General features: G+C 69.1%; 116 protein-coding genes and 2 pseudogenes (1 of these 118 cut by a window edge). 70 read left to right on the top strand and 48 right to left on the bottom strand.

The features are described 5' to 3' along the window. Positions 1-132: the beginning of a hypothetical protein gene (locus SKC42_RS11465; protein ID WP_330964423.1), read on the bottom strand. It extends 1674 nt beyond the left edge of the window; 132 of the gene's 1806 nt are visible here — the first part of the coding sequence; its start codon is at positions 130-132; the stop codon falls past the left edge of the window. Here SKC42_RS11465 and SKC42_RS11460 point away from each other — a divergent pair. Continuing rightward, a complete protein-coding gene (locus tag SKC42_RS11460; RefSeq protein ID WP_330964422.1) occupies positions 98-1042 on the top strand; it encodes an NAD-dependent epimerase/dehydratase family protein in 945 nt (314 codons plus the stop codon). The two genes, SKC42_RS11465 and SKC42_RS11460, sit on opposite strands and share 35 nt — an antisense overlap. Here the strand turns inward: SKC42_RS11460 and SKC42_RS11455 are convergent. From SKC42_RS11455 to SKC42_RS11445, 3 genes are read right to left on the bottom strand one after another with little or no spacing between them, the layout of a single operon-like run. Further along, positions 1039-1380: a DUF2304 domain-containing protein gene (locus SKC42_RS11455; protein ID WP_330964421.1), complete on the bottom strand. Its 342-nt coding sequence runs from the start codon at positions 1378-1380 to the stop codon at positions 1039-1041. The two genes, SKC42_RS11460 and SKC42_RS11455, sit on opposite strands and share 4 nt — an antisense overlap. Next, positions 1377-2078 carry a glycosyltransferase family 2 protein gene (locus SKC42_RS11450; protein WP_442932102.1) on the bottom strand — a complete coding sequence of 234 codons (702 nt, stop codon included), beginning with the start codon at positions 2076-2078 and terminating at the stop codon, positions 1377-1379. Before SKC42_RS11450 ends, SKC42_RS11455 begins: the two co-directional genes overlap by 4 nt. A gap of 14 nt (positions 2079-2092) precedes the next feature. After that, positions 2093-3346 carry a hypothetical protein gene (locus SKC42_RS11445; RefSeq protein WP_330964420.1) on the bottom strand — a complete coding sequence of 418 codons (1254 nt, stop codon included), beginning with the start codon at positions 3344-3346 and terminating at the stop codon, positions 2093-2095. Positions 3347-3450: 104 nt separating this feature from the next. Between SKC42_RS11445 and SKC42_RS11440 the strand changes: the two genes are divergently transcribed. Beyond that, complete coding sequence (locus SKC42_RS11440) at positions 3451-4533, top strand: DUF475 domain-containing protein (protein ID WP_330964419.1); 1083 nt, start codon at positions 3451-3453, stop codon at positions 4531-4533. Here SKC42_RS11440 and SKC42_RS11435 read toward each other — a convergent pair. Beyond that, positions 4530-5018 carry an inorganic diphosphatase gene (locus SKC42_RS11435; RefSeq protein WP_330964418.1) on the bottom strand — a complete coding sequence of 163 codons (489 nt, stop codon included), beginning with the start codon at positions 5016-5018 and terminating at the stop codon, positions 4530-4532. The genes SKC42_RS11440 and SKC42_RS11435 overlap by 4 nt on opposite strands. Before the next feature lie 114 nt (positions 5019-5132). On the opposite strand from SKC42_RS11435, the gene dacB reads away from it, so the two are divergent. Genes dacB through hpt form a run of 4 tightly spaced genes read left to right on the top strand, consistent with a single transcriptional unit; the run spans position 5133 to position 9166 of the window. Continuing rightward, positions 5133-6518 (top strand): D-alanyl-D-alanine carboxypeptidase/D-alanyl-D-alanine endopeptidase, encoded by a 1386-nt coding sequence (gene dacB, locus SKC42_RS11430; RefSeq protein WP_330964546.1) that lies wholly within the window; start codon positions 5133-5135, stop codon positions 6516-6518. Then, a complete protein-coding gene (locus tag SKC42_RS11425; RefSeq protein WP_330964417.1) occupies positions 6515-7564 on the top strand; it encodes a zinc-dependent metalloprotease in 1050 nt (349 codons plus the stop codon). Before dacB ends, SKC42_RS11425 begins: the two co-directional genes overlap by 4 nt. Further along, on the top strand, positions 7543-8505 hold the full coding sequence (tilS, locus tag SKC42_RS11420) for a tRNA lysidine(34) synthetase TilS (protein WP_330964416.1): 963 nt from the start codon (positions 7543-7545) through the stop codon (positions 8503-8505). Before SKC42_RS11425 ends, tilS begins: the two co-directional genes overlap by 22 nt. A gap of 49 nt (positions 8506-8554) precedes the next feature. After that, positions 8555-9166 (top strand): hypoxanthine phosphoribosyltransferase, encoded by a 612-nt coding sequence (gene hpt, locus SKC42_RS11415; protein WP_330964545.1) that lies wholly within the window; start codon positions 8555-8557, stop codon positions 9164-9166. A 7-nt stretch (positions 9167-9173) separates the two neighbouring features. Here the strand turns inward: hpt and SKC42_RS11410 are convergent, their stop codons facing one another. After that, a complete protein-coding gene (locus SKC42_RS11410) occupies positions 9174-9914 on the bottom strand; it encodes an SIMPL domain-containing protein (RefSeq protein WP_330964415.1) in 741 nt (246 codons plus the stop codon). Positions 9915-10209: 295 nt separating this feature from the next. Here SKC42_RS11410 and SKC42_RS11405 point away from each other — a divergent pair, with 295 nt between their 5' ends. Both SKC42_RS11405 and SKC42_RS11400 read left to right on the top strand, forming a co-directional pair. Further along, entirely contained in the window at positions 10210-10509 is a 300-nt protein-coding gene (locus SKC42_RS11405; protein WP_330964414.1) for a PE family protein, read from the top strand. Between the two features lie 10 nt (positions 10510-10519). Beyond that, entirely contained in the window at positions 10520-11728 is a 1209-nt protein-coding gene (locus SKC42_RS11400) for a PPE family protein (RefSeq protein ID WP_330964413.1), read from the top strand. Positions 11729-11739: 11 nt separating this feature from the next. Here SKC42_RS11400 and SKC42_RS11395 read toward each other — a convergent pair whose 3' ends face one another. Continuing rightward, complete coding sequence (locus tag SKC42_RS11395; protein WP_330964412.1) at positions 11740-13338, bottom strand: HNH endonuclease signature motif containing protein; 1599 nt, start codon at positions 13336-13338, stop codon at positions 11740-11742. Positions 13339-13478: 140 nt separating this feature from the next. Between SKC42_RS11395 and SKC42_RS11390 the strand changes: the two genes are divergently transcribed. After that, positions 13479-13904, top strand: a complete 426-nt coding sequence (locus SKC42_RS11390) for a helix-turn-helix domain-containing protein (RefSeq protein ID WP_330964411.1) — start codon at positions 13479-13481, stop codon at positions 13902-13904. Between the two features lie 6 nt (positions 13905-13910). Next, the gene (locus tag SKC42_RS11385) at positions 13911-14756 is read left to right on the top strand and encodes an alpha/beta fold hydrolase (protein WP_330964410.1); all 846 of its coding nucleotides are present in this window, start codon (positions 13911-13913) and stop codon (positions 14754-14756) included. 86 nt (positions 14757-14842) lie between these two features. On the opposite strand, the gene SKC42_RS11380 is transcribed toward SKC42_RS11385, so the two are convergent. From SKC42_RS11380 to SKC42_RS11365, 4 genes are all read right to left on the bottom strand, one after another. Continuing rightward, on the bottom strand, positions 14843-14989 hold the full coding sequence (locus tag SKC42_RS11380) for a hypothetical protein (protein WP_330964409.1): 147 nt from the start codon (positions 14987-14989) through the stop codon (positions 14843-14845). Positions 14990-15127: 138 nt separating this feature from the next. Continuing rightward, the gene (locus SKC42_RS11375; RefSeq protein WP_330964408.1) at positions 15128-16135 is read right to left on the bottom strand and encodes a zinc-binding dehydrogenase; all 1008 of its coding nucleotides are present in this window, start codon (positions 16133-16135) and stop codon (positions 15128-15130) included. Beyond that, the gene (locus tag SKC42_RS11370; RefSeq protein WP_330964407.1) at positions 16135-17319 is read right to left on the bottom strand and encodes an LLM class flavin-dependent oxidoreductase; all 1185 of its coding nucleotides are present in this window, start codon (positions 17317-17319) and stop codon (positions 16135-16137) included. Before SKC42_RS11370 ends, SKC42_RS11375 begins: the two co-directional genes overlap by 1 nt. Further along, positions 17316-18284, bottom strand: a complete 969-nt coding sequence (locus SKC42_RS11365; RefSeq protein ID WP_330964544.1) for an alpha/beta fold hydrolase — start codon at positions 18282-18284, stop codon at positions 17316-17318. The genes SKC42_RS11370 and SKC42_RS11365 overlap by 4 nt, the downstream gene beginning before the upstream one ends. Positions 18285-18398: 114 nt before the next feature. Here SKC42_RS11365 and SKC42_RS11360 point away from each other — a divergent pair, with 114 nt between their 5' ends. The 19 genes from SKC42_RS11360 (at position 18399) to SKC42_RS11270 (ending at position 36801) form a co-directional block, all read left to right on the top strand. Then, positions 18399-18815, top strand: a complete 417-nt coding sequence (locus SKC42_RS11360) for a VOC family protein (RefSeq protein ID WP_330964406.1) — start codon at positions 18399-18401, stop codon at positions 18813-18815. Between the two features lie 137 nt (positions 18816-18952). Then, positions 18953-21325, top strand: coding sequence for an ATP-dependent zinc metalloprotease FtsH (gene ftsH, locus SKC42_RS11355; RefSeq protein ID WP_330964405.1), 2373 nt, complete (start codon positions 18953-18955; stop codon positions 21323-21325). Between the two features lie 15 nt (positions 21326-21340). After that, positions 21341-21946 (top strand): GTP cyclohydrolase I FolE, encoded by a 606-nt coding sequence (gene folE / locus SKC42_RS11350; RefSeq protein WP_330964404.1) that lies wholly within the window; start codon positions 21341-21343, stop codon positions 21944-21946. Beyond that, the gene (gene folP, locus SKC42_RS11345; RefSeq protein ID WP_330964403.1) at positions 21943-22776 is read left to right on the top strand and encodes a dihydropteroate synthase; all 834 of its coding nucleotides are present in this window, start codon (positions 21943-21945) and stop codon (positions 22774-22776) included. The genes folE and folP overlap by 4 nt, the downstream gene beginning before the upstream one ends. Then, positions 22769-23170 (top strand): dihydroneopterin aldolase, encoded by a 402-nt coding sequence (gene folB / locus SKC42_RS11340; protein ID WP_330964402.1) that lies wholly within the window; start codon positions 22769-22771, stop codon positions 23168-23170. The genes folP and folB overlap by 8 nt, the downstream gene beginning before the upstream one ends. Next, positions 23167-23715 carry a 2-amino-4-hydroxy-6-hydroxymethyldihydropteridine diphosphokinase gene (gene folK, locus SKC42_RS11335; protein ID WP_330964401.1) on the top strand — a complete coding sequence of 183 codons (549 nt, stop codon included), beginning with the start codon at positions 23167-23169 and terminating at the stop codon, positions 23713-23715. The genes folB and folK overlap by 4 nt, the downstream gene beginning before the upstream one ends. Further along, on the top strand, positions 23715-24191 hold the full coding sequence (locus tag SKC42_RS11330) for a DUF3180 domain-containing protein (RefSeq protein ID WP_330964400.1): 477 nt from the start codon (positions 23715-23717) through the stop codon (positions 24189-24191). The genes folK and SKC42_RS11330 overlap by 1 nt, the downstream gene beginning before the upstream one ends. Positions 24192-24270: 79 nt before the next feature. Further along, a complete protein-coding gene (locus tag SKC42_RS11325; RefSeq protein WP_330964399.1) occupies positions 24271-25665 on the top strand; it encodes a DUF6779 domain-containing protein in 1395 nt (464 codons plus the stop codon). Positions 25666-25761: 96 nt separating this feature from the next. Next, positions 25762-26673 carry a Rossmann-like and DUF2520 domain-containing protein gene (locus SKC42_RS11320; protein ID WP_330964398.1) on the top strand — a complete coding sequence of 304 codons (912 nt, stop codon included), beginning with the start codon at positions 25762-25764 and terminating at the stop codon, positions 26671-26673. After that, complete coding sequence (gene panC / locus SKC42_RS11315) at positions 26670-27611, top strand: pantoate--beta-alanine ligase (RefSeq protein ID WP_330964397.1); 942 nt, start codon at positions 26670-26672, stop codon at positions 27609-27611. Before SKC42_RS11320 ends, panC begins: the two co-directional genes overlap by 4 nt. Next, positions 27611-28036, top strand: a complete 426-nt coding sequence (gene panD, locus SKC42_RS11310) for an aspartate 1-decarboxylase (protein ID WP_330964396.1) — start codon at positions 27611-27613, stop codon at positions 28034-28036. Before panC ends, panD begins: the two co-directional genes overlap by 1 nt. A 2-nt stretch (positions 28037-28038) precedes the next feature. Then, positions 28039-28863 (top strand): type III pantothenate kinase, encoded by an 825-nt coding sequence (locus SKC42_RS11305; protein ID WP_330964395.1) that lies wholly within the window; start codon positions 28039-28041, stop codon positions 28861-28863. A gap of 44 nt (positions 28864-28907) precedes the next feature. Then, the gene (gene lysS / locus SKC42_RS11300) at positions 28908-30404 is read left to right on the top strand and encodes a lysine--tRNA ligase (RefSeq protein ID WP_330964394.1); all 1497 of its coding nucleotides are present in this window, start codon (positions 28908-28910) and stop codon (positions 30402-30404) included. Between the two features lie 124 nt (positions 30405-30528). Further along, the gene (lsr2, locus tag SKC42_RS11295; RefSeq protein WP_330964393.1) at positions 30529-30867 is read left to right on the top strand and encodes a histone-like nucleoid-structuring protein Lsr2; all 339 of its coding nucleotides are present in this window, start codon (positions 30529-30531) and stop codon (positions 30865-30867) included. A 317-nt stretch (positions 30868-31184) separates the two neighbouring features. Next, positions 31185-33716: an ATP-dependent protease ATP-binding subunit ClpC gene (gene clpC1, locus SKC42_RS11290; protein ID WP_330964392.1), complete on the top strand. Its 2532-nt coding sequence runs from the start codon at positions 31185-31187 to the stop codon at positions 33714-33716. A 192-nt stretch (positions 33717-33908) separates the two neighbouring features. Beyond that, complete coding sequence (locus SKC42_RS11285) at positions 33909-34121, top strand: CbtB domain-containing protein (protein WP_330964391.1); 213 nt, start codon at positions 33909-33911, stop codon at positions 34119-34121. A gap of 7 nt (positions 34122-34128) precedes the next feature. Further along, positions 34129-34905: a CbtA family protein gene (locus SKC42_RS11280; RefSeq protein ID WP_330964390.1), complete on the top strand. Its 777-nt coding sequence runs from the start codon at positions 34129-34131 to the stop codon at positions 34903-34905. Further along, positions 34902-35465 (top strand): histidine phosphatase family protein, encoded by a 564-nt coding sequence (locus SKC42_RS11275; RefSeq protein WP_330964389.1) that lies wholly within the window; start codon positions 34902-34904, stop codon positions 35463-35465. The genes SKC42_RS11280 and SKC42_RS11275 overlap by 4 nt, the downstream gene beginning before the upstream one ends. A gap of 97 nt (positions 35466-35562) precedes the next feature. Then, complete coding sequence (locus tag SKC42_RS11270; protein ID WP_330964388.1) at positions 35563-36801, top strand: HNH endonuclease signature motif containing protein; 1239 nt, start codon at positions 35563-35565, stop codon at positions 36799-36801. A 22-nt stretch (positions 36802-36823) separates the two neighbouring features. Here SKC42_RS11270 and SKC42_RS11265 read toward each other — a convergent pair whose 3' ends face one another. From SKC42_RS11265 to mhuD, 3 genes are all read right to left on the bottom strand, one after another. Continuing rightward, complete coding sequence (locus SKC42_RS11265; protein WP_330964387.1) at positions 36824-37021, bottom strand: hypothetical protein; 198 nt, start codon at positions 37019-37021, stop codon at positions 36824-36826. A gap of 467 nt (positions 37022-37488) precedes the next feature. Beyond that, positions 37489-38853, bottom strand: coding sequence for a serine hydrolase (locus SKC42_RS11260; protein ID WP_330964386.1), 1365 nt, complete (start codon positions 38851-38853; stop codon positions 37489-37491). Next, the gene (gene mhuD, locus SKC42_RS11255) at positions 38828-39148 is read right to left on the bottom strand and encodes a mycobilin-forming heme oxygenase MhuD (RefSeq protein WP_330964385.1); all 321 of its coding nucleotides are present in this window, start codon (positions 39146-39148) and stop codon (positions 38828-38830) included. The genes SKC42_RS11260 and mhuD overlap by 26 nt, the downstream gene beginning before the upstream one ends. A 63-nt stretch (positions 39149-39211) precedes the next feature. Between mhuD and SKC42_RS11250 the strand changes: the two genes are divergently transcribed. From SKC42_RS11250 to SKC42_RS11215, 8 genes are all read left to right on the top strand, one after another. Beyond that, positions 39212-39982 (top strand): alpha/beta fold hydrolase, encoded by a 771-nt coding sequence (locus SKC42_RS11250; RefSeq protein ID WP_330964384.1) that lies wholly within the window; start codon positions 39212-39214, stop codon positions 39980-39982. A 188-nt stretch (positions 39983-40170) separates the two neighbouring features. Next, a complete protein-coding gene (locus SKC42_RS11245; protein WP_442932094.1) occupies positions 40171-40506 on the top strand; it encodes a lsr2/espR transcriptional regulator in 336 nt (111 codons plus the stop codon). A gap of 5 nt (positions 40507-40511) precedes the next feature. Beyond that, positions 40512-40991 carry an NADH-quinone oxidoreductase subunit B family protein gene (locus tag SKC42_RS11240; protein WP_330964382.1) on the top strand — a complete coding sequence of 160 codons (480 nt, stop codon included), beginning with the start codon at positions 40512-40514 and terminating at the stop codon, positions 40989-40991. 35 nt (positions 40992-41026) lie between these two features. Then, a complete protein-coding gene (locus tag SKC42_RS11235; RefSeq protein WP_330964543.1) occupies positions 41027-42964 on the top strand; it encodes a proton-conducting transporter transmembrane domain-containing protein in 1938 nt (645 codons plus the stop codon). 5 nt (positions 42965-42969) lie between these two features. Next, positions 42970-43920 (top strand): respiratory chain complex I subunit 1 family protein, encoded by a 951-nt coding sequence (locus SKC42_RS11230; protein WP_330964542.1) that lies wholly within the window; start codon positions 42970-42972, stop codon positions 43918-43920. Further along, positions 43917-44579 carry a hypothetical protein gene (locus SKC42_RS11225; RefSeq protein ID WP_330964381.1) on the top strand — a complete coding sequence of 221 codons (663 nt, stop codon included), beginning with the start codon at positions 43917-43919 and terminating at the stop codon, positions 44577-44579. Before SKC42_RS11230 ends, SKC42_RS11225 begins: the two co-directional genes overlap by 4 nt. Next, positions 44579-46045: a proton-conducting transporter transmembrane domain-containing protein gene (locus tag SKC42_RS11220; RefSeq protein ID WP_330964380.1), complete on the top strand. Its 1467-nt coding sequence runs from the start codon at positions 44579-44581 to the stop codon at positions 46043-46045. Before SKC42_RS11225 ends, SKC42_RS11220 begins: the two co-directional genes overlap by 1 nt. After that, the gene (locus tag SKC42_RS11215; protein WP_330964379.1) at positions 46042-47520 is read left to right on the top strand and encodes a hydrogenase large subunit; all 1479 of its coding nucleotides are present in this window, start codon (positions 46042-46044) and stop codon (positions 47518-47520) included. Before SKC42_RS11220 ends, SKC42_RS11215 begins: the two co-directional genes overlap by 4 nt. 11 nt (positions 47521-47531) lie before the next feature. On the opposite strand, the gene SKC42_RS11210 is transcribed toward SKC42_RS11215, so the two are convergent. After that, positions 47532-48443, bottom strand: coding sequence for an A/G-specific adenine glycosylase (locus tag SKC42_RS11210; protein ID WP_330964378.1), 912 nt, complete (start codon positions 48441-48443; stop codon positions 47532-47534). Here SKC42_RS11210 and SKC42_RS11205 point away from each other — a divergent pair. Together SKC42_RS11205 and SKC42_RS11200 are read left to right on the top strand one after the other, a co-directional pair. Then, positions 48442-49059 carry a carbonic anhydrase gene (locus tag SKC42_RS11205; protein WP_330964377.1) on the top strand — a complete coding sequence of 206 codons (618 nt, stop codon included), beginning with the start codon at positions 48442-48444 and terminating at the stop codon, positions 49057-49059. The genes SKC42_RS11210 and SKC42_RS11205 overlap by 2 nt on opposite strands. 108 nt (positions 49060-49167) lie before the next feature. Continuing rightward, a complete protein-coding gene (locus tag SKC42_RS11200) occupies positions 49168-49974 on the top strand; it encodes a hypothetical protein (RefSeq protein ID WP_330964376.1) in 807 nt (268 codons plus the stop codon). A gap of 6 nt (positions 49975-49980) precedes the next feature. On the opposite strand, the gene disA is transcribed toward SKC42_RS11200, so the two are convergent. The 3 genes from disA to SKC42_RS11185 are packed head-to-tail and all read right to left on the bottom strand — an operon-like array spanning position 49981 to position 53048. Continuing rightward, a complete protein-coding gene (disA, locus tag SKC42_RS11195) occupies positions 49981-51054 on the bottom strand; it encodes a DNA integrity scanning diadenylate cyclase DisA (protein ID WP_330964375.1) in 1074 nt (357 codons plus the stop codon). Next, a complete protein-coding gene (gene radA, locus SKC42_RS11190; RefSeq protein ID WP_330964374.1) occupies positions 51051-52478 on the bottom strand; it encodes a DNA repair protein RadA in 1428 nt (475 codons plus the stop codon). The genes disA and radA overlap by 4 nt, the downstream gene beginning before the upstream one ends. A 48-nt stretch (positions 52479-52526) precedes the next feature. Further along, the gene (locus SKC42_RS11185) at positions 52527-53048 is read right to left on the bottom strand and encodes a hypothetical protein (RefSeq protein ID WP_330964373.1); all 522 of its coding nucleotides are present in this window, start codon (positions 53046-53048) and stop codon (positions 52527-52529) included. A 328-nt stretch (positions 53049-53376) separates the two neighbouring features. Here SKC42_RS11185 and carD point away from each other — a divergent pair, with 328 nt between their 5' ends. From carD to SKC42_RS11150, 7 genes are read left to right on the top strand one after another with little or no spacing between them, the layout of a single operon-like run. Further along, entirely contained in the window at positions 53377-53865 is a 489-nt protein-coding gene (gene carD, locus SKC42_RS11180; RefSeq protein ID WP_007166539.1) for an RNA polymerase-binding transcription factor CarD, read from the top strand. Positions 53866-53881: 16 nt separating this feature from the next. Further along, positions 53882-54568, top strand: coding sequence for a 2-C-methyl-D-erythritol 4-phosphate cytidylyltransferase (gene ispD, locus SKC42_RS11175; protein WP_330964372.1), 687 nt, complete (start codon positions 53882-53884; stop codon positions 54566-54568). After that, positions 54565-55041: a 2-C-methyl-D-erythritol 2,4-cyclodiphosphate synthase gene (gene ispF, locus SKC42_RS11170; RefSeq protein WP_330964371.1), complete on the top strand. Its 477-nt coding sequence runs from the start codon at positions 54565-54567 to the stop codon at positions 55039-55041. Before ispD ends, ispF begins: the two co-directional genes overlap by 4 nt. Before the next feature lie 49 nt (positions 55042-55090). Then, positions 55091-56497: a cysteine--tRNA ligase gene (gene cysS, locus SKC42_RS11165; RefSeq protein WP_330964370.1), complete on the top strand. Its 1407-nt coding sequence runs from the start codon at positions 55091-55093 to the stop codon at positions 56495-56497. After that, positions 56498-57427 (top strand): 23S rRNA (guanosine(2251)-2'-O)-methyltransferase RlmB, encoded by a 930-nt coding sequence (gene rlmB, locus SKC42_RS11160; RefSeq protein ID WP_330964369.1) that lies wholly within the window; start codon positions 56498-56500, stop codon positions 57425-57427. A 4-nt stretch (positions 57428-57431) separates the two neighbouring features. Next, positions 57432-58451, top strand: a complete 1020-nt coding sequence (locus tag SKC42_RS11155; RefSeq protein WP_442932093.1) for a glycerophosphodiester phosphodiesterase — start codon at positions 57432-57434, stop codon at positions 58449-58451. Continuing rightward, positions 58448-60178 carry an AMP-binding protein gene (locus tag SKC42_RS11150; protein WP_330964368.1) on the top strand — a complete coding sequence of 577 codons (1731 nt, stop codon included), beginning with the start codon at positions 58448-58450 and terminating at the stop codon, positions 60176-60178. The genes SKC42_RS11155 and SKC42_RS11150 overlap by 4 nt, the downstream gene beginning before the upstream one ends. 347 nt (positions 60179-60525) lie before the next feature. On the opposite strand, the pseudogene SKC42_RS27715 reads toward SKC42_RS11150, so the two are convergent. The 7 genes and pseudogenes from SKC42_RS27715 to SKC42_RS11120 all read right to left on the bottom strand — a co-directional run. After that, positions 60526-60865 (bottom strand): annotated as a pseudogene (locus tag SKC42_RS27715) (IS1634 family transposase); the annotation flags it as partial. A gap of 26 nt (positions 60866-60891) precedes the next feature. After that, complete coding sequence (locus SKC42_RS11145; protein WP_330964367.1) at positions 60892-62133, bottom strand: SLC13 family permease; 1242 nt, start codon at positions 62131-62133, stop codon at positions 60892-60894. Between the two features lie 12 nt (positions 62134-62145). Continuing rightward, on the bottom strand, positions 62146-63066 hold the full coding sequence (locus SKC42_RS11140; RefSeq protein ID WP_330964366.1) for an MBL fold metallo-hydrolase: 921 nt from the start codon (positions 63064-63066) through the stop codon (positions 62146-62148). Beyond that, positions 63066-63824, bottom strand: coding sequence for a LamB/YcsF family protein (locus SKC42_RS11135; RefSeq protein WP_330964365.1), 759 nt, complete (start codon positions 63822-63824; stop codon positions 63066-63068). The genes SKC42_RS11140 and SKC42_RS11135 overlap by 1 nt, the downstream gene beginning before the upstream one ends. A 23-nt stretch (positions 63825-63847) precedes the next feature. Continuing rightward, a complete protein-coding gene (locus SKC42_RS11130; protein WP_330964364.1) occupies positions 63848-64708 on the bottom strand; it encodes a metal ABC transporter permease in 861 nt (286 codons plus the stop codon). Continuing rightward, positions 64705-65529 carry a metal ABC transporter ATP-binding protein gene (locus SKC42_RS11125; protein WP_330964363.1) on the bottom strand — a complete coding sequence of 275 codons (825 nt, stop codon included), beginning with the start codon at positions 65527-65529 and terminating at the stop codon, positions 64705-64707. The genes SKC42_RS11130 and SKC42_RS11125 overlap by 4 nt, the downstream gene beginning before the upstream one ends. Further along, entirely contained in the window at positions 65526-66449 is a 924-nt protein-coding gene (locus SKC42_RS11120; protein ID WP_330964540.1) for a metal ABC transporter solute-binding protein, Zn/Mn family, read from the bottom strand. The genes SKC42_RS11125 and SKC42_RS11120 overlap by 4 nt, the downstream gene beginning before the upstream one ends. Before the next feature lie 138 nt (positions 66450-66587). Between SKC42_RS11120 and SKC42_RS11115 the strand changes: the two genes are divergently transcribed. Then, positions 66588-67667: a LacI family DNA-binding transcriptional regulator gene (locus SKC42_RS11115; RefSeq protein WP_330964362.1), complete on the top strand. Its 1080-nt coding sequence runs from the start codon at positions 66588-66590 to the stop codon at positions 67665-67667. Here the strand turns inward: SKC42_RS11115 and kstR are convergent. Beyond that, positions 67664-68272, bottom strand: a complete 609-nt coding sequence (gene kstR / locus SKC42_RS11110; protein ID WP_330964361.1) for a cholesterol catabolism transcriptional regulator KstR — start codon at positions 68270-68272, stop codon at positions 67664-67666. The two genes, SKC42_RS11115 and kstR, sit on opposite strands and share 4 nt — an antisense overlap. 251 nt (positions 68273-68523) lie before the next feature. On the opposite strand from kstR, the gene SKC42_RS11105 reads away from it, so the two are divergent. Beyond that, entirely contained in the window at positions 68524-70656 is a 2133-nt protein-coding gene (locus tag SKC42_RS11105; protein WP_330964360.1) for an acyl-CoA dehydrogenase, read from the top strand. A 326-nt stretch (positions 70657-70982) separates the two neighbouring features. Further along, a complete protein-coding gene (locus SKC42_RS11100) occupies positions 70983-71810 on the top strand; it encodes a slipin family protein (protein WP_330964359.1) in 828 nt (275 codons plus the stop codon). Here the strand turns inward: SKC42_RS11100 and SKC42_RS11095 are convergent. The 3 genes from SKC42_RS11095 to SKC42_RS11085 are packed head-to-tail and all read right to left on the bottom strand — an operon-like array spanning position 71793 to position 73630. Beyond that, positions 71793-71930: a hypothetical protein gene (locus SKC42_RS11095; protein WP_330964358.1), complete on the bottom strand. Its 138-nt coding sequence runs from the start codon at positions 71928-71930 to the stop codon at positions 71793-71795. The two genes, SKC42_RS11100 and SKC42_RS11095, sit on opposite strands and share 18 nt — an antisense overlap. Before the next feature lie 31 nt (positions 71931-71961). Beyond that, on the bottom strand, positions 71962-72495 hold the full coding sequence (locus SKC42_RS11090; RefSeq protein WP_330964357.1) for a hypothetical protein: 534 nt from the start codon (positions 72493-72495) through the stop codon (positions 71962-71964). 52 nt (positions 72496-72547) lie between these two features. After that, complete coding sequence (locus SKC42_RS11085; RefSeq protein ID WP_330964356.1) at positions 72548-73630, bottom strand: ferredoxin--NADP reductase; 1083 nt, start codon at positions 73628-73630, stop codon at positions 72548-72550. Positions 73631-73784: 154 nt separating this feature from the next. Between SKC42_RS11085 and hsaA the strand changes: the two genes are divergently transcribed. From hsaA to hsaB, 4 genes are read left to right on the top strand one after another with little or no spacing between them, the layout of a single operon-like run. Next, positions 73785-74969, top strand: coding sequence for a 3-hydroxy-9,10-secoandrosta-1,3,5(10)-triene-9,17-dione monooxygenase oxygenase subunit (gene hsaA / locus SKC42_RS11080; RefSeq protein WP_330964355.1), 1185 nt, complete (start codon positions 73785-73787; stop codon positions 74967-74969). Beyond that, a complete protein-coding gene (hsaD, locus tag SKC42_RS11075) occupies positions 74966-75847 on the top strand; it encodes a 4,5:9,10-diseco-3-hydroxy-5,9,17-trioxoandrosta-1(10),2-diene-4-oate hydrolase (protein WP_330964354.1) in 882 nt (293 codons plus the stop codon). The genes hsaA and hsaD overlap by 4 nt, the downstream gene beginning before the upstream one ends. Then, complete coding sequence (gene hsaC / locus SKC42_RS11070) at positions 75847-76761, top strand: iron-dependent extradiol dioxygenase HsaC (RefSeq protein ID WP_330964353.1); 915 nt, start codon at positions 75847-75849, stop codon at positions 76759-76761. Before hsaD ends, hsaC begins: the two co-directional genes overlap by 1 nt. Before the next feature lie 14 nt (positions 76762-76775). Continuing rightward, complete coding sequence (gene hsaB / locus SKC42_RS11065; RefSeq protein ID WP_330964352.1) at positions 76776-77339, top strand: 3-hydroxy-9,10-secoandrosta-1,3,5(10)-triene-9,17-dione monooxygenase reductase subunit; 564 nt, start codon at positions 76776-76778, stop codon at positions 77337-77339. A 143-nt stretch (positions 77340-77482) separates the two neighbouring features. Here hsaB and SKC42_RS11060 read toward each other — a convergent pair whose 3' ends face one another. Both SKC42_RS11060 and SKC42_RS11055 read right to left on the bottom strand, forming a co-directional pair. Beyond that, complete coding sequence (locus tag SKC42_RS11060; RefSeq protein WP_330964351.1) at positions 77483-77908, bottom strand: hypothetical protein; 426 nt, start codon at positions 77906-77908, stop codon at positions 77483-77485. Positions 77909-78235: 327 nt separating this feature from the next. After that, a complete protein-coding gene (locus tag SKC42_RS11055) occupies positions 78236-78847 on the bottom strand; it encodes a mycothiol-dependent nitroreductase Rv2466c family protein (RefSeq protein ID WP_330964350.1) in 612 nt (203 codons plus the stop codon). 96 nt (positions 78848-78943) lie between these two features. Here SKC42_RS11055 and SKC42_RS11050 point away from each other — a divergent pair, with 96 nt between their 5' ends. Next, the gene (locus SKC42_RS11050) at positions 78944-79774 is read left to right on the top strand and encodes an arylamine N-acetyltransferase family protein (RefSeq protein WP_330964349.1); all 831 of its coding nucleotides are present in this window, start codon (positions 78944-78946) and stop codon (positions 79772-79774) included. 141 nt (positions 79775-79915) lie between these two features. Continuing rightward, positions 79916-81739 (top strand): fatty acyl-AMP ligase, encoded by a 1824-nt coding sequence (locus SKC42_RS11045; protein ID WP_330964539.1) that lies wholly within the window; start codon positions 79916-79918, stop codon positions 81737-81739. Here the strand turns inward: SKC42_RS11045 and SKC42_RS11040 are convergent. Genes SKC42_RS11040 through fadD3 form a run of 5 tightly spaced genes read right to left on the bottom strand, consistent with a single transcriptional unit; the run spans position 81729 to position 87466 of the window. Continuing rightward, complete coding sequence (locus SKC42_RS11040; RefSeq protein WP_330964348.1) at positions 81729-82898, bottom strand: pyridoxal phosphate-dependent aminotransferase; 1170 nt, start codon at positions 82896-82898, stop codon at positions 81729-81731. The genes SKC42_RS11045 and SKC42_RS11040 overlap by 11 nt on opposite strands. Beyond that, positions 82895-83854, bottom strand: coding sequence for an acyl-CoA dehydrogenase IpdE2 (gene ipdE2 / locus SKC42_RS11035; RefSeq protein ID WP_330964347.1), 960 nt, complete (start codon positions 83852-83854; stop codon positions 82895-82897). Before ipdE2 ends, SKC42_RS11040 begins: the two co-directional genes overlap by 4 nt. Then, the gene (locus SKC42_RS11030) at positions 83851-84801 is read right to left on the bottom strand and encodes an acyl-CoA dehydrogenase family protein (protein ID WP_330964346.1); all 951 of its coding nucleotides are present in this window, start codon (positions 84799-84801) and stop codon (positions 83851-83853) included. The genes ipdE2 and SKC42_RS11030 overlap by 4 nt, the downstream gene beginning before the upstream one ends. Next, positions 84798-85931 (bottom strand): acyl-CoA dehydrogenase family protein, encoded by a 1134-nt coding sequence (locus SKC42_RS11025; RefSeq protein ID WP_330964345.1) that lies wholly within the window; start codon positions 85929-85931, stop codon positions 84798-84800. Before SKC42_RS11025 ends, SKC42_RS11030 begins: the two co-directional genes overlap by 4 nt. Then, positions 85931-87466, bottom strand: a complete 1536-nt coding sequence (gene fadD3, locus SKC42_RS11020) for a 3-((3aS,4S,7aS)-7a-methyl-1,5-dioxo-octahydro-1H-inden-4-yl)propanoate--CoA ligase FadD3 (RefSeq protein ID WP_330964344.1) — start codon at positions 87464-87466, stop codon at positions 85931-85933. Before fadD3 ends, SKC42_RS11025 begins: the two co-directional genes overlap by 1 nt. A gap of 74 nt (positions 87467-87540) precedes the next feature. Between fadD3 and ipdE1 the strand changes: the two genes are divergently transcribed. Together ipdE1 and ipdF are read left to right on the top strand one after the other, a co-directional pair. Beyond that, positions 87541-88686, top strand: coding sequence for an acyl-CoA dehydrogenase IpdE1 (ipdE1, locus tag SKC42_RS11015; RefSeq protein ID WP_330964343.1), 1146 nt, complete (start codon positions 87541-87543; stop codon positions 88684-88686). A 28-nt stretch (positions 88687-88714) separates the two neighbouring features. Next, on the top strand, positions 88715-89503 hold the full coding sequence (gene ipdF / locus SKC42_RS11010; RefSeq protein ID WP_330964342.1) for a (5R,7aS)-5-hydroxy-7a-methyl-1-oxo-2,3,5,6,7,7a-hexahydro-1H-indene-carboxyl-CoA reductase: 789 nt from the start codon (positions 88715-88717) through the stop codon (positions 89501-89503). A gap of 22 nt (positions 89504-89525) precedes the next feature. On the opposite strand, the gene SKC42_RS11005 is transcribed toward ipdF, so the two are convergent. After that, complete coding sequence (locus SKC42_RS11005) at positions 89526-89738, bottom strand: hypothetical protein (protein ID WP_330964341.1); 213 nt, start codon at positions 89736-89738, stop codon at positions 89526-89528. 138 nt (positions 89739-89876) lie between these two features. On the opposite strand from SKC42_RS11005, the gene kstR2 reads away from it, so the two are divergent. Together kstR2 and fadA6 are read left to right on the top strand one after the other, a co-directional pair. Continuing rightward, positions 89877-90479 (top strand): TetR family transcriptional regulator KstR2, encoded by a 603-nt coding sequence (kstR2, locus tag SKC42_RS11000; protein WP_330964340.1) that lies wholly within the window; start codon positions 89877-89879, stop codon positions 90477-90479. 11 nt (positions 90480-90490) lie between these two features. Next, positions 90491-91651, top strand: a complete 1161-nt coding sequence (gene fadA6, locus SKC42_RS10995) for a steroid 3-ketoacyl-CoA thiolase FadA6 (protein WP_330964538.1) — start codon at positions 90491-90493, stop codon at positions 91649-91651. A 122-nt stretch (positions 91652-91773) separates the two neighbouring features. Here the strand turns inward: fadA6 and SKC42_RS10990 are convergent, their stop codons facing one another. From SKC42_RS10990 to echA20, 5 genes are all read right to left on the bottom strand, one after another. Further along, positions 91774-92139 (bottom strand): hypothetical protein, encoded by a 366-nt coding sequence (locus SKC42_RS10990; protein ID WP_330964339.1) that lies wholly within the window; start codon positions 92137-92139, stop codon positions 91774-91776. Positions 92140-92218: 79 nt separating this feature from the next. Beyond that, a complete protein-coding gene (gene ipdC, locus SKC42_RS10985; protein ID WP_330964338.1) occupies positions 92219-93298 on the bottom strand; it encodes a (3aS,4S,5R,7aS)-5-hydroxy-7a-methyl-1-oxo-octahydro-1H-indene-4-carboxyl-CoA dehydrogenase in 1080 nt (359 codons plus the stop codon). Next, the gene (ipdB, locus tag SKC42_RS10980; RefSeq protein ID WP_330964337.1) at positions 93298-94041 is read right to left on the bottom strand and encodes a cholesterol ring-cleaving hydrolase subunit IpdB; all 744 of its coding nucleotides are present in this window, start codon (positions 94039-94041) and stop codon (positions 93298-93300) included. The genes ipdC and ipdB overlap by 1 nt, the downstream gene beginning before the upstream one ends. Then, positions 94038-94922, bottom strand: a complete 885-nt coding sequence (ipdA, locus tag SKC42_RS10975; protein ID WP_330964336.1) for a cholesterol ring-cleaving hydrolase subunit IpdA — start codon at positions 94920-94922, stop codon at positions 94038-94040. The genes ipdB and ipdA overlap by 4 nt, the downstream gene beginning before the upstream one ends. Next, positions 94919-95677 carry a (7aS)-7a-methyl-1,5-dioxo-2,3,5,6,7,7a-hexahydro-1H-indene-carboxyl-CoA hydrolase gene (echA20, locus tag SKC42_RS10970; RefSeq protein WP_330964335.1) on the bottom strand — a complete coding sequence of 253 codons (759 nt, stop codon included), beginning with the start codon at positions 95675-95677 and terminating at the stop codon, positions 94919-94921. The genes ipdA and echA20 overlap by 4 nt, the downstream gene beginning before the upstream one ends. Before the next feature lie 98 nt (positions 95678-95775). Between echA20 and SKC42_RS10965 the strand changes: the two genes are divergently transcribed. Together SKC42_RS10965 and SKC42_RS10960 are read left to right on the top strand one after the other, a co-directional pair. After that, positions 95776-96534, top strand: coding sequence for an SDR family oxidoreductase (locus tag SKC42_RS10965; RefSeq protein WP_330964537.1), 759 nt, complete (start codon positions 95776-95778; stop codon positions 96532-96534). 14 nt (positions 96535-96548) lie between these two features. Further along, positions 96549-97454 carry an SDR family oxidoreductase gene (locus tag SKC42_RS10960; RefSeq protein WP_330964334.1) on the top strand — a complete coding sequence of 302 codons (906 nt, stop codon included), beginning with the start codon at positions 96549-96551 and terminating at the stop codon, positions 97452-97454. A gap of 40 nt (positions 97455-97494) precedes the next feature. On the opposite strand, the gene SKC42_RS10955 is transcribed toward SKC42_RS10960, so the two are convergent. The 4 genes from SKC42_RS10955 to SKC42_RS10940 form a co-directional block, all read right to left on the bottom strand. Further along, entirely contained in the window at positions 97495-98685 is a 1191-nt protein-coding gene (locus tag SKC42_RS10955; protein ID WP_330964333.1) for a cytochrome P450, read from the bottom strand. A 108-nt stretch (positions 98686-98793) separates the two neighbouring features. Next, positions 98794-99240, bottom strand: a complete 447-nt coding sequence (locus SKC42_RS10950; RefSeq protein ID WP_330964332.1) for a nitroreductase family deazaflavin-dependent oxidoreductase — start codon at positions 99238-99240, stop codon at positions 98794-98796. Between the two features lie 8 nt (positions 99241-99248). After that, positions 99249-99635 carry a hypothetical protein gene (locus tag SKC42_RS10945; RefSeq protein ID WP_330964331.1) on the bottom strand — a complete coding sequence of 129 codons (387 nt, stop codon included), beginning with the start codon at positions 99633-99635 and terminating at the stop codon, positions 99249-99251. A gap of 22 nt (positions 99636-99657) precedes the next feature. After that, the gene (locus SKC42_RS10940; protein ID WP_330964330.1) at positions 99658-100833 is read right to left on the bottom strand and encodes a steroid 3-ketoacyl-CoA thiolase; all 1176 of its coding nucleotides are present in this window, start codon (positions 100831-100833) and stop codon (positions 99658-99660) included. A 121-nt stretch (positions 100834-100954) separates the two neighbouring features. Between SKC42_RS10940 and SKC42_RS10935 the strand changes: the two genes are divergently transcribed. The 7 genes from SKC42_RS10935 (at position 100955) to SKC42_RS10905 (ending at position 107894) form a co-directional block, all read left to right on the top strand. After that, complete coding sequence (locus SKC42_RS10935; RefSeq protein ID WP_330964329.1) at positions 100955-102196, top strand: cytochrome P450; 1242 nt, start codon at positions 100955-100957, stop codon at positions 102194-102196. Positions 102197-102203: 7 nt separating this feature from the next. Then, complete coding sequence (locus SKC42_RS10930) at positions 102204-103229, top strand: acyl-CoA dehydrogenase family protein (RefSeq protein ID WP_330964328.1); 1026 nt, start codon at positions 102204-102206, stop codon at positions 103227-103229. Continuing rightward, a complete protein-coding gene (fadE29, locus tag SKC42_RS10925) occupies positions 103220-104383 on the top strand; it encodes an acyl-CoA dehydrogenase FadE29 (RefSeq protein ID WP_330964327.1) in 1164 nt (387 codons plus the stop codon). Before SKC42_RS10930 ends, fadE29 begins: the two co-directional genes overlap by 10 nt. Beyond that, positions 104380-105342, top strand: coding sequence for a bifunctional MaoC family dehydratase N-terminal/OB-fold nucleic acid binding domain-containing protein (locus SKC42_RS10920; protein ID WP_330964326.1), 963 nt, complete (start codon positions 104380-104382; stop codon positions 105340-105342). The genes fadE29 and SKC42_RS10920 overlap by 4 nt, the downstream gene beginning before the upstream one ends. Continuing rightward, positions 105339-105740, top strand: a complete 402-nt coding sequence (locus tag SKC42_RS10915; RefSeq protein ID WP_330964325.1) for a MaoC family dehydratase — start codon at positions 105339-105341, stop codon at positions 105738-105740. The genes SKC42_RS10920 and SKC42_RS10915 overlap by 4 nt, the downstream gene beginning before the upstream one ends. Continuing rightward, entirely contained in the window at positions 105740-106909 is a 1170-nt protein-coding gene (locus SKC42_RS10910; protein WP_330964324.1) for a lipid-transfer protein, read from the top strand. Before SKC42_RS10915 ends, SKC42_RS10910 begins: the two co-directional genes overlap by 1 nt. A 109-nt stretch (positions 106910-107018) precedes the next feature. Further along, a complete protein-coding gene (locus tag SKC42_RS10905) occupies positions 107019-107894 on the top strand; it encodes an endonuclease domain-containing protein (RefSeq protein WP_330964323.1) in 876 nt (291 codons plus the stop codon). A gap of 28 nt (positions 107895-107922) precedes the next feature. Here the strand turns inward: SKC42_RS10905 and SKC42_RS10900 are convergent, their stop codons facing one another. Both SKC42_RS10900 and kstD read right to left on the bottom strand, forming a co-directional pair. Further along, a complete protein-coding gene (locus tag SKC42_RS10900) occupies positions 107923-108783 on the bottom strand; it encodes a MaoC/PaaZ C-terminal domain-containing protein (protein WP_330964322.1) in 861 nt (286 codons plus the stop codon). A gap of 1 nt (position 108784) precedes the next feature. Continuing rightward, the gene (gene kstD / locus SKC42_RS10895; RefSeq protein ID WP_330964321.1) at positions 108785-110467 is read right to left on the bottom strand and encodes a 3-oxosteroid 1-dehydrogenase; all 1683 of its coding nucleotides are present in this window, start codon (positions 110465-110467) and stop codon (positions 108785-108787) included. A 72-nt stretch (positions 110468-110539) separates the two neighbouring features. On the opposite strand from kstD, the gene SKC42_RS10890 reads away from it, so the two are divergent. Both SKC42_RS10890 and SKC42_RS10885 read left to right on the top strand, forming a co-directional pair. After that, positions 110540-111325: a 2-keto-4-pentenoate hydratase gene (locus SKC42_RS10890; RefSeq protein WP_330964320.1), complete on the top strand. Its 786-nt coding sequence runs from the start codon at positions 110540-110542 to the stop codon at positions 111323-111325. Between the two features lie 10 nt (positions 111326-111335). Next, positions 111336-111448 (top strand): annotated as a pseudogene (locus tag SKC42_RS10885) (acetaldehyde dehydrogenase (acetylating)); the annotation flags it as partial.

The following is a 111448-nucleotide window of genomic DNA, read 5'->3' as shown; positions in this document are numbered from 1 at the left end:
GTCCCAGTAGAAGTAGCCCCCGAACGCCAGCGCCGCGCGCACGCCGAGCGCAACGGCGATGAGCGCGGCGGCCGCCAGCGGTATGTATGGTGGGCCGGTGCGCGCACTGGTCACCGGGGCAGCCGGATTCATCGGGTCGACGCTAGTCGACCGTCTGCTGGCCGACGGTCACACGGTGGTGGGGCTGGACAACTTCGCCAGCGGTCGCGCGACCAACCTCGAACACCTGGCGGGGAACCCGTCGTGGGCCTTCGTCGAGGCCGACATCGTCACCGCCGACCTCGACGCCATCCTCGGCGAGCACCGGCCGGAGGTGGTGTTCCACCTGGCCGCGCAGATCGACGTGCGGCACTCGGTCGCCGACCCGCAGTTCGACGCCTCGGTCAACGTCATCGGCACGGTGCGCCTGGCCGAGGCGGCGCGGCTGGCCGGGGTGCGCAAGGTCGTGCACACGTCGTCGGGCGGCTCCATCTACGGCTTCCCGCCGCAATACCCGACCCCCGAGACGGTGCCCACGGACCCGGCCTCGCCGTACGCCGCGGGCAAGGTGGCCGGCGAGATCTACCTCAACACCTTCCGCCACCTGTACGGGCTGGATTGCTCGCACATCGCCCCCGCCAACGTCTACGGCCCCCGCCAGGACCCGCACGGCGAGGCCGGCGTGGTGGCCATTTTCGCGCAGGCCCTGCTGTCGGGGAAGCCGACCAAGGTGTTCGGCGACGGCACCAACACCCGCGACTACGTGTTCGTCGACGACGTGGTGGACGCCTTCGTGAAGGCCTCCGGCGACGCCGGCGGCGGGCAGCGGTTCAACATCGGCACCGGCATTGAAACGTCGGACCGGCAGCTGCATTCGGCGGTGGCCGCGGCCGTCGGCGGCCCCGACGACCCGGAGTTCCACCCGCCGCGCCTGGGCGACCTCAAACGGTCGTGCCTCGACATCCGGTTGGCGGAACGCGTCTTGGGCTGGAGCCCGCAGGTTCGGCTCGACGACGGGGTGCGCCGCACGGTGGAGTACTTCCGCCACCTGCGGTCCGACTAACGCGGCTCCGGCGGCTGCGCGCCCTCGAGGGCGACGGCCCGGGCCAGCCTCGCGTAGCGCAACTCCAGGTCCTTGAACCGCATGTAAGTGCTCAGCGTGGTGAAGCAGAACGCCATGATCAGCGCGTAGAGCATCAGGTCGGTGCCGCGGCGCACCCCGAACCAGTGCGCGACCACGGTAGTGTCGTCGGGCCGCAACACGGCATAGACGCCGGCCAGGACGAACAGGACGTAGCCGACCTTGACCCACGCGCGCGACCGGGCATTGCGGCGCGAGCGCAACAGGTAGACGAGCAGGGCCACGATCGATCCGATCAGCAGGACCTGGATCCAATTCATCGCGAAGTCCTTCCTCGCAGGAACCCGTCGAAGATGATGTTGACGCCGTTGAGCAGCGGCTGCCCCTTCGACTTCGAGTATTCGGTGTAGAGCACCTCGACTGGAAATTCGGTTACGCGCCAATGATTTTCGTCGACGAGCATGATGAACTCGTTGGCGTGGCTCATGCCACTCATCGTGATGTTCAACCCGTCGGCCACCTTCTTGTTGAACACCCGCAGCCCATTGTTGGTGTCGGTCAACCCAAGCCGGCGGCCGCGACGGCTCAGCCTCGCCGCCGTTTGCAGCACGACCCGTTTCACGAACGGCGGGCGGCTGCCCTCCTGGCCGGCGAACCGGGTTCCGATGACGACGTCGACGTCGCCGGCCCCGAGCCGGTCGATCATCGCGGCCACGTCCTTGACGCGGTGTTGGCCGTCGGCGTCGAACGTGGCGAACACCTGGGCGCCGGGTTGGCTGCGGGCGTACTCGACCCCGGTCTGGATGGCCGCGCCCTGGCCCAGGTTGATCGGGTGCCGCACCAGATGGGCGCCGGCGCGGCGGGCGATCTCGCCTGTGCCGTCGGTGCTGCCGTCGTCGACGCACACGACGTGGTCGAAGACCGAGCGAACATCGGTGATCACCTCACCGATGACGGCGGCTTCGTTGAAGGCGGGAACGACGATCCAGACGCCCGGGTAGTGGCTTTCGATGTACACAAGGTTAGCCAGGATCAGCCGGTTGGACGTCCGGCGCGCGCCAGCGCCCACAGATGGACGCCGATTCCCACCAGCGGTCCGCACAGCAGGGCGAGCACCGTGCGGCTCTGCAGCGGCAGCGGCAGCAGCAGGAGCAGCCCGGCGGCGACCGTCGCGACGACCCAGCCCAGCGAGTAAGCGCGGTGCAACGCGGCGGCGACGGCGGCGGCACCGGTGAGCGTCAGCACGGCGATCGCCACCGCGGCACCGGTCAGCCACGCCAGCAGGGCGCCGCTGGCCAGGTACTCCGGCCCGAACGCCACGCGCAGCAACCACGGGCCGACCACCCCCGCGGCGAGCACGCCGATCGCGCCGATGCCGCCGATGATGGCCGCCGGCGCGACCAGGGCGCGGACCCGGTCGCTGCGCTCGTCGACGAAGTGGGCGATGAGATTGCCCTGCATGGCGGTCAGCGGCACCAGCAGCGGCGCGCGCGTCAACGTGACGGCCAGAATGATCACCCCGCCCTGCGCGCCCAACTGGTTGCTGGTCAGCTTGAGCAGCACCGGGAAGCCCATCACCAGGATCGCGCTGGCGCCGGCGGCGGTGATGGAATGCGCGGCGCCGCGCAGGAACGTCACGGTGCCGCCCGCGGTGAGCAGCCGGGCGGTGGCGCGCGCCGCGGGCGACGTCATCAGCATGATCAGCCAGGCCACCGCGCCCGCCACGGTCGCCCACAGGAAACCAGTCAGCCCCCAGCCGAGGACCACCGCGGCCGACGCGATCGCGACGCGCAGGACGGCGTCGGTCACCATCAGCGCGCCGTACGGGGTCCACTGGTCGGTGCCGGCCAGCATGCCGAGCAGGGTGGCGTGCAGGCAGAAACCGGCCAGGCCCACGCTGAGCAGGCCCACCGACAGCCAGCGCGCCTCGACGAAGACCCGACCGCTCCACAGCGGCGAGCTGCCGGCGATCACGACGGCGGCGGCCACGCCGACCAGCGCGGCGACGCGCAGGGGATGCGTGCGGCCGCCGGGGGGGATCTCGCTGACGTAGCGCGTCGAACGGACCTCCCGGGTGGTCTCCTGCAGCAACCCGAACGCCGCGCCGGTGACCAAGCCGAAGGCGCCCCAGAACACCCCGAAGATCGAGAAGCCGCCCGGGGCGAGATCGCGGGCGGCGAGGTAGATCACGGCGTAACCGCAGCAGGCGGTCACCGCGGTCGCGGTGCCGACCCGGGCCATGCTGCCGCGCGCCACCGGTCCGCGCGAGGCTCCGACTTCGGTCACCGGGTCCGCGCTGTCGTCACATTTGAAAATAGTAGGTGGAGCGGCGCCGATGTCCCGCCCCGACGACGCCGTTCGCTATCGTGGGCGGCTGTCGGGAAGGATCCATGGCCGCGCTTCGCACCTTCGGGATTTCGCTCGTTGTCACCGCCGCGGCCCTTGCCGTCGGCTACGCCCATGGCGGCGCCAAGGACCTCTTCCTGCTTCTGGTGCTCGCGGTCCTCGAGGTGTCGCTGTCGTTCGACAACGCCATCATCAATGCGGCGATCCTGCAGCGGATGAGCCCCTTCTGGCGGCAGATGTTCCTGACGATCGGTGTGCTGGTGGCGGTCTTCGGCATGCGGCTGCTGTTCCCGTTGGTCATCGTCTGGGCGACCGCCGGCATCCCGCCCCTGCGCGCGATGGACATGGCGCTGCACCCGCCGCCGCACGGCGCGCCGGAATACCCGGACGGCTCGCCCAGCTACGAGAAGATCGTCGTCGCCGCGCACCCGCAGATCGCGGCGTTCGGCGGGATATTCCTGCTGATGCTGTTCCTGGACTTCGTCTTTCACGACCGGGACATCAAGTGGCTCAAGTGGATCGAGGTCCCGTTCGCGCGGATCGGCCGGGTCGGTCAGGTGTCGGTGATGGTGACCGCGGTCGTGCTGATCGTCGTGGGCACGCAGCTGACGCGCTCCGAGGACGAGCGCGCGACGGTACTGACGGCCGGGCTGCTCGGCCTGGTCACGTACCTGGTCGTCAACGGGTTGAGCCGGGCGTTCCGGCCGCCGGACGTCCAGTCGGCGGGAAAGGCGGCCGGGAAGGCGGTGGGCAAGGCCGGGCTGATGCTGTTCCTCTACCTCGAGGTGCTCGACGCGGCCTTCTCGTTCGACGGCGTCACCGGCGCCTTCGCGATCACGTCGGACCCGATCGTCATCGCGCTCGGTCTGGGGCTGATCGGCTCGATGTTCGTCCGGTCGATCACCATCTTCCTGGTGAACCAGGACGCCCTGGACCGCTACGTGTATCTGGAGCACGGCGCGCACTGGGCGATCGGCGTGCTGTCGGTGATCATGCTGTTCTCGATCGAGCCGCGGTTCGAGATCCCCGAGGTGCTGACGGCGTCGGTCGGGGTCGTCTTTATCGGCGCCGCCCTGGGGTGGAGCGTGCTGCGCAATCGGCGCGCCGCGGCGCTCAAGGCCGGCTAGTGCCCTGAGGTCTTGAAGCGCTCCACCGAGCGCTCCACCTCGGCCTCGGCGTCGGCGCGGCCCACCCAGTCAGCGGCTTTGACGAACTTGCCGGGCTCCAGGTCCTTGTAGTGCATGAAAAAGTGCTTGATGGCATCCAGCTCGAACGCGGGTACGTCGCCGATGTCCTGGATGTGCTCCCACCGGTGGTCCCCGGCCGGCACGCAGAGCACCTTGTCGTCGCCGCCGGCCTCGTCGGTCATCCGGAACATCCCCACCGGCCGCGCCTCGACGATCACCCCGGGGAACACCGACTGCGGCAGCAGCACCAGCGCGTCGAGCGGGTCGCCGTCCTCGCCGAGGGTGTCGTCGATGAAGCCGTAATCGGTCGGGTACGCCATCGAGGTGTAGAGGTAGCGGTCCAGCCGAACCCGGCCGGTCTCATGGTCGACCTCGTACTTGTTGCGCTGACCTTTCGGAATTTCGATGGTCACGTCGAACTGCACCGTCTTGGCTCCTTCGTCTGCGGTGGGCCTGGGTCAAGCTGGCGTCGGGGGTCCACCCTAGTCGAGCGTGCCGCGGCCCTTTCGGCAGAATGGGTCGAAACAGTCAGGAGAGTGATGGGTCCTACTCGCTGGCGGAAATCCACCCAGGTGTTCATCGGATTGGCCGTGCTGGTGTTCGTCGCCGCGGTGGTTGCGGCGGCGGCGTTCTTCACGACCGGTGGGCACGGGTCGGGCGGCGCGCGGGCCCCGATTCCGCCGCCGCACGCGCCCACGCTCAAGCCCGGCGTGACCTCGGTCAGCGACACCGCGGAGTCGCCCAGCCCCGGCGGGGTGGGGGCCACCCTCGCGGCCCTGGCCGCCGACCCCAACCTGGGCCGGCTCGGTGCCCGGGTCACCGACGCCCTGACCGGCAAGGAACTTTGGCAGGTGGCGAGCGACCTCCCGCTGGTGCCGGCGTCGACCAACAAGGTGCTCACCGCCGCCGCGGCCTTGCTCACCCTCGACCACCAGGCTCGCGTCAGCACCCGCGTGGTGGCGGGCAGCCAGAACGCCCAGGGACCCGTGGTGCTGGTGGGCGCCGGCGACCCGCTGCTGTCCGCGGCGCCACCGGGGGTCGACACCTGGTACAAGGGTTCGGCGCGGATCAGTGACCTCGTCGAGCAGGTGCGCCGCAGCGGCGTGACGCCCACCGCGGTGCAGGTCGACATCTCGGCGTTCAGCGGTCCCACGATGGCGCAGGGCTGGGACCCCGCCGACGTCGATAACGGCGACATCGCGCCGATCGAGTCGGTGATGATCGACGCCGGGCGCATCCAGCCGACCACGGTCAACTCCCGCCGGTCCAGGACGCCGGCGCTCGACGCCGGCCGCGAGTTGGCCAAAGCCCTCGGGCTGGACCCCGCCGCCGTGACCATCGCCAAGGCGCCGTCCGGCGCCCGGCAGCTGGCCGTCGTGCAGTCCGCGCCGCTGGTGCAGCGGCTCGGGCAGATGATGGACCATTCCGACAACGTCATGGCCGAGTGCATCGCCCGGGAGGTGGCCGCGGCCATCAACCGCCCGCAGAGCTTCGCCGGCGCGGCGGACGCGGTGACCAACCGGTTGAGCACCGCCCACGTCGAGACCGCGGGCGCCGCCCTGCTGGATTCCAGCGGGCTCTCGGTCGACGACCGGCTGACGGCCAAGACGCTCGACGGGGTGGTGCAGGCGGCGGCCGGGCCGGACCAGCCGGCGCTGCGGGCGCTGCTGGACCTGCTCCCGATCGCGGGCGGCAGCGGCACGCTGGCCGACCGCTTCCTCGACGCCTCGACCAGTCAGGGCCCGGCGGGCTGGCTGCGCGCCAAGACCGGGTCGCTGACCGCGATCAACGCGCTGGCGGGGGTGTTGACCGACCGCAGCGGTCGGGTGCTCACGTTCGCGTTCCTGTCCAACGCCGCCGGCCCGAGCGGCCGCAACGCGATGGACGCGCTGGCCGCCCGGCTCTGGTCGTGTGGCTGCGCATGACCCCGTCGGACCTGACCCTGGGCACCGCTGTCGACTGGCGCTTCGCCGCCACGGTCGGCCAGCGGCTGGCCCGCCCGGGGCCGGTGTCCAGCGAGTACACCCGCCGGCAGGCGATCGACGAGCTGGTGGGCGCGGCGGCCAAGGCCGAACCCCCGGTGCGTGATGTCACCGGCCTGGTCACCGACGGCGCGGTACCCGAGGCCCGCGTGATCGACCGGCCGCAGTGGATCGGCGCGGCCGCCGAGTCGATGCGCGTGATGATGAACGGCAGCGAGAAGCCCCGCGGGTTCCTCACCGGCCGTGTCACCGGCGCGCAGACCGGGGCGGTGCTGGCGTTTGTGTCTTCGGGCATCCTCGGCCAGTACGACCCATTCGCTGAGGCGAAACAGGGCCGGCTCCTGCTGGTGTACCCGAACGTGATCGCCGTCGAGCGGCAGCTACGGGTGCAGCCGTCCGACTTCCGGCTGTGGGTGTGCCTGCACGAGGTGACTCATCGGGTCCAGTTCAGCGCCAACCGGTGGTTGTCCGGCTACATGTCTGCGGCGCTGGAGATGCTGACCCGCGACACCGGCGAGGACATCGGCAAGGTGGCCGGCCGGCTCGCCGACTACGCGCGCAGCCGCGGCATGGGGGCCCCCGGGGCGGACACGAACTCGTCGGGGATTCTCGGCCTGGTGCGGGCGGTGCAATCCGAACCGCAGCGCGACGCCCTGGATCAGTTGCTGGTGCTGGGGACGCTGCTGGAGGGCCACGCCGACCACGTGATGGACGCCGTCGGGCCCATGGTGGTGCCGTCGGTGGCCACGATCCGCCGCCGGTTCGACGAGCGCCGCAACCGCAAGCAGCCCCCGCTGCAGCGTCTGCTGCGGGCCCTGCTCGGGCTCGACGCCAAGCTCAGCCAGTACACCCGCGGCAAGGCGTTCGTCGACCACGTCGTCGGCCGGGTCGGGATGGAGCGGTTCAACACCGTCTGGTCCGGTCCCGACACGCTGCCGCTGCCAGCCGAGATCGAAGAGCCCCAGCGGTGGATCGACAGGGTTCTGTAAGCCGGCTGCGCCAGGCCCTCGAGGCCTTCGGCAAGGACCATCTCGGCACCGTGGACCGGTGGTGCGTGGCGCTGTCCGGCGGACCGGACTCGCTGGCGCTGACCGCCGTGGCGGCGGGGCTGGCGCCCACCACGGCGTTGATCGTGGATCACGGGCTGCAGCACGACTCCGCGAGCGTCGCTGAAGCCGCCCGGTCCCAGGCAATCTCCCTGGGATGCGTTGACGCGCAAGTGGTTCGGGTGCGCGTCGGCAACGAGGGTGGTCCCGAGGCGGCGGCCCGGGCCGCGCGCTACGCCGCGCTGGGCGCGTACCGCGACGGCCCGGTGCTGCTGGGGCACACCCTGGACGACCAGGCCGAGACGGTGGTGCTGGGCCTGGGCCGCGGCTCGGGAGTGCGCTCGATCGCCGGCATGCGCCCGTACGACCCGCCGTGGTGCCGGCCGCTGTTGGGTGTCCGGCGCGCCGTCACGCATGCCGCCTGCCAGGAGCTGGGCCTGACCGCCTGGCAGGACCCGCACAACGCCGACCGCCGGTTCACCCGGACCCGGCTGCGCCTCGAGGTGCTGCCGCTGCTTGAGGAAGTGCTGGGCGGCGGGGTGGCCGAGGCCCTGGCCCGCACCGCGACCGCGTTGCGGGAGGACAACGAGCTCATCGACACACTGGCGGCGCAGGCGCTGCCGGAGTGCAGGGCGGACTCGGGCCTGCGGGCCGAGGCGTTGTTCACGCTGCCCGCCCCGGTGCGCCGGCGGGTGATCCGCGGCTGGCTGCTGGCGGGGGGCGCGACCGGTCTGACCGACAAGCAGATTCGCGGCGTCGACGCGCTCGTCACCGCGTGGCGCGGGCAGGGCGGGGTCGCGGTGGGGTCGGGTTTGCGCGGCGAGCGGTTGGTCGCGGGGCGGCGCGAGGGGGTGCTCGCGCTCTGGCGCGAGCCGGTCCGCTGACCCGATTTCGGGGCTGCCGTTGGTTTGTCGGCCGGTGGCGTGGCACTCTGTGGGCGTGGCCCAGATCCCGTCGGCGACCAGTTCCGCCCACCCCGTGGAGCTGTACCCCGGGGACATCAAGTCCGTGCTCCTGACTGAGGAGCGGATTCAGGCCCGCATCGCCGAGCTCGGCGAGGAGATCGGCAACCACTATCGGGTCGCCACCGCCGAGACCGGCCAGGATCTGCTGCTGATCACGGTCCTCAAGGGCGCTGTGATCTTCGTCACCGACCTGGCCCGCGCGATTCCGGTGCCGACACAGTTCGAATTCATGGCCGTCAGCTCCTACGGAACCTCGACGTCGTCGTCCGGTGTCGTGCGCATCCTCAAGGACCTGGACCGCGACATCGAGGGCCGCGACGTCCTGATCGTCGAGGACGTCGTCGACTCCGGCCTCACGCTGTCCTGGCTGCTGCGGAACCTAACCAGCCGGCACCCGCGGTCGCTGCGGGTGTGCACGTTGCTGCGCAAGCCCGACGCGCGGGGCGCCAACGTCGACATCGCCTACGTCGGTTTCGACATTCCCAACGACTTCGTCGTCGGCTACGGCCTGGACTACGACGAGCGCTACCGCGACCTGTCCTACATCGGCACCCTGGATCCGCGGGTGTATCAGCAGTAGGGCCGCTTCAGCTCAGCTCCCACACCGCCGTCACCGAGAAGCTCACCGTCTGCTGGCCGGGCTCCAGCGGCACCATGCTGGCCTTCGGCGCGGGCGGCCCCACCGGCGGCGCCGCGCCGGTCGCCTCGGAAATGGAAAGCACCTTGCCTAGCCGCAGGCCGGACAGCTGCGCGTACTGCTCGGCGCGGTTCTTGGCGTCGTTGAACGCGCGCGCCCGAGCGTCTTTGACCAGCTGCGAATCGTCGGCGGTCGAATAGCTGACCGAGCTGATGCGGGTCGCGTCGCCGCCGGTGTTGACGATGAGCGCCAAGGTCCGTGACGCGGCGTCCGGCGGGTGGATCTTGACCTCGATGGCGTTGGTGGCGCGGTAACCCGTGATGGCGGCGGCGCCGTTCGGCTCGGGACTGGTGTATTGCGGTTGGAGCGTGACGTCGGTGGTCTTGATGTCCTTGCGGTCGATGCCCGACCCCAGCAGCGCGTTGATGACCGCTTGCTGACGGTCGTTGGTCTGGTTCATCGCGGTCGTGACGTCCGGGCTGGTGAATTCGATGCTGGCGTTGGCCGTCAGGGTGTCCGGGACGCCCTGCACCTGCCCCACTCCCACCACGGTCACCTGTCGCGGGCTGGCCCCCGGCGGGGTGGCCGGGCTGTGGGAATCGCACGCCGACGCCGACGCGACCGCCAGACCGACGGCGGCCGAGGCCAGCGCCGCGCGGACGAGCCTTGGGGTGCGCGGTGCGATCGGCATGGATGGACAGTAGCGCTTCGACTTCGTGCGCGGTGCGTGCCCGTATTCGTGGCAAAGGATAGCGGAGCCATATACGACCGCGCAAAAGTTCATGCGAAACTCTAAACATATTGGTTTCCAACGAATTGAATCGAATTCTCAAAAGCCGCAGCAGAATCGACCAGCTAAATGAACAACCCATGAATTGGTGTTACGGGGGGCTGTAATACCCGGACCTTGCTCCCTAACGTCTCGGCCTGACGAGCGCGGGTCGCTGAAACCCGTTGAACCAGAACATTGTTTCCAGGGAGGGCAGATGTCCATGGTGAAAGCGCGTCCCGACCAGCTGGCCGCGGCCGCGGATGAGCTGGGGGCGATCAACGTTGCGGTGCGGGCGCGAAGCGCGGCGGCCGCCGCTCCGACGACCGGGGTGGTTCCGGCGGCCGCTGACCTGGTGTCCGCGCTGACCGCCGCGCAATTCGCCACGCACGCAAGGCATTACCAGGAGATCAGTGCGCAGGCGGCGGCGCTTGGCGAACAGTTTGCGTCGGTGCTGGGAATCAGCGCCGGTTCCTATGCCGCCACCGAGGCGGCGAACACCGCCGCGGTCGGTTAAGGGGGCGGCGATGCTCGACTTTGCGCAATTGCCGCCGGAGGTCAACTCGGCGCTGATGTACTCGGGTCCGGGCTCGGGGCCGATGCTGTCGGTCGCGGCGGCCTGGGAGGGCCTGGCCGCCGACCTGTGCGACAGCGCGTCCGCGTACGCGTCGCTGATCGCCGGCCTGACTGACGCCGCATGGTGGGGACCGGCCGCTGCGTCGATGGCGGCGGCCGCCGCCCCGCAGGTGGCGTGGCTGAACGTCACCGCCGGGCGGGCCGAAGAAGCCGCGGCCCAGGCGGTGGCGGCGGCCAGCGCGTACGAAGCGGCGTTCGGCGCGACGGTGCCGCCGGTGGAGATCGCCGCCAACCGAGCGTTGTTGGCGGCGTTGCTGGCGACGAACTTCCTGGGCCAGAACACCGCGGCGATCGCGGCGACCGAGGCTCAGTACGCCGAGATGTGGGCGCAGGACGCGGCCGCGATGTACGGCTATGCGGGGGCGTCCGCGGCGGCGGCGACGTTGACCCCGTTCGGTCGGGCGGCAACGGCCACGAATCCGGCCGGGGTAGCGGCGCAATCCGCGGCGGTCGCCCAGGCGCAAAACCTCTATGCGGTGCCCAACGCGCTGTCGGCGCTGGCCGGGCTGACCAATTCTCCGCCCTGGCTGGCCAACCCGGCGGCGGCGCTGGGTCTCACCGGTCACGCCTGGAACGGCAATGGGGACGGGATCATCGTCGCGGGGGCCCTGGGCGACCTGGTGGAGGGCCTGACCGGGTCGGCGACCGTCGACGCGAGCACGGGCTTCGACGCGTTCATCAGGCTGATTTCTCCGACGCGGCTCTTCACCACCGCATTCAAGGACATCCAGGGCCTGACCCAGTCAATCGTGCCGCGGGCCGCGAAGGCAGCGGAGGGGGCCGCCAAGGCCGTCGAGGCCTTGCCGCAGGCCGTCCCCACCGCGCTGGGCGGCGCGGTCGGCTCGGTGGGCAAGGCGATGCCGGTCGGGGGGCTGTCGGTGCCGTACGCCTGGGCGTCCGCGGTCCCGTCGCCGGCGCCGGCCTGGGCGGGCGCTGCCACGCTCAACGGCCTCGAGGCGGCCACGGCCGCCGAACCCGTCACCAACACGCTCGGAGGGTTGCCCTTGATGAGCGGAGGCGGCCGCGGGCTCGCCCATTTCGTCGCCCCCCGTTACGGATTCAAGCCGACTGTGGTGGCGCAGCCGCCGGCCGGGGGATGACCGGATCGGGTTCAGAACGGCGGATCGTCGGGGAGGGGGTCGGGTGGCGGCTCGTCGGGGGTCCAGTCGTCGGGGAGTTCTTCGGGCTCCCTGGGGTCGTTGACCCAGCGACAGAATGGGCTGGTGCTTGGGGTCCCCTTGAAGGCAAACAGCGTGTCGCGCAGGTGATTCCGGAACTTCCGGGCCTCGATCTCATTCGCGCGCGCTCGCTCGAGGCGCCGGCGTGCTTCGTTGATGGGCCGTTGTTCATGATTCTGCCGGCGCGCCTGGGTGATTCGGCGAGCCCGTGATCGCGATCTGTTCGGCCTTCTCGGCGGCGGGCCCGCGCAGGCCGGGCCGCGCGGCAGCGGGAACAGGTCCGCGCCGCCGGGTGACGTGCGGTAGGTGCGACCGCTCGGTGAGGTCCAAACGATGGTGCCGTCGGCGAGTTGCCGGTCACGCCATCCGCCAAAAGTCTTGAGGCGGTGATGAAATCGGCAGAGGCACTTGAGGTTGACGTACACCGTCAACCCACCCGACGCCGGGTCCTGGTGGTTGAACGGGATCGTATGGTCGAGATCGCAGAACTCGGCCGAGCGGCTGCACCCGGGGAAGCGGCACGTCAGGTCCCGGCAGCGCACGGCGCGCTCCAGCGCCGCCGGGGGCTGGTAACACAACGCCTGGGCCGGGCTGGTGACTGGATCGAGCACGTGCAGCGCCGCGGTCGCCACGAGCTCACGGACCTGCTCGGCGTCGATGACACCATGCCCCTGCAGATAGCCCGGGGCCGATCCACCGCCGTACACGGTGTGGTCACTGGCGACCACGTTGATCACCACCCGCGCGGCGCCGGACGGACGTTCGGCATCGCTTTGCCTGGGGCACTGAGGATTCCCACAGCCGCATACCAGCTCACGGCCTTCGGTCAGGGCGGCCAGCGCGTCGGCACGGCGCTGATCCATCGTCCGTGGATCACCCTGGCAGACTCCGGTGGCAAGCTGCGAGAGCCGGCGGTCGAAAACCGAGGCCGCGGTGGCGGTGACCGTGCCGAAAACGGCGGACATTCCGTTCTCGCGCGCTTCCACGGCGAGGTAGCGGTCGGAGTCGGCGGCAGCGCGGCGCTCGCGGGCGGCGTCGGGATCGACCGCACGCACCGTGGCGTCGATCGCGTTGACGATGCGCTGCTTCGACCACCCGTGCCAGGAACCGATCCGCTCGGCCATCGAGCGGTCCACTTCGGCGATCAACCCGTCGTCGGTGATCAGGTCGGTGCGACTCAGTATCAATCGCACCGTGCGCCAATCCGTACGCCCCTGCGCCAGCAACGCCGCCACCTTTGGCAGCCGGGTGTCGAGCGCCTCGGCATACGACACCACATAGTTGGCCGCGACCGGGGACAGATTCATCGCCGCGGCCACCTCGGCCGACGTCTGCTCGAAACCATCCACGGAGGCGTAATCGGCGCGCTGCTCGGATCGCTCCGCTGCAGCGACCCGATGCCGCAACAACGCCGCCACCGCGCCCAGCCGCCGCGCTACCAACTTCGACTCGCCCCGATGCGTCGACTCCACGACGGCCAACAGGCCGGCTGGGTCGAGGCCGTCGAGCGGTGCGGCGTCAGCGTCGAACATGTGTTCGAGTATGCCAGGGGGGTGCGACAAAGAATCTGTTACGGCGGTCGGGCGGCGGGCCGGCGGAAAAGACTGGCTCTACTATTCCTTATAGGAACATATTGTGAGCGTAATAAAGTAGGATAAGGTATATTTCGGCAATGACCGTTGCCGTGTATTCGGCCGAACAAGTGGCCGACATTCTCGGACTGCATGTCCGCACCGTGCGCGGGTACATCCGCGACGGCCGCCTGCCGGGCGTGCGAATGGGCAAGCAGTATCGGATCACCGAACGAGACTTGCGCGCCTTTGCGGGCGTGGGCGCCGACGAGCCGGCCGCCGGCCCGCACGCGCACGCCTCCGCCGTCGTGCAGATCGACAACGTCGACCGCCCCACGATGGACCGCATCACCGCGCATCTCGGAGCGGCGGCGGTCGGCGACTCGGACCGGCCGCCGCAGTGCAACGTCCACTCGACCTACGACGAGTCGGCGAGCCGTCTCACGGTCTTCGTGGTGGGCGACCCGCAAGCCGCGTCAGCCGTGATCGGCTTGATCGGTGTGCTGACGCGCCAGGGCCGGGAGTGAGCACGGGTGTCTACCGCTCCTCGGCCGGCCGGCCGGCACGCCGTCGAATGCGGTTACCGCGAGCACCTCCAGCACTGGACGGTGCCGCTGCGGCATCGCACCGTTGCCACCCGAGAGGGCGAAACCTTCGTCCTGGACTGCGGAGCCCCCGATGCGCCACCGGTCGTATTGCTGCACGGTGCGGGGAGCAACAGCGCGATCTGGCGGGCTGATGCGCCGCGCTGGTCACTGACCCATCGCGTCTACATGGTCGACATCATCGGCGAGCCCGGATTGAGCGCACCATCGCGCCCGGTGCTGGCCTCCGATGCCTACGCGTCATGGCTCGATGACGTGCTGGACGAGCTGGGCACCGACTCCGCCGCCTTCGTTGGGGTGTCGCTGGGCGGTTGGTTGGCAACCGATTACGCGATCCGCCGGCCCGGCCGCGTCGAGCGACTGGCCTTGCGGGCCCCGGGCGGTATCGGACGGCAACGTTACGGGGCTGTCCTCGCAGCATTGGCCCTGATGCCGTTCGGCGACCCCGGGATACGGCGGGCTCTGCGGATCGCGCTCGGGCCCGGCAGCGTCCCCGAACCGGTCGTCGACTACATGCTGCGAATCCAACGCAACTACCGTCCCCGCCGCGACCCGCTGCCCGTCTTCTCCGACGAAGGCCTCGAGTCCATCGTTGCACCGCTTTTCGTCGTCCTGGGCGCGCGGGACCGCCTGCTCGACTCACGGGAGACCGCCGCTCGTCTGACGCGCCTGCAGCCCGCGGCGTCGATCAGCATTCTCCCCGGCACGGGTCACGGCCTCTTCGACGACGGGGAGTCCCTGCACGCCTTCCTGAACCAGGGCGGGAGAACATGAAACCGGTGCAGGATCCGTGGGCCTTCCGCGAAGGGCTGCGCCGTGACCTTCGCGCCGCTCTGAAATCGCGCCATTAGGAGGCGGTCTCAGCGCTGCTGAACGATGATCGCGGCGATCGACAACGCCGAATCCGTCCCCCCGGAGGCGGTCGCCCCGCCGGCGACCGACGGAGGCTTTGCCCACTCCTCGCCGGGGGTCGGATCAACCGAGGCGCCCCGGCGCGAGTTGGTCATGACGGAAGTTCGCGCGATCGTCCAAGATCTGGTGAGCGAGTACTAGGCGCAGGCGGCGATCTACCAACACGAAGCGGCGGAACGCCTTCGCCGCGAAGCCGACATCATTCGAACCCAACTCCGCGGCGGCAACCTCGATTAAGGCGTCACCAGAATCTTGCAGTGCCGCTCGGGGTCGGTGAGATCGTCGAACGCCTGGCCGACGCCCTCGAGCCCCACCTCCCCGGTGATCAGCGGGGACACGTCGATGTCGCCCTCGGCCAGCGCGCGCAACGATTCGGCGAACTCGTCGGGGCCATAGGCGAGCGCGAACTGCACGCTGATCTCCTTGGCGATCGCGAAGAACGGGTGAATGGTGTCGGCCTGCATGCACACCCCGGCGACCACCAGGCGGGTGCCCGGACGCGCCCGGCGCAGCACATCATCGATGATCCCGGGCACGCCGACGGCCTCGAACACGACCGCGGCCTTCACCGTGTCGAACGGCGAACCCTGCCCCGCGTCGACCACCCGGTGTGCGCCCATCGTCGCCGCCAGTTCCCGGCGCTTCGGCGAGAAGTCGGCCGCGACAATAGTTTCCACGCCGCGCAGCTTCAATGCGGCGACGATCGCAACGCCGATCGGGCCGCAGCCGATTACCAGGGCCGTCTCGCCCGGCTGGATGCCCGACTTGTTGACGGCGTGCAATCCCACCGCCATGGGCTCGGTCAGGGCCGCCGCACTGAAGTCGAGGCCGTTGGGGATCGGCAACAACAGCGGCGCCGAGAGCAGCATCCGCTCGGCGTAGCCGCCCATCGTGCTGTTGCTGTAAACGATCGGCTCGACGCCCTGGGTCGACAGCACCACCGGGATCGACGTCACCAGAGTCCCGGGAGGATGAGTGTCGGTATCGGGGCCCGGCTCGATCACCTCGGCGCTGAATTCGTGGCCCATGAACACGTCGCGATTCAGGTCGACGCTCAACCCGCCGGCGCCCATTCGGTCGGTCAGGGAGAGCACGTCGGCGCCGTGCGCGGCGAAATGCAGGTCCGAGCCACATATTCCGCACGCCCGCACGCCGACTAGCACCTGCCCCGGTCCGGGCACGGGTTCGGGCACGTCGTCTCGGTAGACCATGTGGCCGTCTCGCAAGACCGCGGCGCGCATCAGTTACCTCCCTGCTCCGCCACGTGCTCGGTGATGGCCTTCACGACGGCCTCACCCGCGCGGCCGATCAGCTCGTCGCGCCTGCCCCTGGCCCACTCGTGCGACGATCTCGAGGCTTCGAGCTGTCCCTTGAAATGCGGAATCACCTTGCGGGCCATCAGGTCGTAGCAGTGGTAGGTCGCCTCGGGCGACGCCCAGTCGTGGCCGAGCATCAGCAGCGCCCCGAATCCGCCGGAGCGTTCGAGCAGGTCCTCGATGTGCGCGATGGCGTCGTCGGGCGTGCCTATGCAGCAATTGCCCTTGGCGGCATACTCTTCGACGAACTCATGCGGCGACTGGGTGGCGCCGGCCACGGAATTGGACAGCGGGACGAAACCCGCGGCCCCGAAGTAATTCGCGAAATCCTGCAGACCGTAGGTGCAATCATCGATCGCCTGCTCGCGGCTGTCGGCGACGTGCATGATGCTCAGCACCCGCCAGTCGGCGCGGTTCGGCTCGGGCCGGCCGACTTTGGCGGCCTGCTCGCGGACCACGTCCCACGTGTTCTCCAGCGCGGCGTAACCGCCGGGCACCGACATCGACAGCGACAACAGGGACGTTCCGAGCGCTCCGGCCAGACGCGGCCCGGACGGCGATATCATTGCGGCCGTGGATATTTCGGGATATGGCCAGGTGTATGGGCGGATGTGCAACTGCGCGTCGCGCAGCGTGAACCAGTCGGAGTGCCGGTCGATCCGCTCGGTGGGCTCCGCGCGGAACAGCGCGAGGATCGCCTCGAGCGATTCCTGCATCATCCGCCGCTGCTCGACCGGGTCGATGCCCATCATGTACGCGTCCGACGGCAGCGCCCCGGGGCCGGTGCCGAACATCACGCGGCCGCGGGTCAGGTGGTCCAGCAGAACCCAGCGGTCGGCCACCATGAGCGGATGGTGGTAGGGGAGCGAGACCACTCCGGTGCCCAGCCGGATGTGCTTCGTCCGTTCGGCCGCGGCGGCGATGAACACCTCCGGGCAGGCGATCAGCTCGTAGCCGCCGGAGTGGTGTTCGCCGAACCACGCCTCGTCGAACCCCAGCCGATCCAGCGCTACGACGCGTTCCATGTCGTATTCCAGTGCGACGGTGGGGGATTGGCCAATAGGATGAAACGGCGTGATGAAAACGCCGAACCGCAGCGGCGCGGTCATCGCAGCTCCAATCCGTTGAGGAACTCCAGCAGCGTCGCGTTCACCTCGTCGGGGCGCTCCTGCTGGAGCCAGTGCCCCGCGCCGTCGATCATTACCTGGCGGTACGGACCCGAGACCACCTCCGTGGCCCGGTCGGCGCGCGTGAAGGCCAGCACGGGATCGGCGGTTCCCGCGACGAAGAGCGACGGCACGGTGATCTTGGCGCCGTCCAGCTGGGCCGTGGTCTCCCAGTTGCGGTCGAAATTGCGGTACCAGTTCAGGCCGCCGGTGAACCCGGTGCGGGAGAACTCGGCGACATAGTGATCCAGTTCCTCCTGGCTGAGCCAGTCGGGCAATCGTTCCGGTTCGGGCAGTCGATCAATGAACCCGTCGGGGCCCGGTGCCACCATCCGCAGCGCGGCAGCGTGGTCACCCGAGGCCCGCAGGCCGCCCAGCATCCGGCGCATGGTGCGGGCGGGGTCGGCGTCGAGCTCCGCGTCGGCGACGCCCGGCTGCTGGAAGTGCAGGATGTAGAAGAAGTTCTCGCCGAAGGCCTTGCGCCAGGCGTGGGTTGGCGCCACATGCGGTCGGGGCACGGCGGGGACGCTCAGCGCGGCGACGGCCGCGACGCGGTCCGGGTGCAGCAGCGGCGCATTCCACACCACGGCGGCGCCCCAATCGTGGCCGATCCAGACGGCCCGCTCGGCGCCGACTTCGTCGAGCAGCCCGACCAGGTCGCCCGTCAGCGCGTGGATGTCGTAGGCGTCGACCGCGTCCGGTCGCGACGACCCGCCGTACCCCCGTTGATCGGGTGCCAGCACGTGGTAACCGGCCTCGGCGAGGACGGGTATCTGGTGTCGCCAGGAGTAGGCCAGCTCGGGAAAGCCGTGGGCCAGGACCACCGCCGGTGCGGAGCGGTCGCCGGCTTCGACGACCCGCAGGCGTACGCCGTTGGTCTCGACAAAACGCTCGGTGGGGGAGGGCACCGTCACACCAAATCACAATGACTCCGGGCTGAGAAGGGCTCGACCCGTCCGGGATTTCGCGGTAGACATCCGGGTGCGGACACAAAGCAATCGGCGAAGGCGGGTGCTCGGCTGATGCGGTTGGACCACGTGGTGTTGTGGACGAAGGACCCGGCTGCGGCGATGGACTTTTACACGAGGGTCGTCGGCCTCGCGCCGCTACGGTGGGAGGAATTCGAGCGCGGCGAGGCGCCGTTTCCGAGCGTGCGCGTTTGCGCGGACTCCATCCTCGACCTGATGCCGGTGCAGCTGGCGGCCGGCGGCGCATCGTCGGCGGTAGTTGCGGAGGGCAGTGCGGGCCACCCGATCAACCACGTGTGCCTGGCGCTCGGAAAGATCGAGTACGACGCCCTGGAAGGCCGCCTGCGGGCGGAGGGCGTGGACACCAGCGCGCGGCTCGAGCACAGCTACGGCGCCCAGGGGTGGGCGCCGCACGCGTACTATTTCGCCGATCCCGACGGCAACGTCGTGGAAGCCCGCTACTACGAGTAGCCGGGAACCGCCGGTCGTTGACCAATCAAACGGCGGCGAACTCAGCTCGACCGGTCTGGCGCTAACGGCTAGCGGTAGCCTGGAGTTTTCCAGCTGTGTGTATCGGGAAGGAACCTGGCCTGCACGGCCGATGATCGATGAACCGAAAAAACTTGATCCGCACGCTCACGGCTGTCGCTGTCGTGGTGCTGCTCGGCTGGTCGTTCTTCTACTTCAGTGACGACACCCGCGGCTACAAGCCCGTCGACACGTCCGTGGCGATGGCACAGATCAACGGCGACAATGTCAAGAGCGCGCAGATCGACGACCGCGAGCAGCAGCTGCGCCTGACCCTGAAGAAAGGTAACGGGGACACCGACAACTCCGACAAGGTCATCACCAAGTACCCGAGCGGGTACGCGGTCGACCTTTTCAACGCACTGAGCGCGAAAAACGCCAAGGTAAGCACCGTCGTCAACCAGGGCAGCATCATGGGTGAGCTGCTCGTCTACGTGCTGCCCCTGCTGTTGCTGGTCGGCCTGTTCGTGATGTTCTCCCGCATGCAGGGCGGCGCCCGGATGGGGTTCGGCTTCGGCAAGTCGCGGGCAAAACAGCTGTCCAAGGACATGCCCAAGACGACGTTCGCCGACGTGGCGGGTGTCGACGAGGCCGTCGAAGAGCTCTACGAGATCAAGGATTTCCTGCAGAACCCGGGCCGGTACCAGGCGCTGGGCGCCAAGATCCCCAAAGGCGTGCTGCTCTACGGCCCGCCGGGAACCGGCAAGACGCTGCTGGCCCGCGCGGTCGCCGGCGAGGCCGGGGTTCCGTTCTTCACCATCTCCGGCTCGGACTTCGTCGAGATGTTCGTCGGTGTGGGCGCATCGCGGGTCCGCGACCTGTTCGACCAGGCCAAACAGAACAACCCGTGCATCATCTTCGTCGACGAGATCGACGCGGTGGGCCGCCAGCGCGGCGCGGGCCTCGGCGGCGGTCACGACGAGCGCGAGCAGACGCTGAACCAGTTGCTGGTCGAGATGGACGGTTTCGACCCTCGCGCCGGCGTCATCCTGATCGCGGCCACCAACCGGCCCGACATCCTCGACCCGGCGCTGCTCCGGCCTGGCCGTTTCGACCGCCAGATCCCGGTGTCCAACCCCGACCTGGCCGGCCGCCGCGCCGTGCTGGAAGTCCATTCGAAGGGCAAGCCGATCGCCCCCGACGCCGACCTGGACGGGCTGGCCAAGCGCACCGTCGGCATGACGGGCGCCGACCTGGCCAACGTCATCAACGAGGCGGCCCTGCTGACCGCCCGGGAGAACGGCACCGTCATCACCAGCGCCGCCCTGGAAGAGGCGGTCGACCGGGTCATCGGCGGGCCGCGCCGCAAGGGCCGGATCATCAGCGAGCAGGAAAAGAAGATCACCGCCTACCACGAGGGCGGCCACACACTGGCGGCGTGGGCGATGCCAGACATCGACCCGGTCTACAAGGTGACGATCCTGGCCCGGGGACGCACCGGCGGGCACGCCGTGGCTGTGCCCGAGGAGGACAAGGGCCTGCGGACCCGTTCCGAGATGATCTCCCAACTGGTGTTCGCGATGGGCGGGCGCGCCGCCGAGGAGCTGGTGTTCCGCGAGCCGACCACCGGGGCGGTGTCCGACATCGAGCAGGCCACCAAGATCGCGCGCGCGATGGTCACCGAATTCGGCATGAGCTCCAAGCTCGGCGCCGTCAAGTACGGCACCGAACACGGCGACCCGTTCCTGGGCCGCACGATGGGCACGCAGGCCGACTATTCGCACGAGGTCGCCCGCGACATCGACGACGAGGTGCGCAAGCTGATCGAGGCCGCGCACACCGAGGCGTGGGAGATCCTCACCGAATACCGCGACATCCTCGACTCGCTGGCCGGCGAACTGCTGGAAAAGGAGACCCTGCACAGGCCCGAGCTGGAGAGCATCTTCGCCGGCGTCGAAAAGCGGCCGCGCCTCACGATGTTCGACGACTTCGGTGGCCGCATCCCGTCGGACAAGCCGCCGATCAAGACGCCCGGGGAGCTGGCCATGGAACGTGGAGAGCCCTGGCCCCCGCCTATGCCGGAGCCGGCCTTCAAGGCGGCGATCGCGCGGGCGAGCCAGGCGGCCGAGGCCGCACGTGCCGAGGCCGAGGCAAACTCCAACGGCGGCAACGGTTCCCATGGTTCCCACGGTTCTCATGGCGCCGCCCAGCCCGACTACGGCGCGCCGGCGGGCTGGCGGGCGCCGGGCTGGCCGCCGCAGAACCAGCAAGCCGGGCACCAGCCGCCCGGGTACTGGTATCCGCCCCCACAGGCACCGCAGCCGCAGCAGCCGTACTGGCCGCAGCCGGCACCCAGCTATCCCGGCCACCCGGGCCACCCCGCCGGCGCTCAGCCCGCGTACCCGCCTTATCCGCCGTATCCGCCGCCCGGCCAGTCCGCCCCGGAAGCCGGGAAGTCTCCCGAGCCGCAGAACGACGACGTGAGCCGGTCCAAGCCGCCGGCCCACGGCTGACGAACGGAGGATTCGATGGCCTTGTCGCCGGACACTGTCACTCCTCCGGTGCGGGTCTTCGATCAGGCACGCGCGGAGGCCGCTGTCCGCGAATTGCTCTACGCGGTGGGTGAAGACCCTGACCGGCACGGCCTGCAAGAGACGCCGGCGCGCGTCGCCCGCGCCTATCGCGAGATGTTCGCCGGGCTCTACACCGACCCCGACACCGTCCTCAACACCATGTTCGACGAGCAGCACGACGAGTTGGTGCTGGTCAAGGAGATCCCGCTGTACTCCACCTGCGAGCACCACTTGGTGGCGTTTCACGGGGTGGCCCACGTGGGCTACATCCCGGGCACCGACGGCCGGGTCACCGGCCTGTCGAAGATCGCCCGGCTGGTCGACCTGTACGCCAAGCGGCCGCAGGTGCAGGAGCGGCTCACCAGCCAGATCGCCGACGCCCTGGTGAACAAGCTCAACCCGCGCGGCGCCATCGTCGTCATCGAGGCGGAGCACCTGTGCATGGCCATGCGCGGCGTCCGTAAACCGGGCGCGATCACCACGACATCGGCGGTGCGCGGCCAATTCAAGAGCAGTGCCGCCTCCCGGGCCGAAGCGCTAGACCTCATCCTGCGTAAGTGAGCCGGGCGCCTGTGCGGGTGATGGGCGTTCTCAACGTCACCGATGACTCGTTCTCCGATGGCGGGCGTTATCTCAACGCCGACGACGCCGTGGCGCGGGGCCTGGCGATGTCGGCCGAGGGCGCGGACATCGTGGACGTCGGCGGTGAGTCCACCCGGCCAGGGGCGACCCGGATCGCCTCCCGGATCGAGGCGTCGCGCGTCGTCCCGGTCATCAAAGAGCTTGCCGCGCAGGGCATCACGGTGAGTGTCGACACCATGCACGCCGATGTGGCGCGGGCGGCGCTGGACGGCGGCGCGCGGATCGTCAACGACGTCTCCGGGGGCCGGGCCGATCCGGCGATGGCGCCCCTGGTGGCCGAGGCCGGAGTGTCGTGGGTACTGATGCACTGGCGACCGACGTCCGCGGACCGGCCCCATCGGGTGCCGCACTACCGCGACGTGGTGGCCGAGGTGCGCGCCGAGCTCCTGGCCGGCGTCGATGACGCGGTGGCCGCCGGCGTCGACCCCGACAAGCTGGTGATCGACCCTGGGCTCGGGTTCGCCAAGACGGGTCAACACAATTGGGCACTGCTGCGCGCTCTGCCACAACTGGTCGAAACCGGGCTGCCGGTGCTCCTGGGCGCGTCGCGCAAGCGGTTCCTCGGTACGTTGTTGGCCGGGCCGGACGAAACGCCCCGGCCGCCCGACGGGCGTGAGACGGCGACCGCGGTGATTTCCGCCCTGGCCGCCCTGAACGGAGCCTGGGGCGTGCGGGTGCATGACGTGCGCGGCACGGTCGACGCCCTCAGCGTGGTGGGGGCCTGGACTCGGGGCGGAGACGATGGCTGATCGAATCGAGTTGCGGGGCTTGACAGTTCGGGGCTGGCACGGGGTCTTCGACCAGGAACGGGCCGACGGGCAGGACTTCGTGGTCGACATCACCGTCTGGATCGACCTCGCCGGCGCCGCCGCTAGCGACGACCTGGCCGACACCTACGACTACGGCGCGCTGGCCCAGCTGGCGGCCGACGTCGTGGCCGGGCCGCCGCGCAACCTCATCGAGGGGGTCGGCGGCGAGATCGCCGACCGGATCATGCGCGACGAGCGGGTGCACGCCGCCGAGGTTGCGGTGCACAAGCCGCAAGCTCCGATCCCGCACCAGTTCGCGGACGTCGCCGTGGTGGTCCGCCGGTCGCGGCGCGGCGGTCGGGGCTCCGTCGTCCCCGCCGGTAGGCCGTTATGACCCGGGTGGTGCTGTCGATCGGCTCGAACCTGGGCGACCGGCTCGCCCGGCTGCAGTCCGTCGTCGACGGGCTGGGCGAGGCCGTCGTCGCGGTCTCGCCCGTGTATGAGACCGATCCCTGGGGCCGGCTGGATCAGGCGCCGTTTCTCAACGCGGTTCTCATCGCCGACGACCCGGCGCGCGACGGGCAGGCCTGGCTGCGCCGGGCACAGGAGTTCGAGCAGGCGGCGGGCCGCGTCCGCGGCGAACGCTGGGGGCCGCGCAGCCTCGACGTCGACCTGATCGCCTGCTACGAGGCGGGTCCCGGCGGCGGCCCCCTGCGGGAGGTCACTTCGCTGGAGAACAACCTGACGTTGCCGCACCCGCTCGCCCACCTGCGGGCTTTCGTGATGGTCCCCTGGTTGGCCGTCGACCCCGACGCCCGGCTCACGGTCGCCGGGGGCGAACAACCGGTGGTCCGGCTACTGGCCGAGCTGGACCCCGCCGACCGCGAGGGTGTTCGGCTGTCCAGCCTGACGCTCACGCTCCCGGGGTCGGTCGGCTGATGGGGCCGACGAGGAAGCGCGACCTGACGGTCGCGGTAGTCGGCGCCGCAGTCGTCGGGTACCTGCTGGTGACCGCGCTGTTCCGGTTCTTCCCACCGATCACGGTGTGGACGGGTCTGTCGCTACTGGCGGCCGCCGCCGGCGAGGGGCTGTGGGCGCGTTACGTGCGGACCAAGATCAACGACGGGGAGATCGGCGTCGGCGCCGGCCGGCTGCACCCGCTCGCCGTCGCTCGCAGCCTGACGATCGCCAAGGCGTCGGCCTGGGTGGGCGCGCTGACGCTCGGGTGGTGGGTGGGGGTGCTCGCGTATTTTCTGCCGCGGCGGTCGTGGTTGCGGGTCGCCGCCGAGGACGCGGGTGGAACGACGGTTGCTGCCCTGAGCGCGCTGGCGTTGGTCGCCGCCGCACTCTGGCTGGAGCACTGCTGCAAGTCGCCGCCGGATTCGACCGAGCACGGCGAAGGCGCGGAGAGTTAGCCGGGTCCCGGATAGCCCGCGCAAGAATCGCCGGACTCGCGCGACACGCGGATTGACCTCGCACAGGTACAGTCAGGCCATGTCCGTTCTGTCCCGCGGCGCCAGAGTTCGGCGCGGCGGCCGCAGGCCGGGGTGGGTGCTCTTGACGACGTTGCTGGTCCTGGCGATCGGGGCCAGCTCCGCGCTGGTTTTCACCAATCGGGTGGAACTCCTCAAGCTCGCTGTAATCCTGGCGCTGTGGGCCGCGGTAGCCGGCGCCTTCGTCTCAGTGCTCTATCGTCGGCAAAGCGACGCCGACCAGGCGCGGGTGCGTGACCTCAAGCTCGTTTACGACCTGCAGCTGGACCGGGAGATCTCCGCCCGCCGGGAATACGAGCTCACCGTCGAGTCGCAGTTGCGTCGCGAGCTGGCCTCGGAGCTGCGGGCGCAGGCCGCCGACGACCTGGCCGCCCTGCGCGCCGAGCTCAACTCCCTGCGCACCAGCCTGGAGATCCTGTTCGACACCGACCTGCAGCACCGCCCCGCGCTGGAGACCGTCGAGGCCCCGGACGCCGAGGCGCCCCCCGAGCGCGCGTACAGCGAGTGGGACCGCAACGGGGAAAATCCGCGCGGCGCCCCCGTCGACTGGGTGACCAGCGACCGCGTCACGTCGGTGGCCGCCGACCGGCCGGCCCCGCGGCTCGACGAGACCGCGATCATCGACGTCCCCGAGGTGGGCGTGCCTCCGGCGGACGGCGGTTCGTTGCTGCCGCCGCGACAGCAACCGCCGCGCGAACGCGTCCGGTTCGGGCACGAGGGACCGCAGGAAACCCCGGCCTACGGCCCGCCGCCGGAGCAGCGGTTCGAACCGCGCCACCGGCCGCCGCCCGCGCCACCGGCCGGCCCCCCGCCGCAGCAGGCACCCCCGCCGCAGCCCCAACCGCAGACGCAGGGCTGGCAGCCCGCGCCCGCGACGGGATTGTGGTTGCCGCCCGGAGCGCCCGACAGCAACTGGGCCGGCGGCGCGCCGGTGGATATGCCCGCCGAGTCGGCCGGGGGCCGGCGCGCGCGGCACTCCGAACCCGCCGAACCCGCCGACACCCCGCCCGCCGAGCCGGCGGCCCCGCCCCCGCAGTACGGCGAATCAGGCCGCCGGTACCGCTCACGCCATTCGGCCGAGTACCGCGACTACGGTGTGCGCAATTTCACCGCCGCCGAATTCGCCCCCGAACCGGAGCCCCAGCCTCCCGCTCCGGTCGCGGCGCCCGCCGCCGCGCCGCCACCGCCGGCGTCGCCCCGGACGGCCGCGCCGCTGGCCGAGCCGCCGCCACCGCAGATGGCGCCGCCGCCCGTGCCGCGGCACGGCGGGGGCGAACCGCTGCCGGACGGGGGGGAGGACGGGTCGCAGATCGGAGGCCAGTCGGTTGCCGACCTGCTGGCGCGGTTGCAGGTCCAGCCGTCCGATGGCGGCCGGCGCCGGCGCCGCGACAGCTGACACCGGGCACCCCGTCGGATCGTCTACAGTCTTAGTGACCGTCCGGTACCCCCGAGGGGACTGGAACGTACGTAGAAAGTTGTGAGGTCGTCTGCGATGGGGCAGCTCGACGGTTTGCGACCGGCCAGGCTTCAGGTGGGGATCATCTCGGCCGGCCGGGTGGGCACCGCGCTGGGGGTCGCGCTGGAGCGCGCCGACCACGTCGTCGTCGCGTGCAGCGCCATTTCCCGGGCATCGCGCCAGCGCGCGCAGCGATGGCTGCCCGACACCCCGGTGGTCTCCCCTCCCGAGGTCGCGGCCGGCGCCGAGTTGCTGGTACTCGCCGTTCCGGACGGCGAACTCGCCGGCCTGGTGTCCGGGCTGGCGGCGACGTCGGCCGTGCGGCCCGGAACCATCGTCGCGCATACGTCGGGCGCCAACGGGGTGCGCGTCCTCAAGCCGCTGACCGAGGCCGGCTGCACCCCGCTGGCCATCCACCCCGCGATGACGTTCACCGGCTCCGACGAGGACATCAGCAGGCTGCCGGATACCTGCTTCGGGATCACGGCGGCCGACGAGGTCGGCTATGCGATCGGGCAGTCGCTGGTCCTGGAGATGGGCGGGGAGCCATTCTGCGTCCCCGAGGACGCCAGGGTCCTCTACCACGCCGCCCTCGCCCACGCGGGCAACCACATCGTCACCGTGGTCGCCGACGCGCTCGAGGCGCTGCGGGCCGCGCTACGAGGCAGCGAACTGCTCGGACAGCAAGCCGTCGACGACCAGCCGGGCGGCCTCGCCGAACGCATCGTCGGTCCGCTGGCCCGCGCGGCGCTGGAGAACACCCTGCGGCGCGGCCAGGCCGCGCTCACCGGCCCGGTCGCCCGCGGGGACGCGGCCGCGGTCGCGGAGCATCTGGCCGCGCTCAGCCACGTCGATCCGCACCTGGCGGAGGCCTACCGCGTCAATGCCCTGCGCACCGCCCAGCGGTCGCACGCGCCCGCCGACGTCGTGGAGGTGCTGACCCCGTGAGTCCCGCGCACAGGCCGCCCGCCTTCGCCCAGGGTGAGCTCAACGTGTATTCGTCGCCACGCGACGTCGGCGACGTCAGCCGCGCGCTGCGCCACACCGGCCGCCGGGTGATGCTGGTCCCCACCATGGGCGCGCTGCACGACGGGCACCTGGCTCTCGTGCGCGCGGCCAAGCGGGTCCCGGGTTCGGTGGTCGTCGTCTCCATCTTCGTCAACCCGCTCCAGTTCGGTGCCGGGGAAGACCTCGACGCCTACCCCCGGACCCTCGACGCGGACCTCGAGTTGCTCCGCGGCGAGGACGTCCACGTCGTCTTCGCCCCGACGGCCGCGACGATGTATCCCGACGGGCTGCGCACCACCGTGCACGCCGGCCCGCTGGCCGCCGAACTCGAGGGCCGCGTGCGGCCGACGCATTTCGCCGGCGTGCTCACCGTCGTCATGAAGCTGTTGCAGATCGTGCGCCCCGACCGGGTGTTCTTCGGCGAGAAGGACTACCAGCAGCTGGTGCTCATCCGGCAGATGGTGGCCGACCTCAACCTCGGCGTCGCGGTGGTCGCGGTGCCCACCGTCCGGGAGGCCGACGGGCTGGCGATGTCGTCGCGCAACCGCTACCTGGACCCGGCACAGCGGGAGGCGGCGGTCGCGCTCTCCGCGGCCCTGACGGCCGGGGCGCACGCCGCACATCACGGTCCGCAGGCCGCGCTCGGGGCGGCGCGCGCGGTGCTGGACGCCGTGCCCGGCCTTTCCGTCGACTACCTGGAGCTGCGCGACCTCGAGCTTGGCCCGCTGCAGCCCGACCGGCCCGGCCGGCTGCTGGTCGCGGCCCGGCTCGGCGGCACCAGGCTGCTGGACAACATCGCCATCGACATCGGAATTTCGCCGGCACCCATTGGGCCGGACGACTATCGGGACGCCCTCGAATCACCTTGGAGGAATTGATGTTTCGCACCATGCTGAAGTCGAAGATTCACCGCGCCACCGTCACGCAGGCCGACCTGCACTACGTGGGCTCGGTGACCATCGACGCCGACCTGATGGACGCCGCGGACCTGCTCGAGGGTGAGCAGGTGACCATCGTCGACATCGAAAACGGGGCCCGCCTGGTCACCTATGCCATCACCGGCGAACGCGGCAGCGGCGTGATCGGAATCAACGGTGCCGCCGCGCATCTCGTCCACCCCGGGGATCTGGTCATCCTCATCGCCTACGGCACCATGGAGGAGGCCCAGGCGCGGGCGTATGAGCCGCGGATCGTGTTCGTCGACGCCGACAACAAGCAGGTCGACCTCGGTCACGACCCGGCTTTCGTGCCGGCGGACATCTCCGCCGCCGCGTTGCTGAACCCGCGGATCGGCGTGCGGTAGCCGTGCTGCTGGCGATCGACGTCCGCAACACGCACACCGTCGTCGGACTGGTTTCCGGATCGAAAGAGCACGCAAAGGTCTTGCAGCAGTGGCGGATCCGCACCGAGGCCGAGGCAACCGCGGATGAGCTGGCGCTGACCATCGACGGGTTGATCGGGGACGATTCCGACCGGCTCACGGGCGCGGCGGCCCTGTCCACGGTCCCGTCGGTGCTGCACGAGGTGCGGATCATGCTCGACCAGTACTGGCCGTCGATACCGCACGTGCTGATCGAGCCCGGTGTCCGCACCGGCATCCCGCTGCTAGTGGACAACCCCAAAGAGGTGGGCGCCGACCGGATCGTTAACTGCCTCTCGGCGTTTCACAAGTTCGGCACCGCGGCGATCGTCGTCGACTTCGGGTCCTCCATCTGTGTGGACGTCGTGTCGGCCAAGGGCGAATTCCTCGGCGGAGCGATCGCGCCCGGGGTGCAGGTGTCCTCCGACGCCGCCGCCGCCCGGTCCGCTGCGCTGCGCCGCGTGGAGCTGGCCCGGCCCCGATCGGTGGTCGGCAAGAACACCGTCGAGTGCATGCAGTCCGGGGCGGTGTTCGGCTTCGCCGGCCTGGTCGACGGCCTGGTGACCCGCGTCCGCGAGGACGTCGAGGGCTTTGCCGCCGACCCGGGCAACCAGGTCGCGATCGTGGCCACCGGCCACACGGCGCCGCTCCTGCTGCCCGAGTTGCGGACCGTAGAGCACTATGACCAGCACCTGACGCTGCACGGCCTGCGGCTGGTGTTCGAACGCAACCGCGACGCCCAGCGCGGCCGACTCAAGACCGCCCGCTGAGCCTGCGGCCGGCGACCACTCCAGGTCATTTAAGCTGGCACGTCGTGAGCGACGCCGATTTGAGCCTTCCCGAGCAGTTCCGGATCCGTCGGGACAAGCGCGCTCGGTTGTTGGCGGAGGGGCAGGAGCCGTACCCGGTCGCGATCGAGCGCACCCACACGCTGGCCCAGGTGCGCGCCGCCCACGCCGACCTGCCCACCGACACCGAGACCGACGACGTCGTCGGCGTGGCGGGGCGCGTCATCTTCGCGCGAAACTCCGGGAAATTGTGCTTTGCCACGCTGCAGGAGGGCGACGGCACCAGCCTGCAGGTGATGATCAGCCTGGACAAGGTCGGCCGCGAATCCCTCGACGCCTGGAAGGCCGACGTCGACCTCGGCGACATCGTCTACGTGCACGGCATCGTGATCAGCTCGCGGCGCGGCGAGCTCTCCGTGCTCGCCGACTCCTGGCAGATGGCGGCCAAGTCGCTGCGACCACTGCCCGTCGCCCACAAGGAGATGAGCGAAGAGGCTCGGGTGCGGCAGCGCTACGTCGACCTGATCGTGCGTCCCCAGGCCCGCACGGTGGCCCGCCAGCGAATCGCCGTCATCCGCGCGATCCGCAACGCGCTGGAGCGCCGCGGGTTTTTCGAAGTCGAAACTCCGATGTTGCAGACGCTGGCCGGCGGCGCGGCGGCGCGGCCGTTCGTCACCCATTCCAATGCGCTCGACATCGATCTCTACCTCCGGATCGCGCCGGAACTGTTCCTCAAGCGATGTGTCGTCGGCGGTTTCGACAGGGTTTTCGAGCTAAATCGGGTGTTCAGAAACGAAGGCGCCGATTCCACGCATTCTCCCGAATTCTCCATGCTCGAGACCTACCAGAGCTACGGAACCTATGACGATTCGGCGGTCATGACGCGCGAGCTTATTCAAGAGGTGGCCGACGAGGCGATCGGAACCAGACAACTACCGCTCCCGGACGGCAGCGTCTACGACATAGACGGAGAATGGGCTTCCATACAAATGTATCCGTCGCTCTCCGTGGCGCTCGGAGAAGAGGTCACGCCGCAGACCTCGGTTGAGCGGCTCTGGGCCATCGCGGACGGGCTCGGCGTCGAGTTACCCCGCGACCGCGGCTACGGGCACGGCAAGCTGGTCGAAGAACTGTGGGAGCACGCGGTGGGCAACGCCCTGAGCGCGCCGACCTTCGTCAAGGATTTCCCTGTCGAGACAACGCCTTTGACTCGGCAGCACCGCAGCATCGCGGGCGTCACCGAGAAGTGGGACCTGTACCTGCGTGGCGTCGAGCTGGCAACCGGTTATTCCGAACTGAACGATCCGGTGGTCCAGCGCGAACGGTTCGCCGCCCAGGCGCGCGCCGCGGACGCCGGTGACGACGAGGCCATGGCGCTGGACGAAGACTTCTTGGCGGCACTCGAGTATGGGATGCCGCCGTGCACCGGAACGGGAATGGGTATCGATCGGTTGTTGATGTCTTTGACCGGATTGTCAATTCGGGAGACAGTTTTGTTCCCGATTGTCCGACCGCACTCGTAGCTGAAACTCGAACTGTGCGTCGTCCTGACGGATTGAGTATGCTTCCTTGCTATGGCAGATTGGTGGCGGGGAGGTTCGCCCAATCTACTGGTAACTGCTCAGGACGAAACGCGAGGGTAAGCTAATGGCGAAAAAAGTGACGGTCACGTTGGTCGATGATTTCGACGGTGCCGGCGCAGCTGACGAAACAGTCGAATTCGGGCTTGACGGGGTGACCTATGAGATCGATCTTTCGTCCAAGAATGCGACGAAACTGCGCAACGATCTGAAGCAATGGGTGGCGGCCGGCCGGCGGGTCGGTGGCAGGCGCCGCGGGCGTTCCGGCACCGGGCGAGGCCGCGGGGCGATCGATCGCGAGCAGAGCGCCGCGATCCGCGAATGGGCTCGCCGCAACGGACACAACGTCTCCACTCGAGGCCGCATCCCGGCCGACGTCATCGACGCCTTCCACGCGGCAACCTGACGGACACGCTGACCGGCGCCCGGGCCCTCGCGGTCCGGGCGCGGTTTGTTTGTCCTTTCGCTGGCGGCGAAAACATCACCGCCGTTCGAAGGAAACGAAAAGGCAGCCTCCCGCGTTTGTTCAGTTACGGCGCTGCTGAGACAAGAAGTCACAGGGGATTTGGTGCGTAACGCCGGGCGCGCCTCGAGGTCCGAACGAACCGCAAGGTTAGGCCCCCTGGCAGGCCGACCATTACAGTGGATGGCAGGTACGCGAGACTGGTCCCACTGGCCGGTAACGAGGTTGTACCGATGGTGAGGGAGAGCAGGTAACCACCGATGTTCGAAAGATTTACCGACCGTGCCCGCAGGGTCGTCGTCCTGGCGCAAGAAGAGGCCCGGATGCTCAACCACAACTACATCGGCACCGAGCACATCCTGTTGGGTTTGATCCACGAGGGCGAGGGCGTCGCAGCGAAGTCGCTGGAGTCGCTGGGGATCTCGCTCGAGGGCGTCCGCAGCCAGGTCGAGGAGATCATCGGCCAGGGTCAGCAGGCGCCGTCGGGGCACATCCCCTTTACGCCTCGTGCGAAGAAGGTTTTGGAGCTGAGCCTGCGCGAGGCGCTGCAGCTCGGCCACAACTACATCGGCACCGAGCACATTCTGCTGGGTCTCATCCGGGAGGGTGAGGGCGTCGCCGCCCAGGTGCTGGTCAAGTTGGGTGCCGAGCTGACCCGCGTGCGTCAGCAGGTCATCCAGCTGCTGAGCGGCTACCAGGGCAAGGAGGCCGCGGAGGCCGGCACCGGTGGCCGCGGCGGCGAGTCGGGCAGCCCGTCGACGTCGCTGGTCCTCGACCAGTTCGGCCGCAACCTGACGGCCGCCGCGATGGAGGGCAAGCTAGACCCGGTCATCGGCCGCGAGAAGGAAATCGAGCGGGTGATGCAGGTCCTGAGCCGGCGCACCAAGAACAACCCGGTGCTGATCGGCGAGCCCGGCGTCGGCAAGACCGCCGTCGTCGAGGGCCTGGCGCAGGCCATCGTGCACGGCCAGGTTCCGGAGACGCTGAAGGACAAGCAGCTCTACACCCTCGACCTGGGTTCGCTGGTCGCGGGCTCGCGCTACCGCGGTGACTTCGAGGAGCGCCTGAAGAAGGTGCTCAAGGAGATCAACACCCGCGGCGACATCATCCTGTTCATCGACGAGCTGCACACGCTGGTCGGTGCCGGTGCCGCCGAGGGCGCGATCGACGCCGCCTCGATCCTGAAGCCGAAGCTGGCCCGCGGCGAGCTGCAGACCATCGGCGCCACCACCCTCGACGAGTACCGCAAGTACATCGAGAAGGATGCCGCCCTCGAGCGGCGCTTCCAGCCCGTGCAGGTGGGCGAGCCGACGGTGGAGCACACGATCGAGATCCTCAAGGGCCTGCGGGACCGCTACGAGGCGCACCACCGGGTGTCCATCACCGACTCGGCGATGGTCGCCGCCGCCACGCTGGCCGACCGGTACATCAACGACCGGTTCCTGCCCGACAAGGCGATCGACCTGATCGACGAGGCGGGCGCCCGCATGCGGATCCGACGGATGACCGCTCCGCCAGACCTGCGCGAGTTCGACGAGAAGATCGCCGACGCGCGCCGGGAGAAGGAATCGGCGATCGACGCCCAGGACTTCGAGAAGGCGGCCAGCCTCCGCGATCGGGAGAAGCAGCTGGTGGCCCAGCGGTCCGAGCGCGAGAAGCAGTGGCGCTCCGGCGACCTCGACGTGGTCGCCGAGGTGGACGACGAGCAGATCGCCGAGGTGCTCGGCAACTGGACCGGCATCCCCGTGTTCAAGCTCACCGAGGCCGAGACCACCCGCCTGCTGCGGATGGAGGACGAGCTGCACAAGCGGATCATCGGCCAGGAGGACGCCGTCAAGGCGGTCTCCAAGGCGATCCGCCGCACCCGCGCCGGGCTGAAGGACCCCAAGCGCCCGTCGGGTTCGTTCATCTTCGCCGGCCCGTCCGGTGTCGGTAAGACCGAGCTGTCGAAGGCGCTGGCCAACTTCCTGTTCGGCGACGACGACGCGCTCATCCAGATCGACATGGGCGAGTTCCACGACCGGTTCACCGCGTCGCGGCTCTTCGGTGCCCCTCCCGGGTACGTCGGCTACGAGGAGGGTGGCCAGCTCACCGAGAAGGTGCGGCGCAAGCCGTTCTCGGTGGTGCTGTTCGACGAGATCGAGAAGGCGCACCAGGAGATCTACAACAGCCTCTTGCAGGTTCTCGAGGACGGCCGGCTCACCGACGGGCAGGGCCGCACGGTTGACTTCAAGAACACCGTGCTGATCTTCACCTCGAACCTCGGCACCGGCGACATCTCGAAGCCGGTCGGCCTGGGCTTCACCCAGGGCGGCGGTGAGAACAACTACGAGCGGATGAAGCAGAAGGTCAACGACGAGCTGAAGAAGCACTTCCGCCCGGAGTTCCTCAACCGCATCGACGACATCATCGTCTTCCACCAGCTGACCAAGGACGAGATCATCAAGATGGTCGACCTCATGATCAGCCGGGTCGCCAACCAGCTGAAGGCCAAGGACATGGCCCTCGAGCTGACCGACAAGGCGAAGTCGTTGCTGGCCAAGCGTGGCTTCGACCCAGTGCTGGGTGCCCGCCCGCTGCGGCGCACCATCCAGCGCGAGATCGAGGACCAGCTCTCGGAGAAGATCCTCTTCGAGGAGGTCGGGCCCGGCCAGGTCGTCACGGTCGACGTCGACAACTGGGACGGCGAGGGCAGCGGCGAGGACGTGGTGTTCACGTTCACGGGAACCCGCAAGCCGCCGGCCGAGCCGGACCTGGCGAAGGCGGGGGCGCACAGCGCCGACCCGCAGTAACAGTCACCAACGGGCGGGCGGTAGTCGCGACTGCGACTGCCGCCCGTTTTCCGTCGGCCACCGTCTACACTGACCTTTGCCATACGGGTAACGGAATCTGGTGAAATTCCAGAACGGTCGCGCCACTGTCCACAGTCAGACCCGAAGCCCGTCATCCCAACCGGGGCGCGATATCCCCAGAAGGAGCCGACGGTGTCCAACCGCCAGAACATCGCCCGCATTCGACCCCTGGATCTCTCGACGGCAAGCGCCGCGCTGTGGCTGTCGGTGACCGCCTTCCTGGCGCTGCTGGCGCTCTACGTCGTCGGCCTGGAGCACGGCGCCGTATCCCTGGTAGGGGGCGACGCGAGCGTGCACGAATTCCTGCACGACGCACGGCACCTGCTCGGTTTCCCCTGCCACTGACCCCGGCATGGAGAAACGCCTGATCGGGCGCGGCCTACTGGCCGGCGCCCTCGGCGCGGTGGCGGCGTTCGTCTTCGCCCGGCTGTGCGCCGAACCCGTCATCGGTCGTGCCATCGCGTACGAGGACGGCCGGGTCGACGCCGAGGACGCACGCGGCGTCCATGAGCACGGCGCCGAATTGTTCAGCCGCGGGGTCCAGGCCAACGCCGGCCTCGGTTTCGGGATGCTGATTTTCGGCATCGCGATGGGCGCCCTGTTTGCCGTCCTGTTCTGCGTGGCGTACGCGCGGACGAAGTCGGTTGCGCCGCAGTCCCTTTCGGTGCTGTTGGCGGGGGGTGCGTTCGGCGCGGTGTACCTGATGCCGTTCGCGAAGTACCCGCCGAACCCGCCGGCGGTGGGTCAGGCCGACACCATCGGGGCCCGCACCGGTTGGTATCTGGCGGCGATGCTGGTCTCGGTGGCGCTGGCGATCACCGCGGTGTGGTTGGCGCGGCGCCTTACCGAGCGCCTCGGCGGGTGGCGGGCGGCGTTGCTCACGGCGGGGGCATACCTCGTCGCGATCGTCGTCGCGATGGCCGCGCTGCCGCCCGTGGACGAGACGCCGCAGCCAATGCGCGACGCGTCGGGCGCGATCGTGTATCCGGGTTTCCCGGCCGACGTGCTTTACGAGTTCAGGCTCGTCGCTCTGGCCACGCAGCTGATCCTCTGGGCGACCATCGGCGTGGTCTTCGCCGCGCTGGCCGGCCGGCTGCTGCGGGACCGGGTGCCGAGCCTCAACGCGTGACCGAGGTGTTGCGGCTGACGCTGGTCTCGCATGCCGTGACCGACGCCATGGTCGCCGAGCGATTCCCGCTGGACGAACCGCTGAACGCCATCGGCCGCAGGCAGGTTGAGGCGATGGCCGGGTTCGATTCCCAGGGCCTGACCGCCGCCAAGGTGCGCCAGTTCGCCGGGCCGGAGCAGCGCGCCTACCAGACCGCCAAATTGCTGGGCCTGCAGGCGGCGACGGAGCCGCGGCTGGCCGACCTGGACTGCGGGCGGTGGCGCGGGGAGGCGCTCTGGTCCCTCCCGCCCGGGGAGCTGGCGGTGTGGCTCACCGAACCGGACCACGCGCCGCATGGCGGCGAGTCGATCGTCGGCCTCGTCGAACGGGTGGCCGGATGGCTGAAATCGTTGACGGACAACCCCTTACGCACAGTGGCTGTGACGCATCCCGCGGTGGTGCGGGCCGCGATCCTGGTGGCGCTCGACATCCCCGCGCAATCGTTCTGGCGCATCGACGTCGCCCCGGTCAGTCGCATCGTGCTGCATTTCCGCAGGCACCGCTGGACGCTGCGGATGTAGCGATCAGCGCGGCACGGTGAGCGCGAAGAAGAGCGTCACGTCGGGCTCGGATTTGGGCGGCCGGGTTTTTGTCGGACCTCGCTGCGATGATCGGGTTATGTCGTTGACCGCTTCTCCTGCCGGGGTGGTGAGTCCCGCTGATCGGCTGGATGTGTTGTTCGGCGAGTTGGCGGAGTTGGCCGGTCAGCGTAACGCGATCGATGGGCGCATCGTGGAGATCGTCGCCGAGCTGGATCGCGACGAGCTCTGCGGCGCCACGGGGGCGCGGTCGGTCGCGGCGTTGGTGGCCTGGAAGCTGGGGGTGTCAGCGGCCAACGGCCACACGATTGCTGACGTGGCGCGCCGGGTTGAGGAGTTTCCGCGCTGCGCCCAGGGCCTGCGCGAGGGCCGGCTGTCGCTGGATCAGGTCGGCGTCATCGCCGCCCGCGCCGGTTCGGGATCTGATGCGCACTACGCGCAGCTCGCCCAGGTGGCCACGGTGTCCCAGTTGCGCACCGCGGTCAAGCTGGAGCCCCGTCCCGACCCCGATCCTCGGCCCCAGCCACAACCGGCGATCACCAAGACCTGTAGCGAGGACGTCACCTGCTGGCGGATCACCCTTCCGCACCTGGACGCCGCCAAGTTCGACACCGCGCTGGCCGCTCACCGCGACGCCCTGATCGCCGAATGGCAACACGACCACGGCGAGCGCGCCTCGGATACCGCTCCGCCAGTACCGGGCACCCTGGAGGCGTTTCTGCGTCTAGTCGAGGCGGGCTGGGACGCCGAGGCCACCCGCCGCCCGCACGGCCACCACACCACCGTGGTGGTGCACCTCGACGTCGAACAGCGGGCGGCTGCGCTGCATCTGGGCCCCCTGCTCGGCGACGCCGAACGCCGCTACCTGACATGTGATGCCAGCTGTGAGGTCTGGTTCGAACGACACGGTGAGCCGATCGGCACCGGCCGCACCACCCGGGTGATCTCCCGGCGGCTGCGCCGCGCCCTCGAACACCGCCACCGCGCCTGCGCGGTGCCCGGCTGCGGCGCCACCCGCGGCCTACACGCCCACCACCTCCACCACTGGGAAGACGGCGGCCCCACCGAACTGGCCAACCTGGTCCTGGTCTGCCCCTTCCACCACCGACAACACCACCACGGCGCCATCACCATCACCGGACCCGCCACCGACCCGGTCGTTACCGACAGCACCGGGCGACCACTCAACGCCGGATCACTCGCGAGACCGCCCAACCTTCCCCCACCCGCCGTCGCGCCCTACCCCGGCCCCACCGGCGAACGCGCCAACTGGTGGTGGTACCAACCCTTCCAACCCCAACCACCACCAACCAACTAGCGGTCAGCGGCATCTTGTACCTTCACCTGTCCGCCGGCAGCGGTTTGACCGACACGTTCGGCGGCCGGCGTAGCCAAGCGGTGCAGACCGCGGACCAGTGAGCCACGCTGACGTAGCTGCCGGCTTCGCTGTGCGCGTATCCCGATCCGTCGGTCGTGCCGAACGGTGTGGTGGAAATCTTGGGGTGGGCGAGCAGCAACCCGGCCGGTGAAAGGTGCACCGCGTCAAAGGACGCCGCGATCCGCGCCCAGTCCGGGTATTTACGGCCGCCGAGCGCGATGGGATGCGCGTCGATCAGGCCAGCCCAATCGGGGGTCGAAATGGACCTCCCAGCGCGGGTTCTCGCGCCTGAGGTTCTCGCCGCAGAGGGTCCACGAGTCCTCACGCTCGGCGACGGGGGTAGGTGTCCGGAAAGCGCCGTCGGGCAACGAGCCCAACGGCTTTCGATTGCCGACTTTCGGTGGTGACAATTCAAACGACGGCAGTGCCGACAACGCCGCGCGGTGTCGTACGCGCGCAGCTCCGTTTCGTCCACGTTGAAGTCCAGCACCTCTAGACACCGATCGGAGTAGAGGTAACTACCAACGGACCCATTCGACGCCCGGATTACGTCCTCGGCGACACTCAACCCGCCGAATGACCGCATGTGCTCAACGGACAGGCGCCCGGGACGGTGTCCAGTAGCGATCAGCGCGGCGCTATGAGCGCGAAGGCCTGCTGGGCGATCTGCAGCATCCAGCTGGTCGCCGTGGGCCCGTGATCGCGAGGCCAGTTCAGCTGGAAGCTGACCGCCCAGGGCTGCTGCGTCTTGTCGACGGCGTACCAGCTGAACGTGAGGTCTCCCGGCAACCCACCGGCTTTCGCGCCGATGTACGGCCAGACGTTGCGGTCCAGCTGAATTCCCGACACGGTCGAGAGGATCTGCCTGACCGGTGCGGCCGCGCCGACGGCGTCGGCCTGCAGCGCCGCGTGCACCCGGCAGATGTCCCGTGCGTTGCCGTACCACTCCGCGCCGTAAGCGGAGGCCGGGGAGTGCGCGCGCGTCGGATCGGGATGGTACGGAGTCGAATCCGCCTCGTTCAGGAGCTGGGCCCGGACCTGCGGCGAACCCTGCTTCCACTGCTCGCGCAGGTCTGGCTCCCCCCAGCCGACCGAGAACAGCTCGTACATGGTGGGGAACGGCGTCATGCTTGCGGGGTCGTGGTGGCCGGCCGTGGCCAGGGCTTGTTCGATGGCGTGAGTGCCCATCCGCCCGATCAGCAGATCGGTGGCCATGTTGTCGCTCGTGGCGATCATCTTTTCGGCAGCCGTGCGGACCGAGACGTGTTCTCCCGCTTGCAATTCCAGGCCCGACGAGCCGACCGCCCGGCTCTTGTCGGTGACGGTCAGCTGGTCGTCCCAGGACACCGTGCCGCTGCGGACCGCGCCCGCCAGGGCGTGCAGCACGTACAGTTTGAAAATCGATGCCAGCGGCAGGGATTCGCCGGTATTGTTGCCCGCCACCGGGTCGCACTTGCCATCGTCTACCTTCGCGACCTGATAGGAGTAGCGGGCGCCCGTCTTGCTCAGCACCGCATCGATGTCGCTGAAGGACGAGATCTTGGGTGCTTGCGTGTCGACCTCGAACCGGTCGACCCGCCCCTCGTCGTCAGTGTGCAGCCGGATGCTCTGCCGTGCACCGTAGGAGGACGTGAGGTGCAACGTGGCCACGCTCGCGCTGAGATCGACGCTGTCGAGCTTGAACGGACGATCCCACCAAAGCCTTTCCATGCTGGTTTTCACCGGATCGACCATGGCGGGCGCCGCCAGGGTGCCGACTCCGACGGGACCGATCGGCCAGTCCGAGTTGAGCATCTCCAGCGTCTGCTGGGCCCGGATCCCCGGGGGCGTGGTGGGGTCGATCGGCCGCCCCGGGTTCGCGGCGTTCGCCCGCGGCGAAGGGTTGGGGGCGCATCCGGGCGCCAGGGCGACCACCACCGCGAGCGCGGCGCTCAACGCCAGCGCGCGGCGCCGGGCCGAGCGTCGGCTACTGAGCCTGCTTATTGCCGGCAACGTCCATCACGACCTCGAATTCCAGCAGCGATGCCCCGGTCGCCACCGGGTTGGCCCGCTCACCGGCATGCGCTTGAATGGCGGGCCCTTGCGCCCACGCCTGGAATGCCTCCTCGGACTGCCACTGAGTCACCACAAAGTAGCGGTTCTCGCCCTTGATCGGGCGCAGCAACTGGAACCCGAGGAAACCGGGCTGGTTGTCGACCGCGTGCGCCCGGTGTGCGAACCGCTTCTCCAGCTCGGGGCCGGCGTCGGCGGGCACTTCGATTGCGTTGATCTTCACCACAGGGGGCATTTCGCTAGGCTACCGCGCCGCACCGGCTCATTCACCGGCGGGCGGCCCGCGCAAGATGGAGCCATGGCCACCGATCTGTTGACCCGCCAGGGCGGGCAGGGCGAGCCATTGGTGCTGGTGCACGGCCTGATGGGGCGTGGGAGCACCTGGTCGCGCCAAATCCCGTGGCTGTCCCGGATGGGCACCGTCTATACCTACGACGCACCCTGGCACCGGGGCCGCGACGTCGACGACCCGCACCCAGTCAGCACCGAGCGGTTCGTGGCTGACCTGGCCGACGCGGTCGGCGGGCTGGGCGCACCGGTGCGCTTGGTCGGCCATTCGATGGGGGCCCTGCACTCGTGGTGCCTGGCCGCCGAGCGCCCCGACCTGGTGTCGGCGCTGGTGATCGAGGACATGGCCCCGGACTTTCGCGGCCGCACCACCGGTCCGTGGGAGCCGTGGCTGCATGCCCTCCCGGTCGAATTCGGCACCCCCGAGCGGGTGTTGGGCGAGTTCGGGCCCGTCGCGGGGCGGTACTTCCTCGAGGCGTTCGACCGCACGGCCACCGGTTGGCGGCTGCACGGTCAGACCTCGCGGTGGATCGAGATCGCCGCCGAGTGGGGCACGAGGGACTACTGGGCGCACTGGCGCGCGGTGCGCGCACCGGCGCTCCTCATCGAGGCGGGAAACACGGTGACACCGCCGGGCCAGATGCGGCTGATGGCCGAAAGTGGCTGCGGTACCGCGTATCTACGCGCCGGCGACGCGGGCCACCTGATTCACGACGAGGCGCCCCAGGTCTACCGCGAGGCCGTCGAATCGTTCCTCGGGGGTCCGGCCGGCCGCGCCTGACCGTTCATGTGCCCAACGTCATATGGGGCCATTCGCGCCACGTCGGCGCCGCTCAGGCGGCATGACCCGGTGCGGCATGGTGCCCGTCGGGGGCGTTCCGACACAACCGCGTGCGGATCACCCAATGACTTGATAAATTCTTCAATTGTTCGAACGTAGAAACGTTGCAATCTTCAGGAGTCTGGGTCGTGTCCGAGCCGCTGTACAAGCTGAAGGCAGAGTTCTTCAAGACGCTAGGGCATCCGGCGCGAATTCGGATCCTCGAACTGCTGGTTACGGGGGAGAAGTCGGTCGCCGAGCTGCTGCCCGAGGTCGGCCTCGAATCCTCCAACCTGTCCCAGCAGCTGGGCGTCCTGCGCCGGGCCGGTGTCGTCGACGCGCTCAGGGACGGCAACACGGTCATCTACTCGATCGCCTCACCGGACATCGCCGAACTGCTGATGGTGGCTCGCAAGGTCCTCACCGGGGTGCTCAGCGACCGCGTCGCGATGCTGGAGGACCTGCGCGCCGGGGGAGCGGGGTAGCGCGCATGGGCTGGATAGGCAAGGTGTTCAGGGTCGGCCGAATCGCGGAACCCGCGCCTACCCCTGGGCCGCGCACGGTGGAACCGATTGCCGGAGTGAAGGGTTCGCTGCAGGTCCGCCACGTCGACGCGGGATCGTGCAACGGGTGCGAGCTGGAGATCTCGGGTGCGTTCGGTCCGGTCTATGACGCCGAGCGATTCGGAGTGCGACTGGTGGCTTCGCCACGCCATGCGGACGCGTTATTGGTGACCGGCATCGTGACCCGGAACATGGCGGGCCCGCTGCGGACCACGCTCGAGGCGACCCCACGCCCGCGGCGGGTGATCGCGTGCGGGGACTGCGCGGTGAACGGCGGTGTCTTCAGGGACGGCTATGGAGTGGTCGGTGCGGCGAGCGAGGTGGTACCCGTCGATCTGGAGATTCCCGGGTGCCCGCCGACCCCAGCCCAGATCGTCGAAGCCCTCAGATCGGTGACGGGTAAGTGAGTACCACCGTCGTCGCCGGTGCGTCGCCGGCGCCGGTGACGCTGCCGTCCCGGGACTTACGCCCGTCCCTCGCGGGCGCGTTGACCACGCTGGTTGGTGCGGGCGGCGTCGCGCTGGGCGCGCTGGCCATGTTTCGACCGTTCCGACCGGTCCGCATCGGCTGGCTTGTTCCCCTCACCGGGGTCCAGCTGGACCTGGACACGCTGGGTGGCTTCTTCATGGCACTGGCCGGGGCGGTCAGCGTCGCGGTCGGGATCTACGTGATCGGATACGGCCGGCACGGGCATCTGAGCCGGGCAACGCTGGCGTTGCTACCGGCGTTCGCTGCGGCGATGCTGCTGGTGCCCGCGGCCGGCTCGATCACCACCTTCCTGTTGGCCTGGGAGCTGATGGCGGTCGCATCGCTGCTGTTGGTGCTGGACGACCACGGCCGCCCCGAGGTCCGCTCCGCCGCCCTCGTCTACGCGGTGATGACCCAGCTGGGGTTTGCGGCGATCATGGTCGGGCTCATGGTCCTCGCGGCGGCCGGGGGGGCCGACCGCTTCGCCGACCTGCACCCCATCGCGGCCGGCGCGCGCGCCGCGGTGTTCGTGCTGACGGTGGCCGGATTCGGCTCGAAGGCCGGCTTGGTGCCGTTGCACGCCTGGTTGCCCCGCGCCCACCCCGAGGCGCCCAGTCCGGTGTCCGCCCTGATGAGCGCGGCGATGGTCGCCCTTGGTGTCTACGGCATCTGCCGGTTCGATATGCAGCTCCTGGGGCCGGGTCCGCGCTGGTGGGGCCTCGTCCTGATGTTGGCCGGCGGTATCTCGGCCCTCTACGGAGTGGTACAGGCATCGGTCGCCACGGATCTCAAGCGGCTGCTTGCATACTCGACGACCGAGAACCTCGGGTTGGTGACGCTCGCGCTGGGAGCCGCAACCTTGTTCGCGGCCTCGGGGGCGCCCGCCCAGGCGACGATCGCCGCGACCGCGGCGCTGCTCCACCTCGTTGCGCACGCCGCGTTCAAGGGCCTCGGCTTCCTGGCCGCGGGAGCGGTGGTCGCCCGGACCGGCGTGCGCGACCTCGACGGCCTGGGCGGCCTGGCCCGCCGGATGCCGGGGACCACCACCCTGTTCGGGGTGGCCGCGCTCGGGGCGTGTGGGCTTCCCCTCGGCGCCGGGTTTGTCGGCGAGTGGCTGCTGGTGCAGTCGCTGATCCACACCGCACCCGGCCACGACACCGTCCTCGCCCTAACGACTCCGCTTGCGGTCGGTGCGGTCGCACTCACCACCGGATTGGGGGTGGCGGCGATGGTCAAGGCCTTCGGGATCGGATTCCTGGCACGGCCGCGCAGCCCGGAAGCCGCCGGGGCCCGCGAGGCGTCGGGCAGCATGCTGGCGGGCATGACCATCGCGGGCGCCGCCTGCCTGGTGCTGGCCGTCGCGCCGTCGGTCCTCGCGCCGGCCCTGCACCGAGTCGCTGCGGCGCTGCCGGCATCCCGCGCCGTGCCCTTCGCCGAATTCGGTGCGGTGGTACGACTCCCGATGCTGCAGGGCTCGGTCGCGCCCGGGTTGATCGCCGGCGGGGTTTGCGTGGCAGCGCTGGCAGTCGCGGTGCCGGCGCGCTGGCGCCGCAGGCATCGCCCGCCCGACATCGAGGGGCCGCTATGGGCTTGTGGCGCGGATGATCTCACCACGCGCATGGAGTACACGGCCACCTCGTTCGGGGAGCCGCTGCAGAGAATCTTCGACGACGTCCTGCGTCCCGACACCGACGTCGAGGTCGATCACCTCACCGAGTCGCGGTACCTGGCCGACAAGGTCGTCTACCGCACCCGGATCGCCGACGCCATCGAGGAACGCCTCTATGCCCCGGTGCTCGCGGCGGTGGCGGCCGCCGCCGCGGTCGTGCGGCGCGCCCACACCGGCAGCGTGCACCTATACCTGGCGTACGGTGCGCTCGGGGTGCTGATCGTGCTGGTGGTGGCCCGATGAGCGTGCTGTCCTATCTCGCGGGCGCGGTGCAGATCGGCACGGTGACCGCCGGTGCGCCGCTAGTGGTGGGCCTGACCCGGCAGGTGCACGCGCGGTGGGAGGGCCGCGCCGGTGCCGGCGTACTGCAGCCGTGGCGCGACCTACTCAAACAGCTTGGCAAGCAACGGATCACGCCGGAGGGGACGACGGCGGTGTTCGCGGCCGCGCCGTTTGTCGTCGCCGGATCCACCCTGTTGATCGCCGCCATCGCGCCACTCGTCGCCACCGGCTCGCCGCTGGACGCCGGCGCCGACCTGTTCGCCGTCGTCGGGCTGCTGTTCCTGGGCACGGTCGCGCTCACCCTGGCTGGCATCGACACCGGCACCTCGTTCGGCGGCATGGGCGCCAGCCGCGAGATCACGATCGCCGCGCTGGTCGAACCCACAATTCTGCTCGCTGTGTTCGCGCTGTCCATTCCGGCCGGATCGGCCAATCTCGGTGCCCTGGTGGCGCATACGATCACCCACCCCGGCCAGGTAGTGTCGCTCGTCGCCGTGCTGGCGTTCGCCGCCTTGGTCATCGTGATCGTCGCCGAGACCGGGCGGCTGCCGGTGGACAATCCGGCCACCCACCTCGAACTGACGATGATCCACGAGGCGATGGTCCTCGAGTACTCCGGCCCGCGGCTCGCGCTGATCGAATGGGCGGCGGGCATGCGGTTGACAGTACTGCTCGCGCTGCTGGCAAACCTGTTCGCGCCGTGGGGAATCGCGGGCGGCAACCCCGGCGTCGTCGACATCGCCGTCGGCGTCGGCGCCCTGGCCGCCAAGGTGGCCGGGCTGGCGGTCCTGTTGGCGACCGCCGAGGTGTTCGTCGCCAAGCTGCGCCTGTTCCGGGTTCCCGAGTTGCTGGCGGGTTCGTTTCTGCTGGCGCTGCTCGCCGTCACGGCGGCCAACTTCTTCACGGTGCCGGCATGACGCACGACACCTTCGCCGTACTCGTCGACCTCGCCGCCGGCGGCCTGATCCTGGCCGCAGTGCTGATCGTCTGGCGTCGGGACCTGCGCGCCATCAACCGCCTGCTGGCGGGCCAGGGCGTGGCGCTTGCCGCCATCCCGATCCTGCGGGGGGTGTACGACGGTGACCGCGCTCTCGTCGCGGTCGGTGTTGCCGTGCTGGTGCTGCGCGCCGCGATCCTCCCTCGACTGCTGGGCCGCGTACTGGGGTCCGGCCCCCAAGCCCACCGCGAGGCCACCCCGCTGGTGAACACGGCGACGTCACTGCTCGTCACCGGCGTGTTGACGCTCGCCGCGTTCGCCGCGGCCCGCCCCGTGGTGAATCTCCAGCCGGCGGCCTCGACCAACGCCGTTCCGGCCGCGCTCGCGGTGGTGCTGATCGCCCTGTTGGTCATGGTGACGCGGCGGCACGCCCTGTCACAGGCCGCGGGATTCCTCATGCTGGACAACGGGATTGCGGCCACCGCGTTCCTGCTGACCGCCGGTGTGCCGCTGGTCGTGGAGCTCGGCGCCTCCCTGGACGTGCTGTTCGCGGTCATCGTGATCGGCATCTTGACCGGTCGGCTATCGCGCACCTTCGGCGGTGCGGACCTGGACGCCCTACAGGAGTTGCACGACTGATGACCGGTTTACTACTGGCCGCCATTCTCGCGCCGATCGGCGCGTCGATCGGCATGCTGATCGTCGGGTGGCGCCGGTCTACCGCGACGCTGATCGTCCTGTCGTCGCTCACGGTGCTCGGTTGCGGCGCCGCCCTGGGCCTTCGTGCCGGCTCGCGGCCGCAGTTTGCGCTGGGCGGGTTGCTGCGGGTCGACGCGCTGACCGTCACCATGCTGATCGTGATCGGAGTCGTTGCCACGCTTGCTACTTGGGCCAGCATCGGCTACCTGGAGACCGAACTTGCGCATGGCCATACCGATATGAGCGGGGCGCGGGTCTACGGGGCCCTGACTGCGGGCTTCCTGGCCGCGATGGTGGTGGCGGTGTGCGCCAACAACATCGGCGTCATCTGGGTCGCGATAGAAGCCACCACGGTGATCACCGCGTTCCTCGTCGGACACCGGCGTACCCGCGGGGCGCTCGAAGCCACCTGGAAGTACGTCGTGATCTGTTCGGTGGGCATCGCGATCGCGTTCCTGGGCACGGTCCTGCTGTACTACGCCGCGGAGCATGCCGGCGCGCCGCCCGGGGCGGCCCTGAACCTGGACGTCTTGTCGGCACGCGCGCGCGGACTCGATCCCGGCACGGCCCGGCTGGCGGGCGGCCTGCTGCTGATCGGCTACGGCGCCAAGGCCGGGCTCTTCCCGTTCCACACCTGGTTGGCCGATGCCCACAGCCAGGCCCCGGCCCCCGTTTCGGCGCTGATGAGCGGGGTGCTGCTGGCGGTCGCGTTTTCGGAGTTGATCCGCATCAAACCGATCATCGACGCGGCCACCGGCCCCACCTTCCTGCGGTCAGGGCTGTTGGTGGTGGGGTTGGCCACCCTGGCCATCGCGGCCCTGATGCTCACCGTGGCCACGGACATCAAGCGCATGCTCGCCTACTCCTCGATGGAGAACATGGGCCTGATCGCGATCGCCGCGGCCGCCGGCACGGCCCCGGCGATCGCCGCGCTGCTGCTGCACGTGCTCGCTCACGGGCTCGGCAAGACGATCCTGTTCGTGACGAGCGGCCAACTCCAATCCGCGCACGACTCCACTGCGATCGCGGACATCACCGCCGTGCTGAGGCGCTCCCGCGTGCTCGGCCTTTCGCTCGCCGTCGGGGTGATAGTGCTGCTCGGCATGCCCCCGTTCGCGTTGTTCGCCAGCGAGCTGGCCATAGTGCGCTCGCTGGCCGATGCCAGGCTCACCTGGGCCCTGGCGGTGGGCGTCGTGCTGATCGCGACCGCGTTTGCGGCCTTGGCGCGCAACTCGGGCCGGATGCTGCTGGGCGGTCCGGCCACCGCGCCCTCGATCGTGGTGCCGCGCACCGTGGCCGCGGCCCTGTTGGCCGGCGTTGCGGCATCGATCGCCCTCGGGATCACCGCCGGCCCCTTGACGGGCCTGTTCACCGCCGCGGCGGGCGCGCTCGGGGTTTCGCCATGAGCTGCGACTGGACGCATCATCGGGTAACGCAGGACGGGCTGGCCGACACGGCAGAGGAGCTGCTGGGCAGCGGATTCCGTCTGGCCCTGGTTGCCGCCCACGACGACGACGGTGCGTTGCGCATCGTCTATCTCTTCCTCGCCGGCCACCCCGATCGGCGAGTGGAGCTGGAATGCGTCGTGCCCGGCAACGACCCGGCGGTGCGGTCGCTGGCGTATCTGTCCTTTCCGGCCGGCAGGTTCGAACGCGAAATGGCGGACCTGTACGGGATCCGCGCAATCGGTCATCCCAAGATGCGCCGATTGGTCCGGCACGCGCACTGGCCGGAGGAGTGGTATCCGATGCGCGAGAACGTTGTTGCGCCAACCAGATTCGATGGACCCGGTCGGTTTCCGTTTATTCCCGTCGAGGGGCCCGGCGTGTACGAGATCCCGGTTGGACCGGTGCACGCCGGCCTGATCGAGCCCGGCCATTTCCGGTTTTCCGTGGCCGGCGAAACGGTGCTGCGCCTCAAGGCCCGGCTGTGGTTCGTGCACCGCGGCCTGGAGAAGCTCTTCCACGGCCGCCCGGCGGGCGAAGCGCTGGATCTCGCCGAGCGCATCAGCGGCGACACCTCCGTGGCGCACGCGCTCGCCCACACCCTCGCGATCGAAGACGCGCTCGGCATCCGGCCGCCCGATCCCGTGCACCGGCTGCGGGCATTGCTCGTCGAACTCGAACGGCTGTACAACCACGCCACCGATCTGGGCGCGCTGGCCAACGATGTCGGATACGCCCTGGCGAACTCGCACGCACAGCGCATCCGTGAGCGGCTGCTTCGACTCAACGCGGGGGTCACCGGCCACCGGTTGTTGCGCGGCGCCGTCCGGCCGGGCGGTGTCGCGTTGCGGGCGCTGCCCGACGCGGTTGAGTTGCAATCCATTGCGGCCGATGTCGCCGAGGTGGCCGCACTGACGCTGCGCAACACCGTGGTACTCGACCGGTTCGCCGGCACGGCCGTTCTGCGCGCCGACGACGCCCACGCCCTGGGGTGCCTGGGCTATGTCGCCCGTGCCAGCGGCCTGTGCACCGACGCCCGGATCGACCATCCGACGACCGCATTGCCCGTCACCGAGATCGGCGGCGCCGGCGGCGACGTCCTGGCTCGCTACACGGTACGTCGAGACGAATACGCGGCCTCCACCGAGTTGGCCTGCCATCTCATCCAAGCGCACACGGGCCCAACGGATTACGCCACACCCCTGCCTTCGGCGCCCGCGGCGCGGAGCGGAATCGGCATCGTGGAGGGCTGGCGCGGCACCATCGTCCACCGCGTCGAGCTCGATGCCGCCGGCCGGATCACTCGCGCCAAGATCGTCGATCCGTCCTGGTTCAACTGGCCGGCGCTCGCCGTCGCGATGGCCGACACGATCGTCCCGGACTTCCCGCTGGCCAACAAGAGCTTCAACCAGTCCTACGCGGGCAACGACCTCTGAGGAGCGCCGGGCTACCCCTCGCCGGCCAGGGCGAACCGGCCGTCGACCGTCTGGGTCACCAAGCCGTCGGCAAGCAACGAATACAGGGCGCGGTCTCGCTGCGCCGTGTCGGTCAGCCACGCCACATCCAGTTCGGCGCGGGTAACCGGAGAGTCTTTGTCGCGCAACACATCTAGCAGTCGGCCGCGGACCTGGCGGTCCGTCCCGGCGTAGGTCTGCGCGCGCCGCGCCGGACCCTGCGCCGCGGGGAAGCCCGCCTCCCGCCAGGCGCATTCGCGCAGCGGGCACAGCCCGCATCGGGGCGCGCGCGCCGTGCACACCGTCGCGCCCAACTCCATCAGGGCCACCGAGAATCGGGGCGCCGTCTCGTCGCTCGGGAGCAGCGCCATGACGTCGGCGTGGTCGCGCACCGCCGACGGTGACCCCGCGTCGGCTAGCCCATGGACGACGCGCGCAACCACGCGGCGAACGTTGGTGTCCACCACCGGAACCCGCCGCCGGTAGGCGAAGCACGCCACGGCCCGCGCGGTGTAGCTGCCCACGCCGGGCAGCGTCAGCAGCACGTCGACGTCATCGGGGACGACATCGTCGTGCTCATGTGCGATGACGGTCGCGCACTCGTGCAGGCGTTTGGCGCGCCTGGGGTAGCCGAGCTTGCCCCAGGCGCGCAGCACGTCGGCGGCGCTGGCAGCGGCCGTGGCCGACGGGGTCGGCCAGCGTCGCACCCAATCCGGCCAGATCGGCAGCACCCGCGACACCGGCGTCTGTTGCAACATGAACTCGCTGACCAGGATTTGCCACGCGCTGACGCCGGGCGATCGCCAGGGCAGGTCGCGTCGCGACCGGTCATACCAGCCCAGCAACTCCGCGACCGAAACATTTGGTCGTCCGTTCACCGCGGTCTGCGGCATGATGTCAGCCATGCCTAACACCAGTCCGGTAACCGCGTGGAAAGCACTCAAAGAGGGTAACGAGCGATTCGTCGCCGGGAAGCCCCAGCATCCGAGCCAGAGCGTCCAGCATCGGGCCAGTCTGGCCGCCGGGCAGAAGCCCACCGCGGTCGTGTTCGGTTGCGCCGACAGCCGGGTGGCCGCCGAGCTGATCTTCGACCAGGGACTCGGGGACATGTTCGTGGTGCGCACCGCGGGTCAGGTGATCGACTCGGCAGTGCTGGGGTCGATCGAATTCGCCGTGACGGTTCTCGACGTGCCCCTGATCGTCGTGCTGGGCCACGACAGCTGCGGAGCCGTCAAGGCGGCCTTGGGGGCCATCGAGGATGGCGCCATCCCCGGCGGCTTCGTCCGGGACGTCGTCGAGCGGGTGGCGCCCTCGATCCTGATGGGCCGCCGCGACGGACTCAGCCGAGTCGACGAGTTCGAGGAGCGACACGTGCGTGAGACCGTGGCGCAGCTGACGTCGCGCTCGACGGCGATCGCGGAACGGGTGGCCGCCGGCACCCTGGCGCTGGCCGGCGTCACCTATCACCTGGCCGATGGCAAGGCCACCCTGGTCGACCGCGTGGGCGACATCGGCGAGTAGCGGGTCGCTGCGGGATCACCGCTCCTAACACGGAGGTTGGCCAGCAAACTCCGCGACACGCCGGGGAGGGTCGGACGAATCGGCGTGACCTGCCCTTACGCTGCGAATGTGCTGGATCTGGAACCGCGAGGCCCGCTACCTACGGAGATCTACTGGCGGCGCAGGGGCCTGGCCCTGGGCATCGCGGTGGTCGTCATCGGGGTCTTGGCCGCCGTCGTCGTCGCCGTCTTGAGCCACAACGCGGGGACTAGGCCCGCCAGTGTCGACAAGCCCAACACCGCCCAGGGCAAGGCCACGCCGCCGGCGCCGCAGGCGCCGCAGGGACCTCAGCCGCCGGGTCAGGAGGGCGTCACGCCGGTGCCGCCGCCGCAGGGGCTGAACCCGGAGTCGGTGACCCCGACCGCGGCGGTGCAGCCCCCGCCGGTGCTCAAAGAGGGCGACGACTGCCCCGACTCCACGCTGGCGGTCAAGGGGCTGACCAACGCGCCGCAGTACTTCATCGGTGACCAGCCGAAGTTCACCATGGTCGTCACGAACATCGGGTTGGTGTCGTGCAAGCGCGACGTCGGCGCCGCGGTGCTCGCCGCATACGTGTACTCCCTCGACAACAAGCGGCTGTGGTCCAACCTGGACTGCGCGCCGTCCAATGAGACGCTGGTCAAGACGTTCACCCCCGGGGAGCAGGTGACCACGGCGGTGACCTGGACCGGCATGGGTTCGGCGCCGCACTGCCCGCTGCCGCGGCCGGCGATTGGGCCGGGCACCTACAACCTGGTGGTCCAGCTGGGCAACCTGCGCTCGCTTCCGGTGCCGTTCATCCTCAACCAGCCGCCGCCTCCGCCGGGTCCGGCACCCGGCCCGGGTCAGCCGGCGATGGCGCCGCCGCCAGAGGCGCCGGGCTCCCCCGCGGGCTGATCCGCCTCAGCTGACGGAATCGGCGATCGTCGACTCCGCCAGCTGCGACAATCCCTCCCGCACGTGGCGGGCCCACATCGCGCCAATGCCGTCCACTGACTGCAGGTCGCTTGCGCTGGCGGCCAGCACGCCCTGCAGCGTGCCGAAGGTCCGCACCAGCAGGTCGACGTGGGCGAACTGCAGCCGTGGAATCCCGGCCATCGCGCGGTAGCCCCGCGGGCTCAGCGCCGAGTCCTGCGCCTCCGTCGTCGTCGGATAGCCGAAAACCTTTGCCAACGAAGTGAACTCGAGCAGCTCGGTGTCGGACAACGCGTCCAGCTCGTCCAGGGTGGCGGTCACTTGCGCCTCGGACAGCGGCTCCGGGCTGGCGTGGTAGTCGCGCACGATCAGCTCGCGGGCGATGTCGTTGCCGCCCAGCAGCTCGTCGAGCTGAAGCCGAAGCTGGCGGCCGTCGGTGCCCAGTTCGACCACGTCGTTGTCGATGACGAGTCCGATCCGCCGGACCAACTCCAGCCGCTGCACCACCGTCATCACGTCCCGCAGCGTGACGAAATCCTCGATCTCGGCGCGCGACAGCTGCCTGCTGACCTCGTCGAGCCTTATCTTGTACCGCTCCAGGGTCGCGATGGCCTGGTTGGCGCGCGAGAGGATGGTCGCCGAATCCGCCACCACGTGCCGCTCACCGCCGACGTAGACGGTGACCGTGTTCATCGAGTGGCTGACCGAGATCACCGGGTAACCCGTCTGGATCGCCGCCCGCTCGGCCGAGCGGTGGCGCGTCCCCGATTCGTCGGTAGGGATCGACGGGTCGGGGACCAGCTGCACGTTGGCCCGCACGATGCGGCTGCCGTCGGTGGACAGGACCACGGCGCCGTCCATCTTCGCGAGCTCCCGCAGCCGGGTGGGGGCGTAGCGGACGTCCAGGGTGAAGCCGCCGTCACAGATGGCCTCGACGTACTCGTCGTTGCCGAGCACGATCAGGGCGCCAGTACGGCCGCGGAGAATGCGTTCGAGGCCGTCGCGCAACCCGGTGCCCGGTGCCAGGCGGGCGATGGTCTCACGCAGCGTCGGACGGGTCACAGGGTGTCATTCTGCGGCCCCGGCGTGTCATGCGTCCAGCCGTCGCGGCGGTCGGCGATGTCTCGCACGTGCTGGAGCGCCACGGCGATGGTCGGCGCCCGCAGTGCCCGCATCCCGCTCGGGACGATCTCACGCCGGGGGTCGTCCCCGTCCGGGATCAGCGCGACGGTGAAGCCCTGCCGCGCCGCCTCGCCCAGCCGGCGCTCCATGCCGCTGACCCGGCGCAGGTCGCCCGCGAGCCCGACCTCGCCGATCATCACCGCCGTGGTGGGCAGCGCGAGGTTGGCGTAAGCGGAGGCCAACGCGACCGCCACGGCGAGGTCGGAGGACGGGTCGGTCAGCCGCATCCCGCCCACGGTGGACAGGTAGATGTCGTTGACGGTGAGGTTCAGCCGGCCGTGCTTTTCCAGCACCGCGGCGATCATCGCGGCCCGCGCGTGGTCGATGCCGCTGACGGCGCGGCGCGGTGACCCGCCCGCCGGGGTGGCGAGCAGCGCCTGCACCTCGCCGATCAGTGGTCGTTTCCCGTCCATCGTCACGGTGATCGCGGTGCCAGGGACGGGCACGGGCCGCTGATCGAGGAACAGGTTCGACGGGTCGGCCACGTCCTCGATCCCGTTGTCGTGCATGACGAAACAGCCGACCTCGTCGGCGGCGCCGAAGCGGTTCTTGAGCCCGCGGACCATCCGCACCGAGCCGTTGCGGTCGCCCTCGAAGTGCAGGACCACGTCGACGAGGTGTTCCAGCGAACGGGGCCCGGCGATCGCCCCGTCCTTGGTGACATGGCCGACGAGGATCAGCGCGACGCCCCTGGCCTTCACCGCGGCGGTGAGCGCGGCCGTGACCGCCCGCACCTGGGTCACGCCGCCCGCGACGCCGTCGGCCTCAGTGGTGGACATCGTCTGCACCGAGTCCACGATGACCAGCGCGGGCCCGACCGTCTCGATGTGGTTGAGCACCGTGTGCACGTCCGATTCAGCCGCCAGGTACACCTCGTCCCCGCCGCAGCCGACCCGGTCCGCGCGCAGCCGGATCTGGCCGGTGGACTCCTCGCCGGAGATATACAGCGCGCGCTGGCCGCGCTGCGCCCATCGATGCGCGACCTTGAGTAACAACGTCGACTTGCCCACGCCGGGGTCGCCGGCCAGCAGGGTGACCGAGCCGGGCACCACGCCACCGCCCAGCACCCGGTCGAGTTCTGCTATGCCCGTGGACCGGTGCCGGCTGGCGTCGGGCTCGATGGAGCTGATGGGGACGGCCCGCGCGGCCGAAGCCGGGTTCGAACGCCGCCCCGCGCCGACGGCGCTGAGCACCGCCACCTCGTCGACGCTGCCCCAGGTGCCGCATTCCAAACAGCGGCCCACCCACTTGGCCGTGAGGTGCCGACACTCCGAGCAGCGATATTGCGACCGTGCAGTTGCCACGTCATGACGGTATCGGGCCGGTGTGACAACACCGGCGTGACAGGCCGGTCAGATCGGCCGCGGCTGCGGCGACGGCCCAGCCGAGATGGGCACCTGCACGGTCGCCTGCCCGGCCTTTTCGAAGTTGAAGGTGAAGTTGTAGTTGAGCCCGTTGCTGATCGGCTTGCTCAGGTTGACGGTCGCTCTCACCGCGTTGTTCGAGTCGATCGGGCCCGGCGCCACCCGCTGGCCTTCCGGCGTGCCGATGAACAGCATCCCGGCCGGCGCCAGCCGGGCGTCCCCGCTGATGGTCACCGTGCCGATGTCGCTGGTGATGCCGACCAGCCTGTCCGGCTGATCGGGGGACTGGTTGACGGCGACCGCGATCAACTCGACGCTTCGGCCGGGCTGGAGGAAGTCGCTGGTCTGCACGGCCTGGATCCGGATGTCGCGGAGCGCCACGTTGTTGAAGGTGACCTTGTTGCCGTTGATCGCCGGCTCCTGGACGGCCATCTGGGAGACCTGGCCGGCCCCGCAACCGCTGAGCACGGCGGCGACCAACGCGACCAGGCCGATCTTGAAGCGGTTCACTTAGTGCCTCCTGCTAGGCCTCGCGCCGTCACGGGACAGCGGATCAACGCGGATCACATACGCAACTATGCAGAGTAGTAGGTACCCTCCGGCGGCGGTAGCTCAGGGCGCCAGACCCACTGCGACGGGCCGCCGGCGGGTCCGTCAGCGGTCTTCAGGCGGGACCCCCATGTCCTTCGGGCCGGCGCGTTGGTAAGCTGTTGTATTGCATGTCTTGCTCCGTCTGTCAACCCCTAGTTTGCGCGCGTAGTGCCCCTGACCTGCACTGTTGTTCCGCACGCGGCACGTTGACGTGTTAGAATGAAGTAACGAAAGGGGCTCGAATCACATGATCTTCAAGGTCGGCGACACCGTTGTCTACCCGCATCACGGTGCTGCGCTAGTCGAGGCGATTGAAACCCGGACCATCAAAGGGGAACAAAAAGAGTATCTCGTCTTGAAGGTGGCGCAGGGTGACCTGACCGTTCGAGTACCCGCCGACAACGCCGAATATGTCGGCGTCCGCGACGTCGTGGGCCAAGAAGGCCTCGACAAGGTTTTCCAGGTGTTGCGCGCTCCCCATACCGAGGAGCCGACGAACTGGTCGCGCCGCTACAAGGCCAACTTGGAGAAGCTCGCCTCGGGCGACGTGAACAAGGTCGCCGAGGTGGTTCGCGACCTGTGGCGCCGCGACCAGGAACGCGGGTTGTCCGCGGGTGAGAAGCGCATGCTGGCCAAGGCCCGGCAGATTCTGGTCGGTGAGCTGGCCCTGGCCGAGAGCACCGACGACGCCAAGGCGGAGACCATCCTCGACGAGGTCCTGGCCGCCGCTTCTTGAAATTTCTGACGCTTCGGTGGTCACGGGGACGGGCTCCTCGGGCACGGTCGTCGCGGTAGTCCCGGCCGCCGGGTCGGGCGAGCGACTGGGCGCTGGCGTTCCGAAGGCATTCTGTGAGCTAGGCGGTCGCACCCTGCTCGACCTGGCCGTGTCAGGTCTGGTCGAGTCGGGCGTCGTCGACCACATCGCGGTGGCCGTTCCGGCCGACCGGATCGACGAGGCGAAACGCATCGTCGGCGATCAGGCGACCGTCGTCGCCGGCGGGGCTGACCGCACGACCTCGGTCAGCCTGGCGCTGGCCGGCCTCGCCGGCGATCCCCGATTCGTTCTGGTGCATGACGCCGCCCGTGCGCTCACGCCGCCGCGGCTGATCGTGCGTGTGGTCGAGGCGCTGCGGGCCGGTCACGCCGCGGTCGTGCCGGCGCTGCCGGTTTCCGACACCATCAAGGCCGTGGACGCCCACGGGGTGGTGCTCGGCACGCCGGAACGGGCCGGGCTCCGGGCCGTGCAGACCCCGCAGGGCTTCGCCACCGAGCTCCTGCTGCGCGCGTACCAACGCGCCGGCACCGCGAACTTCACCGACGACGCGTCGCTCGTCGAGCACGTCGGCGGCCAGGTCCAGGTGGTCGACGGCGACCCGCTGGCCTTCAAGATCACCACCCGGCTCGACCTCTTGCTGGCGGAAGCGATCGTGCGCCGATGACCGTCCCGCGCGTCGGGATCGGCACCGACGTCCACCCCATTGAGGCCGGGCGGCCGTGCTGGCTCGTCGGGCTGCTGTTCGACGGCGCCGACGGGTGCGCCGGCCACTCCGACGGTGACGTCGCGGCGCACGCGCTGTGCGACGCGGTCCTCTCGGCGGCGGGGCTGGGCGACATCGGCGCCGTGTTCGGAGTCGACGACCCGCGCTGGAGGGGCGTCAGCGGCGCCGACATGCTGCGCCACGTCGTCGACCTGATCTCCCGGCACGGCTACCGCGTCGGGAACGCCGCCGTGCAGGTGATCGGCAACCGGCCGAAGGTCGGGCCGCGCCGCGGCGAGGCGCAGGACACGTTGTCGGGTTTGCTGGGCGCGCCGGTGTCGGTGTCGGCCACCACCACCGACGGGCTGGGGCTGACCGGACGCGGGGAGGGCCTGGCCGCCGTCGCCACCGCGATGATCATCCCCACCGGCTGAGCGCGCGTAGCGCCCGCCTCCGCGGAACCACCCGGTAAGCTGGCACGTCGTGACCGATCGCGCCCATCTGCGGCTGCACGACACCGCCGCGGGTGCGGTGCGCGATTTTGTTCCGCTGCGCGACGGCCACGTCTCCATTTACCTGTGCGGCGCCACCGTCCAGGGCCTGCCACACATCGGGCATGTCCGCAGCGGCGTGGCCTTCGACATCCTGCGCCGCTGGTTGATGGCGCGCGGTTGCGACGTCGCCTTCGTCCGCAACGTCACCGACATCGACGACAAGATCCTCAACAAGGCGGCCGCGGCGGACCGGCCGTGGTGGGAGTGGGCGGCCACCTACGAGCGCGCGTTCAGCGCCGCCTACGACGCCCTGGACGTCCTCCCGCCGTCGGCGGAGCCGCGCGCCACCGGGCACATCACCCAAATGGTCGAATTGATGGACCGGCTGATCGAAACCGGTCACGCGTACGCATCGGGCGGTGACGTCTACTTCGATGTGCTCAGCTACCCGGAGTACGGGCAGTTGTCCGGACACAAGATCGACGACGTCCATCAGGGCGAGGGCGCGGCCACCTGTAAGCGCGACCAGCGCGACTTCACCCTCTGGAAGGCCGCCAAGCCGGGCGAGCCGTCGTGGCCCACGCCGTGGGGCCGCGGGCGCCCGGGCTGGCACCTGGAGTGCTCGGCGATGGCGCGCACCTATCTCGGGCCGGAATTCGACATCCACTGCGGCGGGATGGATCTGGTCTTCCCACACCACGAGAACGAGATCGCGCAGAGCCGCGCCGCGGGGGACGGCTTCGCCCGGTACTGGCTGCACAACGGCTGGGTGACCATGGGCGGCGAGAAGATGAGCAAATCGCTCGGCAACGTGTTGTCCATCCCGGCGATGCTCGAGCGGGTACGGCCGGCCGAACTGCGCTACTACCTCGGCAGCGCCCACTACCGGTCGATGCTGGAATTCTCCGAGACCGCCCTGCAGGACGCGGTCAAGGCGTACGTCGGCGTGGAGGAGTTCTTGCATCGCGTCCGCGTTCGCGTCGGCGGCGTCCAACCGGGCGAGTGGACGCCGCGATTCGCCGAGGCCCTCAACGACGACCTGGCCGTCCCCATCGCGCTCGCCGAGGTGCATCAGACGCGCGCCGAGGGCAACCGGGCGCTCGACGCCGGCGACCACGAGGGCGCGATGGCACACGCCCGCGCCATCCGGGCCATGATGGGCATCCTCGGCTGTGATCCGCTCGACGAGCGCTGGGAAGCCCGCGACGAGACATCGGCCGCGCTGGCGGCCGTCGACGTCCTGGTGCGGGCGGAGCTGCAAAGCCGGGAGAAGGCGCGCGAGGAGCGCAATTGGGCTCTGGCCGACGAGATCCGCGACCGGCTCAAGAACGCCGGCATCGAGGTCACCGACACCGCCGACGGGCCGCAGTGGACGCTGGGCGGTGACGGTAAGTAGATGGCCGGCAATTCGCGACGCCGGGGCGCTGTGCGCAAGGCGGGCACCAAGAAGGGGCAGACCGTCGGCTCCGGCGGCCAGCGCCGCCGTGGGCTGGAGGGGCGTGGGCCGACGCCGCCCGCACACCTGCGACCCAACCACCCCGCCGCCAGGCGGGCCCAGCCGCAGCCGCGCCGGCCGGCCAGGCGCACCGAAGAGGCCGAGACCGTGCTGGGCCGCAACCCCGTGCTGGAGTGCCTGCGCGCCGGTGTTCCGGCGACGGCGCTGTACGTGGCGCTTGGCACGGAGGCCGATGAGCGGCTCACCGAATCCGTAACCCGCGCCGCCGATTCGGGCATCGCGATCCTCGAGGTGCCGCGGACCGATCTGGACCGGATGACCGCCAACCACCTGCACCAGGGCATCGCGTTGCAGGTGCCGCCCTACGAGTACGCCCACCCCGACGACCTGCTGGCGACCGCCCTTGCCGCGCCGCCCGCCTTGCTGGTCGCCCTGGACAACATCTCCGATCCCCGCAACCTCGGGGCGATCGTGCGGTCCGTCGCGGCGTTCGGCGGTCATGGAGTGCTGATCCCGCAGCGGCGGTCGGCGTCGGTGACGGCCGTCGCGTGGCGCACCAGCGCGGGCGCGGCGGCCCGCACACCGGTGGCACGTGCGACGAATCTCACCAGGACGCTCAAGGATTGGGCCGACCGCGGGATGCGGGTCGTCGGGTTGGACGCCGGCGGCGACACCGCGCTCGACGACCTGGACGGCACCGACTCGCTGGTGGTGGTGGTGGGCTCGGAGGGCAAGGGCCTGTCGCGGCTGGTGCGGCAGAACTGCGACGAGGTGGTGTCCATCCCGATGGCCGGGCAAACCGAGTCGCTGAACGCCTCGGTGGCCGCCGGGGTGGTGCTCGCCGAAATAGCCCGCCAGCGCCGGGGGTAGCCCGTTGCCCGGCTGGCCCGCCCGCCTTTCAGCCGTGCTGGCCGCGCTCGCGCTCGCCGGGCCCGCGCCCGCGGCATCCGCCGAGGGACCGGGCTTCGACCTGCAGGCCCATCGTGGCGGGCGCGGGGAGACCACCGAGGAATCGCTGCGCGCGTTCGCCAAGTCGATCGAATTAGGCGTCAGCACATTGGAACTCGACATTTTCGTCACCAAGGACGAGCAACCCCTGGTGTGGCACGACCCGACGATCCTGGCCGAGAAGTGCACGGACACGGCGCCCGCGTTCCCGGGCGACCCGCAGTATCCGTACGTCGGCAAGCTGGTGCACGAACTCACCCTGGCGCAGGTCAGGACGCTGGACTGCGACAAACGGCTCGAGGAGTTTCCCGACGCGGAAGTGGTGCGGGGCAACCGGATCGCGACGCTGCCGGACGTGTTCGCGCTGAGCGACTCGTACCGCGCGGACGTACGCTTCAACGTCGAAACCAAGGTGGAGGCCGACAAGCCCGGTACCTCGGCCGGGCCCGAAGAAACCGTCGACGTCATCCTCGCGGCGGTGCGGGGTGCCGGCAAGGCCGACCGCGTGGAAATCCAGAGTTTCGACTGGCGGACCCTTCCCCTGGTGCGTCGCGCCGAGCCGTCGATCCCGTTGGTGGCGTTGTACAACGAGCAAACCTGGGCGCCGGATTCGCCATGGCTGGGCGGCGAGAACGCCGCCGTCATCGGCGACCCGATGATTGGCGCGAAACTGGTTGGCGCCGAGATCATCTCGCCGGAGTACACCCTGGTCGACGGCAAATCCTACGTCGACCGCGCCCATGGCCTCGGCCTCAAGGTGATCCCGTGGACCGTCGACGACGCCGCCACCATGCGCGAGCAGATCTCCGACGGCGTCGACGGCCTCATCACCGACTACCCGACGTTGCTGCGAAGCGTCCTGAGCAAACTCGGAATGCCGTTGCCCCCGGCGGGATTCGAACGTCGAGGTTTAGGCGGGGCCGATCGGGGCAATCATGCCCGGTGATTCAGGCATCCATCCCGTCAGTGCTGCGCGAGCGAGCCAGCTTACAGCCCAACGATCGAGCGGTGACGTTCATTGATTACGAGCAGGATTGGGACGGCGTTGCCGAGTCGCTGACCTGGTTGCAGTTGTATCGGCGGGCATCGGGCGTCGCCCGGGAGCTCGACCGGTGCGGCTCGCCGGGTGACCGGGCCGTCATTGTGGCCCCGCAGGGCCTCGACTACATGGCTGCCTTCCTCGGCGCACTGCAGGTCGGGCGGATTGCGATCCCGCTCGCCGTGCCGCTGGGCGGCGCGATCGACGAACGCGTCGAGGTGGTGCTGCGCGACGCCTCGCCTGCCGCTGTCCTCACGACCTCGACGGTCGCGGGGGTCGTCGACGAACACCTCGGGCCCTCGTCCGGACCCGACGGACCCGCCCTCATCGAGGTCGACCGGCTGAACCGGAACTCCCGGCTCGGGCCGCACGTCGAGAGGGACGGCCGGGACACCGCGTACCTGCAATACACCTCCGGGTCGACCCGCCAGCCGGCCGGGGTGATGATGTCGCACCAGAACCTCCTGGCCAACTTCGAGCAGTCGATGTCCGACTACTTCGCCGACTCCGGCAAGGTGCCCCCGCCCGACACCACCGTGGTGTCCTGGCTGCCCTTCTATCACGACATGGGCCTGATGCTCGCGATGCGGGAACCGATCCTGCTGGGCTTCCCCAGCGTGATCATCAGTCCGGTCGCCTTCCTCCAGCGGCCGGCGCGGTGGATGCACCTGCTGGCGAACAACAGCCATGCGTTCTCGGCGGCACCGAACTTCGCCTTCGAGATCGCGGCCCGGAAGACGTCGGACGCCGACATGGCCGGACTCGACCTCGGCGACGTGCTCGGCATCGTCACCGGCAGTGAGCGGGTGCACCCGGCCAGCCTGCGCCGTTTCACCCAGCGGTTCGCCGCTTTCGGTTTCCCGGAGCGTGCGCTCCGCCCGTCCTACGGGCTGGCGGAGGCGACGGTGTACGTGGCGACCCACGCTCCCGGGGCGGCCCCGAAGGTGGTCCACTTCGACCCCGAGAAGCTCGCCGACGGGCATGCCGAGCCGCAGGCCGGCGCGTGCGGCGCCCCGCTGGTCAGCTACGGCGTGCCGCAGGCGGTCACGGTGCGGATCGTCGACCCCGACACCGCGACCGAGCTCCCCGCGGGAACCACCGGGGAGATCTGGGTGCACGGCGACAACGTCGCCGCGGGTTACTGGGGCAAGCCCGACGAGACCGAGCGCACCTTCGGGGCCACGCTGACCGAGCCCTCGGCGGGGACGCCCCCGGGGCCCTGGCTGAGGACCGGCGATCTCGGCTTCATCGCCGACGGCGAACTCTTCATCGTCGGCCGGATCAAGGATCTGCTGATCGTCCGCGGCCGCAATCACGCCCCCGACGACATCGAGGCGACGATCCAGGAGATCACCGGCGGCCGCGTCGCGGCGATCTCCGTCCCGGACGCTCAGACCGAGAAGCTCGTGGTGATCGCGGAGATGAAAAAGCGGGACCAATCCCCCGAGGAAGTGGCGGAGAAGCTGGACGCCGCGAGGCGCGACATCAACACGGCGGTCGCCGCGGCGCATGGCCTTAAGGTCGCCGACCTGGTTGTCGTGGCACCGGGATCGATTCCGATCACGACGAGCGGCAAGGTCAGGCGCGCGGCGTGTGTCGAGCAGTATCGCCAGCGGAAATTCGATCGGGTCTAGTTAGGTCTGTGTTCCTGAGCGCGTCGGGTCCTCGGCGTGCGAATCGGCGTTACCCACGGTCGTCGCTAATGCGGTTTCGGCGGGGGCACGCTGGCTGCTCGACGTCCCGCAGGCCTCCCCGAGGTGCCTGGACACCGGGAAGCCGTCCCGAATGGAGGTTGCACGTGGGCCGTGCACCTGTTCTCCTGCGCGTGGCCCGGGTGTGGTGTCGGTGCGTGACGGGTCTTCGGGTTCTGCGGATGTGGCGGGGGCGGCCGGGGCGTCGGGTGGCAAGCGTGCACCGGTGAATGCCGGGCTGGCGGGGGCTGCGGATGACGCGGATTTGCGCGCTGAAGATCTAGTGCATGCATGACCCGAGCTGCGTCGATCTTACTCGTCGGCTCAATGATTCTGGCCAGCACGAGATCACGGAATACGCTGTCACCCTTGGGAACTGGCTCAGAACACAGGACTCGGTAGGCGGTGCGCAGGGCGTCCCATAGCTGAGTCATCCACGATGACGTGATCGGCAAGGTGCCCGATCCGACCCGCCCGAGAGCCCGAGTTCTGGTTCGGTCTGGCCCGCCGCCAAGCGTGCAGCTGCCGCAGACTTCAGCGCAGCCAGCCGAACCTCATCGTGGGCCGAACCGATGTGCTCGATCGACCGCGAACCCCGAAGGCCGTCTTCACGGTGCGCACGAAAGCCACCAGCGCAGCTTACGGCCCAGGCATAGCTACCCGCCCAGCAGCCGCACGCTCGCCCATAGGGCGAGCACCGCGACCACCAGGGAGGGCGGGACGGTGCACAGCCCGAGCCTGGTGTATTCGCCGACGCCGGCGTCGACGTCGTGCCGGCGCAGCACGCGCCGCCACAGCAGATTCGACAGCGAACCCGCGTAGGTGAGGTTGGGTCCGATGTTGACGCCGATCAGGACCGCCAGGATCACCACCGGGCCGCCGTGTGCGACCAGCGGCAGCAGTACCAGCGTCGCCGGCAGGTTGTTGACGATGTTGGCCAACAGGGCCGCGATTCCCGCGATCGCGAGCAGCGTGGGAAGCCCGGAGCCGGACGGCAGGACCGCGGACATCGCCCTGTCGATCCCGTTGACCATGACCGCGTGGACCACGACGCCCAGGGCCAGTACGAACACCAGGAACGACACGTGCACCGAGCGTGCGATGTCGGCCATCGAGGTGTGACCGCGGCTCAGGCTGCGCACCGCCAGCACCGAGGCGCCGGCGAGCGCGACCCAGGCCGGTTGCACTCCTACGGACTGCCCGACGGCGAACCCGATCAGCGTCAGGCCGACGATCACCAGGACGAACACCGGCGGCCGAGGGGCCGGCCCCGCCTCCTCGGGGTCGGGCTGGACGCGGAGGTCCGCGGCAAAGAACCACCGGAAGATCAGGTACAGCGTGGCGACCACGCCCAGCCACGGCAGGGCCATCACCAGCGTGAACTTCGCGAACGAGATGCCGGCGGTGTGAAACGCCAGCAGGTTCGTCAGATTCGACACCGGCAACAGCAGGGAGGCACCGTTGGCGAGGTGTGCGGTGGCGTAGGCGTAGGGCCGCGCCGGGGTGCGCAACCGGCGGACCGCCGACAGCACCACAGGTGTCAACAACACCACCGCGGCGTCCAGGCTCAGCGCGGCGGTGATCAGCGACGCGATGGCGAACACCCGCAGCAGCAAACCGCCCGCCCCGACGCGTCCGCGGGCGATCGCCGCGCCGGCCGCATCGAACAGGCCCTCGTCGTCGCACAGCTTGGCCAGCACCAGCACCGCCCCCAGGAAGGCGACCACGCCGGACAGGTCGACGACCTCGGTCGCCGCCTGGTGAACGGAGATCGCGCCGATCGCCACCAAAATGAGGGCCGCCGGCACCGCCGCCACCGCCTCCGGCAGCCCCCGCGGGCGCATCACGGCGAACACCAGCACGGCAGCAAGCAGCACCAGCGCAACAGTCAGTATCAAATCCGCGCCGCTCTATACCCAGGGGTCCTCGCGCCGCCACACCGTCGGCAGGTGCAGCGCGACGCCATCCCGCGTGGCCAGCTCGTCGAGGATCCGGATCGACACGTCGAGGTCGTCGCCCGAATAGGGCAACGCGCGCAACGGCTCTGACAGCGGCCGGAAGAAGTCGTCCCAGTGGATGAGGACCACCCGACGCGCCCCCACCGCGCGCACGGTCTCCGTCCAGTAGTCGATCACGTAGGAACGCGGCCGCAGGCCGAGCTGGGCCACGCTGACGTAGGCGCAGTCGGCGCGGCGGCCGGCGAGGGCGCCCCGCACGAACCCGGCGCTGCCCTGGATCAGCAGACGCCGGTCCGAAGGCAGGTGGTGCACCAGCGCCGACCACGCCTCCCCGCAGCGGTAGGCCGAGGCGCGCACCGGCGGGGTCAGCGGCGCGTCGATGACGCCGGGAAACCGGTCGGGCGGGCAGTGGTGCGATTCGACCAGCGTCAGCTCGTAGGGACCCAGCCGGATCGGCTCACCACTGACCGCTACCAACAGGCGGTTTTCCGGCAGCCCGTATCCCCGCCCGACGTTGGCCGCCGACTGCCCGCCGACGAGGCGAGCGCCCGTGCGGTCGGCGACCAGCGCGGAGTCCAGGACGTGGTCGATGTGGGTGTGTACGGGGACGACGGCCACCAGGTCGGTCACCCCGGCACGGGCCAGGCAGCCGTCGACGCGTTCGGGGTCAGGGGACACCTTGCCCGCCGCGACCCGGGCCAGCCCGGGTCGCGAGAAGTAGCCGTCGGTCATCAGGGCTGAGGACCCGTCGTCGACGAGCAGCGTGGCGACGCCCAGCCACGTCACCGTCAACGGCGCGTCGGCCGCGGCGGCGGGCGCGCCGAACCGTGCCGAGTGCCGCGCGATGTCGGGACGACCGGGTTTGAGGCGCATCAGCAGAACGACCTGATCTCGGTGCCGGCCGTCTTGAGGTGATCGCGCACCGCGGCGGCGATCTGCACCGCCCCGGGCGAGTCGCCGTGCACGCAAACGGATTCCACGCCGACCCAGACCTGGTTCCCGTCGATCGCGGTGACCCGGCCGGTGGTCACCATGGTGACCACGCGCTCGGCGATCGCCGCGGGGTCGTGCAGGACCGCACCCGGTTGCCGGCGGGACACCAGCCGGCCCGTCGGCTCGTAGGCGCGATCGGCGAATGCCTCGGCCACGGTGCGCAGGCCGCGGCGGGACGCCTCGTCGAAGAAGGCCGAGCCGGCCATTCCCAGGACCGGGAGCGTGGGGTCCACCATGCGTACCGCCTCGGCGACCGCGGCGCCCTGCTCGGCATGGTCGACGATCGCGTTGTACAGGGCGCCATGGGGTTTGACGTACGAGACCGACGAGCCCGCCGTGCTCGCGATGGCCTGCAGCGCCCCGATCTGGTAGACGAGGTCGGCCACGAGGTCGTCGGTGTCGACGTCGATGAATCGCCGGCCGAAGCCGGCCAGGTCGCGGTAGCTGACCTGCGCGCCGATGCGCACCCCGCGTTCGGCCGCCGACCGGCAGACCTGCAGCATTCCGGCGGGATCGCCCGCGTGGAAGCCACACGCGACGTTGGCACTGCTGACGATCCCGAGCATCGCGTCGTCATCGCCCAGACGCCAGACGCCGAAGCCCTCGCCCAAGTCGGCGTTGAGGTCGATAGCGGGCACCCGCCCAGCTTATGCACGGCGCCTCAGGCCGGGGCCTCCCGCCGCCTCCCGACCACCCAGCAGACCAGATAGATGGCGAAGGAGATGCCCGCCACGAAGACGGATATCGGAACGCCCGGCGCCAGTGACAAAACGATGCCCCCGACGGCGGACACCTCGGCGAAGACGACCGACGCGACGGTCGCCGCCGCCGGCGAGGCCACCACGCGGGCGGCCGCGGCCGCGGGCGTGATCAGCAGCGACATCACCAGCAGCGCCCCGACGATCTGCACGGCCTGCGCCGCCACCACGCCCACCAGCGCGGCGAACACGATGCCCAGCGCGCGGACGGGTACCCCGCGGGCCGCCGCAACGTCGGCGTCGACGGAGGCGAACAGCAACGGCCGGTAACACGCCCCGAGCACGGCGGCGACGACGACGCACACGAGCGCCAGCATCGCCAGCCCGGTGTATCCGACGCCGACGATCTGGCCGGTCAGCAAGGCGAAGCTGGTCGCCGTCCGGCCCGGGTAGAGGTAGATGAACAGCACGGCCAGCCCCAGGCCGAACGCCAGCACCACCCCGGTCACCGAATCGCGTTCGCGGGCCCGCTGGCCGAGCAGGCCGAACAACGCCGCCGCCAGCGCGCTGCCGATAAGTGCCCCAGCGCCCACCTGGAAGCCCACCAACAGCGCGAATGCCGCGCCCGTCAGCGACAATTCACTGGACCCGTGCACGGCGAACGACATCTGGCGCATCACGATGAACGGCCCGATCAGCCCGGCCGCCAGGCCGAGCAGCGCGGCCGCCAGCAGCGCCTGCTGCACGAAGTCATGGCGGAGCAGGTGGGCGGTCACGTCGAACGAGAACAGGTGGCCCAGCACGTCCGAGAGCCGCGGGTTCATCCTTGGCGCCCGTCGTCCGGCTCGCCCACCACGACGTAGCCGCCCCTGGCCCGCACCACCTGGATGTCGGCCCGGTACAGCGCCGACAGCGTCTCGGTGTTCATCACTTGTTCGACGGTTCCGACGCTGAACCGGCCGTCGACGATGTACAGCACCCGATCCACGTACGGCAGGATCGAATTGAGCTGGTGGGTGACCAGGATGACCGTGGTTCCGGCGTCCCGGCGGCGGCGGTCGATGAGCGCCGACACCAGCTTCGCGTTGGCCGGGTCCAACGCCAGGAGCGGTTCGTCGCACAGCAGCAGCATCGGGTCGCTGGCCAGCGCCTGCGCTATGCGCATCCGCTGCAGCTCGCCGCCCGACATCAACCCGACTCGGACGTCGGCCAGATGCTCGCCGTTGACCTCGCGCAGCGCCCGGCGCACCGCCATGCGCCGGCGGGCCCGGTCGCCGGCCCGCAGGGCGACGAGGCCCCAGCGCGCCCCGTCGATGCCCAGCCCGACCAGGTCGCGCCCGCGCAGCATCACGTCCCGGTCGATCGGGCGATGTTGCGGCACATAGCCGATTCGCTCGCTGCCCGACGCGACGGGCTTTCCGTCGATCAGGGCGACCCCGGCGTCGAGCGCGAGCTGCCCGAGTAGCACCCGGAGCAACGAAGTCTTCCCGCTGCCGTTGGGGCCGAGCACCGCGATGAACTCGCCCGGCGACACCGAGAGGTCGAGGTGGTCCCACAGCACGCGGTCGCCGAACGACAGCCGGGCCCCACTCAGGGAAACGACGTCCGTTCGGCGTTCGACGGCCCGCGCGGCGTCGAGGCTCACGGCTGCCTCACCGGCCCGTTCTGCAGCGCCGCCAGCAGTTGGTCGACCGTCGCGCGCTGCCAGGACAGGTAGTCGCTGCCGTCGGGCAGGGTCTCGGTCACGTCGGTCACCGGGACGCCCGCGCGCCGGGCGGCGTCCTCGAGGCCGCTGATGGCGGCGGTGGAGGTTTGGGGGTTGACCAGCACCGCCGAGACCTCACGGTGGGCGATGAGGTCGAGCACGGAGGCCATGTCGGACGGCGTGGGGTCGGTCTCGTTCTCGTTGGCGGCGGCGAAGGCGGGCGGTGTCCGGTTGACCAACCCGGACGCGGCCAGCAGGTAGTAGCCGTCGGATTCGGTGGCGACGACGCCGGTGTCGGGATAGGCGCTGGCGATGGCGTGCTCGGAGATGGCGATCCCGTCGGCGCCGCGGCAGAAGTCCGCCGCGTTGCCCCGGTAGTCGGCGGCGTTGGCCGGGTCGATGGCGGCCATCCGGTCGGAGATTGCCGTGGCGACCGACTTGGCGACGTTCAGGTCGTAGAAAACGTGCTCGTTGGGCGGTGGTCCACCGGATTTGGCATCGGTGGCGAAGGAGTAGGCATCGACCGATGCCACGGACCGGTGCCGCTCCAGCACCTGATCCACCCAGGGGTCGTACCCGCCGCCGTTGTAGACGACCAGGGCGGCGTCGGTGAGGGCCGCCGCGTCCGACGGAGTTGCCTGGTAGGAGTGCGGGTCGATCTGTGGGCCCCCGAGGATCGACTTGACTGGAACATGGCGTCCGGTGACGGCGCGGGCCACGCTGCCCCAGACGTCGGTCGAGGCGACCACGGTCACCGCCCGCGGGTGTACCACTTTGCCGGCGCAGGCGGAGAGGGCGGGCCAGGCCGCAAGGAGGAGCAGGGCCGCGGCCGTCGCCCCCAGTGGCCCTTGGCCCCGCATCAGCGCCACGCGCACGTCCAGATTCCTCTCACCGGCTCGGTCAGCCGAGCCACAATACTAATGAAAATCGTTTCCATTAGAAAGCGGTGGCTCCTGTCGCATGGGCGCGGGCCCACATGCGCTGTAGCGTCACCGAACGTGAGTCCCACATCGCGCCGGCGTGCGACTCTGGCCTCGTTGGCCGACGAGTTGAAGGTCTCCCGCACGACGATCTCGAATGCCTTCAATCGGCCGGATCAGCTCTCCGCGGACCTGCGGGAACGGGTGCTGGCGACGGCGAAGCGACTCGGCTACGCGGGGCCCGATCCGGTCGCCCGGTCGCTGCGGACCCGCAGGGCCGACGCCGTCGGTCTGGTGATGGCCGAGCCGCTGACCTATTTCTTCAGCGACCCCGCCGCGCGGGACTTCGTCGCCGGGGTGGCGCAGTCGTGCGAGGGCTCGGGCCAGGGGCTGCTGCTGGTGGCCGTGGGGGCGGGCCGGGGTCTCGAGGACGGAACGTCGGCCGTGCTCAACGCCGGCGTCGACGGCTTCGTCGTCTACTCGGTCTGCGATGAGGATCCCTACCTCCAGGTGGTGCTGCAGCGGCGGCTGCCGGTGGTGGTGGTGGACCAGCCGAAGGGCCTCGCCGGGGTGTCCCGGGTGGGCATCGACGACCGCGCCGCAATGCGCGGGCTGGCGGACTACGTGCTGGGCCTGGGGCATCGCGAGATCGGGTTGCTGACCATGCGGCTCGGCCGGGACCGCCGCCAGGGCCTGGTCGACGCCGATCGGCTACGGTCGCCGGCCTTCGACGTGCAGCGCGAGCGCATCATCGGCGTGTGGGAGGCGATGGCCGCCGCCGGTGCCGATCCCGAATCGCTCACGGTCGTGGAAAGTTACGAGCATCTGCCGGAATCCGGCGGGGTGGCCGCCAGGGCGGCGCTGGAGGCCAACCCGCGGATCACGGCGCTGATGTGCACGGCGGACATACTGGCCCTGTCCGCCATGGATTACCTCCGCGCGCACGGCATCTACGTGCCCGGCCGGATGACGGTCACCGGGTTCGACGGCGTTCCCGAGGCGATCGGCCGCGGGTTGACCACCGTCGCGCAGCCCAGCCTGCAGAAGGGCCGCCGCGCAGGCGAACTGCTGCTGCAGCCGCCCCGCTCGAACCTGCCGGTCGTGGAACTGCTGGAAACCGAGCTGATCCGGGGCCGGACCGCGGGGCCGCCCGCCTAGGTCAGTTGCCGGGCTTCCTGGTCGCCGATCAGCAAGCGCACCGCCAGGTCCAGCCGTTTGCTGACATCCGTCGCCGACGCCCGCCTGGTAAGCCAGGCCAGCAGGTTGGACAGCCACACGTCCGAGATCACCCGGGCGATGTGGTACTGGTCCTCGGTCGGTTCGCCGTCGGCCATTGCGCGCGCGAACATGCTGTCGATGAGTTTTTCGACCGTGTCGACCTCGCTGGCCGCCGAGGCGTCGGCGAAGACGTAGGCCCGTGTCATCGCCTCGGTCAGCAACGGGTTGCGCTGCATCGCCCGGTTGAGCTTGCCGATCATGAAGTTGAGCCGCTGAAACGGGGTGCCGCCGGAGAGCGAGGAGCGGTCGGTCTTGGCGTCGATGCGGCTGAACTCGCGGCCCAGCGCGGACACCAGCAGGTGCACCTTCGACGGGAAGTACCGGTAGAGGGTGCCCACCGCCACGTCGGCGCGGTCGGCGACGGCCCGCATCTGAACGGCCTCGTAGCCGCCCTTGGACGCGATCGCCATGGTGGCATCGAGGATGCGCTTGCGCCGTTCCCGCTGTGCCTCGGAGCCCAGTTCGGACTCAGCCAGTACCGCCACGTTCACGACCTCGCGCGGTTGCGAGTCGGCAGCGCGGCCCGAGTTCGTGTTGGCTGGCATACGGCGGTCTGCTCCTGTGTTGGGCGGTTCGATCCGAAACGATACGCATGCTGAGTGTGAATCTCCCACCTCCGTACCGCCGCGACCCCCACCTGTCCTGCCGTGATGGCGTTCGACTTGACGGTCGATCGCTGGCACTATTAGAACACGTTCTAGTCGGCCGGACGAGAAATGACGGGGAGGACCCCAGGGTGGTAGCGACCGTCACCGAGGAGCAGTCTGCGGCGCGTGCGCTGGTACGTGACTGGGCGCGCAATGCGGCCTCCGGGCCGGGCGGGACCGCGGCGATCCGCGCGATGGAACAGGGCGACCGTGACGCCTGGCGGCCGGTATTCGCCGGCCTGGCCGACCTCGGCATATTCGGGGTTGCGGTCTGCGAGGACGACGGCGGGGCGGGCGGCACCGTCGAGGACCTCTGCGCGATGGTGGAGGAGGCGGCCAAAGCGCTGGTACCCGGGCCGGTGGCCACCACTGCGCTCGCCACGCTGGTCGTCACCGACGCCGAGGCGCTTGCGGCGCTGGCCTCCGGGGAACGCTTCGCCGGGCTGGCGCTCGAGGGCGACGTCCAATACGACGCCGTCGACGCGCGGGCCACGGGCACCCTGCCGCTCGTGCTGGGCGCCTCGGACACGGTGCGCGGCGGCCTACTGCTGGTGCCGTCGGGCGGCCGGTGGCTTTTGGTTGACGGCGCCGACGACGGAGTGAAGATCGAGCCGCTGCGGGCTACCGACTTCTCCCGCCCCCTGGCCCGGGTGACGTTGACGTCGGCGGCGGCCGCGCCAGTCGGGGAATCTGGGCGACGGGTCGACGAGCTGGCCGCGACCGTGCTGGCGGCCGAAGCCGCCGGGGTCACCCGCTGGTCGCTGGAGACCGCGGCCGCCTACGCCAAGGTGCGCGAGCAGTTCGGCAAGCCGATCGGCAGCTTCCAGGCGGTCAAGCACCTGTGCGCCGAAATGCTGTGCCGCGCCGAGCAGGCCGAGGTGGTCGCGGCCGACGCCGCCCGCGCCGCGGCGGACCCGGATGAGGGCCAGTTCTCGATCGCGGCCGCCCTGGCCGCGGGCACCGGCATCGCGGCCGCCAAGGCCAACGTCAAGGACTGTATTCAGGTGCTGGGGGGCATCGGCTGCACGTGGGAGCACGACGCCCACCTGTACCTGCGCCGGGCGCATGCCATCGGCGCGTTCCTCGGCGGCGCCGAGCGCTGGCTGCGCCGGGTCACCGAGCTGACCGAGGCGGGGGTGCGCCGCCGCCTGGGCATCGACCTGTCCGAGGTGGAGGGGCGGCGTGCGGAGATCGCCGCCGTCGTCGCCGAGATCGCCACCCTGCCCGAAGCGCAGCGTCAGGTGGCCCTGGCGGGGGCGGGCCTGCAGGCGCCGCACTGGCCGGCGCCGTACGGCCGGGGCGCATCACCGGCCGAACAGCTGCTGATCGACCAGGAGATGGCGGCCGCCGGCGTGGTGCGCCCGGACCTGGTGATCGGTTGGTGGGCCGCCCCCACCATCCTCGAGCACGGCACCCCCGAACAGATCGAGCGCTTCGTCCCCGCGACCATGCGCGGCGAGATCCTCTGGTGTCAGCTGTTTTCCGAGCCCGGGGCCGGGTCCGACCTGGCGTCGCTGCGGACCAAGGCGGTACGGGGTGAGGGCGGCTGGCTGCTGACGGGGCAGAAGGTGTGGACCTCGGCGGCGCACAAGGCGCAGTGGGGGGTGTGCCTGGCCCGCACCGACCCGGACGCCCCGAAGCACAAGGGGATCACCTACTTCCTGATCGACATGAAATCTCCGGGAATCGAAATCCGGCCGCTACGCGAAATCACCGGCGACTCCCTGTTCAACGAGGTCTTTCTGGATGACGTGTTCGTGCCCGACGGGATGGTGGTGGGCTCGGTGAACGACGGCTGGCGGCTGGCGCGCACCACGCTGGCCAACGAGCGCGTCGCGATGGCCAGCGGCACCGCGCTGGGCAACCCGATGGAGGAGTTGCTCAGGGTGCTGGGCGAGATGGAGCTCGACACCGCGCAGCAGGACCGCCTGGGCCGGCTGATCGTCCTCGCGCAGACCGGCGCGCTGCTGGATCAGCGGATCGCCCAGTTGGCCGTCGGCGGGCAGGATCCCGGGGCGCAGTCCAGCGTGCGCAAGCTGATCGGCGTCCGGTATCGCCAGGCGCTGGCCGAATACATGATGGACGTCTCCGAAGGCGCCGGCCTCGTGCACAACCAGGCGGTGTTCGACTTTCTCAACACCCGCTGCCTGACGATCGCCGGCGGCACCGAACAGATCCTGCTCACCGTCGCCGCCGAGCGGCTGCTGGGGCTGCCCCGCTAGTGTCATGAGTCATTGGTTCGGGTGTAGTCTTCGCTCCTGTCTTCGAGCGTGGGCCCTGTGGACGAAAAGTGTTGGCGGTTTATACTTTCCCCCCACGTTCGACGTATTCACCGGCGGGATGAACGGCCGAAGATGTTGGTGCACTATTAACGACTCACGACGCTAGGTGGGTTGACGCTCGGCGAGATCGCCGCCACGGTTGTTGTTTCGAGTGAAAGCCGTGACGGCAATCTCGGGGGCTTCGTGCCGGCGGAAAGGGTCTTTCGGCCACGCGGACGTGACTTGTGTCCGCTGACTATCCCCGGCGGGGCTCCTAGCGTTGGTTTATGAGCGTCATAGTCGTGTTAGTGGTTGTCGCCGCCGTCGCCGCGCTGCTCTTGGCGGCCTCGATCCGCGTGGTGCAGCAGTACCAGCGCGGCGTTCACTTCCGGCTCGGCAGGGTGATCGGCGTCCGCGAGCCGGGGTTGCGGTTCATCGTCCCGGTCATCGACCGGATGTGGCGGGTGTCGATGCGCATCGTGACCATGCCGATCCAATCGCAGGGAATCATCACGCGCGACAACGTCAGCGTCGACATCGCCGCGGTCGCCTATTTCCGCGTGATCGATGCCCGTAAGGCCGTCGTCGTCATCGAGAACGTCAACGCCGCCATCAACCAGATCGCCCAGACGACGCTGCGCAACGTCGTCGGGCAGCACTCCCTCGACGAAGTGCTCGCCCAGACGGAGAAGATCAATGGCAGCATCCGCCAGATCCTCGACACCACCACCGTGGAGTGGGGCGTCGAGGTGACGCTGGTGGAGCTCAAGGACATTCAGCTGCCCGACAGCATGAAGCGCGCCATGGCCCGCGAGGCCGAAGCCGAGCGGGAGAAGCGCGCCAAGATCATCGCCGCGGAGGGGGAGGCGCGCGCCGCCGCCGCGCTCGGCGAGGCGTCCGACACGATGATGCGGCATCCGCTGGCCCTGCAGCTGCGCAACCTGCAGACCCTGCTCGAACTCGGGGTAGAGAAGAACACCACCATCGTGTTCCCCGCGCCGCTGATGAACGCGATCGGGGAGCTCACCGGCTTCGTGACGCGCGAGTCGGAGGCCGCGAAAACCACCGCGCCGACGACGGCCACGCCAAAGAAGTTCTCACACGCCGCGCTGTGACCCGAAGTGGTATTGCAGCCCCCGCCCGAGCCGCCTGATCGGCCTGATGCGGAACAGGACTTGCATCAGCCGCCAGTACACCGGTGAGTAGCACAGGCAGGCGGCGGCGTGCGGAGTCATCGGCGCAACCAAGGCTCGGCCCGGCGGCGCCCTACGAGAACGTCGTCTGTGCGCAGGTGCTCGGCGAGGTGATGTTGACGCCGGTGTAGACCACCTGGACGTGGGTGCACACGATGACGTTGACGTCGGTCTTGGGCTGGCCGGTCGACCAGTCCGTGGAGTCGATGCGGCCCGTCGTCTGGTACTTGTCCGGCGGGCCGCCCCCGAAGTAGACGGTGGTGATCTCGTCGTTGCCCATCGACTTGTTCACCCGCTCGTTTTGGCCGGAGGCGTGCGCGTCCAGGTAGGCCATCCGGTTCGACGAGCGGATCTCGGTGGTCTGCCGGGCCCACAAGTCGTTCGGGAAGCCGGTGACGCCGTCGGGGGTACGCATGTCGGCCCCGGCGACGAAGTTGCAGAAGCCGCCGGCCTTGAAGCAGTCGAGGGTGGTGTGCGTCTCGAGCTGGTTGGGGCCGTCGAGCGGGAACAACGTGGTCGCGGTGTTGCTCGCGGCCGACGCAACCGGCCCCGGCGGCAGCGCCAGCATGCCTCCGGCGACCGCAAACCCCGCTATGAGCCGCTTCATCGGAGCTCCCCTTCTCGGTTAGCTGAACCCAACGGTGAACCTAGCGCCGCGACTACTCGTCGTAGGTGACTTCCACCGAATCAGATTCCGGGTGAGATTGACAGGCCAAAATCAGTCCGTCGTCGAGGTCCTGCTGCTCGAGCACGTCGTTGACCTCCATCGAGACCTTGCCCTTGCGCAGCGTGCACGCGCAGGCCCCGCAGTGGCCCTCCCGGCAGGAGAACGGCGCGTCGAGCCCTTTGGCGAGCAACACGTCGAGGAGCTTGGCGTTGCGCGGCCACGACACGGTGTGGGTCTCGCCGTCCAACTCGACGACCGCGGTGGCCGGCGGTTCGTCGCCCTCGGCGGTGTCCTCGATCTTCACCGCCGCGAACGGATCGGACTCCAGCGACTTGAAGACCTCGATATGTATTTGCGGGGCTGGCACTTTCAGCGCCTCCAGCGCCTGGCGTGCCGCGTCCATGAAGGGGCCGGGCCCGCAGATGTACGCCGGCCGGCCGGTGAAGGGGGCGGCCAACTGGGCCAGCGCGGTGGCGTTGGGCAAGCCCTGCAGCGACTCCAGCCAGTGCAGCACAGTGAGCCGGTCGGGATACTTGGCCGACAGCTCGCGCAGCGCGTCGGAGAAGATCACCGAGCGGTCGTCACGGTTGGCGTAGATCAGCAGCACGTGGCCGCCGCCTTCGGCCAGCGCCGACTTGCAGATCGACATGATCGGGGTGATTCCGCTGCCGGCGGCCAGCAGCAAGAAGTCGCCGTCGAGCGTCTTGGGCACGAAGGTTCCGGACGGCGCCAGCACGTGGACGCGCATCCCGGCCCGCGCGTGGTCACACAGCCAGTTGGACGCGTATCCCTCGGCGGTTCGCTTGACGGTGACGGTCAGGGGATCGCCGGTGAACGGCGAGCTGCACAGCGAGTAACAGCGGGCCACTGAGCCGGTGCGCTCGCTGGGAATGCGTAAGGTCAGGAACTGGCCCGGCGCGTACCGCAGTTGTTCCGCCGGAATGCCCGGGTCGCCCGGCTCGCGCGGGACCGCGAACACCAGCGACCGCGCGTCGTCGGTTTCCGCGACAACTTGGGCGATCTGCAGCTCCAAGACGTGGTCGCCGAGCGGCTCGTCGGGGATTGTCTCGGTCAAAGCCGGTCCTCCCTCATCCACAACTAGAACATGTTACAGAAAAGCGGATCTATGGCGCTACCAGCCGCAGGAACACGGTGCTCGACACAAATCGGAACGTGTTCTAGTCTCTGGTGTGAGTCCACGGTGTAAGTCTGGCCCAGGAGGACCTTAAGTGACGTCCATTCAACAGCGCGATGCGCAGTCCGTTCTCGCGGGCATCGACGACCTGCTGCCGCGCATCGCCGAGCGCGCCCAGGCAACGGAGGACCTCCGCCGGTTACCCGAGCAGACCGTTCAGGATCTGCAGGACGTCGGCTTCTTCACCCTGCTGCAGCCCGAACAGTGGGGCGGCCTGCAGTGCGATCCCACGATGTTCTACGAGGCGGTCCGCCGGCTGGCGAGCGCCTGCGGCTCGACCGGCTGGGTCAGCTCGATCATCGGGGTGCACAACTGGCATCTCGCACTGTTCGACCAGCGCGCCCAGGAAGAGGTGTGGGGCGAGGATGTCAATGTGCGGGTGTCGTCGTCGTATGCGCCGATGGGCGCCGGCGTCGTGACCGACGGGGGCTACCTAGTCAATGGTTCGTGGAACTGGTCGTCGGGTTGCGACCACGCGACGTGGGCGTTCCTCGGCGGCCCGGTCATCAAGGACGGGCGTCCGGTCGACTTCGGTAGCTTCCTGATCCCGCGCACCGAGTACCGCATCGACGACGTATGGAACGTCGTCGGCCTGCGCGGCACCGGCAGCAACACCGTCGTCGTCAAGGACGTGTTCGTGCCCCGCCACCGGTTCCTGTCGTACAGGGCCATGAACGACGGCACCGCCGGCGGATATCAGACCAACACCGCCCCGGTGTACAAGATGCCCTGGGGCACAATGCACCCCACCACCATCTCGGCGCCGATCGTCGGCATGGCCTACGGCGCCTACGCCGCCCACGTGGAGCATCAGGGCAAGCGGGTCCGCGCCGCGTTCGCGGGAGAGAAGGCCAAGGACGACCCGTTCGCCAAGGTCCGCATCGCCGAGGCCGCCAGCGACATCGACGCCGCCTGGCGCCAGCTGATCGGCAACGTCGGCGACGAGTACGCGTTGCTCGCCGCGGGCAAGGAGATTCCGTTCGACATTCGCGCCCGCGCGCGCCGCGACCAGGTGCGGGCCACCGGCCGGTCGATCGCCTCGATCGACCGGCTGTTCGAGGCGTCCGGCGCCACCGCGCTGGCCAACGACGCTCCCATCCAGCGGTTCTGGCGCGACGCGCACGCCGGCCGGGTGCATGCCGCGAACGACCCGGAGCGCGCGTATGTGATCTTCGGCAATCACGAGTTCGGGTTGCCGCCCGGCGACACAATGGTATGACCGCCACCGAGGAACTGACTTTCCAGTCCACCTCGCGCTTCGTCGAGGTCGACGTGGACGGGCCGCTCAAGCTGCACTACCACGAAGCCGGCTTGTCCTTTAAGGGGAGCGACCGGACCGTGGTGCTGCTGCACGGCGGCGGCCCCGGCGCGGCGAGCTGGACCAACTTCGCGCGCAACATCCCGGTGCTGGCGCAGAAATTTCACGTGCTGGCCGTCGATCAGCCCGGTTACGGGCTTTCCGGCAAACGCGCCGAGCACGGGCAGTTCAACCACTACGCCGCGCGCGCACTCCACGGGCTCTTCGACGAGCTGGGACTCCGACGCGTTCCGCTGGTGGGGAATTCGCTGGGCGGTGGCACCGCCGTGCGCTTCGCCCTCGACTATCCCGACCGGGCCGGGCGCCTGGTGCTCATGGGACCCGGCGGGTTGAGCATCAACCTGTTCGCGCCCGACCCCACCGAGGGGGTCAAGCGGCTCGGCAAGTTCTCCGTCGAACCCACCCGGGAAAACCTCGAGGCGTTCCTTCGGGTGATGGTCTACGACCAGAAGCTGATCACGCCCGAGCTGATCGACGAGAGGTTCGCGCTGGCCAGCACGCCGGAATCGCTCACCGCGACCCGGGCGATGGGAATGTCGTTCGCCGGGAAGGATTTTGAGCTCGGCATGATGTGGCGCGAGGTACACCGGCTGCGCCAGCCCGTGCTGTTGATCTGGGGTCGCGAGGACCGGGTCAACCCGCTCGACGGAGCGCTGGTGGCGCTGAAGACGATCCCCCGCGCCCAGTTGCACGTCTTCGGGCAATGTGGGCATTGGGCGCAGGTGGAGAAGTTCGACGAGTTCAACAAACTCACCATCGATTTCCTGGGAGGCGCCTGATGAGCATCCGTTCTCTGGGCTATCTGCGCATCGAAGCCACCGACATGGCCGCCTGGCGCGAGTACGGCCTCAAGGTGCTCGGCATGGTCGAGGGCTCACCCGGCTCACGAGGCAACACCGAGGGTGCGCTCTACCTGCGCATGGACGACTTCCCGGCCCGGTTGGTGATCGTCCCCGGTGAACGGGACCACCTCATGGAGGCCGGCTGGGAATGCGCGAACGCCGAAGGGCTGCAGGAGGTTCGGAATCGGCTCGACGTCGAGGGCGTGCCCTACAAGGAGGCCACCGCCGCGGAGCTGGCCGATCGCCGGGTGGTGGAGATGATCCGGTTCTCCGACCCGTCCGGCAACTGCCTGGAGGTGTTTCACGGGGTAGCCCTGGAGCACCGCCGCGTCGTCAGCCCGTACGGGCACCGGTTTGTCACCGGTGAGCAGGGCCTGGGCCACGTGGTGTTATCCACCCGGGACGACGAGGAGTCGTTGCACTTCTACCGCGACGTGCTCGGTTTCAAGCTGCGTGACTCGATGCGGCTGCCGCCGCAGGTGGTGGGACGGCCGGCCGACGGGGAGCCCGCCTGGCTGCGGTTCTTCGGATGCAACCCCCGCCACCACAGCCTCGCCTTCCTGCCCCTACCGACGCCGAGCGGCATCGTGCACTTGATGATCGAGGTGGAGAACGCCGACGACGTGGGGCTGTGCCTGGACCGGGCGCTGCGCCGCAAGGTGCCCATGTCGGCGACACTGGGCCGGCACGTGAATGACCTGATGCTGTCGTTCTACATGAAGACCCCGGGCGGATTCGACGTCGAATTCGGTTGCGAGGGCAGGCAAGTCGAGGATCAAGACTGGGTGGCCCGGGAGAGCACCGCGGTGAGCCTGTGGGGTCACGACTTCACCGTCGGCATGAGCGGTTGAGCCGGAACCGACCCATGTCCGCGCAAATCGATCCGCGCGCCTTCCGGCAGGTGCTGGGCCAGTTCTGCACCGGGATCACCATCATCACGACGGTGCACGACGACACCCCGGTCGGTTTCGCGTGCCAGTCGTTCGCCGCGCTGTCTCTGGACCCTCCGCTCGTGTTGTTTTGCCCGACGAAGGTGTCGCGGTCCTGGCAGGCCATCGAGGCGAGTGGCCGGTTCTGCGTCAATGTGCTGACTGAGAAACAGAAACCCGTCTCCGCGCGGTTCGGGTCCAAGGAACCCGACAAGTTTGCCGGCATCGACTGGCATCCCTCGGAACTGGGTTCGCCCATCATCGAGGGGTCGTTGGCGTACATGGACTGCACCGTGGCGTCCGTGCACGATGGTGGCGACCATTTCGTGGTGTTCGGCGCGGTGCAGTCCCTCTCGGAGGCGCCCAAGATCAAACCGCGACCATTGTTGTTCTACCGCGGCGAGTACACGGGCATCGAACCGGACAAGACGACGCCGGCCCAGTGGCGCGACGATCTCGAGGCGTTTCTCACCACCACCACCCAAGACACCTGGCTGTAGCGCCGGGGAGGCCGCCGATGTTTGGCGTCGGCGCGTTTTGGAAACCCGTACACCCACGTGCGCTCGACGGCTGTCGGGGCGCGCCCGATGGCCCGTTGAGGGGGCGGGCCATCGGGCAACTCGGGCGGGGCAACTCGGACGCTTCAGTGCGAAGCGCGGCGGCTCCCGGCCTGATCGGTTTCGATCTCGCCCGCACCGGATGCGTCGGCCGCCTCAGCATTGACCGTGGGATCGAGGCTGTCGGCGCGTTTCCATTGCTCATCGAGCCGCTCGCGTGACGTCGCGGCCGCGCTCTGATGCATCTCCGCCCGCTCCTGCAGGCGCGTCGCCTCGGCGGCCTTCGCCTCGGCCTCGGCCTGTGCGGCGCGAGCCTTGGCGGCGGTCTCGTCGGCGACGGCCTGCCTGCGTTCCACTCGCACGCTCTCTTGTTTGGCCTGCTCGCGGATCTCCTCGGCCCGGTGCAGACGGCGCCGCTGCGCTGCCCTGCGTGCGGCGATGATCACCGCCACGAGCAGCAGGACGGCCACGAGGGCGGCCACCACGATCCAGACGACGTTGTTCGTGCTCATTGTTGGGCTCCGTTCAGGGGAGTGTTGGTGCTTCAGCCCGGCCCTGAGCGGGTTGCCATATTCGACAGGTACCAAACAAGCGCCGCCTGCGGGCGCTTGCCCCGAACACGACGTTTTGCCGATCGCGTGCGTCGAAATTTGCGGCGACGGTAGTCGACGGCGCGTCAATTCACGAGCGAAGCGATTTCCACCAGCCGCGGCGCGGCTGATTCGGATGGCCGGGGCACCACATCGATTCCGGCACCATTGCGCGGACTTGTTCGACGTGTGCGCCGCAGCCGGCCCACGTCGTCTTCCCGCACGTGCGACATTTGACGGGATGGCACATCAGCGTGGACTTTCCTCGAGCACCGGCGGCCCTTGGGTCGGCCTTTGCAGCGTGGCAAATTCGGGGGTTTTTGCCGCGACCAGAATCGCGTCGAGCAGGCGGACGCCGGCCTCGTGCCGCGGGATCCGCGTCAGCACCGGGCCGTGGAATCCGCGGCCGTCGACCACGATGATCGGACTACCCCCCGGGCCCCCGAGGGCGGCCTGGCTGGCCCGGTGGCTGTCTGCGACCTCGTCGTCGAGGCTTGCGTCCCCGAACGCCTCGGACAGCGATTCCTCGAGCCCGCACGCGGCCAGGAGCGCCCTCAGCGCATCCCCGTCGAGTTCGTCGTCGCGCACTTGGAGCCGCGTTCCCAGCGCGCCGTACAGCCGCGCGAATGCGTCCTGCCCGTGCTTGGCGACGACCGCGGCAAAGAGGCGCCCCAGTCGCCGTGATCGTTCCATCATTTGCTGTTTCTTGCCCTCGAGTTCCTGGCCCTCGTTCAGCACCGCCAGGCTCATCTGCCGCAGCGTGACCGGGGTTCCGGCGGCGCCGGCCGCGTCGAGCAGCCACCGCGAGGTGACCCAGGAAAACGGGCACACCGGGTCCAGGTAGAGGTCGACGTCCGTCATCGGTTCTTTCCTTCCCTCGCCTCCCGATAATACCCCCGCGGGTATACCGCTGTCGATGCGGCGGGACGCCGCGGCCGCTGCCAGCAGAATGGGTTCATGACGCTCGATCTAAACGGGTACTTCGAACGCATCGGTTACCGTGGCGCGGCCGAGCCGAACCTCGACGTCCTGCAAGGGCTGGTCACGGCGCACACCGGGTCGATCCCGTTCGAGAACCTCGATCCGCTGATGGGGGTGCCGGTCGACGACCTGAGCGTCGAGGCGCTCACCGACAAACTGGTCTATCGGCGCAGGGGCGGTTACTGCTACGAGCAGAACGGGCTGATGGGCTACGTGCTCGCCGCACTCGGTTTCCAGGTGCGGCGGCTGGCCGGGCGGGTGCTCTGGATGCTGCCGCCCGGCGCGCCCCTGGGCGCGCAGACGCACACGGTGCTGGCGGTCACCTTCCCCGGCTCACCGGGGCCATACCTCGTCGATGTCGGCTTCGGCGGTCAGACGCCCACATCGCCGCTCCGGTTGGAAACCGGCACCATCCAGCAGACCGCGCAGGAGCCGTACCGGCTCGAGGACCATGGTGAGGGCCTCCTCCTGCAGGCGCAGGTCCGCGGTGAGTGGACTCCGCTCTACGTGTTCAGCACCCGGACCGCGCCGGACGTCGACCTGCAGGTGGGGAGCTGGTTCGTATCCACCCACCCCGAGTCGATATTCGTCACCGGACTAATGGTCGCCCTGGTGGGTGACGACGGCCGACTGAATCTTTCCGGGCGTCACCTGACCATCCACCGGGCCGACGCCAGCGAGAAGGTCCCCCTCGGCGACGCGGCTGCCGTCGTCGACACCCTCGCCGAGCGGTTCGGCATCGACGTGAGCGGGGGCGCTGATCGCGGCGCGGTCGAGGCCCGAATCGCACAGATCATGGGCAACTGATCGCGGCGCATCCGACCGAGGTGTGATGTGTCACGAGACGGAGCCGAATAGTGACGACCGCCATACCCGCGCAAATGCGCCGATTTGTAACTATGTCTATTAGCCTCTCCCAACGTGGGTCGGGATCACGAATTAACCAATATCGGCGCGGCCGCGAGCAGCGCAAATGCTGATGTCGCCGGTGCCGGCAAGATCGTGGTGCCCGAGGGCGTGACGTTGACCTCGAATTTCGACCAAAACCGGGCTCAGCTCGGTGACAGGCCGGCTTACCGGTTCATCGACTACTCGCACGAGCAGGACGGGCAGGTCGCCGAGCTCAGTTGGAACGAACTCTGGTCGCGCGTGTGCGCGATCGGGGCCCGTTTGCAGCAGGTCACCAAGCCCGGCGATCGCGTGGCGATCCTGGCGCCGCAGGGCCTCGACTATGTCGCCGGCTTCTTCGCTGCCGTCCACGCGGGCAACGTCGCGATCCCGCTCTTTGCGCCGACTTTGGCGGGGCACGGCGAGCGGCTGGCGGCGGTGCTCGCCGACGGCCGGCCGGCCGCGATCCTGACCACGACCGCGGCCGCCGAATCGGTTCGGGCGTTCATCCGGACCCTGCCCGCGGACGAGCGGCCGCGGATGATCGCGGTGGACGCGGTGCCCGCGACGCTTGCCGCCAGCTTCACCGACGTCGTCCGCGACACCGACGATCTGGCCTACCTGCAGTACACGTCGGGCTCGACCCGCACGCCGGCCGGGGTGGAGATCACCCATCGCGCCGTCTACACCAATGCGATGCAGATGATCGTGCACGGCGGGCTGAACACGGACGTCCAATGCGTGAGCTGGCTTCCGCTGTATCACGACATGGGTTTGATGATGATCGTGTTCACCGCGTACTTCGGGGCGCACGTCACGCTGATGGATCCCATGGCATTTCTTCGCCGGCCCTACCGCTGGATCAAGCAGCTGGGTCTCGCGGCCACCCGCGGGCGGACCATGGCGGCGGCCCCGAACTTCGCCTTCGAGTTGACGGCCCAGCGGGGCCTTCCCCCCGAGGGCGAGCCCCTCGACCTCAGCAACGTTGTGTGCCTGCTGAACGGGTCGGAACCCGTGACGATGTCGGCCATCGAGCAGTTCACCAATGCCTTCGCCCCGTACGGGCTGCCGTCGGACGTGGTCAAGCCGTCCTACGGGATGGCCGAGGCGACGTTGTCGGTCGCCAGCATCGCCTCGGACGCCTCGGCCAGCGCAGTCTTCCTCGACCGGGAGCAGCTCGGCGCAGGCCGCGCGGTGCGGGTCTCGCCGGAAGCCCCGGGTGCGGTGCCCCATGTCTCGTGCGGCCAGCCGATCCTCGAGCAGTGGGCGGTGATCACCGACCTGGACGGCGCGGAGCTTCCCGATGGCACCGTGGGGGAGATCTGGCTGCATGGCAACAACATGGGCCGCGGATACTTCGGCCGCGAAGACGAAACGCGACGGGTGTTCTACAACAAGCTGCAGTCCCGGCTGCAGGTCGGTAGCCATGCCGACGGCGCCCCGGACAACGGCTGCTGGCTGGCCACCGGCGATCTCGGTGTCTATCTCGACGGCGAGCTGTACCTGACGGGGCGCATCAAGGACCTCATCATCATCGACGGCCGCAACCACTACCCGCATGACATCGAAACGACGGTGAGCGAATGCTCGCCGTCCATCCGCACCGGTTACGTCGCCGCGTTCTCCGTTCCGGCGGACAGTGTTTCGGTGGGCAGCGGGTCCGGTGAGCAGGTGGTGATCGTCGCCGAACGCGCCGCCAGGGCGGGGCGCGCCGAGCCGGATTCGATCGCCGAGACGGTGCGCGCGGCGGTCTCGCGGCTTCACCAGATCCGCGTCGCCGACGTGCGGCTGGTGGCCGCCGGGGCCATCCCGCGCACCACGAGCGGCAAGCTCGCCCGCCGCGCGTGCCGGGCCGAGTACCTGGCCGGGCGGTTCAACCGCTGACGGACAGCCACGGCCCCATTCGCCGCAGCGCCTCCTCGATGTTGCCGGTGGGGCCGGCGAACGACAACCGGACGAACGAGTTGCCGCGCGTCGTGTCGAAGTCGATGCCCGGCGCGATAGCGACGCCGGTGTCGGCCAGCAGCCTCGAGCAGAAACCGAGCGAGTCGTCGGTGAAGTCGGAAACGTCGGCGTAGACGTAGAACGCGCCATCGGTGGGCGCCAGCCGGTCGACGCCGATGGTGCGAAGCCCGTCGAGGAGCAGCGAGCGGTTGGTCGCGTAGTGCCGCAGGTTGCCGTCCGCCTCGGCCGTCGCCTCCGGCGTGAACGCCGCCACCGCGGCGACCTGGGACAGGACCGGCGGGCAGATGGTGAAGTTGCCGGTCAGGCAGTCGACCGCGCGGCGCAGCGCGGTCGGCACCAGCAGCCAGCCCAGCCGCCAGCCCGTCATCGCGTAGTACTTGGAGAAGCTGTTGACCACCACCGCGTCCCGCGAGGTCTGCCAGGCGCAGCTGGTCCGCGGTGCCCCCGGGTAGACCAGCCCGTGATAGACCTCGTCGCTGATGAGCCGGACCCCCGTCTCCTCGCACCAGGAGGCGATCGCGGCCAGCTCGGCCGGGGCGATGACCGTGCCGGTGGGGTTGGCCGGGCTCGCGACGATCACGCCTTGCACCGGGGAGTCGAGTTCGGCCAGCACCTGCGCGGTGGGCTGGAAGCGGGTCTGCGGTCCGCAGGGGATCTCGACAACCTCGCATCCCAGGGCGGACAGGATGTTCCGGTAACAGGGGTAGCCGGGGCTGGCCAACGCGACCCGGTCGCCCACGTCGAAGCAGGCGAGGAAGGCGAGCAGGAACCCGCCGGAGGAACCCGTGGTGACCACGACCGCGTCGGCGTCGACGTCGATGTCGTGCTTGCGACGGTAGTCGGCGGCGATCGCGGCGCGCAGCTCCGGAATGCCTAGCGCCACCGTGTAGCCGAGTTCGCCCCGATGCAGGGCGGCGGCCGCCGCCGCGCGCACCGCTTCGGGCGCGCCGACGCTGGGCTGGCCCGCCGACAGGTTCACCAGGTCGCCATGGCTGCGCTGGCGCTCGGCGGCCGCCAGCCAGACATCCATCACATGGAAAGGCGGGATGCCGGCGCGCAGTGCGACGTGGTCGTTCACTTCGACGTTCTTGGCTGCAGTGCCTCGGCCTCGAGTCGGGCGAGCAATTCCCCCGGGGAGTCGAGCAGCTGGGTGCTGCCGTGTGCGCGCTTGAAATACAGGTGCATGTCGTGTTCCCAGGTGATCGCGATTCCGCCGTGCAATTGAATGCCCTCGGCGGCCACGACGCTGAGGGCCTCGGTCGCCGCGAGCCGTGCGGTGGCGGCGTTGGTGGTGGTGGGCTCACCGCAGGCCTCGGCGACGACGGCCTTAGCGGCGGCGACGTGGACGTACAGGTCGGCCATCCGGTGCTTGAGCGCCTGGAAACTGCCGATGGGGCGGCCGAATTGCACGCGGCTCTTCGAGTACTCGACCGTCAGCTCCAGGCAGCGCTCGGCGGCGCCGATCTGCTCGGCCGCCAGCAGGATCGCCGCGGTGTTCGCGAGGCCCGGGTCGGCGCCCAGCTTCTCGGTCTGCTCGGGCCGCACGCGGGCCAGCCGGCGGGTGGGGTCCATGGTGGGCAGGGATTCGGCGCTGAACCGGGTCCACCTGCTGAGCTCGCCGTCTTGGACGGCAACGGCGACGTCGGCGATGTCGCCATTGAGCACGTAGTCGGGATCCAGCACCAGCGCACCGATCAGGCGGCCCTCGGCCAAGCCTTCCAGCGTTTCACCGTCCGGTTCGGGGGCGGCGAGCAGCGCCAGCTCCGCCAGCGTGGTGCCGAGCAGGGGAGACGGCACCAGGTTCCGGCCCAGCTCGTGCAGAACGGTCGCCGCATCGGCCAATTCACCGCCGGCGCCGCCCAGCTCCTCCGGTATCACCAACGCGGCCGCGCCCACCTGTTCACACAGCAGCTGCCAGAGCGACTCGTCGTAGCCGCGGTCGGACTCGCTCGCGGTGCGCACGGCGGACGGGCTCGCGTGCTTGGTGACCAGGGCGGCGACGGTCTCCCGCAGCATCTCCCGTTCATCAGTCATAGCGTCTCCAGCACTCTGCGCCGGTGGTCCTCCGGCGTACCCCACGCCGACCGTAATGCCTGCACCCGCAGGAGCCACAGGGAGAGGTCGTGTTCCTGGGTGAAACCGATCGCGCCGTGGGTCTGCAGCGCCGCGCGCGCGGCCAGCAGGGCCGCGTCGGACGCGGCCGCCTTGGCGGCGCTGACGTCGCGGGGTTGCAGGGTCAACGCCGCGCCGTAGACGAGGGGGCGGGCCAGCTCAACCGCGACGTGCACGTCGGCGAGCTTGTGTTTGACGGCCTGGTAGGAGCCGATCACCCGGCCGAACTGGGACCGCTGCTTGGCGTAGTCGACGGCCGCGTCCAGCATCGCCTCGGCGGCGCCCACCAGCTGAGCGGCGGTGCCCAGCGCGCCGAACTCGTGGGCCCGCGCGATGTCCGCCTGCCACGGGGCGCCGGTGGCGGTGACGTCGAAGAGGCGGCGGCTGGGGTCGACAGACTCGTGCCGTTCCCCAGGCTCGGCCTCGGTGACGCCGGCGTCGGAGACCAGGAGCACCAGATCCGCCACATCGGCGTCGACGGCCCGGGGCGTGTGTGGCGGGTGCGCGACGGTGGCGATGAGGTCGCCGGCGGCCAGGGCCGCGCTGCGTTCGCCGTGGTCCTCGGTGGCGAGCAATACCGGTGCGACGGCGATGGATTCGGTCACGGGGCCCGGAACGCACCAGCGGCCGAGGCGTTCGAGGGCGACCACCAGGTCAACCGGTTCGGCCTCGATGCCGTCGAACTCCTCGGGCACGAGCAGCGCGGTGACGCCGAGGCTGGCCAGCTGCTCCCACACCTTGCGGCCCGGTGCCGCGTCGCCCGCGGACCACGCGCGCACCGCGGCGGGGAGGTCGGCCGCCGCGAGGGCGGCGTCGATGCTGGCCGCGAAGTCGCGCTGCTGTTCGTCGAGTTGGAATTCCACGGTCACTTCTTCTCTCGGGGCAGGCCCAACAGCCGTTCGGAGATGATGTTGCGCTGAATCTCATTGGTACCGGCGTAGATCGGGCCGCCCAGCGCGAAGAGCAGGCCGTCGGTCCAGGTGCCGGCCAGCTCACCGTCGGCGGCGAGGACGTCGAGGGCGGTCTGATGCAGCTCGACGTCGAGGTCGGACCAGAAGACCTTGGTCACCGACGATTCCGCGCCCAGTTCACCGCCGGCTGCCAGCCGGCTGACGGTGCCGAAGGTCTGCAGGCGGTAGGCCTGGGCCTTGATCCACGCGTCCGCGACCCGGTCGGCGAACGCGGCGGGGGAGCCGCGGTCTTTCCACAGCCGCACCAGCCGCTCGGCCGCCGCGAGGAAGCGGCCGGGGCTGCGCAGCGACATCCCGCGCTCGTTGCTCGACGTGCTCATCGCCGCGCGCCAGCCGTCGTTCGGACTGCCGATGACGTCGGCGTCGGCAACGAAGACGTCGTCGAGGAAGATCTCACCGAAGCCGGTGTCGCCGCCGAGTTGTGCGATGGGACGCACGGTGACGCCGTCGGCCTTCAGGTCGAACATGAGGTAAGTCAGGCCGTGATGCCGCTCGGCGGCGGGGTCGGATCGGAACAACCCGAAACCCATGTCGGCGAACGGCGCCCGCGAGCTCCAGATCTTCTGCCCGTTGAGCAGCCACCCCCCTTCGGTCCTGCTGGCGGTGGAGTGCAGCGACGCGAGGTCACTGCCCGACTCGGGTTCCGACCAGGCCTGCGCCCAGATCTGTTCGCCGCTGGCCATTTTGGGCAGGATTCGGTCCAGCTGCTCGGGGGTGCCGTGCGTGAACAGCGTGGGGGCGAGCATCGAGGTGCCGTTGGCGCTCGCCCGACCGGGGGCGCCCGCGCGGAAGTACTCCTCCTCGTACACCACCCAGTGCAGCAGGGGTGCGTCCCGGCCGCCGTACTTCTCCGGCCAGGTGATCACCGACAGGCCGGCGTCGTAGAGCACCCGGTCCCAATGCCGATGCTGGGCGAAGCCCTCGGCGTTGTCGTAGGACTTCGTCGGGATCTGCGCGGCGTTGGCCGACAGGAATTCCCGGACCTCGGCCTGGAAGGCCACCGTGTCTTCGTCCAATTGCAGGTCCATCAGGCCAGCTCCCGCAGTTGTCGTTTGACCACCTTGCCGCCCGGGTTGCGCGGCAACGTGTCGACGAACCGCACCGATCGCGGCGCCTTGAAGTTCGCCAAATGCTCCCGGGTGTAGGCGATCACCGATTGCTCGTCGAGCTCGGCCCCCGGCCCGGCCACCACGAACGCGCGGCCGACTTCGCCGAGTCGCTCGTCGGGTACCCCGATCACGGCGGCGTCGGCCACCCCCGGCATGCGCGCCAGGACCTGCTCCACCTCGGCGGGGTAGACGTTAAAGCCTCCGCAGATGTACATGTCCTTGAGCCGATCGGTGATGCGCAGGTTGCCGGCCGCGTCGACGGTGCCGATGTCGCCGGTGTGCAGCCACCCGTCGGAATCGATTGCGGCCGCGGTGGCTTCGGGATCGTCGAGGTAACCCAGCATGACGTTCGGTCCGCGCAGCAGGACCTCGCCGGATTCGGAGCCGGGCGCGGCGTCGATGCGCAACTCGAAATCGGCGAACGGCCGCCCGCACGTCGTCGCGACGGTGACCGCGTCGTCGTCCGCGCGGCACATGGTGCCCATGCCGTTGGCCTCCGTCAGCCCGTAAGCGGTCAGCACGATGTCGATGTCGAGTTCGGACTGCATGCGTTCCACCAGCACGACCGGCACGGTGGCCGCTCCGGTCACCGCGAACCGCAGCGAACTCAGGTCGTAGTCGGGCCGGGCCGGATGGTCCAGCAGCACCTGATAGATCGTGGGTGGGCCGGGCAGCACGGTGATGCGGTGTTGCTCGATCGCCTGCAGCGTGCGCACCGGGTCGAAGGTCAGGTGTGGAATCAGCGTGGCGCCGGTCTGCAGGCAGGCCAAGATGCCGGCCTTGTAGCCGAAGTTGTGGAAGAAGGGGTTGATGCACAGGTACCGGTCGGCGCTGGTGATTTTGCCGTTGGCGGCCCAGGACGCCGACGCCGACAGCGATTGCCGGTGTGCGCACAGCACGCCCTTGCTGCGGCCGGTGGTGCCGGAGGTGAACAGGATGTCGCTGACGTCGTCGGGCGCGACGGCGGCGGCCCGGGCGACGACCGCGCCGGTGTTGGTGCCTTCGGCGACGAAGGCATCCCAGCTTCCGTCGCCGGCTTCGATCGGGATGCGGACGATGTGCCGTAGGGCGGGCAGGGCGTCGCGCTTGAGCTCGGTGACCCTGTCCGCGCCGAGGAACTCACCCATCCCGAACAGCACGGGCGCCTCGGTGCGGGCCAGGATGTCGGTCGCCTCTTCCGTGGTGTACCGGGTATTGAGCGGAACCATGGCGGCCCCAGCGTGGTGGATCGCCAGGCAGGCCACCACCCAGTGCCAGGTGTTGGGCGACCAGATTGCGACGCGATCCGCCGGCCGCACCCCCAGGGCGATCAGCGCGGCCGCGGCCCGGTGGACCTCGTCGCGCAGGCCGGCGGCCGAGAAGGTGCGCTCGTCGGTGATCAGCGCGGGGTGGTCGGGATGTTGGTGCGCGAACCGATCCAGCGCCGCGGGTACGGTGCGGGGACCGTCCGTCATCGATGCTCCTCCAAGCGGCTGTCCATCATCGGCTGCCTAACAAAGCAAGTGCTTGGTAGGTTAGCCTACAGGTCATGGACGTCGAAGAGTTCCGGGCCGAGGTCCGCGAGTGGCTCGCCGACAATCTGATCGGTGATTTCGCGGCATTGAAGGGTCTCGGGGGCCCGGGGCGCGAGCACGAAGCCTTCGAGGAACGCCGGGCGTGGAACCAGCACCTGGCGGCGGCCGGGTTCACCTGCCTGGGCTGGCCCGTTGAGCATGGCGGGCGTGGGCTTTCGACCGCGCATCGGGTGGCGTTCTACGAGGAGTACGCGCTGGCGGACGCCCCGGACAAGGTCAACCACTTCGGCGAGGAGCTGCTGGGCCCGACGTTGATCGCGTTCGGAACCCCCGAGCAGCAGCGGCGTTTCCTGCCGCGCATCCGCGACGTGACCGAGCTGTGGTGTCAGGGCTATTCGGAGCCCGGGGCCGGCAGCGACCTGGCGAACGTGTCGACCACCGCGGAGCGCGACGGCGACGAATGGGTGATCAACGGCCAGAAGGTGTGGACATCGCTGGCCCATTGGGCGCAATGGTGCTTCGTGGTCGCGCGCACCGAGAAGGGCTCCAAGCGGCACGCCGGGCTCTCCTATCTGCTGGTGCCGCTGGACCAGCCGGGAGTGCAGGTCCGCCCCATCATCCAGCTGACCGGCGACTCGGAATTCAACGAGGTGTTCTTCGACGACGCGCGCACCGACGCCTCGATGGTGGTTGGTCAGCCCGGTGACGGGTGGCGGGTGGCGATGGGGACGCTGACCTTCGAGCGCGGTGTCTCCACGCTCGGGCAGCAGATCCGTTATGCGCGTGAGCTTTCGGACCTGGCCGGGCTGGCGCGGCGCAACGGCGCGGCCGACGACCCGTTCATTCGGGAGCGGCTGACGCGGGCCTGGACCGGCCTGCGGGCCATGCGCAGCTACGCCCTGGCCACGATGGACGTCGAGCAACCCGGGCAGGACAACGTGTCGAAGTTGTTGTGGGCCAACTGGCACCGCTCCCTGGGCGAGCTCGCGATGGACGTGATCGGCAAGCCGGGGATGACGTTGCCGGACGGGGAATTCGACGAATGGCAGCGGCTGTTCCTGTTCACCCGCGCCGACACCATCTACGGCGGGTCCAACGAGATCCAGCGCAACATCATCGCCGAGCGGGTGCTCGGCCTGCCCCGTGAGGTGAAGGGATGAGCGGTTGCGCGAAGACACAGGAGGAAGCATGAGTTTGTCGGAAGCGCCCAAAGAGGTCGCCGGCCACGGCCTGCTGGAAGGCAAGGTGGTCGTCGTCACCGCGGCCGCGGGCACGGGGATCGGTTCGGCCACCGCGCGGCGTGCGCTGGTCGAGGGCGCCGACGTGGTCATCTCCGACCACCACGAGCGACGGCTGGGGGAGACGGCCGACCAGCTGTCCGCGCTGGGGCTGGGCCGCGTCGAGAAGGTGCTCTGTGACGTGACGTCGACCGCCCAGGTCGACGCCCTGATCGACTCGACTACCGCGCGGATGGGCCGTCTCGATGTCCTGGTCAACAATGCGGGACTCGGCGGGCAGACGCCGGTCGTCGACATGACCGACGAGGAATGGGATCGCGTTCTGGACGTCACGCTGTCGTCGGTGTTCCGCGCCACGCGCGCGGCGCTGCGCTACTTCCGCGAGGCAAAGCACGGCGGCGTGATCGTCAACAACGCCAGCGTGCTGGGCTGGCGGGCCCAGCACTCGCAGTCCCACTACGCTGCGGCGAAGGCCGGGGTGATGGCGTTGACCCGTTGCAGCGCAATCGAAGCGGTCGAGTACGGCGTCCGGATCAACGCGGTGTCGCCGAGCATCGCCCGGCACAAGTTCCTGGACAAGACCACGTCGACCGACCTGCTCGACCGGCTGTCCGCGGGTGAGGCGTTCGGGCGGGCCGCCGAGCCGTGGGAAATCGCTTCTACCATTGCGTTCCTGGCCAGCGACTACTCGAGTTACCTCACGGGAGAGGTGATCTCGGTGTCCAGCCAGCATCCATGAGAAGGCCCTCCGGCCCTTTTCGCTAGGCGAGGCTCGCGGCGAAACCTCCGCCTACCACCAGGGCGATGATCAGCGCTGCGGTGGTCTGTCCCATCGAGGCGGCGGCGACGATTCCGACGACCGCGCTGATGAAGATGGTCACCACCAGGGCGGCCATCAGGATTCGGTGCGGGCTCGCCGCTCCCACGGAGCGTTGTGCAGCCAACGGCCTGTGCGGGCGGTCGAAGCCGGCCATCGCGCCACCTTCCCCGAGTGTGATGTGGAGTACACGATAACGCGAATGTGTGGTGCATCACAACGTGACGACGGGGGGTGAGCCGCTCGATGTTCCGGCTGGCTGGCCAAGCAAGCGCTTGGTTGATACTCTGGGCTGGTGGACCGAGTGCCCGGTCAGGCGAACAGCCGGCGAGACGAGTTGCTGGGCCTCGCCGCGACCATGTTCGCCGACCGCGGGTTGCGTGCCACCACCGTCCGCGACATCGCCGACGGGGCGGGCATCTTGTCCGGCAGTTTGTACCACCATTTCTCCTCCAAGGAGGAGATGGTCGACGAGCTGCTGCGCGGATTCCTGGACTGGCTGTTCGCCCGTTACGCCGAAATCATGCAGACCGAGGCCAACCCGCTCGAGCGGCTCAAGGGCTTGTTCATGGCGTCGTTCGAGGCGATCGAGCACCGGCACGCGCAGGTCGTCATCTACCAGGACGAGGCGCAGCGACTCTCCACGCAGCCGCGGTTCTCCTACATCGAAGACATGAACCGTCAGCAACGCAAGATGTGGTTGGAGGTCATCAACCAGGGCATCGACGAGGGATATTTCCAGCCCGAACTCAATGTCGACCTGGTCTACCGTTTCATCCGGGACACCACCTGGGTGTCGGTGCGCTGGTATCAACCGGGCGGGCCGCTCACCGCGGAGCAGGTGGGTCAGCAGTATCTCGCCATCGTCCTTGGCGGGATCACCACAGAAGGAGTCTGAAGATGGCTGGGATGTCCCAGGCGTACGTCATCGACGCTGTGCGCACCGCGGTGGGTAAACGAAACGGCGCTCTTGCCGGGGTGCACCCGGTTGACCTGGGGGCCCTGGGCTGGCGCGGCCTCCTCGATCGCGTCGATGTCGACCCCGCGGCCGTCGACGACGTGATCGCCGGTTGTGTGGACGCCATCGGCGCGCAGGCCGGCAACATCGCGCGCCTGTCGTGGCTGGCCGCCGGATATCCCGAAGAGGTGCCGGGTGTGACGGTGGACCGGCAGTGCGGGTCGAGCCAGCAGGCGATTTCATTTGGCGCGCAAGCGATCATGGCGGGGACCGCCGATCTCATCGTGGCCGGCGGCGTGCAGAACATGAGCCAGATCCCGATCTCGTCGGCGATGACCGTCGGCGAGCAGTTCGGTTTCACCTCGCCGACCAACGAGTCCAAGCAGTGGCTGCACCGATACGGCGACCAGGAGATCTCCCAGTTCCGCGGCTCGGAGCTGATCGCCGAGAAGTGGAACTTGTCCCGCGAGGAAATGGAGCGCTTCGCACTGACGAGCCACGAGCGCGCCTTCGCGGCGATTCGTGGCGGCCACTTCGACAACGAAATCATCACGGTGGAAACCGAATCCGGACCGTTCCGCGTCGACGAGGGCCCTCGCGACTCGTCGCCGGAGAAGTTGGCCGGCCTCAAGACCCTGGTCGAGGGTGGCCGACTGACGGCGGCGATGGCCAGCCAGATCAGCGACGGTGCCAGCGCGGTGCTCCTGGCCTCCGAGCGGGCGGTCAAGGATCACAACCTGACTCCCCGGGCCCGCATCCACCACATCAGCGCCCGCGCCGCCGACCCGGTGTTCATGCTGACCGGGCCGATCCCGGCCACCCGCCACGCGCTGGAGAGGGCCGGGCTGTCGATCGACGACATCGACACGGTGGAAATCAACGAGGCGTTCGCGCCGGTGGTGATGGCGTGGCTCAAGGAGATCAAGGCCGACCCGGAGAAGGTCAACCCGAACGGCGGCGCCATCGCGCTCGGGCACCCGCTTGGCGCCACCGGCGCCAAGCTGTTCGCCACCATGCTCAACGAGCTCGAACGCATCGGCGGCCGCTACGGGCTGCAGACGATGTGCGAGGGCGGCGGCACCGCCAACGTCACGATCATCGAACGGTTGTAGCGGCGCCGCCCCAGTGTCGTGAGCCATTAACAGTGCGTCGAAGGTGGGGGAAAAGTACACATTCCCAGCACTTTTCGACCTAGGGCCCACGCTCGGAAACGGCAGCGGACTAATGACTCACGCTAGCCCATCGTGAGGACCGCGGCCGCGGCGACGGCGATGATGCCGAAGAGCGCGGCGAAGATCACCGAGATCGACGCCACCATGATGTCGTGCTCGCTGGCGAACCACCGTCGCCGTTCTTCAACGGTTACGGTCTTGCTTCCCAATGCCAGTGCGGCCAGGGAGGCCTCATGACTCAATGACGCATCGCGAAACGGCAATCCGATCAATCGCATGGTCTCGCCGTGCGCGTCCGCCTCGCCGTGCACGTCCGTGGAGGGGGTTTCGTCCTCGAACTGTGCCGGTGTCGCGGTGGTTATGTCACGCCGCCCCGAGCCTGCGCACCGAAATCGGGGAGCCGGGGCCGCCGTCGTCAGCGTTCTCATGCTTCCAACGATACGAAGCGACCGCCAAAGTACGGCTACCGTTGAGGCGATGTTGACTAACGATCCGGGTACGGACCAGTCACGCGGGTGATTCCTCCACCAAAGCCGACGCTGTCCGCAGGTGTTCGATCGCGTCGCCCACGATCGAGTCGATCAGCTCCGCGCACGACGGCAGGTCGTCGAGGATGCCGGCCACCTGGCCGGACGCGAGCACACCGGCGTCGGTATTGCCCTCGACCAGGCCGGCCTTGAGCAGCATGGGGGTGTTCGCCGCCATCACCACTTGCGACCAGGTGAGGTCCTTGCCGTGGCGCATCGCCATGCCGTCGGTGAGCATCGACCGCCAGGTCATCTGCGACATCTGCTTGAATTTGGCGGCGTTGCGCACCGCGGCCACGAATCCGCGTGCCGGTGAACCGCTCTCCAGCTTGTCCACCAGGCCGGTGCGCAGCACGCGGTGCGGCATCCCGTCGACGCGGGTGGTGACCACCGTGCCGTCCAGTGCCGCCTCGAGATAACGTCGTTTCACCGCGTCGGGCACGGTGGAGTCCGACGTGAGCAGGAACCGCGTGCCCATCGCTACGCCGGCGGCGCCGTAGCTCAGCGCCGCGGCGAGGCCACGCCCGTCGAAGAACCCGCCCGCCGCGATTACCGGGATTCCGGTGCCCTGCACGGCGTCCAGGACCGACGGCAGCAGCAGCGTGGTGGCGACGGGTCCGGTATGGCCGCCGCCCTCGCCGCCCTGGACGATCATCGCGTCGGCTCCCCAGGCCGCGACCTTGCGGGCGTGCTTGGCCGCGCCGATCGACGGGATGACCACCGAGCCGGCCTCTTTCAGCCGGGCGATCAGCTCCTGCTTGGGCGCCAGCGCGAAGGAGGCCACCTTGACGCCCTCGCGAATCATCAGCTCGACGCGATCACCCGCGTCGGCCGCGTCGGCGCGGATGTTCACGCCGAATGGCTTGTCCGTGGTCGCCTTGACCTTGCCGATGGCCGTCGCCAGCTCGTCGAGCGTCATGGTGGCCGAGGCCAGGATGCCGAGCCCGCCCGCGTTGGCGGTGGCGGACACCAGTCGGGCGCCGGCCACCCAGCCCATGCCGGTTTGCACCACCGGATGCTCGACGCCGACCAGCTCGGTCAGCGGCGTGCGCAGCCTCATCAGCGTATTTCCCTGTCACGCAACGACTTGGGGTCGATGACCTCGCGAATCAGACGCAGCTCCTCGTCGGTCGGCAACCGGGTCTCGTCGGCCTCGTCGAGGCCGTGCACGTCGAACGAGGTGTTCTCGCGGACATCGTCCGGGGAAACGCCGGAGTGCAGGCTCAGCGCCCGCATGGTGTGGTCGGGGCCGCCGAAGTCGAAGACCCCGAGGTTGGACACCACCCGATACGGGTTGGCGAACCGGAACGCCGGGTTGTCGGGGTCTATCTTGTCCCAGCCGATGCCGCAGACCACGTCCACCGCCTCGCGGAACACCCGCTTGGAGTGATTGCCCACCCAATAGCTGGTCGCGTGGTTGATCGCGTTGCCGGGCGCGCCCCGCAGACCGAACATCTGGCGGGTCGGATGCTGCAGCGGGCCGAACGACGAGATGTTCTGGTTGCCATAGCGATCCACCTGATTGGCGCCCATCACCACGTGGCGGCGCCCCCAGGCCAGCGTTTCGAACACCCGGCCGAACGGCATCCAGCCCTCGACATGCCCGGTCTTGCCCAGCGCCGGGGTGTCCGCCAGCAGCTGCGCCTCCCCGTCGGTCAGCACGATGTCCGGCGAGAAGGTCAAGCGCGCCAGCCGCGCGCCCACCGCGGCCATGTTGGTCATCGGGCTGATCATGATTTCGCCTGCCCCGGCGAACAAGTCGGCGCAGGCGACCGCGCACACTTCGGCCCGGGTGCTGCTCACTTGGCCGCCTCCTCTGCGAACGCGCGAATCGCCGCCTGGTAGTCGTCTTCGCTGCCGGACAGATAGGTTTCGACGAACTGCCGCCAACCCGCTTCGGTCGAGGCCGCCTCGGCGTAATGCCGCTGGAACTTCTCGTCGCGACCGTAGTCCGGTGCGGCGGTGGTGAAGTGCGCGCCGCCCGGCGCCTCCACGACGGTGTCGACCATCATGCGGTTGATCAGGAGGGCCTGCGGCGGAACCGCTTTCACCAGTTCCTCGGTTGACACGACTCGCTCGACCGATAAAAAGCGCCGGTCGGCGGCCATCAGGAACAGGTCGTCGAAATACGGATCGATCCCGGTGTAGGCCGCGTTGCCCCGGCTGTCACCGAGGTTGAGGTGCACGAAGGCGGCGTCCAGGCGCAGGGCCGGCATGGCGATCAGGGTCTCGTGCCCGCCGCCCGGCGCCGGGTAGGGGCTGGTCACCGTTTGCAGTTCGCCCTCCCAGAAGTCGGGGACCGAGCTGCCCAACCCCGCGCGAATCGGCAGGAACGGCAGCCGTTGTGCCGCCGCCTGCAGCCCGCAGCGCAGCATGCCCTCGTCCATCTCCCGGGCCTCGATCGCCCCGGCGGTGCGCGCTTTAGCGAACCACGGGTCGTAGAACGGTGGGGAGTCCAGCGAGACGAAGCCGTAGTAGACCCGCTTGACCTTGCCCGCCGAACAGAGCAATCCCAGGTCGGGCCCACCGTAGGTGACCACGGTGAGGTCGGTAACGTCGGTGCGCAACATGGCGCGTACGAACGCCATCGGCTTGCGTCGGGAACCCCAGCCGCCGATCCCGATGGTCATGCCGCTGCGCAGCTGCGCGACGGCCTCGTCCAAAGTGGTTCTCTTGTCGGTCATTCCTTCTTGCCCTTCGCCGTACCGGCGAACGCGTCGCGGTGCTCATCGGCGACGCCGGCCAGGTTGAGCTCGAACGTAAAGCCCTGCTCCATGCGGTAACTCGAGTTCACACGCTGCACGTCGATGAGGTTCAGCGCCTCCTTGGCCGCGCGGATGACGCGGGTGTCCTTGGCGGCGATGTCGCGCGCCACCCGCAGCGCGGCCTCATCCAGCTGGTCGCGTGGCACCACCTCGTGCACCGAACCGAAATGGTGCAGGGTGGCGGCGTCCACGGTCGCGGCGGTGAAGAATAGCCGGCGCATCATGTGCTGCGGCACCAGTCGCGACAGGTGGGTGGCGGCACCGAGCGCACCGCGTTCGACCTCGGGCAGCCCGAAGGTGGCGTCCTCACTGGCGACGATGACGTCGGAGTTGCCGACCAGGCCGATGCCACCGCCGACGCAGAATCCGTTGACAGCCGCGATCACCGGCACCGCACATTCGTAGACGGCGCGGAACGCCGCAAAGCACCCCCGGTTCGCGTCGATGAGGGCGGTGAACCCCTCGGTGCGCTGCATCTCCTTGATGTCCACCCCGGCGTTGAATCCCCGGCCCTCCGCGCGCAGGATCACCGCATGGGTCGCGAGGTCCCGTCCGGCGACCGTGATGGCATCGGCGAGTTCGAACCAGCCGCGCGACGGGATGGCGTTGACGGGCGGGTAGTCGACGGTGACCGCGACGATGCCCGGCTCGATGGTGCTGGATGTGATGGTCAAGGTGCCACTTCCTCATGGGGTAACTACCTAAGCAAGCACTTGCTTGGTACGCTAGCACAGTGACTCGCGCCGAAGCAGGCCCCCTGGCTGAAGAAGCCATCAAGTTGGGCTTGGCCGGGCGGGTGGTTCTGGTGACCGGCGGGGTTCGCGGTGTGGGCGCCGGAATCAGCTCGATCTTCGCCGGCCAGGGCGCGACCGTGATCACCTGCGCGCGCCGAGCCGTCGACGGCCAGCCGTACGAATTCCATCCATGCGACGTGCGTGACGACGTGGCCGTGCGGGCGATGATCGGCGCGATCGTCGACAAGCACGGCCGGCTCGACGCCGTCGTCAACAATGCCGGGGGATCGCCCTTTGTGCTGACCGCCGGCTCCAGCCCGAAGTTCAGCCGCAAGATCATCGAGCTCAACCTCATTGGCGCGCTGTGGGTTTCGCAGTACGCGAATGACCATATGCAGGGGCAACCGGGCGGTGGGGCGATAGTCAACATCTGCAGCCTGAGCGGCCGGCGTCCCTCGCCCGGCACCGCCGCCTATGGTGCGGCGAAGGCGGGACTGGAAAGCCTCACGCAGACCCTGGCGGTCGAGTGGGGCCCGAAGGTCCGGGTGAACGCCCTCGCGGTCGGCATGGTGGAGACCGAACAGTCCGAGCTGTTTTATGGCGACGCCGACTCGATCGCCGCGATCTCGGAGAATGTGCCATTGGGCCGGCTGGCCAAGCCAGAGGACATCGGTTGGGCCGCGGCGTTTTTGGCATCGGACGCGGCGTCCTACATCAGCGGAGCTTCGCTGGAGGTGCACGGCGGCGGCGAGCCGCCGCACTATCTGGCCACCACGAACGCCAGCGCGATCAAGTAGAGGAGACCATAACCATGGGAGTCGTCGACGGCCGTGTCGTCATCGTGACCGGAGCCGGTGGGGGTATCGGCCGCGAGCATGCGCTGGCCTTTGCCGCCGAAGGCGCCCGCGTGGTGGTCAACGACATCGGCGTGGGCCTGGACGGCTCACCGGCGGGCGGTGGCAGCGCCGCCCAGGGCGTCGTCGACGAGATCACCTCCGCGGGCGGGGAAGCGATTGCCAACGGGTCCAACGTCGCCGACTGGGAGCAGGCGGCCGCCCTGGTGCAAACCGCCATCGACGCCTTCGGCGGGCTGGACGTTCTGGTGAACAACGCCGGCATCGTCCGCGACAGGATGATCGCCAACACCAGCGAAGACGAATTCGACGCGGTCATGGCCGTCCACCTCAAGGGGCACTTCGCGACGATGCGGCACGCCGCGTCGTACTGGCGTGGGCTGTCGAAAGCCGGTCAAACGGTCGACGCGCGGATCATCAACACCAGTTCGGGTGCCGGACTGCAGGGCAGCGTCGGGCAGGGCAACTACAGTGCCGCCAAGGCCGGGATCGCGGCCTTGACCCTCGTCGCCGCCGCCGAGATGGGCCGCTACGGGGTTACCGTCAACGCCATCGCGCCGTCGGCCCGCACCCGCATGACCGAGACCATCTTCGCGGAGATGATGGCCACGCAGGACCAGGATTTCGACGCGATGGCGCCGGAAAACATTTCACCGCTGGTGGTTTGGCTGGGCAGCGGCGAATCCCGCGACGTCACCGGGAAGGTATTCGAGCTGGAGGGCGGCAAGATTCGGGTGGCCGAGGGCTGGGCGCACGGGCCGCAGATCGATAAGGGAGCCAAGTGGGATCCCGCCGAACTGGGGCCCGTCGTCGCGGACCTGCTCGCCAAGGCGCGCCCGCCGGTGCCGGTGTACGGGGCTTAGTAGCCCGCGACCGGCGTGCGAATTCCCCCCGGGCGACTACTTATGCCGCGATCAACTTGAGTGGCAGGGCTGAGTGGCGACGGATGACGTTGTTGATCGCCCAAGTCGGGGTCCCGGCGAGCTCGATGCGGTCGACGCGATCGAGCAACGCGCGCAGCATGGCTGACGTTTCCAAGCGAGCTAGACCTTGGCCGGCGCAGGCGTGTGCACCCTGTCCGAACCCGATCTGACGGCTCGCGTCGCGGCGGATGTCGAAGACGTCGGGCCTCGCCCACTCGTGTTCGTCCCGGTTGGCCGAGGCGTACATCACCAGCACGCGGGAGCCCGACGGCATTGTCACTCCGCCCATTTCGGTCTCGCGGCTCACCCAACGCGCGAATGCACGCAGCGGCGGCTCATAACGGACGACCTCGTTGATGGCATTCGACATCAGGGCGCGCTCCTCTTTCAGGAGCTGCCATTGCTCGGGGTGGCTGGCGAACAAGTACAAAGCGTTCGAGATGGCGCTCATCGTCGTGTCGATCGACGGGGCGAGGTAGTCGACCATCAGCGGCGGGCACTCGCCGTGTGACAGCGTGCCCTCGTCGGCCGCCCGCAGCAGCTCGTCCGCCATGCTGCCGTCGAGAACCGCGCGCCGGCGAACGACGCGCCGCGCAAAGTGCAGCATCCTCAACGCTTGAGGCGTCGATCTGATCGCCTGCCAGTTGGGCGGACCGAGCACATCGAAAGTCGCTCCGCCCCAACAGATCAGGTGGTCACGATGATTCCGGGGCCAACCGATGAGGTCGGGCACCACGGCCAGTGGTAGGGCGGCGGCGAGGTCGGTCACGCCATCGACCTCGTCCCTGCTGAGCGCGGCATCGACGACCGCGGCGGCGGTGGCGTCCACCCCGTCGCTGATCGCGCGCAACGCGCGCGGCATCAGCCGGTGCGCAACCAGCTTGCGTCGCCGCTCATGTTCGCCGCCGTCGCTGGTGAGCGTCGTGCCTCGCGACAGGCGGTTGGTGAACGGATTCAGCGCTACGCCCCTGCCGGACAGGAACGTCTTGTCGTCCCGCAACACTGCCTTGCACTCGGCGTAGCGGGGCACCGCGTACGCCTTCTGCTTGGCCAACCAGACCACCGGCCCAAGAATGCGCAGTCGCTGGTAACGCGGGTACGGATCGAGGATTGCGTTGGTGGAGTAGATGTCCGGCGAGTACACCGGGACACCGGCCGGTCGTCGACGCATCGGTTCTCCTCACACGCGCTGCCGGCGGGCGCGGCAACACCGCCGTTTCTGACGAAATCGTCACATGCGACGAGATGATCAGTCAAGGCATCGAGGCGCGGGGAGGCCCTAGGGGTCGCAGATGATGACCGGTATGACCCGCTCGGTCCACGACTGGTAGTCGTCGAACGAGGGATACATGGCGACCAATTTCGGCCAGTACTGCGCGCGCTCCTGCGTTGTGGCGTCGCGGGCCTGCAAATGCAGCACCTCGTCCTTGATCTGCACGGAGACGTTCGGATTGGCCTTCAGGTTGAGGTACCACAGCGGGTGTTTGTCGCGGCCGCCCTGGGACGCCACCAGGATCACGCGGTTGCCCTCACGCAGGTAGAGCAGCGGGCTCACGCGGGGTTGGCCGGTTTTGCGGCCGGTAGTCGTCAGCAGCGCGACCGGGCTCTTCTGGAAGGTGCCGCCCCACCGGCCCTTGCTGACGCGATACATCCAGGTGTTGGCGCGCGACATCCATTTGATGAAGAGGCCGGTCATGGGCGAGTTCAGCGATTTCGGCTTGTCCATCAGGCTCCTTAGCGCTGGATGAAGGGTCGGAAGCGGACATCGATGTGGTGGATTTCGGCCTCGCCGCTTGCGCTTTCGGCGGGGATCAAGAATCGCTCGTTGACCCGCGCGGCCACGCGGCGCCCCCCGAGCGCCGCCTTCGTCACCAGGTCGTACGCGGCGTGCACCTCGTCGCCGACGATGCGGTAATCCGGCGCCGTCGCGTCGGCGATCACCCGATACTGCGGACCGCGAGTCAAGCTCCGCCGCAGATGGTTTCCGGAGAAACCGTTCTTGATTCCCTGCTCGACGCGGGTGCAGCGCGCGGCGAACGGAACGGCGTCGCCGTCGTGGCTGATGAGGGCATCGATGTAGGCCTGCGCCGCGGCGACGCGGCTCTCGTCAGTGACCAGCACCCGGAAACCGAAGCGATGACCGCTAGATGCGCTCGATGATGGTGCCGGTGGACAAGGCGCCGCCGGCGCACATGGTGATCAGCGCGGTGGTCTGATCGGTGCGCTCCAGTTCGTGCAGAGCCGTGGTGATGAGCCGGCTGCCGGTGGAACCCACCGGGTGGCCCAGCGCGATGGCACCCCCGTTGACGTTCACCTTGTCCATGTCGGGATTGTGCACCCGCGCCCACGACAGCACCACCGACGCGAAAGCCTCGTTGATCTCGGTGATGTCGATGTCGCCCATCTTCATCCCGGCCTTTTCCAGCACCTTGGCCGTCGACTGCACCGGGCCGTCCAGGTGGTAGTAGGGCTCGGCACCGACCAGCGCCTGGCTGACGATGCGGGCGCGCGGCCGCAGCCCGAGCGCCTTGGCCTTGTCCTCGTCCATCCAGAGCACGGCGGCCGCGCCGTCGGAGATCTGCGATGACGTTCCCGCCGTGTGGATTCCGCCCTCGATGACGGGTTTCAGCGAGCTCAGGCCCGACAGCGTGGTGTCGCGCAGGCCCTGATCGCGCGAGATGACCACGCGCTCCGACGTCGGCTGCTTGTTCTCGTCGAGCGCCGGGGCCTCTATCGGCGAGATCTCGCGGTCGAAGCGGCCTTCGTCCCACGCCTGCCTGGCCTTGGCCTGAGACTGGAAGCCGAACTCGTCGATGTCGTCGCGGGTGATGCCGCGGCGCTTGGCGATCCGCTCGGCGGCGGTGAACTGGTCGGGCAGGTCGATGTCCCACGAGGCGGGCCGCAGAATGCTGCGGTCGGGACCGGCGTTGGCGCCAAGTCCGACGCGGCTCATCGCCTCGATGCCGCAGGCGATGCCGACGTCGATCGCACCCGTCGCGATCAGGCCGGCGACCAACCCGTTGGCCTGCTGCCCGCTGCCGCACTGGCAGTCCACGGTCATGGCGCCGACGTGATCCGGCAAACCGGCGACGAGCCAGCTGACCCGGCTGATGTTGTTCGACTGCTCGCCGAACTGCGTGACGCAGCCCCCGATGACCTGCTCGACGTCTCCGGCTTGGAAACCAGACGAGATGCCGGCCTTCTCCACCAGTGCCTTCTGCACCGCTCCCAACAGCTCGGTAGCGTGCAGCCCTGAGAGCCATCCGTTGCGCTTTCCGATGGGGCTGCGAGTGGCTTCGACGATTACCGGGTTACCCATTCCGTCAGGCTAGAACACGTTTCATTACTCTGACAAGCGACGATGATGACCTGCCTTTTATCTGCGCAGGAGCCGTGTTTTACTGGCACTAGAACACGTTGCAATTGAGGAGCGCACCTACATGGCACCCCCCAACATTCCCGCCGACTTCGACTTTCTGGACCCGGACGTCAACCTTGCCGGATTGCCCGTCGCGGAACTCGCCGAGCTGCGCAAGGCGGAGCCGATCCACTGGGTCGATATTCCCGGCGGCGCCGGCGGGTTCGAGGACCACGGATACTGGCTCGTCACCAAGCACGCCGACGTCAAGGACGTGTCGAAGCGCAGCGACACCTTCTCCAGCTGGATGAACGGGGCCATCCCCACGTGGCCACCGGAGATGAAGCGAGAGCAGGTCGAACTGCAGCGCAGCGTCATGCTGAACATGGACGCACCCCACCACACCCGGTTGCGCAAGATCATCTCCCGGGGATTCACGCCGCGGGCCATCGGACGGCTGGAAGCCGAACTCGCCCAGCGCGCCCAGAACATCGCCAAGACCGCGGCGACGGAGGGGAGTGGCGACTTCGTCGAGCAGGTCTCGTGTGAGCTCCCTTTGCAGGCCATCGCGGGGCTGCTGGGCGTTCCGCAGGAGGACCGCGACAAGCTCTTTCGCTGGTCCAACGAGATGACCGGCGGCACCGACCCCGAGTACGCCCACGTCGACCCGGCGCAGTCGTCAATGGAACTGATCATGTACGCGATGAAGATGGCCGAGGAGCGGGGCAAGAACCCCACCGACGACATCGTCACTACGCTCATCCAGGCCGACATCGACGGTGAGAAGCTCTCCGATGACGAGTTCGGCTTCTTCGTGGTGATGCTCGCCGTGGCCGGCAACGAGACCACGCGCAACTCGATCACGCACGGGATGATCGCAATGGCTGACAACCCCGAGCAGTGGGAGCTGTTCAAAAGGGAGCGCCCGTCGACCACCGCCGACGAGATCATCCGCTGGGCCACCCCGGTATCCGCGTTCCAGCGCACGGCCAACGAGGACGCCGAGCTCGGCGGCGTGCGGATCAAGAAGGGGCAGCGGGTGGTGATGTCCTACCGGTCGGCCAACTTCGACGAAGAGGTCTTCGACGACCCGCACACCTTCAACATCCTGCGCGACCCGAACCCGCACGTCGGCTTCGGCGGCACCGGCGCCCACTACTGCATCGGCGCGAACCTGGCCCGGATGACCATCAACCTGATCTTCAACGCGGTCGCCGACCACATGCCGGACCTCAAGCCCACCGGCGAGCCCGAGCGGTTGCGGTCGGGCTGGCTCAACGGCATCAAGCACTGGCAGGTCGACTACACCGGCCAGACGCGGTGAGATCCTGATGGACTTCGATCTCACTGCGACGCAGCAGGCCGTCGCCGATGTGGTGACGTCGGTTCTGGATCGGGATCTCTCCTGGGCGGCCCTGGTCGGCGGAGGTGTCCCAGCGCTGCCGGTGCCCGAACGCCTCGGCGGCGACGGCGTGGGCTTGCCCGAGGTCGCCACCGTGCTGACCGAGGTGGGCCGGCACGGCGCGGTCACTCCCGCGCTGGCCACGCTCGGCCTGGGTGTGGTGCCGCTGCTCGACCTCGCCTCCGACGAGCAGCAGGACCGTTTTTTGGCCGGTGTCGTCAAGGGCGGTCTGCTGACGGCCGCGCTCAACGAGCCCGGTGCGGCGCTCCCGGACCGCCCCGCCACCGCCCTGTCCGGGGGCCGGTTATCCGGCACGAAAATCGGTGTCGCGTATGCCGAGAACGCCGACTGGATGGTCGTCACCGCTGACAGCGCGGTCGTTGTGGTATCGCCGAAGGCCGACGGCGTGCGGCTGGCCCACACTCCGACGTCGAGTGGATCCGACGAATACACCGTCTCGTTTGCCGACCTCGCCGTCGACGACGCCGACGTCCTGGCCGGTGCGACCGCGTACCGCGTCAATCAGCTGGCGCTGGCGATGATCGGCGCGTTCACCGACGGGCTGGTGGCCGGCGCGTTGCGGTTGACCGCCGACTACGTGGCCAACCGGAAGCAGTTCGGCAAGCCGTTGTCCACGTTCCAGACCGTCGCGGCGCAGCTGTCCGAGGTCTACATCGCCTCGCGCACCATCGATTTGGTGGCGAAGTCGGTCGCGTGGCGGCTGTCCGAAGGCCGGGATGCCGACCCCCAAACTCTCGGAGACCTCGACGTCCTTGGCTACTGGATCACGTCGCAGGCGCCGCCGGCGATGCAGACCTGTCACCACTTGCACGGCGGCATGGGCATGGACATCACCTATCCGATGCACCGGTACTACTCCACGATCAAGGACCTGTCCCGGCTATTGGGCGGACCGTCTCATCGCCTCGACCTCGTGGGAGCGCAATGTTCATAGACCTGACTCCGGAGCAGCGGCAGCTGCAGGCCGAGCTACGCGAATATTTCGAGAACCTGATTTCGCCCGAAGAGGCGAAAGCGATGGAGTCCGACCGACACAACGAGGCCTATCGTGCCGTGATCCGGCGGATGGGCCGGGACGGCAAACTCGGGGTGGGCTGGCCAAAGGAGTTCGGCGGCTTGGGTTTCGGCCCCATCGAGCAGTCCATCTTCGTCAACGAGGCGCATCGGGCCGACGTCCCGCTCCCCGCGGTCACGCTGCAGACCGTCGGCCCGACTCTGCAGCAGTTCGGTAGCGAGCTGCAGAAGAAGAAGTTCCTGCCGGCGATCCTCGCCGGTGAGGTCCACTTCGCGATCGGCTACAGCGAACCCGAGGCGGGCACCGACCTGGCGTCGCTGCGGACCACTGCCGTGCGCCAGGGCGACGAGTACATCGTCAACGGCCAGAAGATGTGGACCACCGGCGGGCACGACGCGGATTACATCTGGCTAGCCTGCCGCACCGACCCGGATGCCGTTAAGCACAAGGGCATTTCGATCCTCATCGTGGACACGAAGGATCCCGGGTTCTCCTGGACGCCGATCATCCTGTCCGACGGGGCGCACCACACCAACGCCACCTATTACAACGACGTGCGGGTGCCCGCCGACATGCTGGTCGGCGAGGAGAACGGCGGATGGCGGCTGATCACCACCCAGCTCAACAACGAGCGGGTCATGCTCGGCCCGGCCGGCCGGGTCGCCGGCATCTACGACCGGGTGCACGCGTGGGCATCCAAGCCTGGCGCCGACGGGGTCACGCCGATCGACCACGAGGACGTCAAGCGGGCGCTCGGCGAGATCAAGGCCATGTGGCGCATCAACGAGCTGCTCAACTGGCAGGTGGCGGCCGCGGGCGAGGACATCAACGTCGCCGACGCGGCCTCGACGAAAGTGTTTGGCACCGAACGCATCCAACGCATCGGCCGGCTCGCCGAGGAGATCGTCTTCAAGTACGGCAACCCGGCCGAGCCCGAGACCGCCGAGCTGATCAACTGGCTCGACTCGCAGACCAAGCGCAACCTGGTGATCACCTTCGGTGGGGGAGTCAACGAGGTGATGCGGGAGATGATCGCCGCCGCCGGCCTCAAGGTGCCGCGGGTGCCGCGATGACCGAAATCCAGGACGCCGTCGCGGAGATCAAAGCGGCCGGTGGGGCCAAGCCGCGGGTTGCCCGCGATCCGGTCAATCAGCCGACCATCAACAACTGGGTCGAGGCGCTCGGCGACCGCAACCCCATCTATGTCGACGAGGATGCGGCGCGCGCCGCCGGTCATCCCGGAATCGTGGCCCCGCCGGCCATGATTCAGGTCTGGACGATGTTCGGGCTGGGTGGGGAGCGTCCCAAGGACGACCCGCTCGGGCCGATCATGCAGCTTTTCGACGACGCCGGCTACATCGGCGTCGTGGCGACCAACTGCGAGCAGACCTACCACCGCTACCTGCAGCCCGGCGAGCAGGTGAGCGTCACCTCCGAGCTGGGCGATGTTGTCGGGCCCAAGCAGACCGCCCTGGGCGAGGGCTATTTCGTCAACCAGCACATCATCTGGCGCGTCGGCGACGAGGACGTGGCTGAGATGAACTGGCGCATCCTGAAGTTCAAGCCGCGAGAAGCGGCTGAGGCCTCGTCGTCGGTGCCGGCGGATCTGGACCCCGATACCATGATGCGGCCGGCGTCCTCCCGCGACACGGCCTTCTTCTGGGAGGGCGTCACGGCGCACGAGCTGCGGATCCAGCGGCGGCCGGACGGCAGTCTGCAGCATCCGCCGGTGCCGGCGGTGTGGCAGGACAAGACCGCGCCGATCGACTACCTGGTATCCCGCGGTCGCGGTGAGGTGTTCAGCTTCGTCGTGCACCACGCGCCGAAGGTGCCCGGCCGCACCTTACCCTTCGTCATCGCGCTGGTAGAGCTCGAGGAGGGGGTGCGGATGCTGGGCGAGCTGCGCGGGATCGAGCCCGCGAAGGTGCGGATCGGTCTGCCTGTGCGGGCCACCTACATCGACTTTCCCGCTGGTGACAGCGGCCCGGAGTGGAGCCTCTACGCCTGGGAGCCGTTGGGAGACAACGCATGAGTGTTCCGACCGTCGAAGTAGGCGCGACGCTGCCCGAGCTCAAGCTGTACGGGGACCCGACGTTTATCATCTCCACCGCGCTGGCCACCCGCGACTTCCAGGACGTGCACCACGACCGGGACAAGGCGCAGGCCAAGGGCTCCAAGGACATTTTCGTCAACATCCTGACCGACACCGGCCTGGTCGAGCGTTACGTGACCGACTGGGCCGGCCCGTCCGCACTCATCAAGTCGATCGGGCTGCGGCTCGGGGTGCCGTGGTATGCGTACGACACGGTGACGTTCAGCGGCGAGGTGACCGCTGTGGACGACGGCCTGATCACCGTTAAGGTATTCGGCCGCAACAGCCTTGGTGATCACGTTATTGCGACGGTGACCCTGACGATGGGGGGCGCGTGATGTTGTCGGGTAGAGCGGCGATCGTCGGCATCGGCGCAACCGACTTCTCGAAGGACTCCGGCCGAAGTGAGCTGCGGCTCGCGGCCGAGGCGGTGTTGGACGCCCTGGACGACGCCGGCTTGACTCCGGCCGACGTGGACGGGTTGACGACGTTCACGATGGACACCAACAACGAGACCGCCGTCGCGCGCGCAGTCGGCATCGGTGACCTGACGTTCTTTTCGCAGATCGGGTATGGCGGCGGCGCCGCGTGCGCGACCGTCCAGCAGGCGGCGATCGCCGTCGCGACCGGGGTGGCGGACGTCGTGGTGGCGTACCGGGCGTTCAACGAGCGGTCGGGCATGCGCTTCGGCCAGGTGCAGACCCGCCTGGTGGGAGACGCTCGCGCGCAGGCCGATTCGACGGCGGCGGACAACTCGTTCTCCTATCCCCACGGTCTTTCCACACCGGCCGCGCAGGTCGCCATGATCGCCCAGCGCTACATGCACCTGTCCGGTGCGACCAGCCGCGACTTCGGCGCCATCTCGGTGGCCGACCGCAAGCACGCCGCCAAGAACCCGAAGGCGTATTTTTACGAGAAGCCGATAACCATTGAGGACCACCAGAATTCCCGATGGATCGCGGAGCCGCTGCGATTGCTGGACTGCTGCCAGGAGACCGACGGCGCGGTGGCGATCGTGGTGACGTCGCCCGAGCGCGCGCGGGACCTCAAACAGCGACCGGCCGTCATCGAGGCGGCGTCGCAGGGGTCGAGCCCCGACCAGTACACGATGGTCAGCTACTACCGGCCCGAGCTCGGCCTGCCGGAGATGGGTGTGGTGGGGCGGCAGCTGTGGCGGCAATCCCGTCTGCAGCCGTCGGACATCCAGACCGCCGTCCTCTATGACCACTTCACGCCCTTCACGCTGATTCAGTTGGAGGAGTTGGGCTTCTGTGGCCGCGGTGAGGCGAAGGACTTCATTGCCGACGGGGCAATCGAGATCGGCGGGCGACTGCCGATCAACACCCACGGCGGCCAGCTCGGCGAGGCCTACATCCACGGCATGAACGGCATCGCGGAGGGCGTCCGGCAGCTGCGCGGCACTTCGGTCAACCCGGTGCCCGACGTCGAGCATGTCCTGGTCACCGCGGGCACGGGTGTGCCGACGTCGGGCTTGATCCTGGGCTAGAGCCTTTGCCGAACGCCCCGCCCCCCGGGCGTTCGACGCCTGGGGCCCGGCTAGCCGGGCGCTCGGCAGCTGAAGTGACTCCGATGGTTTGCCATGCCACCATGCGGCCATGGGCGAGCCTTTTGTCGGTCGGGAAGCGGTTGCCTGTGGGCTGGTGACCAGGAGTCACTTGGAAACGCGCTACATTCGGCTGTTTCGGGGGGTCTACATCGATCGCGACTCTGAGGTCACCGCCGCGGTGCGCGCCAAGGCCGGGTGGTTGTGGACCGGCCGCCGGGGAATCATTGCCGGGTTCTCGGCGTCCGCGCTGCACGGAAGCAAATGGGTCGACGACCGAAGAACCGTGGAGTTGATCCACGACAATCATCATCGCCCGGCGGGCATACAGCTACGTCGAGACGTCGTCGCGGCAGATGAGATCGCGATGATCGGGGACCTGCCGGTCACTTCGCCGACGAGGACAGCGCTAGACCTCGGCTGCTGGTACCCGACGACGACCGCCGTAGCGGGTATTGATGCGCTGGCCAGCGCGACGGAGATCAAGGCCGCTGATATCGAGCTGCTGGTTCGCAGGTACCCGGGGCGCCGGGGCATCGCGGCAGCACGCCGGGCGGCGGACCTGTTTGACGCCGGGTCCCAGTCGCCGAAGGAGACGTGGCTGCGGCTGTTGCTGGTGAACGCCGGCCTGCCGCGGCCGCAGACGCAGATCCAGGTGCTCGACGAATTCGGCGGCGCCTTCGCATACGTGGACATGGGATGGGGGGACGTCAAAGTCGCAGTGGAATACGACGGTGAACAGCACCGCAGCGATCGCCGCCAATACGCCTGGGATGTTCGGCGGCTGGAGAGGCTCGAGCGTCTGGGGTGGATCGTCGTCCGGGTGGTCGCCGGCGACCGGCCCGGCGACATCGTCGGACGGGTGCGCGCCGCACGCTCTCGTCGTGTGCCCGCGCAGCCGGGCGCTCGACGGCCGAGGCCCGTCTAGACGGGCGCTCGACGGCAGAGGCCAGGCACTAGGCCTGGACCAGCTCGACGCCGCCGAGCACCACCGCGTTGTCGCGCGACGGCGCGACAACGCTGGCCAGCAGCCGCCCGCCCTCCTTCCAGATGTTGACCGCGAGCGTTTCGCCCGGGAAGGCGACGCCCGCGAAACGGGCACCGTACGCAGCGACCGCCGCCGCGTCGCCGTCGAGCGCAGCGTCGGTGATCGCCTTGCAGGTCATCCCGAAGGTGCACAGACCGTGCAGGATCGGCTGGGGAAAGCCTGCGGCCGAGGCGAATTCGGGATCGGAGTGCAGCGGGTTGCGGTCGCCGCAGAGCCGATAGAGCAGCGCCTGCTGCGGCAGGATCGGCATCGCGACCTCGAGATCGGGCGCCCGGTCGGGCGCCGCGTCCGACGATGACGGGCCCCGCTCACCACCGAACCCGCCTTCCCCGCGGGCGTAGATAGACCGCTTCTGCGTCCACAGGTGCGTGCCGTCCGGCGCGGTCACGGTCGTCTCGCTCCAGATGACAGCCGCCTTGCCCTTGTCCCAGATGTCGGTGAACCTGGTGACGGCCCGCGCGGAGCCCGAGGGCGGCAGCGGCGCGGGCACTTCCACCCGCTCGCTGGCGTGCAGCACCTTGCTCAGCTCGATGTCGATGCCGGGGAATTGCACGGTTGGCGGCTTGGTGGCGTGGAAGGTCGCCGCGACGGTCGCGAACGTTGGCAGCACCTGGGGCGTCTCGTCCACGAGGTAGCGCAGTTCGCGTGGGCTCATCGGATCGGACCCCGCGCCCAGCCCCAGGTGGTAAAGCTGCACATCGCTGCTGGCCCAGGAGAATTCGATCGGGTCAAGCACGGCGTTCAGTGCGACATTCACATCGATTGGCATGTCAGTTGGCTCCAGCCAGGTGCAGCGCGGCCAGGTACCCGAAGGTCATGGCTGGCCCGATGGTGCCACCGGGGCCGGGATAGGTGTGTCCCATCACCGGCGCGCTGACATTGCCGGCGGCATAAAGCCCTTCGATGATCGTACCGTCGTCGCGCAGTGCCCGGCCGTGCACGTCGGTGCGGATGCCGCCCTTGGTGCCGAGGTCGCCGGGCACCATCTTGGCGGCGTAATACGGCGCGTGGGTGATCTCGCCCAGGTTGGGATTGGGTTTGTTGGTCGGGTCGCCGTAGTAACGGTCGTAGGCGCTCTCGCCGCGGTGGAAGTCCGCGTCGACGCCCGAGCGGGCGAATCCGTTGAAACGCTGCACGGTCGCGGTCAACTGGTCGGCCGGAAGGCCGGCTTTCTCGGCCAGCTGCTCGAGGGTATCGGCCTGAACGACGACGCCCGACTCCAGCCATTTGCGCGGGATCCGTTGTCCCGGTTGGAGTCCGGCGAAGATGTAGCGATCCCGGTACTGCTGGTCGAACACGAGCCACGCCGGGATGTTCTCCCCGGGCCCGGGTCCCTGCCCGTACTCGCCGCCGTACATGTGGTGGCAGGCTTCGACGTACGGCATCGATTCGTTCATGAACCGCTTGCCGGACATGTTGACGATGATCGACCCGGGCGAGTTGCGCTCCGAGAGTGCGAACCACGGTGCGCCGACCAGCGGCACGGTCGGACCCCACCAGGCGTCTTCCATCAAGTCCAATGCGGCGCCGAGCTTTTCGCCGGCGACGATGCCGTCGCCCGTGTTCGCCTTGGCGCCCACAGTCCACTCGGTGGTGATCGGCGCGCGCTGGTACTTCACGCGCATCTGTTCGTTGTGTTCGAATCCGCCGCTGGCCAGGATGACGCCGCGTCGGGCGCGGATCAGCTGCGGCTCGGCCGATTCGGACTCGGCCGCTTCATGGATATAGACGCCGCGCACCACGCCGTCCTCGACGTAGAGGTCGGTGAGCGCGGTATTGAGCACCACCGGGACTCCGGCCCGCTGCAGGCCGATCCGCAACGGCCCGATCAAGGCCCGGCCCATGCCGACGAGATTCTTGCCGGTGGCCTTCGCCCACATGGTGCGGGCCCCCACCTTCAGGCTGCGGGCCACCCCACGGGGGTGCCGCTTGAGCTGGTTGAGCCGCACGTAGTCCTGCTGCATCACAACGACGTTGAGCGGCACCTTGCCGTAGGCCGGTTCCAGGCCCGCCTCGTCGGGGCCGAGCTTGCGGGCGTTGAACGGTTTGGGCTCGATCGACCGGCCACCCGCGCGGCCGCCGGGGGCCTCGGGGTAGTAGTCGGAGTACTGCGGAACCCAGCACATCTTGAGCGGCGTGTGCTTGAGGACGAAGGACAGCATCTCCGGCCCACGCTCGAGGTAAGTGTCGATACGCTCGGGTTCCACGATGTCCCCGACGATCCCGTGCAGATAGGTCCGGGCCGCCTCCGGGGTGTCGCGCACGCCGGCGCGCTGCAGCACTTCGTTGTTCGGAATCCAGACGCCGCCGCCGGAGCGCGCGGTCGAGCCGCCGAAGTGGGGAGCCTTTTCGATGACTATTGTCGACAGACCCCGGTGGGCGGTGGTGAGGGCGGCGACCATGCCGGCGCCGCCGCTGCCAACCACGACGACGTCGTACTCCTTCGCTGTCATGTAGAACACGTTATAGAATTGCCCGGGTTGGGCGCTACTGGCCCGGTCACACGAACGAGGGGACTTCGGTAAATGCTCAGTGCCGCGATCCGCGACGAGCTGGCCGCCGACTTGGCGCACGCCGAGCGCAGCCGCGAACCCATCGCTCCCTTGACCGGCGCGCACCCGGACATCGATGTTGTCGATGCTTATGAGATTCAGTTGATCAATATCCGTCGGCGGGTGGCCGGGGGTGCGCGGATCGTCGGTCACAAGGTGGGGCTGTCGTCGGAGGCGATGCAGCAGATGATGGGGGTCGACGAGCCCGATTACGGGCATTTGCTCGATGAGATGCAGGTGTTCGAGGACACTCCGGTCAAGGCGAGCCGCTACCTGTATCCCCGGGTCGAGGTCGAGGTCGGTTTCGTCTTGGCCGCGGACTTGCCGGGGGCTGGTTGCACCGAGGATGACGTGTTGGCGGCGACGGAGGCTTTGGTGCCGTCGATCGAGTTGATCGATACCCGCATCACGGAGTGGAAGATCGCGTTGTGCGACACCATCGCCGACAATGCGTCGTCGGCGGGTTTCGTGTTGGGGGCGGCCCGGGTTTGGCCGGGGAAGCTTGATGTGAAAGCGATCGAGGCGGTGTTGACCCGCAACGGTGAGGTCGTCGCCGAGGGCCGCAGCGACGCGGTGCTGGGCAATCCGGTCACGGCGGTGGCGTGGCTGGCCCGCAAAGTGGAAAGCTTCGGGGTGCGACTACGTAAGGGCGACGTGGTGTTGCCGGGGTCGTGCACGCGCGCGATCGACGCCCGCGCCGGTGATGAGTTTGTGGCCGAGTTCACCGGCTTGGGTTCTGTTCGTTTGTCGTTCGAATAAGAGGAGCGTCATGCCGTCGAAGGCGAGTGTGGCCATTGTCGGGTCGGGCAATATTAGTACTGACCTGCTGTATAAGTTGTTGCGGTCGCAGTGGTTGGAGCCGCGGTGGATGGTGGGTATTGA

It is taken from the genome of Mycobacterium sp. 050134 (assembly GCF_036409085.1).
In the GTDB taxonomy this organism is placed as follows: domain Bacteria; phylum Actinomycetota; class Actinomycetes; order Mycobacteriales; family Mycobacteriaceae; genus Mycobacterium.
This window is presented reverse-complemented; position numbering and strand designations above follow the sequence as displayed.

What these genes read in the sequence shown, in the direction of transcription:
- SKC42_RS11005 (WP_330964341.1), bottom strand. Translation starts at nt 89,738, where the DNA reads ATGGCCGGCTTCGACCGCCCGCACAGGCCGTTGGCTGCACAACGCTCC.
- panD (WP_330964396.1), top strand. Translation starts at nt 27,611, where the DNA reads ATGTTTCGCACCATGCTGAAGTCGAAGATTCACCGCGCCACCGTCACG.
- SKC42_RS11270 (WP_330964388.1), top strand. Translation starts at nt 35,563, where the DNA reads ATGTCGTTGACCGCTTCTCCTGCCGGGGTGGTGAGTCCCGCTGATCGG.
- folE (WP_330964404.1), top strand. Translation starts at nt 21,341, where the DNA reads ATGGCCTTGTCGCCGGACACTGTCACTCCTCCGGTGCGGGTCTTCGAT.
- ftsH (WP_330964405.1), top strand. Translation starts at nt 18,953, where the DNA reads ATGAACCGAAAAAACTTGATCCGCACGCTCACGGCTGTCGCTGTCGTG.
- SKC42_RS11380 (WP_330964409.1), bottom strand. Translation starts at nt 14,989, where the DNA reads ATGACCAACTCGCGCCGGGGCGCCTCGGTTGATCCGACCCCCGGCGAG.
- SKC42_RS11025 (WP_330964345.1), bottom strand. Translation starts at nt 85,931, where the DNA reads ATGGACCTGCAATTGGACGAAGACACGGTGGCCTTCCAGGCCGAGGTC.
- SKC42_RS11205 (WP_330964377.1), top strand. Translation starts at nt 48,442, where the DNA reads ATGCCTAACACCAGTCCGGTAACCGCGTGGAAAGCACTCAAAGAGGGT.
- dacB (WP_330964546.1), top strand. Translation starts at nt 5,133, where the DNA reads ATGGGTCCTACTCGCTGGCGGAAATCCACCCAGGTGTTCATCGGATTG.
- SKC42_RS11060 (WP_330964351.1), bottom strand. Translation starts at nt 77,908, where the DNA reads ATGAGCACGAACAACGTCGTCTGGATCGTGGTGGCCGCCCTCGTGGCC.
- SKC42_RS11220 (WP_330964380.1), top strand. Translation starts at nt 44,579, where the DNA reads ATGACCGGTTTACTACTGGCCGCCATTCTCGCGCCGATCGGCGCGTCG.
- fadE29 (WP_330964327.1), top strand. Translation starts at nt 103,220, where the DNA reads ATGTTCATAGACCTGACTCCGGAGCAGCGGCAGCTGCAGGCCGAGCTA.
- ipdC (WP_330964338.1), bottom strand. Translation starts at nt 93,298, where the DNA reads ATGAGGCTGCGCACGCCGCTGACCGAGCTGGTCGGCGTCGAGCATCCG.
- SKC42_RS11140 (WP_330964366.1), bottom strand. Translation starts at nt 63,066, where the DNA reads ATGCGCCTCAAACCCGGTCGTCCCGACATCGCGCGGCACTCGGCACGG.
- SKC42_RS10910 (WP_330964324.1), top strand. Translation starts at nt 105,740, where the DNA reads ATGTTGTCGGGTAGAGCGGCGATCGTCGGCATCGGCGCAACCGACTTC.
- SKC42_RS10890 (WP_330964320.1), top strand. Translation starts at nt 110,540, where the DNA reads ATGCTCAGTGCCGCGATCCGCGACGAGCTGGCCGCCGACTTGGCGCAC.
- SKC42_RS11360 (WP_330964406.1), top strand. Translation starts at nt 18,399, where the DNA reads ATGCGGTTGGACCACGTGGTGTTGTGGACGAAGGACCCGGCTGCGGCG.
- SKC42_RS11090 (WP_330964357.1), bottom strand. Translation starts at nt 72,495, where the DNA reads ATGAAGCGGCTCATAGCGGGGTTTGCGGTCGCCGGAGGCATGCTGGCG.
- fadD3 (WP_330964344.1), bottom strand. Translation starts at nt 87,466, where the DNA reads ATGACGGACGGTCCCCGCACCGTACCCGCGGCGCTGGATCGGTTCGCG.
- SKC42_RS11050 (WP_330964349.1), top strand. Translation starts at nt 78,944, where the DNA reads ATGACGCTCGATCTAAACGGGTACTTCGAACGCATCGGTTACCGTGGC.
- SKC42_RS11330 (WP_330964400.1), top strand. Translation starts at nt 23,715, where the DNA reads ATGGGGCCGACGAGGAAGCGCGACCTGACGGTCGCGGTAGTCGGCGCC.
- hsaB (WP_330964352.1), top strand. Translation starts at nt 76,776, where the DNA reads ATGTCCGCGCAAATCGATCCGCGCGCCTTCCGGCAGGTGCTGGGCCAG.
- SKC42_RS11130 (WP_330964364.1), bottom strand. Translation starts at nt 64,708, where the DNA reads ATGAACCCGCGGCTCTCGGACGTGCTGGGCCACCTGTTCTCGTTCGAC.
- SKC42_RS11250 (WP_330964384.1), top strand. Translation starts at nt 39,212, where the DNA reads ATGGCCACCGATCTGTTGACCCGCCAGGGCGGGCAGGGCGAGCCATTG.
- hsaD (WP_330964354.1), top strand. Translation starts at nt 74,966, where the DNA reads ATGACCGCCACCGAGGAACTGACTTTCCAGTCCACCTCGCGCTTCGTC.
- SKC42_RS10905 (WP_330964323.1), top strand. Translation starts at nt 107,019, where the DNA reads ATGGGCGAGCCTTTTGTCGGTCGGGAAGCGGTTGCCTGTGGGCTGGTG.
- hsaC (WP_330964353.1), top strand. Translation starts at nt 75,847, where the DNA reads ATGAGCATCCGTTCTCTGGGCTATCTGCGCATCGAAGCCACCGACATG.
- SKC42_RS11375 (WP_330964408.1), bottom strand. Translation starts at nt 16,135, where the DNA reads ATGCGCGCCGCGGTCTTGCGAGACGGCCACATGGTCTACCGAGACGAC.
- SKC42_RS11390 (WP_330964411.1), top strand. Translation starts at nt 13,479, where the DNA reads ATGACCGTTGCCGTGTATTCGGCCGAACAAGTGGCCGACATTCTCGGA.
- SKC42_RS11410 (WP_330964415.1), bottom strand. Translation starts at nt 9,914, where the DNA reads ATGCCGATCGCACCGCGCACCCCAAGGCTCGTCCGCGCGGCGCTGGCC.
- ipdE1 (WP_330964343.1), top strand. Translation starts at nt 87,541, where the DNA reads ATGGACGTCGAAGAGTTCCGGGCCGAGGTCCGCGAGTGGCTCGCCGAC.
- SKC42_RS10930 (WP_330964328.1), top strand. Translation starts at nt 102,204, where the DNA reads ATGGACTTCGATCTCACTGCGACGCAGCAGGCCGTCGCCGATGTGGTG.
- SKC42_RS11210 (WP_330964378.1), bottom strand. Translation starts at nt 48,443, where the DNA reads ATGGCTGACATCATGCCGCAGACCGCGGTGAACGGACGACCAAATGTT.
- folB (WP_330964402.1), top strand. Translation starts at nt 22,769, where the DNA reads ATGGCTGATCGAATCGAGTTGCGGGGCTTGACAGTTCGGGGCTGGCAC.
- rlmB (WP_330964369.1), top strand. Translation starts at nt 56,498, where the DNA reads ATGGCCGGCAATTCGCGACGCCGGGGCGCTGTGCGCAAGGCGGGCACC.
- ipdF (WP_330964342.1), top strand. Translation starts at nt 88,715, where the DNA reads ATGAGTTTGTCGGAAGCGCCCAAAGAGGTCGCCGGCCACGGCCTGCTG.
- SKC42_RS11325 (WP_330964399.1), top strand. Translation starts at nt 24,271, where the DNA reads ATGTCCGTTCTGTCCCGCGGCGCCAGAGTTCGGCGCGGCGGCCGCAGG.
- clpC1 (WP_330964392.1), top strand. Translation starts at nt 31,185, where the DNA reads ATGTTCGAAAGATTTACCGACCGTGCCCGCAGGGTCGTCGTCCTGGCG.
- ipdE2 (WP_330964347.1), bottom strand. Translation starts at nt 83,854, where the DNA reads ATGACTGATGAACGGGAGATGCTGCGGGAGACCGTCGCCGCCCTGGTC.
- SKC42_RS11120 (WP_330964540.1), bottom strand. Translation starts at nt 66,449, where the DNA reads ATGCGGGGCCAAGGGCCACTGGGGGCGACGGCCGCGGCCCTGCTCCTC.
- SKC42_RS11240 (WP_330964382.1), top strand. Translation starts at nt 40,512, where the DNA reads ATGGGCTGGATAGGCAAGGTGTTCAGGGTCGGCCGAATCGCGGAACCC.
- SKC42_RS11100 (WP_330964359.1), top strand. Translation starts at nt 70,983, where the DNA reads ATGAGCGTCATAGTCGTGTTAGTGGTTGTCGCCGCCGTCGCCGCGCTG.
- SKC42_RS11395 (WP_330964412.1), bottom strand. Translation starts at nt 13,338, where the DNA reads ATGTTCGACGCTGACGCCGCACCGCTCGACGGCCTCGACCCAGCCGGC.
- SKC42_RS11055 (WP_330964350.1), bottom strand. Translation starts at nt 78,847, where the DNA reads ATGACGGACGTCGACCTCTACCTGGACCCGGTGTGCCCGTTTTCCTGG.
- SKC42_RS11320 (WP_330964398.1), top strand. Translation starts at nt 25,762, where the DNA reads ATGGGGCAGCTCGACGGTTTGCGACCGGCCAGGCTTCAGGTGGGGATC.
- SKC42_RS10935 (WP_330964329.1), top strand. Translation starts at nt 100,955, where the DNA reads ATGGCACCCCCCAACATTCCCGCCGACTTCGACTTTCTGGACCCGGAC.
- SKC42_RS11095 (WP_330964358.1), bottom strand. Translation starts at nt 71,930, where the DNA reads ATGACTCCGCACGCCGCCGCCTGCCTGTGCTACTCACCGGTGTACTGG.
- SKC42_RS10950 (WP_330964332.1), bottom strand. Translation starts at nt 99,240, where the DNA reads ATGGACAAGCCGAAATCGCTGAACTCGCCCATGACCGGCCTCTTCATC.
- lsr2 (WP_330964393.1), top strand. Translation starts at nt 30,529, where the DNA reads ATGGCGAAAAAAGTGACGGTCACGTTGGTCGATGATTTCGACGGTGCC.
- SKC42_RS10955 (WP_330964333.1), bottom strand. Translation starts at nt 98,685, where the DNA reads ATGCGTCGACGACCGGCCGGTGTCCCGGTGTACTCGCCGGACATCTAC.
- SKC42_RS10990 (WP_330964339.1), bottom strand. Translation starts at nt 92,139, where the DNA reads ATGAGAACGCTGACGACGGCGGCCCCGGCTCCCCGATTTCGGTGCGCA.
- SKC42_RS10920 (WP_330964326.1), top strand. Translation starts at nt 104,380, where the DNA reads ATGACCGAAATCCAGGACGCCGTCGCGGAGATCAAAGCGGCCGGTGGG.
- kstD (WP_330964321.1), bottom strand. Translation starts at nt 110,467, where the DNA reads ATGACAGCGAAGGAGTACGACGTCGTCGTGGTTGGCAGCGGCGGCGCC.
- SKC42_RS11225 (WP_330964381.1), top strand. Translation starts at nt 43,917, where the DNA reads ATGACGCACGACACCTTCGCCGTACTCGTCGACCTCGCCGCCGGCGGC.
- SKC42_RS11455 (WP_330964421.1), bottom strand. Translation starts at nt 1,380, where the DNA reads ATGAATTGGATCCAGGTCCTGCTGATCGGATCGATCGTGGCCCTGCTC.
- fadA6 (WP_330964538.1), top strand. Translation starts at nt 90,491, where the DNA reads ATGTCCCAGGCGTACGTCATCGACGCTGTGCGCACCGCGGTGGGTAAA.
- SKC42_RS10900 (WP_330964322.1), bottom strand. Translation starts at nt 108,783, where the DNA reads ATGCCAATCGATGTGAATGTCGCACTGAACGCCGTGCTTGACCCGATC.
- SKC42_RS11370 (WP_330964407.1), bottom strand. Translation starts at nt 17,319, where the DNA reads ATGACCGCGCCGCTGCGGTTCGGCGTTTTCATCACGCCGTTTCATCCT.
- mhuD (WP_330964385.1), bottom strand. Translation starts at nt 39,148, where the DNA reads ATGCCCCCTGTGGTGAAGATCAACGCAATCGAAGTGCCCGCCGACGCC.
- SKC42_RS11425 (WP_330964417.1), top strand. Translation starts at nt 6,515, where the DNA reads ATGACCCCGTCGGACCTGACCCTGGGCACCGCTGTCGACTGGCGCTTC.
- SKC42_RS11405 (WP_330964414.1), top strand. Translation starts at nt 10,210, where the DNA reads ATGTCCATGGTGAAAGCGCGTCCCGACCAGCTGGCCGCGGCCGCGGAT.
- SKC42_RS11440 (WP_330964419.1), top strand. Translation starts at nt 3,451, where the DNA reads ATGGCCGCGCTTCGCACCTTCGGGATTTCGCTCGTTGTCACCGCCGCG.
- SKC42_RS10940 (WP_330964330.1), bottom strand. Translation starts at nt 100,833, where the DNA reads ATGGGTAACCCGGTAATCGTCGAAGCCACTCGCAGCCCCATCGGAAAG.
- SKC42_RS11215 (WP_330964379.1), top strand. Translation starts at nt 46,042, where the DNA reads ATGAGCTGCGACTGGACGCATCATCGGGTAACGCAGGACGGGCTGGCC.
- carD (WP_007166539.1), top strand. Translation starts at nt 53,377, where the DNA reads ATGATCTTCAAGGTCGGCGACACCGTTGTCTACCCGCATCACGGTGCT.
- SKC42_RS11400 (WP_330964413.1), top strand. Translation starts at nt 10,520, where the DNA reads ATGCTCGACTTTGCGCAATTGCCGCCGGAGGTCAACTCGGCGCTGATG.
- ipdA (WP_330964336.1), bottom strand. Translation starts at nt 94,922, where the DNA reads ATGACCGACAAGAGAACCACTTTGGACGAGGCCGTCGCGCAGCTGCGC.
- SKC42_RS11280 (WP_330964390.1), top strand. Translation starts at nt 34,129, where the DNA reads ATGGAGAAACGCCTGATCGGGCGCGGCCTACTGGCCGGCGCCCTCGGC.
- ispF (WP_330964371.1), top strand. Translation starts at nt 54,565, where the DNA reads ATGACCGTCCCGCGCGTCGGGATCGGCACCGACGTCCACCCCATTGAG.
- SKC42_RS10915 (WP_330964325.1), top strand. Translation starts at nt 105,339, where the DNA reads ATGAGTGTTCCGACCGTCGAAGTAGGCGCGACGCTGCCCGAGCTCAAG.
- SKC42_RS10960 (WP_330964334.1), top strand. Translation starts at nt 96,549, where the DNA reads ATGGGAGTCGTCGACGGCCGTGTCGTCATCGTGACCGGAGCCGGTGGG.
- folK (WP_330964401.1), top strand. Translation starts at nt 23,167, where the DNA reads ATGACCCGGGTGGTGCTGTCGATCGGCTCGAACCTGGGCGACCGGCTC.